Here is a 109244-nt window from a genome sequence, read left to right as displayed (position 1 = left end):
ACCTCAGGTCAAAGGGCAGGAGTGGTTGATGGGTCAGGCAAGTAGTCAGGCAGCAGGTGCCGAGCATTCCAACGCAAAGCCGATCGGAATGCTGGTGGCAGCGGTCGGGGTGGTTTACGGCGATATCGGTACCAGCCCGCTCTATACCCTCAAAGAGGTGTTCAACGGCGGTTATGGGGTGCAGGTCAACCATGACGGTGTGCTGGGGATCCTGGCGCTGATCTTCTGGTCGTTGATCTGGGTGGTGTCGATCAAGTACATGCTGTTCGTGCTGCGCGCCGATAACCAGGGCGAAGGCGGCATCATGGCCCTGACCGCGTTGGCGCGAAGGGCGGCGGGGGAGCGCAAGAAGTTGCGCAGTTTCCTCGTGGTGTGCGGCCTGTGCGGTGCTGCGCTGTTCTATGGCGACAGCATGATTACCCCGGCGATTTCGGTGCTGTCGGCCATTGAAGGCCTGGAGCTGGCGTTCGACGGCTTGGAAAAATGGGTGGTGCCGATCGCCCTGGTGGTGCTGGTGGCGCTGTTCCTGATCCAGAAGCACGGTACCGACCGCATCGGCAAGCTGTTCGGGCCGGTGATGGTGACCTGGTTCCTGGTGCTGGGTGGCCTCGGTGTGTATGGCATTACCCTGCACCCTGAAGTGCTCAATGCCCTGAACCCGATGTGGGGCGTGCGTTTCTTCGAGGCCCACCCTGGCATTGGCGTGGCGATCCTCGGTGCGGTAGTGCTGGCGTTGACCGGTGCCGAGGCGCTGTATGCCGACATGGGCCACTTCGGCCGCAAACCCATCGCCCGCGCCTGGTTCATCCTGGTCTTGCCGGCGTTGGTGCTCAATTATTTCGGCCAGGGCGCCATGCTGCTGGGCGACCCGGAAGCCGCACGCAACCCGTTCTACCTGCTGGCGCCAAGTTGGGCGCTGATCCCGCTGGTGGTGTTGTCCACCCTGGCCACGGTGATTGCGTCCCAGGCGGTGATTTCCGGTGCGTTTTCGTTGACGCGCCAGGCGATCCAGTTGGGTTATATCCCGCGTATGCATATCCAGCACACCTCAAGCGCCGAACAGGGCCAGATCTATATCGGTGCGGTGAACTGGTCGCTGATGGTCGGCGTGATCCTGCTGGTGCTGGGTTTCGAGTCCTCCAACGCACTGGCGTCGGCCTACGGCGTGGCGGTGACGGGGACCATGCTGATGACCACCATCCTGGTGTCGGCAGTCATGCTGTTGCTGTGGAAATGGCCACCGATTCTGGCCGTACCGGTCCTGGTCTGCTGCCTGTTGGTGGACGGGCTGTACTTCGCGGCCAACGTGCCGAAGATCATCCAGGGTGGCGCCTTCCCGGTATTGGCGGGGATTGTGCTGTTCGTGCTGATGACCACCTGGAAGCGCGGCAAGCAATTGCTGGTGGACCGCCTCGACGAAGGTGGCCTGCCGTTGCCGATCTTCATCAGCAGCATCCGCGTGCAGCCGCCGCATCGCGTGCAGGGCACGGCGGTGTTCCTTACCGCGCGCCCGGACGCCGTGCCCCATGCGCTGTTGCACAACCTGTTGCATAACCAGGTGCTGCATGAACAGGTGGTGTTGCTGACAGTGGTCTACGAAGACATCCCGCGTGTCCCGGCCTCACGGCGCTTCGAGGTGGATTCCTACGGCGAAGGGTTCTTTCGCGTGATCCTGCACTTCGGCTTTACCGATGAGCCGGATGTCCCCGAAGCCTTGAAGCTGTGCCATTTGGACGGCCTGGATTTCAGTCCGATGCGCACCACGTACTTCCTCAGCCGTGAAACCGTCATCGCCTCCCGCATCAAGGGCATGGCCCGTTGGCGCGAAGCGTTGTTTGCATTCATGCTCAAGAACGCCAACGGCAACCTGCGGTTCTTCAAGCTCCCGGTCAACCGAGTGATCGAATTGGGCACCCAGGTCGAAATGTAAGCCTGCGCGGTACGGGAGCCGGCAATCGGCTCCCGCTTTACGTCTGAACCCTGTGCAATCCACGGTTGTCGACTAGGCTCTAAGCACTGTTGTGTAGGAGCGGGGGGACGCCTAGTCCTTGCCCGCGAAAAACGTCACGGTAACGCGTTAATCCTGGATAAACGCGGCGCCTATGAGGCCTTCGCGAGCAAGCTCGCTCCTACAAAAGTGCCCAAAAGCCAAGAAGAGGTGCGCCATGAGCCAGCTGCTCGAACCCTATACCCTGCGCCAATTGACCCTGCTCAACCGCATCGCCGTGTCGCCGATGTGTCAGTACTCAAGTGTCGATGGCCTGGCCAACGACTGGCACCTCGTCCACCTCGGTAGCCGCGCGGTCGGCGGTGCCGGGCTGATATTCACCGAAGCTACCGCTGTAACCGCCGATGGCCGCATCACGGCCGAAGACCTGGGCCTGTGGAACGACGAACAGATCGAACCCCTGCGGCGCATCACACGGTTTATCGCCGCCCAGGGCGCGGTGGCGGGCATCCAGCTGGCCCATGCCGGGCGCAAGGCCAGCACCCACCGGCCATGGATCGGCAAGCACGGCAGCGTCAAGCCGCAAGACGGTGGCTGGGTGCCGGTGGGGCCGTCGCCGATTGCCTTTGACCCGCAGCACACCCAACCCAAGCCTTTGGATGAGGCGCAGATCCAGCAAGTGATCGCCGACTTTGTCGCCGCCGCCAGGCGCGCCCTGACCGCCGGTTTTGAAGTGGTGGAAATCCACGCCGCCCATGGTTACCTGCTGCATCAATTCCTCTCGCCCATCAGCAACCAGCGTCAGGACCAGTACGGCGGCTCCTTCGAGAACCGTATCCGCCTGGTGCTGCAAGTGACCCAGGCGGTGCGCGAAGCCTGGCCCCAGGAGCTGCCGCTGTTCGTGCGAGTGTCGGCCACCGACTGGGTGGAAGACGGCTGGAACCCTGATGAAACCGTGGAGCTCGCGCGCCGTCTCAAAGATCTGGGCGTGGACCTGATCGACGTGTCTTCCGGCGGCACTGCCGCCAACGCCGAAATCCCCACCGGCCCCGGTTACCAGACGCGCTTTGCCGAGCGTGTACGCAAGGAATCGGGCATCGCCACCGGCACCGTCGGCATGATCACCGAGCCGGCTCAGGCCGAACACATCCTGCGTACCTGCCAGGCCGACATCATCTTCCTGGCGCGTGAACTGCTGCGTGACCCTTACTGGCCGTTGCATGCCGATGATGATCTGGGTGGGCGCAAGGCCATTTGGCCGGCTCAGTACCAACGAGCGACCCATCGGGACCAACCGATTCATGAGTCTGACTTGAGGGATTGATCCTGCGTCGGCGCCCTCGAAACCCACCTTGAACCGGTGGGTTTTTTTTGCCTGCTGCTGTGGGATGGGGTTGTAGGTATTTGTTACCGAAGTGATTTTTTAAGTGAATGCTCTAAAAAAATCCCACACGTAACGAGATTGTTTCTACGCTTAGGGTACGACTGATTTCTGGCCCAGAGAGTCAGTCTGTTTGTACAGAGAGGCATTGCGCTCCCCGGGAAACGGTTTGTGGGCACAGGAGTTTTTGATCGATATCAGGAGAAACAGTCCATGGCCAAGTCCTATGGTGTAGCGGGTGCGGTGGTGTCTTTTTTTACCCGCAGGGTGTCCTTGCGTGGCCGCAGGTTGAGTTCGGACGAAGCCGAATTACTGGCGCAGTATCGCGCCCTGACCGAAAGCGATCAGGTGGCGATGCGGTATCTGATTGGAGCGATGAAGAGTGTGTCGCGGTTCTGATGCTGTGCGCGAGGATCGTTCCCACGCGAGCGTGGGAACGATCTGGATCAGGTGTACTTGCGCTGCTCCGGTGCCGGCGGGAAGTACTGATACAACCAGGTTTCACTCAGGGTGCGGTCCTGGGTGCGAATAAACAGCCGCAGTTCCACCGGCTCCACGCTGTCGCTGGTCGGGTACCAGTCGAACAGGATGCGGTAGCCCTTGATGTTGTCGAGCACCAGCACGCTGAAGTCTTTCACTTCGCCGTGGGAGCAGGTCACCACCGGCTCGATCCCGGTGCCGGCCGGCAAACGGTCCAGGCCGCCGCCCTTGAAGTCCACGGCGAACCGGCGCGCCCACACTGGCGGGTAGTGCTCGCCCGGTGCCCAACCTTCGATAAAACCGCCCATGCCGGAACGGGTCGCGTCGACTTGCGCCAGCGGCGTGCTGACCGGGGGCAGGGCGCTCCAGTACAGCTTGTAGCCATAGTTGAGTGAGTCGCCGGCCGCCACCGGCTTTTTCGGGGTCCAGAAGGCCACGATGTTGTCCAGGGTCTCACCGGTGGTGGGGATTTCCAACAGGTCGATCGAGCCTTCGCCCCAGGCGGTGGTCGGTTCGACCCACAGGCTTGGACGCTTGCTGTACCAGTCGACGGTGTCCTGGTAGCTGGCGAACTCATGGTCGGTCTGCACCAGGCCGAAACCTTTCGGGTCGGTGTCGGCGAACGCATTGAACTGCAGCTTGGCCGGGTTATTCAACGGGCGGCAAATCCACTCGCCATTACCCCGCCACATCGCCAGGCGGTCCGAATCGTGGATCTGTGGGTGGATGGTGTCGCACATGCGGCGTTCGTGGGTGCCGCAACTGAACATGCTGGTCATGGCGGCGATGCCCAACTGTTCGATGGCGGTGCGGGCATTGATGTTGGCGTCGATGGCCATCACCACTTGGTTGGCCTGGCAGTCGATATCGAAGCGATAGGCGCCGGTGGCGCTCGGCGAGTCGAGCAGGGCGTAGACCACAAAGCGGGTCGCGTTCTTGTCCGGGGTCTCGAACCAGAACTGCGTGAAGTCGGGGAACTCCTCGCGTTTCTTCGCGTAGGTATCAATCGCCAGTCCGCGTGCGGAAAGGCCGTACTGGCCGGTGGAATCCACCGCGCGGAAGTAGCTGGCGCCGAGAAACGACAGCACGTCATGGCGATCCAGTTCCGGCGCCTTGAACAACTTGAAGCCGGAGAAACCCAGGTCGCCGGTCAGCTGTTTAGTGTCGACGGTGGTTTTTTCATAATTGAACAGTGAGGGGCGGAAATGCACTTCCCGGGCTTCACGGGTCTTGGGGTCGACGCTGTGCATGCGCACCGGCGTCTTGAAGCCCATGCCTACGTGGAAGAACTGCACGTCGAGTTGGCCGTTCAATTCCTTCCACAGCGAATGGTTGCCGTCGTAGCCGATGGCGTTGAAATTCTGCGGGGTCATGGTCGCCAGGGTGGGCGGCAGCACCTGTTTGGTGTCTTTATACGCGGTTCCGGCGAGTTGTTTGGCTTGGGCCTTGAGCGTTTCAAAATCGAACGCCACGGCCTTGCCATCGGCGGCACGGTTCCCGGCCCAGGCCTGCGCGGCAAGCAGGCCGCTGGCCGATAAACCGGTGTAGGCCGCAATGGCCATGGAGGCTTTGAGCAAATTCCTGCGGTGCATAGAGACAACCTGTCGTGAGCAAATCCCGCGCCGTTCCTGGCACGTGCTGGATCAGAAATTACGGTTCGGACATGCCTTCGGCCAAACACAACGGACATTAAACAGACGCCGGATAGCTTAAGCGGTTCGATGACGTAGGAAAATTGATTGATGGCGGGGTGATTGCATTGCAAATGCGACAAGACATTTCCGACGCTGTGAGCGAACACATTACCCACGAATTATGAAGATCCAAATGTAGGAGCGAGCTTGCTCGCGAAGAACGTCAACGATAACGCGGACATTCTGACTAACCGCGGTGCGCTTGCGTTCTTCGCGAGCAAGCTCGCTCCTACAATAAAGCGTTACGGCACTTGGGCGATCAGTGCTTGAACATCACATGCCGAACCGTGGTGTAGTCCTCCAAGCCATACATGGACATATCCTTGCCATACCCCGACAGTTTCTGACCACCGTGAGGCATTTCGCTGACGAGCATGAAATGGGTGTTTACCCAGGTGCAGCCGTACTGCAAACGCGCGGCCAGGCGGTGGGCGCGTCCTACGTCGGCGGTCCATACCGATGACGCCAACCCGTAGTCCGAATCATTGGCCCAGCCCAGTACCTGCGCCTCATCGGTGAATTTGGTTACCGACACCACCGGCCCGAACACCTCGCGGCGCACGATTTCATCGTCCTGTTGCGCATCGGCGAGCACGGTCGGCTCAAAGAAGAAACCATTGCCTTCCACCGCCTTGCCACCGGTGACCAGGCGGATATGCGGCTGCGCCACGGCGCGTTCGACAAACCCGGCAACCCGGTCGCGGTGTTGCGCGGTGATCAACGGGCCCAGCTCAGTGGCCGGGTCATCCTGCAAGCCGTATTTGATGCTGGCGACCGCCGCGCCGAGCTTCTCCACAAAGGCGTCGTAGATGTCCGCCTGCGCATAAATCCGGCACGCTGCGGTGCAGTCCTGGCCGGCATTGTAGAAGCCAAAGGTACGAATGCCTTCCACCGCTGCATCGATATCCGCATCGTTGAAGATGATCACAGGCGCCTTGCCGCCCAGCTCCATATGCATGCGCTTCACGCTGTCGGCGGTGCTGGAGATGATATTCGCACCGGTGGCAATGGAACCGGTCAGCGACACCATGCGCACTTTCGGGTGGTTCACCAGCGGACTGCCCACGGTAGGCCCACGGCCGAACACCAGGTTGAGTACTCCGGCCGGGAAAATCTCCGACGCCAACTCGACCATCCGCAACGCGGTCAGCGGGGTTTGCTCCGACGGCTTGAGCACCACGGTATTGCCCGCGGCCAGGGCCGGTGCGATTTTCCAGGCGACCATCATCAGTGGGTAGTTCCACGGCGCGATGGACGCGATCACGCCCACCGGGTCGCGACGGATCATCGAGGTGTGGCCGGGCAAGTATTCACCGCCGGCCGAACCGCTCATGCAACGGCTGGCGCCAGCGAAGAAGCGGAACACGTCGGCAATCGCCGGGATCTCGTCGTTCAGCGCGGCGCTGTAGGGCTTGCCGCAGTTGTCCGATTCCAGCTTGGCCAGTTCTTCGCCGTGGGCTTCGATCACGTCGGCCAGTTTCAGCAGCAACAGCGAGCGATCCTTGGGCGCGGTTTGCGACCAGCCTTCGAAGGCCGCATCGGCGGCGCGCACGGCGGCGTCGACCTGGGCTTCGCTGGCTTCTTTGATTTCCACCAGCACGCGGCCCAATGCCGGGTTGAACACCGCTTGCGCCGGGCCTTCGCCTTCGACGAGGTGGCCGTTGATCAAGAGTTTGGTTTGCATGGTTCAGTCCTCCAAAAAGCGATCGTTATGTCACTGAATAAACCGGCTCTGAATGTGGGAGAGGGCTCGGTGTCTTCAATAAAAAATTATTTACCACCACTCCCGGCCACGCTTTCACCGCCGCGGGTCAGGTAATAGGCGCCGAGGATCGGGAACATCGTCACCAGCATCACCAGCATCGCGACCACATTGGTCACCGGCACATCCCGTGGCCGGCTCAATTGGTTGAGCAACCACAGCGGCAACGTACGCTCGTGGCCGGCGGTGAAAGTGGTGACGATGATTTCGTCGAACGACAGCGCAAACGCCAGCATGCCGCCGGCCAGCAGCGCCGAGCCGAGGTTGGGCATGATGATGTAGCGGAAGGTCTGCCAGCCGTCGGCGCCCAGGTCCATCGAGGCTTCGATCAGGCTGTGGGACGTACGGCGCAGGCGGGCAATGACGTTGTTGTAGACGATCACCACGCAGAACGTCGCGTGGCCGACGATGATGGTGAACATCCCCGGCTCGATGCCTAATGTCTTGAACGTCGCCAGCAGTGCAATACCGGTGATGATCCCCGGCAGCGCAATCGGCAGGATCAACATCAGCGACACACCTTGCTTGCCAAAGAACTCGCGGCGATACAGCGCCGCCGAGGCCAGGGTGCCCAGCACCATGGCAATCAGGGTGGCGATGGCGGCGATCTGCAACGACAGCTTGATCGCTTCCAGCACATCCGGCCGGGCGAAGGCCACGCTGAACCACTTCAGGGTAAAGCCCTGGGGCGGAAAGCTGAACGCGGCTTCCTCGGTGTTGAAGGCGTAGAGGAAGATGATCAGGATCGGGAAGTGCAGGAATACCAACCCGCCCCAGGCTGCGATCTTCAAGCCTAATGATGATTTCTCAGAGTGCATCGAAGGCCCCCAGGCGTTTGACGATGGACAGGTAAACCGCGATCAGCACGATCGGTACCAGGGTGAACGCCGCCGCCATGGGCATATTGCCGATGGCGCCTTGCTGGGCGTAGACCATTCCGCCGACGAAGTAACCCGGCGGACCCACCAGTTGCGGCACGATGAAATCGCCCAGGGTCAGCGAAAACGTGAAGATCGAACCGGCGGCAATCCCCGGCACCGACAGTGGCAGGATCACCTGCATGAAGGTCTGGCGCGGCTTGGCGCCGAGGTCGGCGGAGGCTTGCAGCAGCGACGGCGGCAAGCGCTCCAGGGACGCCTGGATCGGCAGGATCATAAAGGGCAGCCAGATATAGACGAACACCATGAAACGCCCCAGGTGCGAGGTGCTCAAGGTGCTGCCGCCCACGCCGGGAATGCCCAGCACGAACTGCAATACCGGTTCCAGGCCCAGGTGCTGCACGAACCACTGCGCCACTCCACCTTTGGCCAGCAGCAACGTCCAGGCATACGCCTTGACGATGTAGCTGGCCCACATCGGCATCATCACCGCGATATAGAAGAACGCCTTGGTCTTGCCCGTGGTGTAGCGCGCCATGTAGTAGGCGATCGGGAAGGCGACGATGGCGCTGGCGATCGACACCACGATCGCCATGCCCAGGGTGCGCAGGATGATGTCGAAGTTCGAAGGCTGGAACAGCGCGGCGAAGTTGGCCAGGGTCAGGTCCGGGGTGACCGCCATGGTGAAGTCGTCAAAGGTATAGAAGCCTTGCCATAGCAGGGTCAGCAACGAACCCAGGTAGATCGCGCCGAACCAGATCAGCGGCGGAACCAGCAGCATCGCCAGGTACAGGTTGGGCTTACGGTACAGCAGGTTGGAAAACCTGCGCATCGGCGGTTGGGAAAGGGCCAGGCTCATGTCACACCTCGCCTGCGCGGTCAGTCAGCGGCGTCATGGCTTCTCGCGCCCAGCGGGCGGTGATGGACTGGCCGACCTGATGGCCGCTGCTGATGTCCAGCCACTGGTTGTTGGCCTGGCTGATGTTCAGCGCCTGGCCGTTTTCCAGTTTCAGTTCATAGCGGGTGGCGCTGCCCTGGTACTGGATGTCGTGCAGCAGGCCGCTGATTTCCACTTCGCCGGCGCCCAGCGGGCCCTCGGCAAACCGTACGTGTTCCGGGCGAATCGAAAACGGCTGCGCACTGCCGCTGAGGCGCTGGGCCAACTCGCCGCGAATCACGTTGGAGGTGCCGACGAACTCGGCGACGAACGCGGTGGTCGGTTTCATATACAGGTTGCGCGGGGTGTCGACCTGTTCGATACGGCCCTTGTTGAACACCGCCACACGGTCGGACATCGACAGCGCTTCGGTCTGGTCGTGGGTGACGAAGATAAAGGTGATGCCGAGCTGGCGTTGCAGCTTCTTCAGCTCGCTTTGCATCTGTTCGCGCAGCTTGAGGTCGAGGGCGCCCAAGGGTTCATCGAGCAGCAACACGCGGGGGCGATTGACCAGGGCACGGGCCAAGGCCACTCGTTGGCGTTGGCCGCCGGAGAGCTGTACCGGCTTGCGCTCGCCGTAGCCACCGAGGGCGACCATCCCCAAGGCTTCTTCGGCGCGGTTGAGGCGTTCGGTCTTGCCCACGCCTTTGACCTTGAGGCCATAGGCGACGTTGTCGCGCACGTTCATATGGGGGAACAGTGCGTAATCCTGGAATACCGTGTTTACGTCACGCTGATACGGCGGCAAGCCAGCGGCTTCCTCGCCATGAATGCGGATCGAGCCTGCGCTCGGTTGCTCGAAACCGGCGATCAGGCGCAGGCAGGTGGTCTTGCCCGAGCCGGATGGGCCGAGCATGGAAAAGAACTCGCCGTCCTGGATATCGATGGAAACCCGGTCAACGGCCTTCACTTCGCCGAACTGACGGGAAACGTGGGTGAATTGGACTGCAAGCGTCATGGTGCGGTGCTCCAAAAAGGCGCGTTTTGGATAAAAATAAAATCGTAGGAGGTGCTCAGAAATCGCAGCCTCGTTTCACTCGACAGCTCCTACCAACGGTGTAGGAGCAGTAAAGATCCGTAGCAGCTGCCGAGGCACGAGGCTGCGTTGGGCCGCGAAGCGGCCCCTGAGGGTCAGATGGCTTAGCGCCCGCCCATGATCGCGATGTAGTCCTGGGTCCAGCGGCTGTACGGCACGAACTTGCCGCCCTCGGCCTGCGGGGTTTTCCAGAAGGCGATCTTGTCGAACTGGTCGAAGCCGTTGGTCTTGCAACCCTCGGCGCCGAGCAGTTCGCTTTCCTTGCAGGCTGCGGGCACCGCCGGCAGCGAGCCGAACCAGGCGGCGACATCGCCCTGGACTTTCGGCTGCAGCGACCAGTCCATCCACTTGTAGGCGCAATTCGGGTGCTTGGCCTCGCTGTGCAACATGGTGGTGTCGGCCCAGCCGGTGGCGCCTTCCTTGGGAATGGTCGAAGCAATCGGCTGCTTCTCGTTCTGCAGGCCGTTGACCTGATACGGCCAGGCGCTGGAGGCCACCACGCCTTCGTTCTTGAAGTCGCTCATTTGCACGGTGGTGTCATGCCAGTAGCGGTGGATCAACGGCTGCTGCGCGCGCAACAGGTCGAGCACGGCCTTGTACTGGGTTTCGGTCAGTTCATAGGGGCTCTGGATCCCCAGTTCCGGCTGGGTGCTCTTGAGGTACAGCGCCGCATCGGCGATGTAGATCGGACCGTCATAGGCCTGCACGCGACCTTTGTTCGGCTTGCCGTCCGGCAGGTTCTGCGCATCGAACAGCACATTCCAGCTGGTGGGCGCGGTCTTGAACACGGTGGTGTTGTACATCAGCACGTTCGGCCCCCACTGGTACGGGGTGCCGTAGGTCTGCTGGCCCACCACGTACCACGGCGCATCCTTGAGGCGCGGGTCGATGTTCTTCCAGTTGGGGATCAACGCCGTGTTGATTGGTTGCACACGCTTGCCAACGATCAACCGCAGCGACGCATCCCCGGACGCGGTGACCAGGTCATAACCGCCCTTGGCCATCAAACTGACCATTTCGTCAGAGGTGGCGGCGGTTTTCACGTTGACCTTGCAGCCGGTTTCCTTCTCGAAACCTGTGACCCAGTCGTAGGCCTTGTCGCTTTCGCCACGTTCGATATAGCCGGGCCAGGCGACGATATCCAACTGGCCTTCACCAGCGCCCACCGCCTTGAGCGGTTCGGCGGCCTGGATACTGACGCTGGCCAGCAGCGCGGTGGTCAAGGCACTGAGCAGTGCGGTCTTATGCGCAGACATGGGGGTTCCCTCTTCTTTAATTATGGTCGGGGCAGTGTGTGAAGCCGTGACGCATGAGCTTAGTTGTTGTTTTAAAGATGCTGGCCGTGGCGGGCCATGATGTGGCGCACCACGCTGTAGTCCTGTAGCGAATCGCTGGACAGATCTTTCCCATACCCCGAGCGCTTCAAGCCGCCGTGGGGCATTTCGCTGACCAGCATGAAATGGCTGTTGATCCAGGTGCAGCCGTATTGCAGGCGCGCGGCGACCTGCATGGCCTTGTCCAGGTTCTGGGTCCAGACGGAGGAGGCCAGGCCGTATTCGGAATCGTTGGCCCAGTCCACCGCCTGTTCCAGTTCGTCGAAGCGGGTCACGGTGACCACCGGGCCGAACACTTCGCGCTGGACGATTTCATCGTTCTGCTTGCAACCGGCGAGCAGCGTCGGCTGGTAATAGAAGCCGGCCCCGGAATGCACGGCCGCGCCGGTGACCCGCTCGATATGCGGCTGGCCCAGGGCGCGCTCGACAAAGCTGGCCACGCGGTCGCGCTGGCGTGTGCTGATCAGCGGGCCGAGTTCATTATCGGCATCGCGCTTGCCGGCGAAGCGCAGGCTGCTGACGGCTGCGCCCAGCTCGGCGACCAATTTGTCGTGGATGCCCGCCTGGGCATAGATGCGGCACGCCGCGGTGCAGTCCTGGCCGGCGTTGTAGTAACCGTAGGCACGTACGCCTTCGACCACGGCTTGCAGATCGGCGTCGTTGCACACGATCACCGGCGCCTTGCCGCCCAATTCCAGGTGTGTGCGTTTGAGGGTCTTGGAGGCAGCCTGCAGGATTTTCTGGCCGGTGACGATGTCGCCGGTCAGCGAGACCATGCGCACCTTGGGGTGGCTGACCAAATGGCTGCCGACGCCTTCACCGCCACCGCACAAAATGTTGATGACCCCGCGTGGTAACACGTCCTTCAGGACCGGGGCCAATGCGAGGATCGACAGCGGCGTGTGTTCCGACGGCTTGAACACCAAGGTATTACCGGCCGCCAGCGCCGGGGCGATCTTCCACGCGGCCATCATCAGCGGGTAGTTCCACGGCGCAATCGAGGCCACCACGCCAATCGGATCGCGGCGCACCATGCTGGTGTAGCCCGGCAGGTATTCGCCGCTGAGCTGGCCGGTCTGGCAGCGCACGGCGCCGGCGAAGAAGCGGAACACATCGATGGTGGCGCTCAAGTCGTCCTGGCGCGCCAGGTGCAACGGCTTGCCGCAGTTAAGCGATTCCAGGCGGGCCAGATAGTCGGCGTGTTTCTCGATGGCGTCCGCGATGCCCAGCAGGATGTTGGAGCGTTGTTGCGGCGTGGTCCGCGACCAGCCGGCAAAAGCGCGGTGTGCGGCGAGGATCGCACTTTCGACCTGCTCGGTGCTGGCTTCGGCGATCTGGGTGAGCACTTCGCCGGTGGCCGGGTTGAGGATCGGCTCGGCAACGCCCTGGCCTTGGACCAGTTCGCCGTCGATCAGCAACGCAGTGAGCAGCGGGGTTGGCGCGCCGGACATTTTTCGTGATCTCTTTTCTTGTGTGGTCATGGGCGTTCTCTTACAAGGCGCATGACCCTCTCCTATGAATAAACAGAGACTAGAGGCCAGGCGTGAGGTCAACAAATACTAAATACTGAATGCAGCATTCGATTAAATAGATGGCTTGCGCGGGTGTGGTTGTTCCCGCGCAACGGTGAGGAACGGATCCACCAAGGCCGGTCGCGCGGTGCCTCGACGCCAGGCCAGGCCGACGTCCAGGGTCTGGCTGAGGTCGGCAATCGGCCGCGCTTCAATAATGTCGCCCTCCAGGGACCAGGGGCGGTAGGTCATGTCCGGTTGGATCGACACGCCCAGGCCCGCGGCCACCAGGCTGCGCACGGCCTCGGTGGAGGCGGTGCGCAGGGTCACGCGCGGTTGCAGGCCGGCAGCTGCCCACAGGCGCTGGGCGTTATGCCCCATTTCGTCGACGTTCAGCTGAATCAACGGCTCGCTTGCCACGTCGGCGAGGTTGATGCTGTCGTGCTCCAGCAGCGGATGTTGCGCCGGTAGCCACAGGCGGTGGGGCGAGTGGGTGAGGACTTCGGTCTGCAGGGCGTGGCGGTCTTCCAGGTTGGAGAGGATCAGCACGCCCACATCGATCTCGCCGCTGACCAGCAAATGCTCGATATACGGGCGTTCGTCTTCCATCACGCGGATCTCCACGTTGGGGTAGGCGCGCTGGAAGCGGGTGAGCAAATCCGCCAGGTAGTAGCCGGCGACCAGGCTGGTCACGCCGATGATCAACTGCCCGGCGACCTGGTCGGTGCTCTGTTGCAGGCTGCGCTTGGCATTGTCGACGGTGGCGAGGATCAAGTGCGCCTGGCGCAGGAACTGATGGCCCTGGTGCGTGAGGGTCATGCCCTTGGCGTGGCGGTTGAACAGGGTGACGCCGATTTCCTGCTCCAGTTGCTGGATCGCCAGGGTCAGGGTGGACTGGGAAATGAACGCGGTCTGCGCGGCGGCGGAGATCGAACCGGTCTCGGCCACGGCGATAAAATGCCGGATTTGACGCAAGGTCATCATGCTGGAATTACCAGTGGGGTGTTTTTATAGATTTATCCGAGTGTATATCGATTTAAGCGAAGGGCAGCGGCGTTACATCTGGAAGCACTCTAGATCGCGGCTTTTTGGCACTTAGTTTTACGCTGAGGGCCTATTGGTCCTATGAACCCTAGTGTCTGGAGGCTACGAATGAATACCCGTGGATTGCTCGATCAGTTGCTCAAGTCCGGCCAGGACATGTTGCAGAACAAAACCGGCGGCCAGCGCAAGCAGGACGATAAAGGCGCCCTCGGCGGGCTGCTCGGCGGCGGCGGTCTGGGCAGCCTGCTCGGCGGTGCGGGCGGTGGCGCCCTGGCGGCGGGAGCCATGGGCCTGTTGCTGGGCAACAAGAAAGCGCGCAAGTTTGGCGGCAAGGCCCTGACCTATGGCGGGCTGGCCGCGTTGGGCGTGATTGCCTACAAAGCCTACGGCAACTGGCAGGCCAAGCAGGCCAACGCGCCTCAGGGCGAACCGCAAACCATCGACCGCCTGCCACCGGCCCAGGTCGAGCAGCACAGCCAGGGGATCCTCAAGGCATTGGTCGCCGCCGCCAAGGCCGACGGCCATGTGGATGAGCGTGAACGCGCATTGATCGAAGGTGAATTCACCAAGCTGGACAACGACCGCGAACTGCAAAGCTGGCTGCACGCCGAATTGAACAAGCCGCTGGACCCGGTCGACGTCGCCCGCGCCGCCGGCACCCCGGAAATGGCTGCCGAGATGTACATCGCCAGCGTGATGCTGGTGGACGAGGAGAACTTTATGGAAAAGGCGTATCTGGACGAATTGGCCCGCCAACTCAAGCTCGAGCCGGGCTTGAAGCTGGAACTGGAAAAGCAGGTACGGCTTAACCAATAACCGACGAGTGTACGCAAACCATAGATGTGGGAGGGGGCTACACCCCGATAGCGGTAGACCAGTTGGAGTATTTGCAGCTGTTCCACCGCAATCGGGGGCAAGCCCCCTCCCACAGGTGTTTTTGCATATATGTCGGCACAACACCAAAACCCATTGATAAATGAGGGCTTCTGCTCAGCTATACTCCCCTCCATTTGAATGGCCCTTCGAGGAAACACTGTGAAGAATTGGACCTTGCGCCAGCGGATTTTGGCGAGCTTTGCGGTCATTATCGCGATCATGCTGCTGATGGTTGTGGTGTCCTACTCACGGTTGCTGAAGATCGAAGCCAGCCAGGAATCGGTGCGTGACGACGCGGTGCCGGGGGTTTACCTCAGTTCGATGATCCGCAGCGCGTGGGTCGACAGCTATTTGCAGACCATCGATATCATTGGCCTGCGCGAGGATAAAACCTTCACCAATAGCGATAAGTCGGATTACAAGGCCTTCGAGGCGCGTATCGAACAGCAGATGGCCAATTACGAAAAAACCGTGCATAGCCAGGCCGATCGCATGGAGTTCGATAACTTCAAGGCCGCCCACATCAATTACAACAAGGTCCTGGCCGAGGTGCTTGAGCGCGTCGAAGCCAATGACCTGCCGGCCGCCCGCGAGCTGCTGGAAGAGCAATTGACGCCGATCTGGACCGAAGGGCGCATGAAGCTCAATGACATCATCACGGAAAACAAGGCCGTGTCCGACAGGGCAACGGCCGCCATTGACGACGCCGTTGCCTCGGCCAAGGTCAGCATGTTCCTGTCGCTGGCCGTGGCCATTCTCGCCGCCGGCCTGTGTGGCCTGCTGCTGATGCGCGCGATCATGGCGCCGATGCAACGCATCGTCGAGATCCTCCAGACCATGCGCACCGGTGACCTGAGCAAACGCTTGAACCTGGAGCGCAAGGACGAGTTCGGTGCGGTGGAAACCGGCTTCAACGACATGATGACCGAGCTCACGGCCCTGGTGTCCCAGGCCCAGCGCTCTTCGGTGCAGGTCACCACCTCGGTTACCGAGATTGCGGCCACCTCCAAGCAGCAGCAGGCCACTGCCACTGAAACCGCGGCCACCACCACTGAGATCGGTGCCACTTCACGGGAGATCGCTGCCACTTCCAAGGATCTGGTTCGCACCATGACCGAAGTGTCCACCGCCGCCGACCAGGCCTCGGTGGCCGCCGGTTCCGGCCAGCAAGGCCTGGCGCGCATGGAAGAAACCATGCACTCGGTGATGGGCGCCGCCGACTTGGTGAACGCCAAGCTGGCGATCCTCAATGAGAAGGCCGGCAATATCAACCAGGTGGTGGTGACCATCGTCAAGGTCGCCGACCAGACCAACCTGCTGTCCCTGAATGCCGCCATCGAAGCCGAAAAGGCCGGTGAATATGGGCGCGGTTTTGCCGTGGTGGCCACCGAAGTGCGGCGCCTGGCCGACCAGACCGCGGTGGCCACCTACGACATCGAGCAGATGGTGCGTGAAATCCAGTCAGCGGTTTCGGCGGGCGTGATGGGCATGGACAAGTTCTCCGAAGAAGTCCGTCGAGGCATGTTCGAAGTGCAGCAAGTAGGCGAGCAACTGTCGCAGATCATCCATCAGGTACAGGCCCTGGCGCCGCGGGTGTTGATGGTCAACGAAGGCATGCAGGCCCAGGCCACCGGCGCCGAGCAGATCAACCATGCCCTGGTGCAACTGGGCGATGCCAGCAGCCAGACGGTGGAGTCCCTGCGCCAGGCCAGCTTTGCCATCGATGAACTGAGCCAGGTTGCGGTGGGTCTGCGCAGCGGCGTGTCGCGTTTCAAAGTCTGATGAGCGACCTTGCGGCTAAACGCGGCGCCGTTCCGGCAGCGAAAAAAGCCTTGTTCCTGGTGTTTCACATCGGCAGCGAACGCTTTGCGCTCAAGGCCACGGAGGTGGCCGAGGTGTTGCCACGCCTGCCGCTCAAGCCTATCGCCCACGCGCCACTGTGGGTGGCGGGCATCTTTGCCCATCGCGGGGCGTTGGTGCCGGTCATCGACCTGAGTGCGCTGACCTTCGGCACAGCGGCCCAGGCGCGTACGAGTACGCGCCTGGTGCTGGTCAATTACCAGCCGCACACCTGGGTCGAATCGCGCTGGCTCGGGCTGATCCTCGAGCAGGCCACGGACACCCTGCGGTGCGACCCGGCCGAATTCCAGCCTTACGGCCTGGATAACCGCCAGGCGCGGTACCTGGGGCCGGTGCGTGAGGATGCCCTGGGCCTGATGCAGTGGATTGGCGTGAATGACGTGCTCACCGATGATGTGCGCGCCCTGTTGTTTTCTGCCGAGCTGAGCCTATGAGCAACGACCCGCGTTTCTTTGCCTTCTTGAAAGAACGTATCGGCCTGGACGTCGCGTCGGTCGGCGAGGCCATCATCGAGCGCGCCGTACGCCAGCGCAGCCAGGCCGTGCAGGCGCAAACGCCAGGGCAGTACTGGCAGCACCTGCAAAGCTCCGAGGACGAGCAACACGCGCTGATCGAAGCCGTGATCGTCCCCGAGACCTGGTTTTTCCGTTACCCCGAATCCTTTGCGACCCTGGCCCGACTGGCGCTTGCACGCCTGGCCGAGATCAAGCAGATGCGCGCCCTGCGCATTCTCAGCCTGCCGTGTTCCACCGGCGAAGAACCCTATTCCATTGCCATGGCCTTGCTGGATGCCGGGCTGGCGCCGCACCAGTTCAAGGTCCAGGGCCTGGATGTCAGCCCGCTGTCGGTGGAGCGCGCCCGGCGTGGGGTGTATGGCAAGAACTCGTTTCGCGGTGGCGATATTGCCTTTCGCGACCGCCACTTCACGGAATACGGCGACGGGTTCCACATCGCCGACCGCGTGCGCGAACAGGTGCGCCTGCAAGTCGGCAACCTGCTCGACCCGACGCTGCTGGCGAACGAGGCGAGCTACGATTTCGTGTTTTGCCGCAACCTGCTGATCTACTTTGACCAGCCGACCCAGAAACAAGTCTTCGATGTGCTCAAGGGCCTGACCCATGTGGACGGCGTGCTGTTTATCGGTCCCGCCGAGGGCAGCTTGCTGGGGCGCCACGGCATGCGCTCGATTGGGGTGCCGCAGTCATTTGCCTTCAGCCGGCATGCCGAACCGGTGAAGCCTGAGCCGGTATTCGTGCCCATGCCGACGCCACCGCGCAGCGCCGCGCCGGTCCCGGTCAAGCCGCGACCGTTCAGCACGGCCAGCACCCAGGCGGGGCCGATCAAGGCGCCGCCCTCCGATGCGGGCACCTTGCTCAGCCGCATCGCCAGCCTGGCCAACGAAGGCAAAAGTGCCGAGGCCCGCGCCGCCTGCGAGCAGTATCTGAACAGTCACCCGCCGGCCGCCCAGGTGTTCTACTGGCTGGGGTTGCTCAGCGACGTGGCCGGCAGCGCCCTGGAAGCCCAGGGGTTTTATCGTAAAGCCTTGTACCTGGAACCCCAGCACCCGCAGGCCTTGATGCACCTGGCCGCCTTGCTCGAGTCCCAGGGCGACAGTGCGGGGGCGCGCCGTTTACAGGCGCGGGCCGCACGCAGCGAGCGAGCAGACAGTGAGTCCAAACGATGAGTAGCACCGAGGCGCTCAACACCGCAGGCCTGGACCTGACCCTGGCCGACACCCAAGCCATCGACGACTGCTGGAACCGTATCGGTATCCATGGCGACAAGTCGTGCCCGTTGCTTGTGGAGCATATCCACTGCCGTAACTGTTCGGTGTACTCGGCTGCCGCCACGCGCTTGCTGGACCGCTATGCCTTGCAGCAGGACGACCGTCGTCCGGTGGCGGCTGCCGAGGTTGACGAAAAGATCGTCACCCGCTCGTTGTTGGTATTCCGCCTCGGCGAGGAATGGCTGGGCATCGCCACCCGCTGCCTGGTGGAGGTGGCCCCGTTGCAACCGATTCATTCGCTGCCGCACCAGCGCTCCCGTGCCTTGCTCGGTGTGGCCAATGTGCGTGGCGCGCTGGTGGCGTGCCTGTCGCTGGTGGAGTTGCTTGGCCTGGAAACAACCCATCAGGGCGCCAGCGGTGGGCGGATCATGCCGCGCATGCTGATCATCGCCGCGCAGGATGGCCCGGTGGTGGTGCCGGTGGACGAAGTGGATGGCATCCATGCCATCGATGAGCGCACCCTGAAGGCGGCGTCGGCCTCGGGTACCCAGGCCAGCGCGCGCTACACCCAGGGTGTGTTGCAGTGGAAAGGCCGTAGCCTGCGGTGGCTGGACGAGGCGCAATTGTTGTCCGCCGTGACCCGGAGCCTCACATGACCCCCGACCAGATGCGCGACGCCTCGCTGCTGGAGCTGTTCAGCCTGGAAGCCGATGCCCAGACCCAGGTGCTGAGCGCGGGCCTGCTGGCCCTGGAGCGCAACCCTACCCAGGCCGACCAGCTTGAAGCCTGCATGCGTGCCGCGCATTCGCTCAAGGGCGCGGCGCGCATCGTCGGGGTGGACGCCGGGGTCAGCGTGGCCCATGTCATGGAGGATTGCCTGGTCAGCGCCCAGGAACGCCGCCTGTACCTGCAACCCGAACATATCGACGCGTTGCTGCAAGGCACCGACTTGCTGATGCGTATCGCCACCCCTGGCAACGATGTCGGCACGGCGGACATCGATGCCTATGTGGCGTTGATGGAGCGCCTGCTGGATCCATCCCAGCCCAGTGCCTACGTCGCGCCGCTGCCCGCTGCGCCTGAGCCCGCCCCGGCGCCGCTCATCGAAGAGCTGCCGCCGGAGCCTGAGCCCGCACCGCACGTCGCCAGTGATCCGCCGCGTCAGGGCCGGCGCATGACTGAAGGTGGCGAACGCGTATTGCGCGTGACCGCCGAGCGCTTGAACAGCCTGTTGGACCTCTCGAGCAAGTCTCTGGTGGAAACCCAGCGGCTCAAGCCCTACCTGGCCAGCATGCAGCGTCTCAAACGGATTCAAAGCCAGAGCGTACGCGCCCTGGATACCCTGGATGGCCAGCTCAAGACCCTGGGTTTGAGCCTCGAAGCCGAGGAAGCCCTGGCCGATACCCGCCGCCTGCTGAGCGAAGCCCAGGCGCTGCTGGCGGAAAAGACCGCCGAGCTGGATGAGTTTGGCTGGCAGGCCGGCCAGCGTGCCCAGGTGCTCTACGACACTGCGCTGGCCTGTCGCATGCGCCCGTTTGCCGACGTGCTGGCCGGTCAGGTGCGCATGGTGCGCGACCTCGGCCGCAGCCTGGGCAAGCAAGTGCGCCTGGAGATCGAGGGAGAAAAGACCCAGGTCGATCGCGACGTGCTGGAAAAGCTCGAAGCGCCACTCACCCATTTATTGCGCAATGCCGTCGACCACGGCATCGAAATGCCCGAGCAACGCCTGCTGGCAGGCAAACCTGCCGAAGGCCTGATCCGCCTGCGCGCGTCCCATCAGGCCGGTCTGCTGGTGCTGGAGCTGAGTGACGACGGCAATGGCGTCGACCTGGAGCGTCTGCGCGGCACCATCGTCGATCGGCATCTTTCAACCTGGGAGACGGCCCTGAACCTGAGTGAAGAGGAGCTGCTGACGTTCCTGTTCCTGCCGGGGTTCAGCCTGCGCGACAAGGTCACCGAAGTGTCCGGGCGCGGTGTCGGGCTGGATGCGGTGCAGCATATGGTTCGCCAACTGCGCGGCGCGGTGGTGCTGGAGCAGGCGGCAGGGCAGGGCAGTCGCTTCCACCTGGAGGTGCCGCTGACCCTGTCGGTGGTGCGCAGCCTGGTGGTGGAAGTCGGCGAGGAAGCCTATGCGTTCCCGCTGGCGCATATCGAGCGCATGTGCGACCTGGCGCCTGACGACATTGTGCAGTTGGAAGGCCGCCAGCATTTCTGGCACGAAGGTCGGCATGTGGGCCTGGTCGCCGCCAGCCAGCTGTTGCAGCGCCCATTGGGGCAGAGCAATGACGAAACCTTGAAGGTGGTGGTGATCCGCGAGCGCGATGCGGTTTACGGGATCGCCGTGGAACGCTTTATCGGCGAACGCACCCTGGTGGTGTTGCCGCTGGATGATCGCCTGGGCAAGGTCCAGGATATTTCCGCCGGTGCCTTGCTGGACGACGGCTCGGTGGTATTGATCGTCGATGTGGAAGATATGCTGCGCTCGGTGGACAAGCTGCTCAACACCGGGCGCCTGGAACGCATCGCCCGGCGCAGCCAGCAGGCCACCGAGGCACCGCGCAAGCGGGTACTGGTGGTGGACGACTCGCTCACTGTGCGGGAGTTGCAACGCAAACTGCTGCTCAATCGCGGGTACGAAGTGGCCGTCGCGGTTGACGGCATGGACGGCTGGAACGCCTTGCGCTCCGAAGACTTCGACCTGCTTATCACTGATATCGATATGCCTCGTATGGACGGTATTGAATTGGTCACACTCCTGCGCCGTGACAGTCGCCTGCAATCGTTGCCGGTGATGGTGGTGTCGTACAAAGACCGTGAAGAAGACCGCCGTCGCGGGCTGGATGCTGGGGCCGATTATTATCTGGCCAAGGCCAGTTTCCACGATGACGCGCTGCTGGATGCCGTGGTGGAGCTGATCGGAGGCGCGCGGTCATGAGGATTGCGATCGTCAATGACATGCCCCTGGCCGTGGAGGCCCTGCGCCGTGCCTTGAGCTTCGAGCCCGCGCACCAGGTTGTGTGGGTGGCCAGCAATGGCCTGGAGGCGGTGCAGCGCTGCGCCGAATTGACCCCGGACCTGATCCTGATGGACCTGATCATGCCGGTGATGGACGGCGTGGAGGCCACGCGGCAGATCATGGCCGAGACCCCGTGCGCGATCCTGCTGGTGACCGTCGACCGCCAGGCCAATGTGAGCCGGGTGTTCGAAGCCATGGGCCACGGCGCCCTGGATGTGGTGGACACGCCGGCGCTCGGTGTGGGCAACCCCAAGGATGCGGCGGCGCCGTTGCTGCGCAAGATCCTCAACATCGGCTGGCTGATCGGCCAGCGCGGCAGCCGTGTGCGCGCCGAAACCACCCCGGAGCGCAGCACCGGCGAACGCCAGAGCCTGGTGGCGATCGGTTCTTCGGCGGGTGGCCCGGCTGCCCTGGAAACCCTGCTCAAGGGATTGCCCCGGGACTTTGCCGCCGCCATTGTGCTGGTGCAGCATGTGGACCAGGTCTTCGCCGCCGGCATGGCCGAGTGGCTGAGCAGCGCCTCCGGCCTGCCGGTACGCCTGGCCCGCGAAGGCGAACCGCCGCAAAGCGGAGTGGTGCTGCTGGCCGGCACCAATCACCACATTCGTTTATTGAAGAATGGCACGCTAGCCTATACCGCAGAGCCGGTGAACGAGATTTACCGGCCTTCGATCGACGTGTTTTTCGAAAGCGTGGCCAGCCACTGGAATGGCGATGCCGTCGGCGTACTGCTGACGGGTATGGGGCGTGACGGGGCCCAGGGGCTCAAGCTAATGCGTGAACAAGGTTATTTGACCATCGCCCAGGATCAGCAAAGCTCGGCGGTGTATGGCATGCCCAAAGCGGCGGCGGCGATTGATGCTGCTGTTGAAATTCGCCCACTGGATAGAATTGCGCCCCGATTGCTGGAGGTCTTTGCAAAATGATCATGACCTTCCGCGGTGTTGGCTTGCAGGCAGTAATTCAGGTGACTGCACATGAATGATTTACAGATCGACGACATCAAGACCGACGAAAACGCCGCCATGGTGTTGCTGGTCGACGACCAGGCCATGATCGGCGAAGCCGTCCGGCGCGGCCTGGCCCACGAAGAAAACATCGACTTCCACTTCTGTGCCGACCCGCACCAGGCGATTGCCCAGGCCATCCGCATCAAGCCCACGGTGATCCTGCAGGACCTGGTGATGCCGGGCCTCGACGGCTTGACCCTGGTGCGCGAATACCGCAACCACCCGGCCACGCAGAACATCCCGATCATCGTGCTTTCCACCAAGGAAGACCCGCTGATCAAGAGCGCGGCGTTCTCGGCGGGGGCCAACGATTACCTGGTCAAGCTGCCGGACAACATCGAACTGGTGGCGCGCATCCGCTATCACTCGCGTTCCTACATGACCCTGTTGCAGCGCGATGCCGCCTACCGTGCGCTGCGGGTCAGCCAGCAACAGCTGCTGGACACCAACCTGGTGCTGCAACGGCTGATGAACTCCGATGGCCTGACCGGGCTGTCCAACCGCCGCCACTTCGACGAATACCTGGAGCTGGAATGGCGCCGCGCCATGCGTGACCAGACCCAGCTGTCATTGCTGATGATCGACGTGGATTTCTTCAAGACCTACAACGACAGCTTTGGCCACGTCGAGGGTGATGAAGCCTTGCGCAAGGTCGCCAACACCATCCGCGAAGCCAGCAGCCGCCCCTCGGACCTGCCGGCACGCTACGGCGGCGAAGAGTTTGCCCTGGTGTTGCCGAACACCTCGCCGGGTGGGGCACGCCTGGTGGCGGAAAAGCTGCGCATGGCCGTCGCCGCACTGAAAATCCCGCATATCGCCCCGGCGGAAGGCTCGAGCCTGACCATCAGCATCGGGCTGTCGACCATGACGCCGGTGCAGGGTACCGATTGCCGCCAGTTGATCATGGCGGCGGACAAGGGCTTGTATACGGCCAAGCACAACGGGCGAAACCTGGTCGGCATTGAGTGACTCGAGGCCGCAACAGATCAAAATGTGGGAGGGGGCTTGCCCCCTCCCACATTTAACCCTGCGTAGTCTGCCTTTTCGCCAGGCGGGCTGCCGCTCCCCCCCGTTTGCCGTTATACTCGCCGGCTTTCAAAAGTTCGCCAACGAGTGCTGCCCGCCATGGAAATCAACCCGATCCTTAACACCATCAAGGACCTGTCCGAGCGCTCCGAAACTATTCGGGGGTATCTTTGACTACGATCAAAAGCATGAGCGCCTGACCGAAGTCAATCGCGAGCTTGAAGATCCGAGTGTCTGGAACAAACCTGAATACGCCCAGGAACTGGGGCGCGAGCGCGCTGCGCTGGCGCAGATCGTCGACACCCTCGACGAACTGAATACCGGCCTGGCCGATTGCCGCGACCTGCTGGACATGGCCGTCGAGGAAAACGACGAAGGCGCAGTGGGCGATGTCGTCGCCGAGCTGGCCCGTCTCGAGGAAAACCTCGCCAAGCTTGAATTCCGTCGCATGTTCAGCCACGAAATGGACCCGAACAACGCCTACCTGGACATCCAGGCCGGTTCCGGCGGCACCGAAGCCCAGGACTGGGCCAACATCCTGCTGCGCATGTACCTGCGCTGGGCCGACAAGCGCGGTTTCGACGCCACCATCATGGAACTGTCGGCTGGTGAAGTCGCCGGCATCAAGGGCGCGACCGTGCACATCAAGGGTGAATACGCCTTTGGCTGGCTGCGTACCGAGATCGGCGTACACCGCCTGGTGCGCAAGAGCCCGTTCGACTCCGGCAACCGTCGCCACACCTCGTTCTCTGCGGTGTTCGTCTCGCCCGAGATCGATGACAAGGTGGAAATCGAGATCAACCCGGCCGACCTGCGTATCGACACCTACCGCTCCTCCGGTGCCGGTGGCCAGCACGTAAACACCACCGACTCGGCCGTACGTATTACCCACGTACCGACCAACACCGTGGTGAGCTGCCAGAACGAACGTTCCCAGCACGCGAACAAGGACACCGCCATGAAAATGCTGCGGGCCAAGTTGTACGAGCAGGAAATGCAGAAGCGCAACGCCGCTTCCCAGGCCCTGGAAGACACCAAGTCGGATATCGGCTGGGGTCACCAGATCCGCTCTTATGTGCTCGATGCGTCGCGGATCAAGGATCTGCGCACTAACATCGAACGCAGCGACTGCGACAAGGTGCTCGACGGTGACATTGACGAATACCTGGAAGCCAGCCTGAAATCTGGCCTGTAACCCCTTGTAGGAACCGGGGGGGACGCCTAGTCCTTGCCGGCGATCCCCGGCCTACGCCTGGGACAACGAACCTGATGGAAAATTTAAAGACATGAGCGACCAACAACTCGACCCGCAAGCCCTGCAACAGGAAGAAAACTCCCTGATCGCCCTGCGCAAGGAAAAGCTGGCTGCCGAGCGCGCCAAGGGCAATGCCTTCCCCAACGACTTCCGTCGCGACAACTACTGCGATGCCTTGCAGAAGCAGTACGCGGACAAGACCAAGGAAGAGCTGGCAGAAGCGGCGATCCCGGTCAAGGTGGCAGGTCGCATCATGCTCAACCGTGGCTCGTTCATGGTGATCCAGGACATGACCGGGCGTATCCAGGTCTACGTCAACCGCAAGACCCTGTCCGAAGAAACCCTGGCCTCGGTGAAAACCTGGGATATGGGCGACATCATCGCCGCCGAAGGCACCCTGGCCCGTTCCGGCAAGGGCGACCTGTACGTGGAAATGACCAGCGTGCGCTTGCTGACCAAGTCCCTGCGCCCGTTGCCGGACAAGCACCACGGCCTGACCGACACCGAGCAGCGTTACCGCCAGCGCTACGTTGACCTGATCGTCAACGAAGACGTGCGCCAGACCTTCCGCGTGCGTTCGCAGGTCATCGCGCACATCCGCAGCTTCCTGATGCAGCGTGACTTCCTGGAAGTGGAAACCCCGATGCTGCAGACCATCCCGGGTGGTGCCGCAGCCAAGCCGTTCGAAACCCACCACAACGCACTGGACCTGGAAATGTTCCTGCGTATCGCGCCTGAGTTGTACCTCAAGCGTCTTGTGGTCGGTGGCTTCGAGAAGGTGTTCGAGATCAACCGCAACTTCCGTAACGAAGGCGTCTCGACCCGGCACAACCCGGAATTCACCATGTTGGAGTTCTACCAGGCCTACGCCGACTACGAAGACAACATGGACCTCACCGAGGAACTGTTCCGCGAGCTGGCGCAGCTTGTCCTCGGGACTACCGACGTGCCGTACGGCGACAAGGTGTTCCACTTCGGCGAGCCGTTCGTGCGCCTGTCGGTGTTCGACTCGATCCTCAAGTACAACCCTGAGTTGACCGCAGACGACCTCAACGACATCGACAAGGCCCGCGCCATCGCCAAGAAAGCCGGTGCCAAGGTGCTCGGTTTCGAAGGCCTGGGCAAACTGCAGGTGATGATTTTCGAAGAGCTGGTGGAGCACAAGCTGGAACAGCCGCACTTCATTACCCAGTACCCGTTCGAAGTGTCGCCGCTGGCCCGTCGCAACGACGACAACCCGAACGTCACCGACCGTTTCGAGCTGTTCATCGGCGGCCGCGAAATCGCCAACGCCTACTCCGAGCTTAACGATGCCGAAGACCAGGCCGAGCGCTTCATGGCCCAGGTGGCCGACAAGGACGCTGGCGACGACGAAGCCATGCACTACGACGCCGACTTCGTACGTGCCCTGGAATACGGCATGCCGCCAACGGCCGGTGAAGGTATCGGCATCGACCGCCTGGTGATGTTGTTGACCAACTCGCCGTCGATCCGCGATGTGATCTTGTTCCCGCACATGCGGCCACAAGCGTAAATGTAGCGAAATCCGAAGCCGCCTTTTATAAGGCGGCTTTTTTATGTGGCGTTTTTAAGCGTCAAGCAAACAGCGCCAGGTTTTGATCTATTCAAGGATGTGTGTCGTGAACCGCGTAACCGCTCAAGAAGGTGCCGCCGGCATTGCCGCTGCCGTGGCTGAAAGCGTCCAGTACCAGGGCCGTAAGGCCAGCCGTCGGGGCAGCGAGCAACGCAGGCAAGACATTCTCGATGCAGCCATGCGCATCGTGGTGCGCGATGGCGTGCGGGCCGTGCGCCATCGGGCCGTGGCGGCCGAGGCCGGTGTGCCGTTGTCAGCCACTACCTATTACTTCAAGGACATCGATGACCTGCTCACCGATACCTTCGCCCAGTACGTTGAACGCAGCGCCGCCTTCATGGGCAAGCTATGGGTGCGTAACGAAGGCCTGTTGCGTGAGATGGTCGCCTATGGCGATGGCAGCCCGGAATCGCGCTCGCAACTGGCCGATGACATCGCGCGGCTGACCGCCGACTATGTGCTGCGCCAGTTGACCAACCGCCGCGAGCATTTGATGGCCGAACAGGCCTTTCGCCAGGAAGCCTTGCTCAACCCGCGCCTGGCTGAGCTGGTGCGTTCCCACCAGCAGATCCTGTTGCAGGGCACGGGGCAGTTTTTCCAGGTATTGGGCTCCCGCGAGCCGCAACAGGACGCCAAGGTGTTGACGGCGATTATCAGTCGGATGGAATATCAGGGCCTGCTGGGCGGCGCAGAGCCTCTGACCGGTGAAGAGATGCTTGAGATCCTCAAGCGTTACATGCATTTGGTGTTGGCCTCGGTCTGACACCGGGGGAGTCCAATGAAAACCTGGCGTGTGGCGGTAATCGCCTTGTCGTTCCTGTTGCTCAGCGGTTGCCTGGTCACGTTCAAGGACCCGTTGCCCGCCCATGAGGCGGCACCGGATGAGTTGCTGGGCCATTGGACCAGCAGGAATGCCTGGGGCGAACCGCTCAATCTGCGCATCAGCCGTGCCGGTGAGCACCGCTACAAGGCGGTGAGCTACCCTAAAGCCACGCCGGCCCAGCGCGATGAGTACCTGTTTACCGTTTCGCGTCATGGCAACCGCTGGTACCTGTCGGCACCGTTGCCGGCCCGGTTCGGAGGGCATTACTTCCTGGCGGGGTTCGAGTTCGACGATAAGCACGAATTGGTGGTCTATAACCTCGACCTCGAACAGATTCACCAGGCCATCGGGCAACAGGTGCTGCAGGGCAGCAGCGTGGATACCGTCGAAGGCGCCGGCGTACGGGTCGACAGTTCCATGAGCCAGGTGTTTGCCTACCTGGATAACCCGGCCAATGCCGATGTGTTCGTTGAAGCCGTGCGCTACCAGCGTGCGGGCAAATAACGTTTAAAGAGGAAGCACCGGGTGGACGATTACCAGCAGACGATACGCAGCTTGTCCGATCGCATTGTGCTGGCGCAAACACCGATTCGCGTCCTCGACGCCGTGAAGTGGGACGACAACATTCGCCAGGGATTCCTCAAGGCCAAGGGCAAGGCCATGCCCGCCGTGGATCGCGACTATTACCTGAACCGGCCGCTGTCGTTCGACTCCAGTGCGGTAAAGCTGGAATTCCAGAACATCGAACGCGACATCACTCGCCGCCTCGGCCAGTTCAGCCCGGTGGGGCAGATCATGCGCCGCATGTGCCGCGAATACCGCATGGTGGTGCGCATGCTCGAAGCCCGCGGCACCGAGGACTTCGGCCTGATTTCCCAGGAGCTGTACGGCGCCGCCTCCGACGCCTTCCACGCCGGCGACCCGACCCTGGCTGACCTGGGCCTGATGCTCTCCGACTACCTGAACAATATCGACGGCCGTGGCGACCTCAAGGACGAAGCCAAGACCCTGACCGCCAAGGACGCCGTGGCCCTGCTGCAAACCCGCCTGAACAAGGTATTTGGCGAAGCCGAAGAGACCATCCGGGTGTTTGAGTCCGACGGCATCGTTGCCGATGCCGCAGCGGGAGCCGACTACATCAAGATCCGCGCCGACGCGATGTTCAACGACCGCGACGTGCGTGCGCTGGAAGTCCACGAAGGCCTGGTGCATGTCGGTACCACGCTCAACGGCCAGAACCAGCCGATCTGCACGTTCCTGTCCAAGGGCCCGCCGTCGTCCACCGTGACCCAGGAAGGCCTGGCGATCCTCATGGAGATCATTACGTTCGCCTCCTACCCGAGCCGCTTGCGCAAGCTGACCAACCGCACCCGTGCGATCCACATGGTGGAAGAGGGTGCCGACTTCCTGCAGGTGTTCGAGTTCTTCCGCGAGCAAGGCTTTGAAATGGCCGAAAGCTATGGCAACGCCAGCCGGGTATTCCGTGGCTCGGTGCCGAACGGCCTGCCGTTTACCAAGGATCTGTCCTACCTCAAGGGCTTTATCATGGTCTACAACTACATCCAGCTGGCCGTGCGCAAAGGCAAGCTGGAGCAAGTGCCGCTGCTGTTCTGCGGCAAGACCACCCTGGAAGACATGCGCACCTTGCGCCAACTGGTGGACGAAGGCCTGGTGGTGCCGCCCAAGTACCTGCCGGAGCAGTTCCGCGACATGAATGCACTGGCGGCGTGGATGTGTTTCTCCAACTTCCTCAACCACTTGAGCCTGGACCGGATCGAGGCGGATTACTCCAATATCCTTTAAACGTTGTTATTCACGAGGCTTCAACGGATGAGAATCCTCGGCATTCTGTGCCTGCTACTCACATTGAACGGTTGCAGCTCGCTGCTGTTCTACCCCGAACCCGGCCTGCCGTTCACGCCCGAAAAAGCGCACTTGCAATACCGCGATGTCACCCTCACCACCGCCGACGGTGTGAAGCTGCACGCGTGGTGGCTGCCGGCCAAGGCCGGAGTACCCGTCAAAGGGACGGTGCTGCACCTGCACGGCAACGGCGGTAACCTGGCCTGGCACCTGGGCGGCAGCTGGTGGTTGCCGGAGCAGGGCTACCAGGTACTGCTGCTGGACTATCGCGGTTACGGGCTGTCGGCAGGCAAGCCCTCGCTGCCAGCGATCTATCAGGACGTGGACGCGGCGTTCAACTGGCTCGACCAGGCGCCCGAAACCCAGGGCCAGCCGTTGATCGTCCTCGGTCAAAGCCTCGGTGGTGCGCTGGCGGTGCATTACCTGGCGGAACACCCGCAGCGTCAAGTCCAACTCAAGGCCCTGGTACTGGACGGCGTGCCGGCCAGTTATCGTGACGTAGGACAATTCGCCCTGAGCACTTCCTGGTTAACATGGCCCTTCCAGGTGCCCTTGTCTTGGCTGGTGCCCGACGCCGACAGCGCGATCAACGCCATGCCGCAACTGACCGGCGTGCCGAAATTGCTGTTCCACAGCCTGGATGACCCGATCGTGCCCGTGGCCAACGGTATCCGCCTGTATCAGGCCGCGCCGCCGCCACGGGTATTGCAGTTGACCCGCGGCGGCCATGTGCAGACCTTTGCCAACAAGACTTGGCAAACCGTGATGCTGCGCTATCTGGACGACCCGCAGCACTTCAACGGCCTGCGCCGCCTGGGCGAGATTCCGAATTACCCCATTCCTAAAGTTGATCCATCAGAGAGCCCGCAATGAGTGAAGAACGCAACATGATCCCGCTGATCCTCACCGGCATCGGCACCATCATCGGCACCGTCGGCTGCCTGTGGTACTACGGCTATTTGCACTTCGCCAAGCCTGAGGATGCGTTGCTGCTCAGCGACTTCACCATGCTCAAGACCGTGCCGGGCGAGGACTACAAGATCTCCCTGACCCCGGCCGCTCAAGTGGCACAGTGCGTCGATGGTGTGCTGGTCATGTTCGATACCGAACAAAAAGGCTTGAGTGGTGTGTTGGTCAATAATAAGAAGCAGGCGGTGCGTTGCATGGGCCAGGAAACCCCGCAACTGCAGCAGTAAGCCAGCGCGTCGAGTCCGTGGGAAAACGCCACTCAGCCTGGGGATTCGTCCCTTGGTGCAGGTCCGAGTCTTCCCAGGCCGGAACCATCTCTATTTGCCCGCCACAGACTATGGACTGATCGGTGTGACTGATCGGTCCTTTTCGTTAGTTATTGTGGAGTCGACATTTATGACAAGCATCAGCGGAACACAGTCTCCAGTGAATACGGGCAGCTATGGCGCCGGCGGGAGCTCCCAGGGAGACCTCAACCAACAGATTGATGACGTAAAAAGCAAAATTAACCAAATGGAGTCACAAGGCTCCCAGGGTGGGCAGGGAAGCGGTGGGGCCGGCGGCGGAGAGAGTCTCGAGGACCTGAAGGAGCTACTGAAGAAGCTGCTTGCACAACTGCAGCAACAAGGTGCACAGGGCGGCCAAGGCGGCGAAGGCGGCCAGGGCAATGGCCAGATTCCGCAACCCGACTATCAGGGGGGGGGCTCGATCAACACCTGATTGCCCACCCGTGGAAAAACCCGCCTGCCATAGGCGGGTTTTTGTGTATCCGGGGTCAGGTTAGCCACGGCCCGCTCAATGTCTACAGGGGGGCGGGATTTATTTGGAACCATATCGCGCAAGACGCCACAGAAAGCGGTGTAACTTACACACTTCAGGGCCGAGAAAGTGGCGATATCTATTTTTTCAAATCCTGCAAATCCTGCAGCTCCTGAAAGTCCGGCATTACGCAACATGCGGGATATGGTCAGGTGTCATGAGGATCTGGAACGGCAGCAAGCTCGGGAGCAGAAAAAGCAACTGATGGAGCATTTGCCGAAACAGGCCCATGCCCCGAAGATTGAGCTGCCAGCGGAGGACACAAACCGTCCTGTCCAATTCGGCGAGCCCAAAAAAAACCCACCATAAGGTGGGTTTTCTTATCCAGCATCAATCAATCAGTTGGCGACGGACGAGCGTGGCTTGACCGGCTGGTTATCGTTGGAGATGGTCACTTCAACGCGGCGGTTCATGGCACGGCCCGAGACGCTGCCGTTGTCGGCAACCGGGTATTCCTTGCCATAGCCGGTGGTCACGATGCGGCGTGGGTCAACGCCCATCTTGATCAGCGCAACCTGCACAGAAGCGGCACGTCGCTCCGACAGGCTCTGGTTGTAGGCATCGCTGCCTGTGCTGTCCGTGTAACCTTCAACGATCACCTGGCGATCCGGGTTTTCCTGAAGGAACTGCGCCAGCTTATTGATGTTGACCAGGCCGCTGGACTTCAGGTCGGCCTTGTTGGTGGCAAACAGCACGTCGCCAAAGGTCACCAGAGTACCGCGCTCGGTTTGCTTGGCGTTCAAGCTGTCCTGCAGCTGCTTGATCTGCGCATCACGGGCCTCGAGCAGGGCACGGGCGCGTTCGTCGCCGGCGTTTTTCAGCTTGGCTTCGGATTCGCGCAGCACGATGGTGTCTTTGGCCACTTCAACGCGCTGGTTGGTCAGGTAGGCCAGTTGATCGACCTTCTTCTGGTCTTCCTTGTCGCGGTAGGCCTTGTCAGCCTTGTCCAGCCAATCGCTGGCATCCTTGGTTTCCAGCGCGGCAAGCTTGGTGGCTTGCGGGTTGGTTTGCAGGGACGAGAAGTTGGTCCGTGCGTTTTCCAGGTTCGCGTTGGGCGGGGTAGAGCAGGCCGCCAGGGCAACGCTCATCGCCAGCAGGGCAGGGATCATCAATTGTTTACGCATAGTCGTGTCGTCCTTTCAATTCGATATCGGGTGCAGTGCAATCAGGCGCGGCGCTTTATTTCTGCTGGATAGCAGCCGGGCGCATACCTTCCTGACGCAGCTCCTGAACAGCTTTCTGGGAATCCTTCACAGCCTGTTCGGCCTTGGCCGCCTGGGACTTGCGCTCTGCAACGCGAGCATCCCATTCAGCCTGTTCGGCCAGGCGACGCGCCTCGTCATAATTCTTGTCGTGCATGGCGATTTCGGCTTGCTTGAGCTTGTCCTGGGCCGATTTCATTTCAACTGCTGCGTACTCGGTACCGCCGGCGCTCACTGCGCTGTTGACCGCGGACTGAGTCACCGCGTACTGCTCGGTTGGCGGGTTGCCGGCGCAGCCAGCCAAAACGAAGCTGGTGCCGATTGCCAGCGCGGCCAATTTAAGCCCGCGCAGGTGGTTAAACGTGGATTTGGCAGTGCTGGTCTTCATCGTCTTCAACTCCATTGGATAGCTCCTAAAAACATCAAAATCCATCGCAGTCGGTGAACGGCTTGGGGCGCGGCGGTAAAGCGCGACAGGCCCTTTCAAACGGCCGTTCCAAGTGATGGCTTACTGGCTGTGACCGGAGGCTTTTTTCAAAAGTTCAGAAGAGATGGCGATTTGCCTAAAAAAATATCTGACTGATTGGTCAGGGTAAAAAGTTGGAACTTTTGCCACGTGCAGGGGTACTCCGAGCCTCGGCAGAGGCCCGGAATACGGGGTTCAGATGGGTGTCAATCGAGTCCGTCAGTGCTTTTGGTCGTCGGCACTGGCAGACAAATCATGCAGATAGCGACGGGACAAGGTCAGGAACCGCGGCGTTGGCCCGACGTCCTCATAGAGCGGGTCGCCCTCTTCATCGGTGGCGATGACCTGTTGTCCCTTGATGTAGGGAAAGCTGGCTTCCAGCTCCTCAAGGGCGGCACCGATCAGCTCGCCGAGCAGTTCTTCGGTGTGGCGCTTAGGGTACATCTCGGCGATGGCTGCCAGCCGTGCAGCAGCCTCCACATCCAGATGGATGGCGTACTCGGTCTTGGTCAGGCGACCCTTGGCGTTCTCTTCCCAATGCTGGGCCAGTTCTCGAATTTTCATGGCAACCTCAATAAAGCCTGCGGTGGCAGGCGGTGATGAGTGACCAGCCGTGCGCGTGGATAAACGCGGCGGCTCACACTTGAGACTAGCTGCAAGTCACAAGGTTTAAAGTCTTGTCATAAAACGATGCCGGCGGCACTCTGACACACCTGCGCGTCCCGGATTTCTGGCTGGAGATTGGCTGATGAGTGATATCGATGCACGCTTGCGTGAGGATGTTCACCTGCTCGGTGAACTGTTGGGCAACACCATTCGAGAGCAGTACGGCGATGATTTTCTCGCCAAGATCGAACAGATCCGCAAAGGCGCCAAGGCCGACCGCCGCGGAGCCGCCCCGGACAAAGCCGCGGGTGATGAACTGAGCGCCAGCCTCAATCAGTTGCAGGAAAACGAACTGCTGCCGGTGGCGCGGGCCTTCAACCAGTTCCTCAACCTGGCCAATATCGCCGAGCAGTACCAGTTGATTCACCGGCGCGACGAGTCGCAACCGGCGCCGTTCGAGTCCCGCGTATTGCCGGAGTTACTGGCTCGCCTGCAGGGCGAGGGCCACAGCAATGAGTCCCTCGCCCGCCAGTTGGGGCGCCTGGACATCGAACTGGTCCTCACCGCCCACCCCACCGAAGTGGCACGCCGCACCCTGATCCAGAAATACGACGCCATCGCCGCGCAACTGGCGCTGCAGGATCATCGCGACCTCACCAGCGCTGAGCGCGAGCAGATCCGCCAGCGCCTGCAGCGCTTGATCGCCGAAGCCTGGCACACCGAAGAAATCCGCCGCACTCGGCCCACCCCGGTGGATGAAGCCAAGTGGGGCTTCGCGGTGATCGAGCATTCGTTGTGGCACGCCATCCCCAATTACTTGCGCAAGGCCGACCAGGCGTTACACGCTGCGACGGGCCTGCGTTTGCCGCTGGAAGCCGCGCCGATCCGCTTTGCGTCGTGGATGGGCGGCGACCGTGACGGCAACCCGAATGTCACCGCGCCGGTCACCCGCAAGGTGTTGCTGCTGGCGCGCTGGATGGCGGCCGACCTGTACCTGCGCGATATCGACCACCTGGCCTCCGAACTGTCGATGCAACAGGCCAGCCCGGCGTTGCAGGCCAAGGTCGGCGACAGCGTCGAACCTTATCGTGCCCTGCTCAAGCAACTGCGCGAACGCCTGCGCGCCACGCGCCAATGGGCCCATACCGCGTTGAGCAGCAGCACGCCGGCGCCTGCCGAGGTGTTGCAGAACAACCGCGATCTGCTCGAGCCACTGGAGCTGTGCTACCAGTCGTTGCACGCGTGCGGCATGGGCGTGATCGCCGACGGCCCGCTGCTCGATTGCCTGCGCCGGGCCGTAACCTTTGGTCTATTTCTGGTGCGCCTGGATGTGCGCCAGGATTCCAGTCGTCATTCGGCGGCGATGACTGAAATCACCGATTACCTGGGCCTGGGCCGTTACGAGGACTGGAACGAAGACATGCGCATCAGCTTCCTGATGAAGGAGCTGGCCAACCGTCGACCGCTGTTGCCGGGCTATTTCAAGCCATCGGCCGATACGGCCGAAGTGCTCAATACCTGCAAGGAAGTGGCCGCCGCGCCTGCCGCATCGTTAGGCTCGTATGTCATTTCCATGGCCGGTGCCGCGTCGGACGTATTGGCGGTGCAGCTGCTGCTTAAAGAGTCGGGCGTTCAACGGCCGATGCGCGTGGTGCCGCTGTTCGAAACCCTGGCCGACCTGGATAACGCCGGTCCCGTGATCGAACAACTGTTGCTGCTGCCAGGCTACCGGGCGCGCTTGCAGGGCCCGCAGGAAGTGATGATCGGCTACTCCGACTCGGCCAAGGACGCCGGCACCACCGCCGCCGCCTGGGCGCAGTACCGGGCCCAGGAGCGGCTGGTGGATATCTGCCGTGAGCAACAGGTGGAATTGCTGCTGTTCCACGGTCGCGGCGGCACCGTCGGGCGTGGCGGCGGCCCGGCCCACGCGGCGATCCTGTCGCAACCGCCGGGTTCGGTGGCGGGGCGTTTCCGTACCACCGAGCAAGGCGAGATGATTCGCTTCAAGTTCGGCTTGCCGGACATTGCTGAACAGAACCTCAATCTCTACCTGGCCGCCGTGTTGGAAGCGACATTGCTGCCACCGCCGCCACCGGAGCCGGCGTGGCGCCATTTGATGGATGAATTGGCGGCCGACGGCGTCAGCGCTTACCGTGCGGTGGTGCGGGAAAATCCGCAATTCGTCGAGTATTTTCGCCAATCCACCCCGGAGCAGGAGCTGGGCCGGCTACCTCTGGGCAGTCGCCCGGCCAAGCGTCGCGCCGGTGGTATAGAAAGCCTGCGCGCCATTCCGTGGATCTTCGGCTGGACCCAGACTCGCCTGATGCTGCCGGCCTGGCTGGGTTGGGAAGCCGCATTGAGCAAGGCCCTGGAGCGCGGCGAAGGGGAACTGCTGGGGCAGATGCGCGAACAGTGGCCGTTCTTCCGCACCCGCATCGATATGCTGGAAATGGTCCTGGCCAAGGCCGATGCCGATATTGCGCGCCTGTATGACGAGCGCCTGGTGCAGCCGGACCTGTTGCCATTGGGCGCGCACTTACGCGACCTATTGTCGCAGGCATGCGACGTGGTGCTTGGCCTGACCGGCCAGTCGCAACTGCTGGCCCATAGCCCTGACACCCTGGAGTTCATCCGCCTGCGCAACACCTACCTCGACCCCTTGCACCTGTTGCAGGCCGAGTTGCTCGCGCGCTCGCGTCGCCAGGAAGCCGCGCAGGACAGCCCTCTGGAACAGGCGTTGCTGGTGTCCGTGGCGGGTATTGCCGCCGGCCTGCGCAACACCGGCTGAGGTTTTTTGCGTGTTCTCAAAAGCTTGCGGATAAACCACGACGGCCGCCCTGAAAGGGGTGGTCGGCGTTTACAGCGCTGGTTGCACTCAGGCACACCCTACCTATGACGTACGCGTGGCGCGGGTTCCTGCGACTTTTGGCGGCTTGTGTGGTTAGGGCCCGCTGTGTATCTTGATCAGCCTTTGGCCGTTTGGGCGGCCTGGGCCCATAGTTTCATGAGCCCTATATTATTTTTACGAGATTGGCCCCACGCGGCGAATCCGAGCGTCATCTCTATAAAAAATTGAGGAGCACATCGATGCGCGTCATTCTGCTGGGAGCTCCCGGGGCCGGTAAAGGTACTCAGGCAAAGTTCATCACTGAAAAATTCGGCATTCCACAAATCTCCACCGGCGACATGCTGCGTGCTGCCGTCAAGGCCGGCACCGAGCTGGGCCTGATCGCCAAGAGCGTGATGGACAGCGGTGGCCTGGTCTCCGATGACTTGATCATCAACCTGGTCAAGGAACGCATCAGCCAGGAAGACTGCAAGAACGGCTTCCTGTTCGACGGTTTCCCACGCACCATTCCCCAGGCCGAAGCCCTGGTGAAAGCCGGCGTCGAGCTGGACGCGGTGGTGGAAATCGCGGTTGAAGATGAAGAGATCGTCCAGCGTATTGCCGGTCGTCGCGTCCACGAAGCCTCCGGCCGCGTGTACCACACCGTCTACAACCCGCCTAAAGTTGAAGGCAAGGACGATGTCACCGGTGAAGACCTGGTGCAGCGCAAGGACGACACCGAAGAAACCGTGCGTCATCGCCTGTCTGTCTACCATTCCCAGACCAAGCCGCTGGTGGATTTCTACCAGAAGCTGTCCGCAGCCCAGGGCAAGCCGAAGTACAGCCATATCCCTGGCGTCGGCTCGGTGGAAGCGATCACCGCCAAGGTCCTGCAAGCACTGAGCTGATCCTTTATCGGCTTGATAGACAACGGCCCGCTTGCGGGCCGTTGTTGTTTATACTGGCGCACTTTTTTTCGACTTGGACACCCATACCGATGAGCACCCTGCTGGCCCTGGACACCGCGACTGAAGCTTGCTCCGTTGCCTTGCTGCACGATGGCAAGGTCACAAGCCACTACGAGGTGATCCCGCGCCTGCACGCGCAGAAGCTGTTGCCGATGATCAAGCAGCTGCTTGAAGACGCGGGCATCACCCTGTCGGCCGTGGATGCCATCGCCTTCGGCCGTGGCCCGGGAGCGTTCACCGGGGTGCGCATCGCCATTGGCGTGGTCCAGGGCCTGGCCTTTGCGTTGGAGCGCCCGGTGCTGCCGGTTTCCAACCTTGCCGTACTGGCCCAACGTGCCTTGCGCGAACACGGCGCCCAGCAGGTGGCGGCGGCGATCGATGCGCGTATGGACGAAGTGTATTGGGGTTGCTACTGCGAAACGGCTGGCGAAATGCGCCTTGTCGGCGTGGAAGCGGTGCAGCCACCGGAATCGGCGGTATTGCCGGACGATGCCAGCGGTGACTGGTTCGGCGCTGGCACCGGTTGGGGTTATGGCGAGCGTATCGGCGTTCAACCCGCTGGCCAGGACGCCACCCTGTTGCCTCACGCCGAAGACCTGCTGACCCTGGCGCGCTTTGCGTTCGAACGTGGCGAGGCTATTCCTGCGGATCAGGCCGCACCGGTTTACCTGCGCGATAAAGTCGCGCAGACCAAGGCGGAAAGAGGGATTATTTGACGCCAAAAATGATGGCAATTTGAGGCAAAAGTCGCCAATCGTCAGAATTTGCCCGGGTTTTTAAACCTTTTTCAAATTATGTGTTCTAGTTATCACCAGAGCATTTGCGCGCGACGGACAGTGCTGCCAAAATGCCATTACTGATAGCGAGTTCGCGCCTATGCGTATAGATGGATTTTCCTCACAGTCGTACCCGATCAAGCGCAAGCCGCGTAAGGCAAACGCCACGGTGGACGACTCCGTCGAGGATTCGCCGGACTTCATTGAGGTCCAATCCGATGCGCAGGCCAGTTCACAAGCCCGCATCAGCGGCGTTCCCGCCCGTCAGCAAGACATGGTCTTCCCGCGCTCCATGAGCAAAAGCGTTGCCACCGCCCTGGCCAGCTACCTGACCACCGCCGGATTTGTCGAATGGGATATGGAAGTGCTGGGTCTCGACATCCACATCTGATGCGCCTGCCTTACTACCTCGGCTGCCCGTCCTGGAGTGAAAACGCCTGGCGCGAGTACCTGTACCCAGTCGACGCCCGCTCCAGCGATTACCTTGCCCTTTATTCCCAGGTCTTCAACGCCGTTGAGGGCAATACCACGTTCTACGCTCGCCCCTCGGCCGCTACCGTGCAGCGCTGGGTCGACATCATGCCCGACGATTTTCGCTTCACTGCAAAATTCCCCGGTGACATCAGTCACGGTGGCGACTTGCGCGAGCAATTGCCGGCGGCGGAAAGTTTTGTCGGTTTGATGAGCCCGCTCGGTGAACGTGTTTCGCCGCTGTGGCTGCAACTGTCGGCGAGTTTTTCGCCGCAACGCCTGGCTGAACTGGCCGGTTTTATCGATGGCCTGGAACGCCCGATGGCGGTGGAAGTACGCCACCCTGAGTTCTTCGCCAAGGGCGATGCCGAGCGCACGCTCAACCGTTTGTTACGGGATCGGGGTGTCGAGCGCATCTGCCTCGACCCGCGCGCGTTGTTCAGTTGCACGTCGACCTCGGCGGCGGTACTGCACGCACAATCGAAAAAGCCCAAGGTGCCACCCCGTCCGGCAGCGCTGACCCAGTTTCCCCAAGTGCGTTTTATCGGCCATCCGGAGCTTGAGGCCAATGACCCGTTCCTGGTGCCGTGGGTGGAAAAAATCGCGGGTTGGATCGAAGAAGGCCGCACACCCTACGTGTTCCTGCACACCTCGGACAACCGCCTGGCCGCACAACTGGCCCTGCGTTTCCACGCCAAGTTGATGGTGCGCCTGCCCGGCCTTCCGGCGCTGCCGACGTTGGATCGGCAACCCGAAGCGGAACAACTGGGGTTACTCTAGGGCTCCTTTTCCCGCCAGGAGTCAGTCATGGATGCCCAAGCCCTTCGCGCCGAAACCTTCAAGTCCCTGCATGAGCGCGACCGCGCCTTCGTGATGCCTAACCCTTGGGATGCCGGCTCCGCGGTGATGCTCACCAGCCTTGGCTTTGAAGCCCTTGCCACGACCAGTGCGGGTTATGCGTTCAGCCTGGGGCGCCCGGACGCGGAAGGCGCGTTGTCCCTTGAAGACACGTTGCTCAATGCCGCTATGATCGCCAAGGCCACCGCGCTGCCGGTGGCGGCCGACCTGGAAAACGGCTTCAGCGATACCCCTGAAGGCTGTGCCGAAACCATCTTGCGGGCGGCGGCCAGCGGTATCGTGGGGGGCTCTATCGAAGATGCCACCGGCGTTGCCGTCGACCCGATCTATCCCTTCGACCTTTCCGTAGAGCGCGTGGAAGCCGCCGTCGCCGCTGCCCGCAGCTTGCCATTCCCCTTCACACTGACGGCCCGCGCGGAAAACCTCCTGCATGGTCGCCTGGATCTGCCCGACACTATTCGCCGCCTGCAGGCCTACGCCGAAGCCGGCGCCGACGTGCTCTATGCGCCGGGCCTGCGCAGTGCTGAGGACGTGCTGGCGGTGGTCAAGGCCGTGGCGCCAAAGCCGGTGAACGTGTTGATGTCCGGCGGCCTGAAACTCAGTGTGGCGCAATTGAGCGCGATGGGGGTAAAGCGCATCAGCGTGGGCTCGGCCATGGCACTGGCGGCCTATGGTGAATTCTACCGAGCGGCCCAGGAAGTCTATGAGCTGGGCACCTTCAGCTTTACCGAGCGCTCGATGCCCTTCAGCCAGGCCAATCAGTTCTTCAAGGACTGAGCCGTGCGTTTTTTCAAACTGCTGGGTGCTCTGCTGGTGCTCAGTGGTGCATTTGCCGTGGGTGTATGGCGTGGCTGGCTGCCGTTGCCGGCCGAATGGAACCCCTGGTCGCCGCTGGACGTACGGTCCAGCCCGAACCTGTTGACCCGCTACAAGCTGGGACGCCTGCAGGATGACCCCGAGCTCTGCGACCAAGTGCTGAAAACCTCTGGTTTGCGTGTCAGCCATCAGGCTGACACGCCCGCTGACGCTGCCTGTCCTCTGCGCAATACCTTGCGCGTGCAGGGTGCAGACGTGGCATTAAGCAGCAGCTTTCTCGCCAGTTGCCCGTTGGCCGTGGCATTCGCGCTGTTCGAGCGTCACAGCCTGCAACCGGCAGCCCAGGCGGTGTTCGGCCAGGCGGTGACACGGGTCGATCACCTGGGCAGCTTTGCCTGTCGCAACATGTATAACCGTGCCGAAGGGCGGCTCAGCCAGCATGCGTCGGCCAATGCCTTGGATATCGCCGGGTTTCGCCTGGCGGATGGGCGCAGTATCAGCGTGCTCAAGGATTGGTCCGGGGAGGGCGACAGCGCGCGGTTCCTGCGCCAGGTGCGCGATGGCGCCTGTGATGATTTCAATGTGGTGTTGAGCCCGGACTACAACGCCGCGCACCGCAACCATTTCCATCTGGACATGGGGCGTTGGTGGGTGTGTCGCTAGGCCGCCAGGCGCAGGTTGTGGGTGATCAGTGGGCGTGCCCAGTGGTAGTCGAAGTCCAGCGCCTTCTGTTGCGCCAGCAGTTCTTCGGTTGGGTAAGGCGTGGCGGGTGGTGGCAACAGGTCCAGTTCGAACTCGGCAATCGGCAAGTGCAGAGGGCGTGGTTCCGGCGCCGGGCCGGGCTCAGGCAATGGCTGGCCGGCCGTGAGGACGATCGGGCGAACCCAAGCGCTTTCGAAATTCTGCTGGCGCTGCTGCGCGACGATTTCTTCCTGTGGGAATGGCGTGGCGGCCGGTGGCAGCAACTCGATTTCGAATTCGGCGATAGGCAGGAACAGTGGCACAGGTGGCGCAATCTCGGTGTCTTTGACGTCGCACTCACGCTGCGTGAGGATCTGCGACAACAGGTCGGCACCGGCGCTGGGCTCTACCGCCGGGTCCGCCGGTGCCGGCGCCTTGGCGGCGAGCGCGTCCGGCGTTTCACCGAGCTGCTCGGCCAGCGCCCGGGCGAAGAAGTCCTGCCACACATGGCTCACCCCGGCCAGCGCTTGAGTATTGCGCAGGCCGTAGTGGTTATGGGTCGGCAGTACACCGATGGTTAGGGGGAGAATGTCTGACATTTTTCTCGGTCGACGCTCAGCTCTGGCAAAATACCTGACTGTTGTTTTTATCGGCCGTTGTTTGCCGATCCTTAATATTTTTGAGCGTAGCGATTGATGAGCGAACAACCAGCGGCCAGCCGCATCCAGGTCGAGGCCTTGGGCGAAGGTTTCCAGGCCCGGGCCGAGCAGTGGGCTGAACAGCTCGGCTTGCCTTTACAGCTCGCGGATGCGGATTTTTCCCTGCAAGTGGGGGAACACGGCCTGCAACTGCAGCAGCTTGGACCTGACGCGCCGGGACCGGTGCGGGTGGACTTCGTCGAAGGCGGCGCGGCTCACCGTCGGCTGTATGGCGGCGGCAGCGGACAGATGATCGCCAAGGCCGTGGGCATTGCCCAAGGCGTGCGTCCCCGTGTGCTGGACGCCACGGCCGGTCTGGGCAAGGACGCGTTCGTGCTGGCCAGCCTGGGCTGCGAGATGAGCCTGATCGAGCGCCAACCGCTGATCGGTGCCTTGCTCGAGGATGGCCTGGCGCGCGCTACGCAGGATTTTGACGTAGCGCCCATCGTGGCGCGCATGAAGCTGCTCAAGGGCAACTCCATTGACGTGATGCTCAATTGGCAAGGGGAGCCACCCCAGGTGATCTACCTCGACCCGATGTTCCCCCACCGTGAGAAAACCGCCCTGGTGAAGAAAGAAATGCGCTTGTTCCGGCCACTGGTGGGCGATGATCCGGATGCACCGGCCCTGCTGGCCGCCGCCCTGGCCCTGGCCAGCCACCGCGTGGTGGTCAAGCGCCCGCGCAAGGCGCCCTGCATCGAAGGGCCCAAGCCGAGCCATGCGCTGGATGGCAAGTCCAGCCGGTATGACATTTATCCCAAGAAAGCGCTCAAGTCTTAAGCCACAAGCCACAAGCCACAAGCCACAAGCTGCAAGCAAAAGCGCTTTTCACTTGCTGCTTGCAGCTAACCACTTGCAGCCGCATCTCTCCTATAGGCCCGCATAAACAACCCCACCACCTCCTGCACATGGGCTTCGGCGGCTTCCTCACTCAGTTGCCCGCCGCAGCCATACAGCAGGCAGAAGTTCGCGGTGCCCTTGAGCAGGCAGAAGAAGTGCTCGGCTGCCGTAAGCGGTCTGTCGATGCTCAGCGCGCCGCTCTGGTCGATCTTGCCGAGCAGGCGCTCCATGCCCTGGAGCATCCGCATGGGCCCGGCTTCGAAGAAGATCTGTGAGAGTTTCACGTCCTGATTGCCGGTGGTCATCATCAGGCGATGCAGGTTAACCGACTCTTCGCTGTTGATCAGTCGATGGAACCCCCGGGCGATATTCAACAATACCGTTTCCACCGGCATGCCTTGGGGCAGTTCGAAGTACATCACCGGCAACTGTTCCTCGCACTTGGCCACCACGGCGGCGGTGAACAAGGTTTCTTTGTCGGTGAAGTGGCTGTAGACGGTCAGTTTCGATACGCCGGCCTCAAGGGCCACGGCATCCATGCTGGTGTTGGCGTAGCCGTTGCTCAAGAACAGGATTTTCGCTGCCGAGAGGATAGCCTGGCGTTTTGCCATGTCCTTGGGACGCCCGGGGCTATTGGTGCTTACACGATTGTCGGACATTTCTACCTTTAATACTGGACTGGCGAGTTTGGTATTAATAACATACCGGCCAGTATAATTATTCCTAGCTCCATTTGCGAAAGGTCCTTCAGCATGCGCAGCACTTTCCTGCCCTTTGCGTTGCCTGTCTGCCTGGTCTTCCTGTTGGCCGCCTGCGGCCAGGAAGAAGCGGTCCAGACCACCGTCCGCCCGGCCATGGTGGTGCAGCCGCAACCCTCGGCGCAGTCGACGGACAGCTACCCCGGTGAAGTACGCGCGCGCTATGAGCCGGACCTGGCCTTTCGCATCGGTGGCAAAGTCAGCAAGCGTCTGGTGGAGGAGGGCGAGCGGGTCAAGACCAACCAGGCACTGGCGGAACTTGACCCTCAGGATGTGCGCCTGCAACTGGAGGCCGCCCGTGCCCAGGTCGCCGCTGCCGAGGCCAACCTGCGCCTGGTACGCGCTGAGCGTGATCGCTACAAGACCCTGATGGACCGTCAGATGGTCAGCCGTTCCCAGTACGACAATTCCGAAAACCTTTACCGTTCCGGTGAAGCGCGCCTCAAGCAGATCAAGGCCGAGTTCGACGTGGCCAGTAACCAGGCCGGTTACGCCGTATTGCGCGCCCCTCAGGATGGCGTCGTCGCCAAGCGCGCGGTGGAAGTCGGCCAAGTGGTCTCCGCTGGCCAGACCGTGTTCACCCTGGCCACCGATGGCGAGCGCGAAGTGCTTATCAGCCTGCCCGAACAAGGGTTTGGTCGCTTCAAGATCGGTCAACCGGTCGCGGTGGAATTGTGGAGCCAGCCGGGCCAGCGTTTCACCGGGCGCATCCGTGAACTGTCGCCTGCGGCTGATCCAAAATCGCGCACCTTCGCCGCTCGCGTTGCCTTCACCGGCGGCACAGTCGCGGCGGAACTGGGGCAAAGCGCTCGCGTATTCATACAGGCCGACGGCGTTATTCCGCTGTCGGTACCGCTGTCTGCCCTGAGTGCGGAGAACGGTGCGTCCTACGTCTGGCGTGTAGAGCCGGACAACACCCTCAAGCGCACGCCGGTACGCATCGGCGCCTTTGGCGAAAAAACCGTGCCGGTGCTGGAAGGCTTGACCCCCAACGACTGGGTGGTCGCAGCAGGCGTGCATGTGCTCCACGAGGGCCAGCAAGTGCGCGCGGTGGATGGCTCCAACCGTATAGTGAACCTGGCGGCCAAGGAGTAGTCCCCGATGGCTTTCAATCTTTCCGAATGGGCGTTGCGTAACCGCCAGATTGTACTGTTCCTGATGATCCTGCTGGCTGTGGTCGGTACTTTGTCCTATACCAAACTGGGGCAAAGCGAAGATCCACCGTTTACCTTCAAGGCCATGGTGATCAAGACCAACTGGCCCGGCGCTACGGCCCAGGAAGTCTCGCGCCAGGTCACCGAGCGTATCGAGAAAAAACTGATGGAGACCGGCGAATACGAGCGCATTGTCTCTTTCTCTCGCCCGGGCGAGTCCACCGTCACCTTCATTGCGCGCGACTCCATGCACTCTGTGCAGATTCCTGAGTTGTGGTACCAGGTGCGCAAGAAGATCAGGGACATCCGGCAGACCTTGCCGCCGGATATCCAGGGGCCGTTTTTCAACGACGAGTTCGGTACCACCTTCGGCAATATCTACGCCCTGACCGGCGACGGCTTCGACTATGCCGTACTCAAGGACTACGCCGACCGCATCCAGATTCAGCTGCAACGGGTGGCGGATGTGGGCAAGGTCGAGTTACTTGGCCTACAGGATGAGAAGATCTGGATCGAGCTGTCCAACCTCAAGCTCGCCACCCTTGGCCTGCCGTTGGCCGCTGTGCAGCAGGCGTTGCAGGAGCAGAACGCGGTCTCCACTGCCGGCTTCTTTGAAACCCCGAGCGAGCGTGTGCAACTGCGCGTGTCGGGTAATTTCAAGACGGTGGAAGAAATCCGCGACTTTCCTATTCGTGTCGCTGATCGAACCTTCCGCATCGGTGATGTTGCCGATATTCACCGCGGCTTCAACGATCCACCGGCGCCGCGCATGCGTTACATGGGGGCGGATGCTATCGGACTGGCCGTGGCCATGCGCGACGGTGGCGACATCCTGGTGCTGGGCAAGGCTCTCGAAGGCGAATTCGCACGCTTGCAAAAGAACCTTCCGGCGGGCATGGAGCTGCGCAAGGTGTCAGACCAACCGGCAGCGGTGAAAACCGGTGTCGGCGAATTCGTGCAGGTGTTGGCCGAGGCATTGGCGATTGTCTTGCTGGTGAGTTTCTTCTCCCTCGGCATACGCACTGGCATGGTCGTAGCACTGGCGATTCCGCTGGTGCTGGCGATGACCTTTGCCACCATGTATTACCTCGGCATCGGCCTGCACAAGATTTCCCTCGGTGCGTTGGTGCTGGCCCTTGGCTTGCTGGTGGATGATGCGATCATTGCCGTGGAAATGATGGCAATCAAAATGGAGCAGGGCTACGACCGGCTCAAGGCGGCCAGTTTTGCCTGGACCAGCACCGCCTTCCCGATGCTCACCGGCACGCTGATCACGGCGGCCGGCTTCCTGCCGATTGCCACCGCGCAGTCGAGCACAGGTGAATACACACGCTCGATCTTCCAGGTGGTGACCATCGCGTTGCTCGCCTCATGGATCGCCGCCGTGGTGTTTGTGCCGTACCTGGGGGAAAAACTCCTGCCGGACCTGGCGAAGATTCACGCGGCCAAACATGGCATCGATGGCCCGGATCCCTACGGTACGCCGTTTTACCAACGTGTAAGACGTTTGGTGGAGTGGTGCGTGCGTCGGCGCAAAACCGTGATTGTCCTGACGTTGCTGCTGTTTATCGGCTCGGTGGGGTTGTTTCGCTTTGTGCCGCAACAGTTCTTCCCGGCCTCAGGCCGCCTGGAATTGATGGTCGACCTGAAACTGGCCGAAGGCGCTTCCCTGAGCAACACCGCCGACCAGGTCAAGCGCCTGGAAGCCTTGCTCAAGGAACACGCCGGCATTGATAACTATGTGGCCTACGTCGGCACCGGTTCGCCGCGTTTCTACCTGCCACTGGACCAGCAACTGCCAGCGGCCAGTTTTGCGCAGTTCGTGGTGTTGGCTAAGACCATCGAGGGCCGCGAAAGCCTGCGCACCTGGCTGATCGAAACCCTCAACGAACAATTCCCCGACCTGCGCTCACGCGTTACCCGCCTGGAAAATGGCCCTCCCGTGGGCTATCCGGTGCAGTTTCGCGTAACCGGCGAACACATCGAGGAAGTCCGCGCCCTTGCGCGGAAAGTCGCTGCCAAGGTTCGCGAAAATACCCATGTGGTCAATGTGCACCTGGACTGGGAAGAGCCGAGCAAGATCGTCTACCTCAATATCGACCAGGACCGCGCCCGCGCCCTCGGTGTCAGTACCGCCAACCTGTCGAAATTCCTGCAAAGCTCACTGACCGGTTCCAGCGTCAGTCAATACCGGGAGGACAACGAGTTGATCGAAATTCTCCTGCGCGGCACCGTCCACGAGCGCACCGAGTTGTCGCTGCTGCCCAGCCTGGCGGTACCGACTGACAACGGTAAAAGCGTGGCCCTGTCGCAGATCGCCACCCTCGAATACGGCTTTGAAGAGGGCATTATCTGGCACCGCAACCGCTTGCCGACGGTGACCGTGCGCGCCGATATCTACGGCAAGGAACAACCGGCAACGTTGGTCCAGCAAATCCTGCCAACCCTTGAGGGTGTGCGCGCCGAATTGCCGGATGGCTACCTGCTGGAAGTCGGTGGCACCGTCGAAGACTCCGCCCGCGGGCAGAACTCGGTGAAGGCCGGCGTGCCGCTGTTTATCGTGGTGGTGCTGACCTTGCTGATGCTGCAATTGCGCAGCTTCTCACGCACGGCGATGGTGTTTCTGACCGCGCCGTTGGGCCTGATTGGCGTGACGCTGTTCCTGCTGGTGTTCCGCCAGCCCTTCGGCTTCGTGGCCATGCTCGGGACCATCGCGTTGTCTGGGATGATCATGCGCAACTCGGTGATCCTGGTGGACCAGATCGAACAGGACATCAAGGCCGGGCTGGCGCCGTGGCAGGCAATTATCGAAGCCACCGTACGGCGTTTCCGCCCGATTGTGCTGACCGCCCTGGCGGCGGTGCTGGCGATGATCCCGCTGTCACGCAGCGTGTTCTTCGGGCCGATGGCAGTGGCGATCATGGGTGGCTTGATCGTGGCGACGGCGTTGACTCTGTTGTTCTTGCCGGCGCTCTACGCGGCGTGGTTCAAGGTTCGGAAGGCGGCATAGAGGGGTAAGGGCCAATATTTGAGTGTCGAAACGGGTGGCAGGAGCCGGGAACGCTTCCTGCATTCCTGCCACTTAGAGACTACCTGGTCACAGGTATGGATTTGTCGATGTCAGTTGTTGACGACAACGGTAAATGGACTCATCTCTTTGGACTTAAGGAATACTTTATGTTTTTTTGCCCCTTCAAGTGCTTTTTTTCTGCGCTGTCGATGCCTCAAAGACCCCCGGTAAGCGGTCCTTGCCCGCAAGAGCCGCCCCCCCGACCTTGCCCGCCGCCGTCCCGGCCTTGCTACGCAAAACCGCCTAGCCCTTGCTGGCCTGAGCCCAGTCCCGCGAGGCCACTCCCTTGTTCAATGCGTTCGGCCGAGCCGCCCATGAGTATTGGTTATGGCGTGGCAACAACGACGACTTTTGTCGTGGGCGCTTTCCTGTAGTTGTCTGGTTTAACCGCTGGAACGAATCTGCATGCCCTCCCGGTGAGGGCATCTTGCGGGTACTTGCAGTAGACTTCGCGAGTTTGATGATGGCCACTGTCGCCGGGCCATCCATGTTGACGCGTCAGTTTCGATGGGGGGAACGACTTTGGGTCGTCACTCTTGAGGAAAACCTGCATGTTCGCCTGCATTCCAGCCCTGATGTTGCTACTGCTTGCCCCCGGTCCCACCAATACCTTGCTGTTTCGTGCCGGCGTATTGTTTGGCTATCGTGCGTCCTGGTGGTTGGCATTTGTCGAGTGCCTGGCTTACGTGCTTCAGGTTTCGATATGGGGTGTTGCACTGCTCTACCTGGCGGCCTATTCGCCTTGGGCGTCGAAGTTCACGCAATTGGCGGCGGCCGGATACCTGCTGTATGTCTCGTACAAGCTCTGGCAACGCAAAAACAGCACCGTCGACCCTGGCCGTGACCGCCTCAGTGGGTGGAGTTTTTTCTGGTTGACACTGATGAACCCCAAGGGGCTGTTGATCGTGTCGTTTATTGCGCCGGCCGGCACCTTTGCCGCATGGCATGGCTATGCCGGGTTCATGGCCACACTGGCATTGGTGGTGATACCGGTAGGGTCTGCGTGGATCGTATTCGGCAGTCGCTTCGAAGGGCTGCAAAAAGCCTGGCTGACACCCTTGAAGATCAACCGTGCGACGGCGCTGGCCTTGGGGGGCTTTGCAACGTTGACGGTGGGGCGATTGGCTGAGTCGGTACTGCATTGAAGAAAGGCATGTCTCAATTTTCGTGGTTATTGAGATAGGTGGGGTTTTCTGCTGTACTCAAGTCTCAGAAATCAAAAATTGAGATTTTGATGATTAAACTGCCACCCAAGGTGCCGGAACGGGTTTTTGTTCTCATTGGCCAGGAGCCCCATCTTCAACATCTATCTGACTATATGAAGCTGTCTCAGCCAACAGACATTCGGGGCCGCTATTTGCACTTTGATCAGCTACGCCACCGTTTTCCTCAGCACTTGGATCAAGCGATATGCTGGGGGATCGTAAAGTACGAGCGCTCCCGTCTGTATCAGAAAATAGTGCCCTTAGGTACGCCTGAGGTCTGGTGCAACTTTGTATTAACGCCAACCGCACAACGCGTGGTCTCCACGGTCGACAGATATGCCTCGACTGCCGCACTTGAGTACATGAGCAGCAAGGTCGGGAAGGCTGCTCATATAAAGTATTTGCTCAACGACCTGATTGAAGATGAGGCCATCAGTAGCAGCCAGTTGGAGGGCGCGGCAACCACGACGCTCGTTGCAAAAGATATGTTGAAGCGAGAGCGACTGCCCAGAACGCCAGATGAAAAAATGATCATCGGCAATTACCGAATGATGCGTTTCGCTTGGGATAAGAGAAACGAGCCGCTAAGTGTGGAGTTGATCGCGGACATGCACGAAGTAGGTGTTCAGGGCATTGACGATGATAAATATTCTCCTGGCAGCTTTCGTTTAAACGATGAGGTGGTTGTCCAGGATGGTGATGGCAATGTTGTGCATTCGCCACCTCCCGCAGAAGGGATCATCACTCGGCTGGAGCGGTTGGCTGATTGGATCAATACTTGTCACGACGATGCTACGGCCACCCGCTACCTGCATCCACTGATCAAAGGCATTTCTCTGCACTTTGCCTTGGGTTACGAGCATCCCTTTCGGGATGGCAATGGTCGTGTTGCGCGTGCGTTGTTTTATTGGTTCATGTTTAAAAGCGATTACGCGGCATTCAGGTATATCTCCATCAGTGTCTTGCTGAAGAATGCGGCTGTTCAATACGGTATGTCTTATCTGTATACGGAGACGGATGAACTCGATCTGACTTACTTCATCGACTATCAGTGCTCCATCGTGCAACGCGCAGTTGATGGATTTAAGCAGTCTTACGAGATAAGTGTCCGAGAGGCCGAGGCGTTTGAGCGTTGGTTATGGGAGTCAGGACTTTATAAGGAACTGAATGAGAAACAAAAGACGGTATTTCAGGTCGCCAAGAGCGGTACCGCCAAACAGTTCACAGCCGTCAATGTGAAGGAAAATCTAGGCTGTTCTTACAATACGGCATCGGCCGTGCTGAACGGTCTAGTCGACTTGAATATATTTGTCAAAAAGAAGGTTGGCCGCGAATGGTTCTTTTCAATGCGAGATCAAGCAGAAATACAAAAGAACTGGTTAAAGGCTTCTCATTGAGCGGCTTCCCAATGCCCACGTCTCGCTGAAACGTGGGCATCACAGCTATTACAAGGCGCCAAACACCTTCTTCGCCAGGCTGGTCGCCGCAGCCGCCGGGTTCTTGCGAATCGTCTCTTCCTGCTGCGCAATCATCTTGAACAAACCATCCAGCGCCTGTTCGGTCACGTAGCTTTCGACGTTGGCGCTCTTGGCATCCACGGCGCCAAATGCGGCGGCCTTGCCTGCCAGGGCGTTGTACTGCTGGGCCACGCCCACCTTGTCGGTAGCGGCCTTGACGATCGGCAGGAACTTGGCGCGGATGGCTTCGCGGCTGCTTTTGTTCAGGTACTGGGTGGCGGAGTCCTGGCCGCCGCTGAGGATGCCCTTGGCGTCGGTCACGCTCATGTTCTTCACCGCGTTGACCAGGATCGGCTGGGCCTGGGTCACGGCGGTTTCAGCGGCTTTGTTCATGCTGTCTTCCAACTGCGTGACCTGGTCACCCATGCCGAACATTTTCAGCTTGTCGGCGACTTTGCCCAGCTTGCCCGGCAGGCCGATCTTCACTTCAGGGTTGTTGCTGAAACCGCCGGGTACACCCAGTTGTTTCACGGCGATCTGTGCGCCTTGGGTCAGGGCGTCCTTGAGGCCGCCGCTGGCGTCGCCCTGGGACAGGCTACTGAGGTCCAGGGCCATGGCATTGGCGCCGAACAGCAGGCCGGCACACAGGGCAGTGAGGCGAAGGGAGTTGCGGAGCATGGGAGCGTCCTTATGTTCGAGTTCAGGGTGCTACGGCGTTCACGCGCACGCGCAGCGGCTGTGGATCCTGGCCGTTGAGCTGCACCGTGTGCCGTTCGGTGGTGATAAACAGTAGCTTGCCATCCAGCTCGATGCGAGCGCTCACCGAATAACTGTGGCCTGGCTTGACCTGTGCGGGGTCGTAGGTCAGGTGAAACGGCAGCGGCACCTGGCCTTTGACCGGGCCTTTCTGCTCGGCCAACGTCACCGCAGGCGCATCCGCCAGGGACACGTCCTGCAGGCTCACGCTCAAGGTGGCGGCGGGCGGCAGGGCAATGCGTTGCAGGTAGAACACCTCGCCGTCGAGGCTGGCCTTGGGCGCTGGATGCATGGATTGGCAGGCTCCGAGCAGGGCGGTGAGGCCCAGGAGAATGATCTTTTTCATGGTGCAGCTCCTTTTCAACGGCGCCAGCATCCAACTGGCGCCTTGTTCAATCTAGCGTGTTTCTTCCGCTTCCACCGGCGCTTCGGCTGCGCCATCCACACGGTGCAGGGCCACCTGGCGGATCGACAGGCGAATCTCCGCGGGCAACACGCGCTTGGCCGCGCCTTCGGCCAGTTCGCCGAGCAGGTCGTGGTAGCTCAACTTGCCGGCCTCGTCGCGACGCAGCACATCTTGTTCCAGCAAGGTCTGGATGAAATGTCGGAAAAGGCTCTTGTCGAAGAATTCCGGGGCGTTGAGGCCATGCAGGATCGACAGGCGCTGGGCCATGATCGTGCACAGGTCTTCCAGTTCTTCGGCGCTGATGCTGTTCTGGCCGCTGTTGAGCAGCAGCGAGATCGCCATGTAGAAGCGTTGCAGGGTCTGGGCGATGGTCTTGGACAGCAGGGTCAGCAGTACGAAGTGTCGCGAGCTTGGTGCCGGGCGCAGGAACACATTGTTTTCGAAGCGCAGCAGGCCTTGTTCGACGAACGCGTCCAGCCATTGATCGACCACCGTATCCAACTCTTCCAGCGACCAGCGGATAAACAGCTCCGATTGCAGGTACGGGTACAGCGCGTGGGTATAGCGCAGGATCTGCTCGCGGCTCATCCGCGAGCTGCTCTGGAAGAAGCTGGCCAGCAGCGCCGGCAGGGCGAAGATGTGCAGTACGTTGTTGCGGTAGTAGGTCATCAGGACGGCGTTCTGCTCGTCCAGGTACAGAATCTTGCCCAAGGCATCGCTCTGTTCCGACAGCAGGTCCATGTCCTTGACGTGCTTGATCAGCGCCAGGCCGTCGCCTTCGGGCAAGGTGGTGTGGGGCGAATAAGGCACGCGGCGCAGCAGCGCCAGGTACAGGTCCAACTGGCGGGCCATGGCCTGTTCATCCAGGGCCAGGCGCGTGGTCGACAGCAGCGCCAGGGCCACCAGGTTCACCGGGTTCACGGCGGCGGCTTCGTTCAAGTGGCGGGCCACCTGTTCGCCGAGGCGATTGGTGGTTTCGTTGAGCCAGGCCGGTTTGTAGTTCGGGCCCAGTTCCTGGCTGCGCCAGTCCGGTTGCTCGGCGTCGAGGAACTCGGCCAGCTTGATCGGCTCGCCGAAGTTGACCGCGACCTGGCCAAAGCGCTGCTTGAGCGCGCCGACCACTTTGAAAATATCGAAGATCGACTCTTTCTTCTTGCTCGCACCCCGCAGCTCACCGAGGTAGGTGCGGCCTTCGAGCACGCGCTCATAGCCGATATACACCGGCACGAACACGATCGGCATGCGCGAGGAGCGCAGGAAACTGCGCAGCGTAATCGCCAGCATCCCGGTCTTCGGCTGCAGCATGCGCCCGGTGCGCGAGCGCCCGCCTTCGACGAAGTACTCCACCGGGAAGCCCTTGGTGAACAAGGTGTGCAGGTATTCGTTGAACACCGAGGTGTACAGCGGGTTGCCCTTGAAGGTGCGGCGCATGAAAAACGCACCGCCACGGCGCAACAGGCTGCCGATTACCGGCATGTTCAGGTTGATGCCGGCGGCGATATGCGGCGGGGTCAGGCCGTTCTTGAACAGCAGGTAGGACAGCAGCAGGTAGTCGATATGGCTGCGGTGGCAAGGCACATAAATTACCTCGTAGCCCTGGGCAACCTGTTGCACGCCCTCGATGTTATTGACCTTGATGCCGTCGTAGATCTTGTTCCAGAACCAGCTCAACACCACTTCCAGGAAGCGGATCGCGGTGTAGGTGTAGTCCGAGGCGATCTCGTTGCCGTAGCGCAGGGCCAGGGCCTTGGCTTTTTCCGGGCTGATTTTTTCCCGTTCGGCTTCGTCAAGGATGGCCTGGCGCACCAATGGCATGTTGACCAGGCCTTTCACCAGATTGCGCCGGTGGGACAAATCGGGGCCGATCACCGCCGTCTTCAGGTTACGAAAGTGCACGCGCAGGATACGTTGGGCCATGCGCACGGTGCGTTCGTGGCCTTTATTGTGCTCGATCAATTCACGCAGGTTGATGGGCGCGGAGAATTGCACGCGGGTCTTGCGCCCCAGGATCAGGATGCTCAACAACCGGCGTAGACGCCCAGTGACCGCCCAGCTGTCGGCAAACAGCAGTTTCCACGGGCTGGACTCGCTCGCAGGGGTTTGTCCCCAGAACACGCTGACCGGAATGATTTGTGCATTCTCTTCGGCGTGTTCGCTGAGGGTGTTGACCAGGCGGGTCAGGGTCGGCGGCGCGCCGCGCTTGTCCTGACGCCCCAGCCAGTCCGGCTCGGGCGTGAGGTAGAAGAACGCCGCGGGTTCCATCAGCGGGCCTACCGATACCGGCAGTACCGGGCGCGGCAGGCCGGCCTTGGTGCACTCGGCATCGACCACGGCCAATTCGGTGAGGGAGGGCGATTGCAGGACGTAAAACACCGGCCGGCTGCGGTCCAGGTTGAGGGTAAGGGACGACTGGTTGATCGTCTCCGAGCGAACCCAGAGGTACAACAGTCGGCGCAAGGTGCCAAACACCAGACGGCGGAACGGGGAGCGGGTCATAGGCGAGCTGCTTCAAGTGGGAAAAACCGAGCAGGCGCTCGGGCGGGTAGTGTGCCGTATTCGCCGAAAATCGGCAAAAAAGCAGCGATGTAAACTTGAGTTGATCGTTTTTGAGCCTGTCTTATACTCGGCAGTTCAACGCGATCGGCTCAACAATAACAATCAAGTGGGAGTGAACAGATGGCAACGCGCGAGACAGGCAATGTGAAGTGGTTCAACGACGCCAAGGGCTATGGCTTTATCCAGCGTGAAGATGGCAAGGATGTGTTTGTGCACTACCGCGCCATTCGCGGCGACGGCCACCGTTCGTTGGCCGAGGGCCAGCAAGTGGAATACGCCGTGGTAAGCGGCGAGAAGGGGTTGCAGGCGGAGGATGTGGTCGGCCTGTAGGCCGAGCGGCAAGCTACAAGCTGCAAGCGCTATGACTTGCAGCTTGCAGCTTGAAGCTGCTTTTTAAGCTGTTTTCCAGGTGATCTGCTCTTCACCGTCCGCGCTGATGCGGATCCAGGTGTCGGCGCTTTCCTCACCTTCTTCCTCGATCCAGCTACCCGGTGCGCAACGTACTTCAACATTCAGCGCAGCAAACGCAGCGCGGGCACAGGCAATGTCGTCTTCCCACGGTGTCTGGTCACTTTCCAGGTACAGGCTGTTCCACTTGCCTACGGCTTTCGGCAGCCAGGTGACGGGCACATTGCCGGCCTTGCACTTGTAGGTCTGGCCACGTTGGACCCAGTCGCTGCAAGGGCCCAGGGCAGCGCCCAGCCAGGCGGCGATGGCTTTGTAGTCGACGTCGGCGTCCTTCAGGTAAATCTCGATATCGGGTTGGCGCATGGATATTCCTCGTTGCGGGATTCGAAAATCCATTCGCGGATGGTTAAAAGTCGGTTATTGAAGCACGAAATAATCGTAGCGCATCGACACCGTGACCAGCAGCGGCTCGGCCGCCTCGATCACCTCGGCACGGCGCTCGGCACTGGCGCGCCAGCCGTGAGGGGTCATGGCCAGCAGGTTGGCGCGGTCCCGGGGCTCGGCCAGGCTCAAGGTGAATTCCAGGGTTTCGCTGTGGGCCAGGCTCATGCCGTCCGGCACCAGGGCCAGGTGCTTGTCGTCGGTGTACTCGCGCACTTCGTCGTACAGGCGCTCGCGCAGTTCCATAAGGTGGCCGCTGGTCGGGCCGACCTTCATCAGGCCGCCGCCGGGACTGAGCAGGCGCCTGGCCTCTTGCCAATCCAACGGGCTGAACACACTGGCGAGGAACTGGCAGCTGGCGTCGGCCAACGGCACGCGGGCCATGCTGGCGATCAACCAGGTCAGCGCCGGGTCGCGTTTGCACGCGCGCTTGACCGCTTCCTTGGAAATGTCCAGCGCGTAGCCATCGGCATGGGGCAGGGCCGCGGCGATTTGCGCGGTGTAGTAACCCTCGCCGCAACCGATGTCCACCCAGCGCTGAGGTGCGCGTTCGGCGGCCAGCTCGGCCAGGCGCTTGGCCACCGGGGCGTAGTGCCCGGCGTTGAGAAAGTCACGGCGCGCCTCGACCATGGCCAGGTTGTCGCCCGGGTCGCGGCTGTTCTTGTGCTGCACCGGCAGCAGGTTCAGGTAACCCTGGCGCGCGCGGTCGAAACGGTGCCCGGCCGGGCACGCCACGCCATTGTCCACCGCGTTGAGCGGGGCGCTGCAAATCGGGCAGGCCAGCATCAGGCGAGCAACTTGATCAGGGTCTGGTAATAGATTTCGGTCAGCACGTCGAGGTCGCTGGCCAGGATCCGCTCGTTGACCTGGTGGATCGTCGCGTTCACCGGGCCCAACTCGACCACCTGGGTGCCAAGGGTCGCGATGAAGCGCCCATCGGAGGTACCGCCACTGGTGGAGGCCTGGGTCTCACGCCCGGTGATCGCCTTGATGCTGGCCGACACCGCATCGAGCAACGCGCCCGGCTCGGTGAGGAACGGCAGGCCCGACAGCGCCCACTCCACATGCCAGTCCAGGCCATGCTTGTCGAGAATCGCCGCAACGCGCTGTTGCAGGCCTTCGACAGTGGATTCGGTGGAAAAACGGAAGTTGAACACCGCCGTCAGGTCACCCGGAATCACGTTGGTGGCGCCGGTGCCAGAGTTGAGGTTGGAGATCTGGAAGCTGGTCGGCGGGAAGAAGGCGTTGCCGTTGTCCCAGTGCTCGGCGGCCAGTTCGGCCAGGGCCGGTGCGGCCAGGTGGATCGGGTTCTTCGCCAGGTGCGGGTAGGCCACATGGCCCTGTACGCCGCGCACGGTCAGGGTGGCGCCGAGGGAGCCGCGACGGCCGTTCTTGACCACGTCACCCACCAGGGTGGTGCTCGACGGTTCGCCGACGATGCACCAGTCCAGGCGCTCCTTGCGCGCGGCCAGGCGTTCGATCACGGCCTTGGTGCCATGGTGCGCCGGGCCTTCCTCATCGCTGGTGATCAGGAACGCGACCGAGCCCTTGTGGTCCGGGTAGTCGCTGACGAAGCGCTCGGCCGCCACCAGCATGGCGGCCAGACTGCCCTTCATGTCGGCCGCGCCACGCCCGCAGAGCATGCCGTTTTCGTCGATCAATGCGTCGAACGGGTCGTTCTGCCAGGCTTGCACCGGACCGGTGGGAACCACGTCGGTGTGGCCGGCGAAGCACAGCACCGGGCCGTCGTGCTTGCCATGGGTGGCCCAGAAGTTATCCACGTCCTCGATGCGCATCGGCTCCAGCGCAAAACCGGCGTCGCCCAGGCGCTGCATCATCAGCTTCTGGCAATCGGCGTCGATCGGCGTGACCGAGGGGCGACGGATCAGGTCGATGGCAAGTTGAAGGGTCGGCGAAAGGTCGGCATGGGCCGTCATGGGAAAACTCCGGGAAGCATGTCTGGAAGAGCAGGGCGGGCGGACAAAACGGCCGTTATCTTATAGCAAAACGGCGGCCAGAGGCCGCCGTTTAGTGCATTGCGCAAGTTTTTAAGCCACGGGTGCAGGCTCAGGTGCCACGGCTGGTTTCGGCAGCGACGACAGGAACGCCATGATCAACGCCGCCACATACGGCAGCGATTGCACCAGCAGCATCACCACCCAGAAACGTATGTCATTGCTCGGCAGGCCCTGCACAAGGTAGATCCCCAGCGCCGCGCCCCACAACAGCAGCATGATGAACATTTCTTCGCGGGCTTCGGAAATCGCTACCCAGAAGCCGTGGTTATCCGCGTTTTTCGGGGTACGAAAGAACGGAATGCTGGTGGTGAAGAAGCCATACAGCACCGCCTTGGCGATGGTGTGGGACAACGCCAGGCCAGCCAGGGCGGCGCAGAACGCATCCTTGAGGTTCACACCTACCGCGCGGCGGTAGAGGAAGATGATCTTGCCCACCTTGAACACGAACAACGCCAGCGGCGGGATCGCGAAAATCAGCAGCGGCGGGTCGACCCGCGTCGGCACGATGATCATCGCCGCCGACCACAACAGCGCGCCGACGGTGAAGAAGATGTTCATGCCGTCCGCCACCCACGGCAACCAGCCCGCGAGGAAGTGGTAGCGCTGGCCACGGGTCAGCTCGGTGTCTTTGCCGCGCAGCAGGCTGGCGGTGTGACGCTTGATGATCTGGATCGCGCCATAGGCCCAGCGGAAACGCTGTTTCTTGAAGTCGATAAAGGTATCCGGCATCAGGCCCTTGCCGTAGCTGTCGTGGTAGTACGCCGCCGACAGGCCTTTCTCGAATACCCGCAGGCCGAGTTCGGCGTCTTCGCAGATGCACCAGTCGGCCCAGCCCAGTTCCTCGAGCACCGAGCGACGGGTCATGGTCATGGTGCCGTGCTGGATGATCGCGTCGCGGTCGTTACGGGTGACCATACCGATATGGAAGAAGCCTTTGTATTCGGCGTAGCAGAGCTTCTTGAAGGTGCTTTCGTTCTGATCGCGGTAGTCCTGCGGCGACTGCACCACGGCGATTTTCGGGTCGGCGAAGTGCGGCACCATGTGCTTGAGCCAGTTCGGCGACACGCAGTAGTCCGAGTCGATCACCGCGATCACTTCGGCATCCTTGGCGGTGTGCGGGATCAGGTAGTTCAGTGCACCGCCCTTGAAACCGGCCAGGGGTGCGACGTGGAAGAACTTGAAGCGCGGGCCCAGGGTTTCGCAGTAGTCGCGCACCGGTTCCCATACCGCCGGGTCCTTGGTGTTGTTGTCGATGATCAGGACTTCATAGTCCGGGTAATCGAGGGCCGCCAGGGCGTCGAGGGTCTGTTTGACCATCTCTGGCGGCTCGTTGTAGCACGGCACATGGATCGACACTTTCGGGCGGTAGTCCGATTCCCCTTCCACCGGCAGGAATTCACGCCGGCGCTTGTGGGTCCATACCGCTTCCGCCAGTTCGTGGGCTTCGGTCAGCAACACAATGAACACGCCCAGGGCGCCCAGGGCCAACAAGATGCCGACGGTCACGCTGAACCAGGTGCTGTATTGCTGGCTGTAGTCGTAGCCGATCCACACCAGTACGGAACCGCAGAGGAACGCGATAAAGGTCAGGAAGGTGCGGCCACGCTGGCGCAGGGATGAGCCGTCGATCATCAGCAGGGTCAGGGACAGCAAGGCGAGCACCACCGAGCCGATCGCCAGGACGCGCCACTGCGGGATTGCCACCACCGGCCCTTCGAAGTTGAATTTCTGCTGGCGCGCGGCGTTGTAGACGCCCCAATACGCGCCGGCCGAGCCTTCGTCGCTGACCTTCCACGGCTGGTCGAAGGCCTCGATCACGAAGTAGTTGTAGCCCTGGCGGTTCAGCTTGTTCACCAGCGTACGCAGGTAAATGGCCTGGTCTGCGGGGGACGTTTCATTCCCGCCGCGCATACGGCCGTTACTTGGCCAGCCCACTTCCGACAGCAGCAGCGGCTTTTTCGGGAACAGTTTCTTCAGGTCCCTGGCGCGGTCGAGTACGTACTGGCCGGCCTTGTCCATCGGGATGTATTCCCAGAACGGCAGGATGTGCGCGGCGATCAGGTCGACGTGCTTGGCCAGTTGCGGGTTCTTTTCCCAGATATGCCATTGCTCGGAGGTCGTCACCGGTACTTTCACGGCGCTGCGTACCCGGTCCAGCAACACGATCAGGGCTTCAGGCGTGATTTCTTCACGGAACAGCGCCTCGTTACCGACCACAACCCGCACGACACTGCGCGAGCTGTTGGCGATCTCGATGGCCCGCTGGACTTCGCGCTCGTTACGCTCCAGGTCCGGGCTGATCCAGATCCCCAGGGTTACGCGCAGGCCGAACTCTTCGGCCAGCTTGGGAATGTCCCCCAGCGTGCCGTCGACCGAGTAGGTGCGGATGTTATCCGTCAGCTTGCTCATGATCTCCAGATCGCGACGCATCTGCTCGTCGGTGGGGTACTGGTCTTTCTGCGGGTACTGGCCTTGCTGGAACGGCGAGTAGGAAAAACCGGAGATCTGCTCGGGCCAGTTGGGAGCAGTGACCGGGCGGTTGATCAGCGCCCAGAAGCCGGTGAACAGCGCGGCAATTGCCAGCACTATCACCAGGTTGAGTCCAAATTTACGCGATGCCATGGTTATGTCGGGTTCCAAAGGGTGTGGAACGAAAAGAGGTGTCGGCCTGCACCGAACGGCGCGCATCCTACACCGGCCTTTCCCTGACCGTACAGCAAGCCGAGAAAAACCGGACATTGGGCAGCGAAAGTACATCTAAGTTCTTAACTTGTAGCTTGTAGCTTAAAACTTGTCGCTGCGTAGTCCTATAATGCGCGCCGGTTTTTGGGGTAATGGTCATGAGTACAGAAGATCCGCGGTTTGCAGGCGTCGCCCGCTTGTATGGCATTGAAGGCCTGGAGCGCTTGAAAGCGGCCCATGTGGCGATCGTCGGCGTCGGTGGCGTCGGCTCGTGGGCGGCGGAAGCCATGGCCCGTTGCGGGGTGGGCGAGATTTCGCTGTTCGACCTGGACGACGTCTGCGTCAGCAACAGCAACCGCCAGCTGCACGCCTTGGACAGTACCGTGGGCAAGCCCAAGGTCGAGGTGATGGCCGAGCGCCTGCGCGCGATCAACCCGGATTGCACGGTGCATGCGGTAGCGGATTTCGTCACCCGCGACACCATGGCCGAGTACATCACGCCCAACATCGATTGCGTGATCGACTGCATCGACGCGGTTAACGCCAAGGCCGCACTGATTGCCTGGTGCAAGCGCCGCAAGATCCAGATCATCACCACCGGTGGCGCCGGTGGGCAGATCGACCCGACGCTGATCCAGGTCTGCGACCTGAACCGCACCTTTAATGATCCCTTGGCGTCGAAAGTGCGTTCCACCTTGCGCCGTGACTACGGCTTTTCCCGCACCGTGACCCGCCACTACAGCGTGCCGTGCGTGTTTTCCACCGAGCAACTGCGCTACCCCAAGCCGGATGGCAGCATCTGTTTGCAGAAGAGTTTTGTCGGTGATGGGGTGAAGCTGGACTGCGCCGGCGGGTTTGGCGCGGTGATGATGGTGACGGCGACCTTCGGCATGGTCGCGGCGACCAAGGCGGTGGACAAGATTGTGGCCGGGGTGCGCAGGCCCTCGGAACGGGTCAAACCGACCTGAGTCTCAGAACTTTAGACGGTTCAAATGTGGGAGGGGCGGTGCGACGATTCGACTTGCTCCCTCCCACATTTAGTCCTGTGTATGGCTTAGCGTCCGCATGCGCTGCAGGACTGCATTCAGCCCATTGCTGCGCGACGGCGACAGTTGACGGGAAAGCCCCAGCTGATTGAACCAGTCAGGCAAGTCGACCGCCTGCAACTCGTCCGCCGACAGCCCATTGACCCGTGCCAGCAGCAATGCCACCAAGCCACGAATCATCCGCGCATCGCTGCTCGCGGCGAACTGCCAGTGGCCATCGTGCAAGCGCCCCACCAACCACACCAGGCTCTCACAGCCCTGCACCAGGTTGGCATCGACCTTCTCCTCATCCGCCAATACGGGCAGGCGTTCACCCCACTGCATCAGCATTCGAGCGCGTTGCTCCCAGCTGCCTACTGACTGGAAGGCTTCTAGCGCAGCAATTGCAACCACCGGCAGGCTCATCGCAGCATATCCAGCGCCCGGTCCAGCGCTTCAAAGAAGCGTTCCAGGTCATCGGAATCGTTATACAGCGCCAGGGAGACGCGGATCGCCCCCGACAAGTGCATCGCCTTGAGCAGCGGCATCGCGCAATGATGGCCGGCACGTACGGCAATGCCTTGTTCGGTCAGCAGGTGCGCGAGGTCGGCGTTGTGCACGCCTTCGACCACAAAACTGACCAGCGCCGCGTGCGGCGACCCCAACACACGGACGCCATTGCGCGCGTTCAGCCCGCGCAACAGGTAGTCATGCAGGGCCGCTTCATGGGTGAGAATCGCCTGTGGGTCCAGCGAACTCAGATAGTCCAGGGTCGCGCCCAGGCCGATCACGCCGGCAATCGGCGGGGTGCCGGCTTCGAACCCCAGCGGTGCCGGGCGGAAGCTGGCGCTGTGGTAGTCGGCCTGTTGCACCATCTCGCCACCGAATTGCCAATGGCGCAGGTGATGCAGGGCTGCGTGGCTGCCGTACAGCACGCCGACGCCGTCCGGGCCGTACAGCTTATGGCTGGAAAATACATAGAAGTCGCAGCCCAGGGCCTGCACGTCGTGGCGGCCGTGGACGATGCCTTGGGCGCCATCGACCACGGTCAGGGCGCCGTGGGCCTGGGCCAGCGCCAGCAAGGCCGGCAGCGGCTGCCAGGTGCCAAGCACGTTGGACAGTTGGCTCACCGCCAGCAGGCGCGTACGCGGGCCGATCAACTCGGCGGCGGCTTGCAGGTCGGTCACGCCGTCATCGTCGAGAGGCAATACCACCAGGGTGAGCGCGCGACGCTTGGCCAGTTGCTGCCACGGCAACAGGTTGGCGTGGTGTTCCAGGGCGCTGATGACAATCTCATCGCCCGCATTGAATAAGTGCTCAAGGCTATAAGCCAGGAGGTTCAGCGCTGACGTCGCGCCGTGGGTGAACACGATTTGCCCGCTGTCACCTGCATTCAACCACTGCGCAACCTTGCTGCGACTGTCCTCGAAGGCCTGGGTCGCATGGGCGCCCGGCAAATGCTGGGCACGGTGCACATTGGCGGCGCCATTGGCGTAGTAATGGCTGATGGCATCCAGCAGGGCCTGGGGTTTTTGCGTCGTCGCGGCGTTGTCCAGGTAGGTCTGGTCTTGCCGTTGCAGGGTGGCGATGGCCGGAAAGTCGGCGCGCCAGAGGGAGGGCACAAGCATGGTGTTCAAGACTCGTATAAGCGAGCCCCAGGGTCGGGGCCCGCTAGTGGCATCGAGTGGCTGCTTAGTTGTGAGCGTGCAGCGCTTCGTTCAGTTCGATGGCCGATTTGTGGGTTTTGCACTCCACGGCACCGGTCTCGGAGTTACGGCGGAACAGCAGGTCCGGTTGGCCGGCCAGCTCACGCGCCTTGACCACCTTGACCAGTTGGTTCGACTCGTCCAGCAGCGCAACCTTGGTGCCGGCGGTGACGTACAGGCCCGATTCCACGGTGTTGCGGTCGCCCAATGGGATACCGATACCGGCGTTGGCGCCGATCAGGCAGCCTTCGCCGACCTTGATCACGATGTTGCCGCCGCCCGACAGGGTGCCCATGGTCGAGCAACCGCCGCCCAAGTCCGAACCCTTGCCGACGAACACGCCAGCCGATACACGGCCTTCGATCATGCCCGGGCCTTCGGTGCCGGCGTTGAAGTTGACGAAACCTTCGTGCATCACGGTGGTGCCTTCGCCCACATAGGCGCCGAGGCGGATACGCGCGGCATCAGCGATACGCACGCCGCTCGGTACCACGTAGTCGGTCATTTTCGGGAACTTGTCCACCGAGAACACTTCCAGCAACTCGCCACGCAGGCGGGCTTCCAGTTGGCGTTCGGCCAGCTCATTGATGTCGATTGCGCCCTGGCTGGTCCAGGCCACGTTCGGCAGTTGCGGGAACACACCGGCGAGGCTCAGGCCGTGTGGCTTGACCAGGCGATGGGACAGCAGGTGCAGCTTGAGGTAGGCCTCTGGGGTGGACGTCAGTGCGGCGTCTTCGGCCAGCAAGGTGGCGACCAGCGGTGTGTGGCTTTCAGCCAGGCGGCTCAGCAGGGCGGCTTGGGTGGCGTCGACGCCTTTGAGCGCGTCGGCCAGTTGCAGGGCCTGGGCGACGGTGAAGGTGATCGCCTGGTTGCCTTCGCTGTAGCCGAGGATCGGCGCGATGGCGGCAACGATTTCAGCCGATGGATTGAGCAAGGGTTGTGCGTAAAACACTTCCAGCCAAGCACCTTGGCGGTTCTGAGTGCCGACGCCGAAGCCCAGGCTGAACAGGGAATTGGACATGCTGTTACCTCTACAAAAATGGAAGGGCTGGCCTACTTGAGGGCCGCCGAATAACTATCTGGCTTGAAGCCAATCAGGGTTCTGTCACCGAGATCAAGCACCGGGCGCTTGATCATCGAAGGTTGCGCGAGCATCAATTCAATGGCTTTCGACTGATCGAGATCGGCTTTGCGTTCGTCTTCGAGTTTGCGAAAGGTGGTGCCCGCACGGTTCAAAACCACCTGCCAACCGTGCTCGTTGCACCATTGGGTCAAGTGTTCGCGGTCGATACCGGCCGTTTTGTAGTCGTGGAACGCATAGCTCACCGCGTGCTCATCGAGCCAGGTGCGCGCCTTTTTCATGGTGTCGCAGGCTTTGATGCCGTAAAGCTGTAAGTGCTTGATTTCATTGGGCATAAAATCCTCCCCAAAACTTCCCCAATATCGCCCAAAAATTCAGCCGTCGATTATGCCACGTCGATCCACTCAGCGCCTCGGCTGTCTCGGTACAGGTCGGTCATTGTGGCCGAACGGTGACCGAGTAGTTTCTGCGCGTCACGGCCTTCGAGTTCGTGAAGGCGTGCGGCGAGGGAGCGCTGCTCATGAAAGGACGGTGGCTGGCGTCCAAAAGTTATCCCAAGCTTGAGTCCTGCTTTGTCGCGTGCTTCGGCAAAGGCAGAGCTCAGCGTGTCCAGCACCAGCGGCTGACCAGCCTTTGCCCGGCCCGAAGCTTGTGCATGGTGCACCAGGTGTTGTGACAGAACGCGGTCGCGGCATTGCTTAATTACGGTGGACAGATCCAGCCCTACCGACTCGAGGCGAAGCGCGGTGCTGATTCGCAGCCTGGCACCGGTCTTGGACTGAACAACATGCAGGAAGCCGTCGTGCACGTCCTTGAAAAGCATCGATGCAATATCGTCACGCCGCTGGCCGGTTAGCACCGCCAGTTCCATTGCCCTGCGAAGCCAGGGTTTCGTGGCTTCCTCGTAGATCGCCTTCCACAGTTCCAGCGTCAGCCGTTCGCGCTTGATGTTCACCCGCGCCGCCTTGGTCACCTCGACCGGGTTGGCGTCTGCCCACCCCCGCGCCTGAGCCTCGGCGAACACGTCTCGCAACAGCGAACGCATTGCCCTGGCCATCTGCGCCTTTCCCTCTTTGGCCATACCAGTCAGGTAATCGGCCACATCCATCGTCGTGATGTCCTTGATTCCCTTCGGACCGAATACTGCTGTCAGGCGGTTTAACCGCATACCCACGTTTTTATTGCTGCTGGCTGACAACTTGCGCTCGGCGAACAGCTCGCGGTATTCGTCCAGCCATTCCGAGAACAATTTGCCAGGGGCTGGCGCCGGGGTGCTGATGCGCTCTGCGAGCGTTGGCTTGATGGCGTCTGCGTGGTTGGCGGCGACGGCCTCGCGAATGGCCGCCTCCTTGTCCTTGCCCAGGCCGAACACGCGACCGCTGACTGGGTCTCGGTAGGTGTAATAAGTGACGCCGTTGCGGGCGTCGGTCTTGCGGTAGAGATTGGGCGGAAGATCCTTTGACCCGGTGTTACGCGGCCTGGGCGCCATTGCGTGCTCTCTCTATTCTGCTGATCAGGCTACCGCCGACAATCCGTACGGGCTGCTGATCAGGTTCTTGGTAATGGGCGTCGGACTCTACATAGTAGTTGCGCCCGTGCTTGACCGGTACTGGCGCGATTCTGCCCTCTCGGGCCCATTTGCGCAGGGTGTTGGGGCTCGGCGGCGTCTTGAACTCGGCCGCCGCCCATTCATCCAGGGTGACTTTTGCCATGATGATACTCCGCGCCGCACTTGGCGGCAGAAGGTGGGATCAGTGCTTTATGATTTGAAGTCCGGTGCCATCCGATACGATATTCACGCGGCTCGACTCAAACGAAGGGGATCGCAAAACAGTGGCTATCAGATCTGGAAGGGCCCGGAGCAGCTCTGGCCTCATCTGGTTGTAGTCGACGCAATGCAGGGTTCGAAGGATGTTGTAGGCCTCCCTGTCAGGCTTCACGTCCATCATGCTGACGATGGTATCGAGCGTGCAGATGCTGAAGTGTTTGTCCTGCACCATTTTCTTGAGAGCAGCCTCTGCTGCCATTGCTTTCAGTTCTGACACAGGAATACCTCGCCCGCCGCTCACCGGCAGGCATGTAGGGGGATTGGGGTTATGGGTAGTTCTTGCTGATGCGTGCTGCGATGGCGTCGAGCTTTTCGGCCATGTACCACATATCGTTATTGTCGCGGCGGGATACCACTGCTGCGCGCTGGACGTTGCGGCCGATCAGGATCTTGGCTGCCAGTAAGATTAGCCAGGCCTCGGCCTTGCGGCGAAAGAACTTCCTCATGGCCGGCGCACTCGATAGATGAACACGTAGGCAAACCAGAGGGTGGCGATCATGGCGTCACTTCCTTTATGTGGCTGTCGACCCAGTTGCGCATCCTGGTCCATCGCTCTTCTGGGGTTTCGCGCCGCCAGCCTGCGCTGCCATCAGGCTTGATTCCATATACGCCGGGGTGCTCGTCGTTCTCCCAAACGATTTCCCTCACCATCGCCTCGGCCAAGCCAAACTTTTCGGCAACAATATCGGAGTCGCCTGGGTCGATTACCGACATATCCAGGTTGCGTGCATTGCCCACTACGCCGAGCGTGCAGAACTCGCCTTCAGCTTGAAGCTCTTCAGTCACCAAACGCTTCACAGGCATAGCGTCCATGGCCTGGGCTAGTTCTTTCAGGAAGGATTGCCCGCGCTTGCCCCGCAGCGCCGAGCTCACGGCCCCTCGCCAGCAGATCATTCCCCAGTTGTTTTCACCGTCGTCGCAATATCCGCTCCGGCTCATGGTGTCACCCGCTGGCCGAGCATCACGTCGGCGACAATTTCCCAGAGCTGAGTCGGTGACCACTGGTAGCGATCGAAGTCCGTGTCTGGCTGAACGCCGAAAGTGCAGGTGGAGTGGGCGCCGGCCGGGTACTCGCCTCGCTTTGCCATGATGGTCGCTACCCGACCATCCCCGCCTGGTGTCGTGGCGTGGTAGTCGTAGGCGATCGTGTTGTAGTCATTGCCCGCCGCAACCTTTAACTCGCCGTCGATAACCAGATTGGCCCGGCCATCGGGTGTCCATGGCCGCCCGCCGCCGGCAGTGCGCGAACCTTCATGCAGATAAAGCATGTAGGCCCCGTCGTCGCATCGCTCCATCTTGAAGCAGTGATTCAACTGAGTGCCGACGATTACGCGGGAGGTGAAGTTGAAGCGGTGGTCGTGGATCGCAGAGTGGGCAAAGCAGGCACGCCGTGGCAGCTCAGGGTGCCAGACATGCAGGCGCTGATTGCCTTCCAGCTGGACCTGAACGAAGCCCAGGCCGTGCAGGGTGATCTTGTCGGTCATTACGTCGTCGATAATGCTCACGGGCGCACTCGTCCTTGCCGCTATAGCGGCTGACTTTGAAGGGGGAGGGGTTACAGGTTTTGCGGGAGGAGTACGGATGTACTCCTATCGGGATTTGGTCGACCCAGCTTTCTTGGCCTGGCGCGCCTTGAAGCGATCGTAAGGCCCGTCTGGAAGGGAGGCGATGGCGTTAGCTGCTTTGATAAGCAGGTTGCCCTGCTGCTCCAGTGCCTTCGGTATGAAGTGTTTGAAGCGGCTGCCAGCCGGGTAGTAGGTGTCATAGGCCAAGCGACTGCAGAGCGTGGACGCCTCATCAAGTCCGCAGCTGCGGCCATAGGCAATCAGGCTGTCCCGATCTTCCTGGATGGGCGCCGTCGCTCCTGGCGCGGGATGCTCGGCGTTCATTGGGTTAGGTGAATAGCGCAAGGCCGACTTGTATGCGGCGTCGAGCGCGTCATCCAGATCGCCGCCAGCCTTCTTTGCCTCATTGAAGGCAATGATCATTTTCGCCCGGACGTCGTAGCAGCGCTCCACCGGCATGCATGCCATCTGCTCAGTCTCACCACTGCTAGTCTTTTGTTTGGCTGTCATCGCCGAACCTCCACGTCTGTTGTGATGGCCTTCACGACCACCGGGCCAAGGATTCGGACACCTCGCTGGTCATCTTTGAACGCACGATTGATTCGGGCGACTGCCTCTTCCCGGGCCTGCCGATATACCTGATCAATCTTGCAATCTGGCCCCCAGCTTCCGATGTTCGAGATTTCGATAGTGAGGGTGACCGTTGCGCAGGTCGTGGTCCGCACTGTTGGTCGATTGGTCATGGCAGCTCATCCCCTACGATCATCTTGCAGGGGCCCAGGCGTACAGCCTTGAGTTCAGCCCGCAAATCATCTATCTCCTGATCGGCATCGGTCAGGCGCTGTTGCAGGGCGTCACGCTCTTTGATCGCGAGCGCGTGCTTGCGCCGCCAATGAAGCACTGCGTCCAGCTCTTCAACCGTTTGAATTGGCTTGCTCATGCTCATAACCTCAATTGTCGGTGCCGGTGTAGGTGCGCCATGGCACCTTCACGCCGTTGACCAGAAAGCCCCAGTCACCACGTCACTTGCTGGTGATGAAGAGGGTGTAGACGCCGCCTGGCGATATCTGATCGATGCGGTGGTACTCGCCGTGGTTGAGGCGGGCGGTGTCGCCGGCGCGCCGGTCGATGTACTCGGTGGCCTGGGCGCCTGAAGGGACGTTGAGGCCCGACAACACCGGATCTTCGCTATCGAGCAGTCGCTGTTCCACATACCAGCCGCGCAGGATGACCGTGCGGGCGTTCCACGGGTGGTCGTGCAGATCCCGGTCTTCGTCATGCCGCATGATGTGGTGGATGCGGAAAGACCACGGGCACCACCACAGCGCTGGCTTGTGCGTTTCGCGGGAGTAGGGGTTGAACAGCCACCAGCGGCCCATGTACATCTCGGTGCCGTCGGCGGACATGATGTGCAGGTACGGTGTGCGCTTGGCGCGGGTGATGAGCCAGGCGGCAACCGCCGGGCGCGCAAGCAGCTTGGCGACCAGGCGCCAGAACAAATTGATCACGGGGAGTCCTTGCCGGGCCATGCCCGGGCGGTGGAGTGAGGTGGTTATGCGGCGTGTGCTTGGCGTTGCTCGGCGCGCCATGGGTCGTTGGCGCGTGCCAACGCAGCCATTGGCGGCGGGCTGACGCTGTTGCCGCACATGTGCACCTGCTGAGTCTTGGTGAACGGCTTGCCGTCGGCGCCGTGGCTGATGATGTAGTCGGCCGGGAAGCCCTGGGCCTTGTACAGTTCGGACGGCTTCAGCATCCGTAGGCAGATGTCGACGATCACGTAGGGGGTGCCCTTCACCATCACGGTGACCATTGCGAGCCGGTCCTTGGTGGTGATGGTCGGCGCGGGCGCATCGCAAGCGCTGATGTTCTCGGTGCCGTAGTAGCTGATCAGGAAGGCGGCAACCCGCAGGGCCCCCGCTTCATGCTCTGGCGAGAGGGTGAGCGACACCAGCGAGCTCTTGCCGCCCCCACCGGCGGTGATGGTCGGCGCCGGCTCTTCCAGGCCTTGGCCCACACTGCCGCCGAATGCCCGCTCCATGAAAGCGCTGACCAACCCGTGGTGCTGGCCGCCAGCGCTGATGGTGTGCAGAGGGTCGTTGACGTCCCGCGCATCGCAGTTGCCGCGCAGGTGCACCAGGTTCGCCGCTACCAGCTGCTGCTGGCTGCCAGTGTTGGTGACCGTGGTCATCGGGTCTTCGATGCTCTTGGCGTCGGTGGTGTTGAAGCCTCCATTCATTTGGGCCATGAACACCGTGGAGACGCCCATGGCATGTGCGGCCCCGGCCGGGCGCTGATAGTTGCCGCCGCTAGTGATGGTCGGCAGTGGCTCGTCGAGCGCCTTGCCAGCGTCGTTGAATCGAAACTTCACCAGGTGCGCTGATGCGATCGAGTGACCTCCGCTTGCTGTGACGGTGCCCAGCGGGTCAGCAGAGGATTTGCAACCGTCTCCCCAGCGCTGAACGCCACCCGGCTTTCCTTCACCATGCGCGGCGGTGACCATCACGGGGCTGATCAGCGTCAGCTCGCCGCGATTCGCGCACGTCACCGTGGGCAGGGGGTCGAGCGGGTCATTGATGCGATCGCTGCCCTGGTGCGTTGCCGGGGCAATAATCGGGCTGACCACCGAGAAGGCGCCGCCCTTGGGGTATGAGGTGACGGTGCGCAGCGGCTCGTCGGCAGACTGCACCGTTTCTCCTGACCAGTTGGCGATCGGCACAATGAATGGTGCCGCGCTGTCGATAACGAACTTCTTCATTCCCTTGGCAACGCGCCGCAGTGTGGCGGGGGCCAGGTCCTTCTTGCGGCCGAAAATGCTTTTGCCCAGGTCGCTGAAGTCGATGCAGTCAGCGGCTGTTTTCCACTTCTGCTGGCCCTTGGTGGGGTTCTTGGCGTGGGTTGGCTCTGGCCATACGATCTGCTGGCCGTCGCACCGGGCGATCATGAACAGGCGCTCCCTGCTGGTCGGCGCGCCGAAGTCGCACGCCTTGATCACCTTCCACTCAACGACATAGCCCATGCCTTCCAGCAAGGCAACGAAGCGGCGCCAGGTGCGGCCGCGTTGCTTCGGGTCGGGCACCAGGAACTGATTGGACACCGGCACCTGCTCGCCCTGTGCAGCTACCCGATTGGTGGTCGCTCCCTTCTTGGTTGGATGCGGCACCTGGTCGAGCGTCACCACACGTCCGGTGCCCTTGTCGCGCTTGGCGATCAATCGGCCCCACTGCAGGATCTGCTTCACGTTCTCCAGGCTGATCACCCGGGGCCGCTTCATGCCTGCCCACTTGAGCCCGATCCATGACAGGTTGCGGATCTCACGCTTGCGCGGCTGTCCGCCGGCCGCCTGGCTGTGGTGCGTGCAGTCCGGCGACATGTGGAACCAGCCCACGGCCTTGCCCCCGCACTCGGTGTCCGGGTCGCCTTCAAACACGTCGGTGGTGAAGTGCTTCGCGCCAGGGTGGTTCACGGTGTGCATGCTGATCGCTTGCGGGCTGTGGTTCTTCGCCACGTTCACGGTGCGGCCCAGGCCCATTTCCAGCCCGGTACCGGCGCCGCCACCACCACAGAAGAAGTCGACAACGATCTCATCGTCCTGAGGGTTGAAGCCGAGTCCGTATTGGGTTTTGAAATCGAAGGGGTGTTTCTTCTGTTGTGCGGACATAGGGGGATCCTCGCCGGCTGGCGTGATTCGTTAATTGGGACGATGATTTGCACTCAGCAAAAACCTGACGGTGACTGCGATGAGCACGAAAACCGATGTGGAAGCGATACGCCTGATAGGCGATGAGGTTGTCCGGCTGCTGAGCCTTCCCGAAGAAAGGCTTGAGGCCGAGGTGCGCCTTGGGCTCAAGCTGATCGCTGATCTGGCCCGGTGGCGTGACCTGGCAGGACTATCAGCCTCCGAGCCTGCTGGCACAGTTCGTTGATTTGGAGTATTACGGGTGACCGGCATGGAGCCGGATCAGGGAGTGCAAAATTGAACTGTATGAAGCAGTGTTTGCAGTTGTTATCAGCGACAGCGGCGATAGTGTCCTCAGGCCTTTGGGTCTATTCCGCGGTAGTAAAAGTCAAATCAGGCAAACGCGTTGAAAGCGACGGCATGAGTTCGCTCGCGCTGAACGACACTGGGGCGGGATCCAACGTCCATGAAACATTGAAGAAGCAGTCATTTTGGAATGCGTGGGCTGCCGGAGTTGCATCCATCGCGGCCTTTACGCAGGGAATATCAATGTTTCTTCCTGATTAGGCTCATGCTGCGTTCCGCTGGCCCAGCACTTGCTGACGTGCAGCTTCAAATTCACTGCCGAGGATCTCTGCTGCACCCTCGATCTTCTCGCTGCCGTCCTCAAGCCTGAGGCCGAGGTTCAGGTACACAACCCCGTCCAGCTCGAAGAACACGCCGCCGCACATCCACAGCGCGCCTGGGTTCAGGCCGATCGCATTCCAGGCATCGTCCATATCAATGCTGTCCGGGCAATGCTCCTTCCACAGTGCTGACAGTCGTTCATGCTCGGCGACCTGAGCCGCGCGCGCTTCCTTCGGCGTCCCTTTCGCAGGCTTGGCGCTGGAGCGTAGCGCTCGGTAACCGTACTGGTCCGGACGGCACCAGTGCACATCCAGATCACGGCTTGCGCTGAGCTTCACGCCGCCGACGTAGCTGCGGCTGCCGGAGCGCATTGGCGAAGTCTCACCGCCGAACACCTTGCCCAGCTTGGTGCGCTGCTTATTCCAGCCCGCTCGCTTTGCATCCCAGGCGATGACGGCGGCAACCACGGAAGGGGCGGTGGTCTTGTACATGTAGTTGCTCATGGATTATCTCCAGTCAGGCGCCGCCCTCCGGTTACCGGATGCAGCGAGTTGGGTGGGTTATGCTGGTTCGATGCCGGTCTTGCTGAACTCTTCAAGCTGTCGCGACTGCTTTTCAGTAACTTCGAAAACAGGTCGCGACATGCTGATGAAGCGCGCGGATTCTTCGGCTGGCGCTGCTGCCAGGTTTATCAGGAGAGTCGAAAGCGTTTCCTGCCACTCCTCAAAGTCGTGCCGCTCGCCCAGCACCTGAAGTGCATCATCGAGCGCTTTCGAGACAATCAGCGTTCGCTTCTCGGCGCCGATCCTGTCGAGCAGCGCCTTCTCTTTCGCGCGCTTGTCCCGCTGGATCTGCGCGTTGTCCTTGGCCATGGCCTACCTCTTCGATTTCATGTGCTGGCAAATCAAGCCATGCCTGCCGCCGGCGCTGTCGCACCTGGTTGCTGATGCGCTTCATGGGGTGTCGGCGAACTTGAAGCCGTTCTCCTGGGCGATCAGCGTCACGCGCTTGATGTGCATGCCCAGGTTCTTTGCCGCAACGCTGGCTACGACGCCCTTGGCGGCTTCAGCGCGCACTGCCGGTGCCAGCTTGTCGCGTTCTTTACGAAGGCGTTCGTGGTGCGCGGTGGTCCCGTTGTAGGGGCCGTCTACACCAACGCCGTTCGGGATGGCCTGGGCGGTCTTCCCTGAACTGAAGAAAGCGTCCACCTGCTGGTTCAGGGTCTCGATGATCGAGTCGCGCGGGTTGGGCATAGGCACGCCGATCACTGGGCACCGCCAGGAAGGCGATTGGCCTTCTCTTCGAACTGAAGCGCGATGTCGTATGCGGCCTTGAAGGTTTCGCGGAAAGCGCGCGTCTTGCCGGTGCTCAAATCAATCACCCGATACATGCCGCCGCTCTCGCCGGACACCTGAAAGCGAACCTTCTTGGTGGGCATGACGCGCTCAACACGCTCGAAGAAATCAATTCTGGCTGCGTGGGTTTTGCGTAGAAGCGCACCGAGTTCATCGATGCGCTCTTGAAATGATGGATGCATGGTTGATCCTCGGTGTGGGTTGCGTCTATTCGTCAGCTGCCTGACCGCCTGGTGGGTGCTGGTGGGCCCAGGGGAGGGTGCTGACGAATAAAGGCGAGCCGTAAAAAAGCCCGGTAGGGACCGGGCTTTTCGTTGCGTTACATAGACCTCCCTATGTAAGGCAGGGGTGGCGGTCGAGCGCCTGGGTTTATTTGTGCATGGCTGAAAATCCTCCGCTGTTCGCTCACTGGGTTGGCAGTGGCCACCGTTCTCTAGGGTTGTTTGATGCCGTAAATCTGTGGAGCCCAGGCCCGCTACTGGCGACGGCCTGGTTTTTTTGCTTCGGCGGTGACTCCCTCTACGCTAGGGCGGCGCCACCTATCCCGCTGCTTATTGCAGGTCGGCGGTTCGTCGTGGGTGCGGGCTTCGAGCTTCCTACTCACAGCGTCAAACAGCATCTGTTCGCCGTGGATCACAGGTCCTTACAACATGCACGCTACAGCTCTGAGCGCCCTGATTGAGTGGGGCAGGGTGCATGAGGTCCAGCGCTCCCAGCCGAGGCTATCGGGACCGCTAATTCGATACGGTGTCTCTCCCTTCTGCCGCTGGGATTCGCGGGGCGCATTGCATGCCGGGTCATTCACTCGGTTCTGGCGTTTCACCATCGAGCAGCCGTCCAGGTTGTTCCTGTCGTTGGCAGGCTTTCGGGCCTGTCTGCTCGCCGGTCGCCGGTAGAGGCAATGCGGTCTGTTGTTTGTTGCGCCGGCTGTTAAAGAGCGGTGGCCGTCCTGTGCTTGCGGAGAAGCACAAGTCGGCTTGCATTTATAAAAGCATGCTTGTGAATTGAATGCAAGCACGCTTGTGTTTAATTTGCTTACTGTATGCATGTACAGCATTCTTGGGAGGTGGTTATGGCTAAGCAGAAGGGAAGCCCGGCAGGCTCGGCACGGGCAGAAATGACGGGTATGGAACGGCTGGGATTGAGGGTGTCATCGATGATCAACCACCCCGTGGCGCAGGCGCAGCGCTGGGTGACAATTCATCGCCTGGACACAGATGGCGATCGTGAGTGGGAAGAGGTTTTAGGGGTGATCGCCGAAACTGACGAGCTTGAGTTGACGATCAATGACGACGGCAGCGTGACGGTTAGGTGGGAGCAGCAAGAGGTTGAGGTAGCGGGGAAGGGCGAGGTTGAGTTTGAGCTGGAAGAAGAGGCGGCGCCTTTCTAGCTGGCAACAAAAAGCCCGGCGCTGGCCGGGCTTTGATGAAGGGTATGGCCTTATACCGGCTGGCCGTTCCACACGTACAGCACACGGGCCAAGATGTGGGTGTCATCCACGCGAATCTCTTCAATGTCGTGATGTTTGTTGTCCGAGATCATCTTGAAGCGGTCCTTGCCTTTCTTCTGCAAGCGCTTCACGTAAAGCATCTCGTCGTGGGAAAAGAGGTAAATGCCATCGCCGGTGAATTCCCGGATCGTGATGTCGACAAGCAGGGGGTCGCGATCCTTGATCGTCGGTGCCATCGACTGTCCCCAGCCGGTGATCATCTTGAGGTGGAAGTGCTCTTTGAACGTGACACCCATCTCGCGAAGATGCTTGGGGCTGACCCTTATGTCCTGAAGCATCTCTGGGTATTCGTGCGGGATCTGCCCGCCGCCCATCGCGGCGCGCACGTCGTAGTGGGCAATCCATACCTCGTCACCGACTTGGCCTGCCCTGGTGAAGTCGACTTTCACTACATTGGTCGAATTCGACTCAAGCGCCACTTCCTCTACCACTTCGGCGATTCGCGCTCTTGCCTCTTCCGATAAGCCACGGCCGTGCTTCGCGAGCATCTGCTTGACCAGGTCCGCCGAAGAATAATTGCCAGCTTTTGGAGCATCCGCGGCCTTCCGTCTTGGCGGCTCACCCTTGCCCGACAGCAGCCAGTCGACCGTAGTGTCATAGCCTTCGGCGATCGCTACCAGGTTTTCGTTCTTTATGTTGCCGGTATCACCGGCAAACCACTGACGAACAGCTTCGTAGCTGACCCCGCAGGTGGTCGCTATATCCCTTTTGAATCCTCGCGGCCCGATCTCTGGCTTTCGCGCCAGGACAAGTTTCGAAATCCGATCAGTAATTTTCATGCAAGCAATCTACAAGTTAGCTTGGCAAGCATGCTTGCTTAGTAAACACAAGCATGCTTGAATTGCCGTATACCCAAAGGAGTCAGCCATGAACCGTGCCGACGCAATTAAACATTTCAAAGGGATCGCCCCCCTCGCCAAAGCGCTCGGCATCACATACGAGGCAGTCCGGCAATGGGGCGATGAGATCCCTGAGCTACGTCAGTACCAGCTTGAACTTGTAACCGACGGCCAGTTGAAGGCCGACAAAAAGAAAACCGCTGCATAAGGCGTCCTTGTCATTGATCTGTTGAGCGAATGATCGCCGGACCTGGCGGCCGCTACCACGGAAACAAATTTGAGGTTTTACGAATGGAAGATTTCTTGAGGGCTTGCCACACCACCATCAAGGAAAGTGGGGCAGAAGAACTGGCTGGGAAGATGTGCCTGGCACACGTGAGCCTGCTGCAGCGCTCGAACCCGGACAACGCGGCTCATCACCTGACAATTGAGCACCTGTTCGGAATCCTGCTGCACACCGGCGATATGCGCCCGCTAAAAGCCCTTGCTGACCAGTTCGGTTTTGAGCTGGTTGCAAAAGTGGCGCCAGCGCCGAAAGCCCTGACCGCCTCGCTCATTCACGTGGGCAAAGAAGTTGCGGACTTGACGATCGCCATTCATGAAGCCTTGGACGACAACCATGTCTCCGCCACCGAGAAGTTCGAGATTTTCACTGAGATATCCCATGTGCGGGAAAGCCTTGCTCAGCTTGAAAGCTCTGTGAAGGCCGCTTGAATCGCGGGCACAAAAAAGCCGGGCTGCAACCCGGCTCTTTCAACAACTTGTAAAACACTGTGGGGCCATTATGAACATGACAGCTACCCCTGGCAATACCCCTAGTGTCGCGACACTTTTAATCGATTATGAAAAAGTGTCACGACCAATATTCAAGTCGACAGAGACTCCCCATTTCAGCGGGAGCGCTCTCTGATGGCTCGCGCACGCAACATCAAGCCCGGGCTATTCAGCAATGAGCTTCTGGTCGAACTACCAGCATTTGACCGCCTGGCCTTCATTGGTCTGTGGTGCCTAGCAGATCGAGAGGGACGGCTAGAGGATCGCGTTAAACGGATCAAGATCGAATTGTTCCCGTGCGACGACTACGACGTCGAAGCTGGGTTGGCGCGCCTGGCTGCTGCTGGCTTCATTTCTCGCTACCAGGTCGCGGGATTCTCTGTAATAGAAATCACCAACTTCCAGAAGCACCAAAGCCCTCATGGGACCGAAAAGGACAGCACTCTCCCTGACGTTGACGGTTATCTCACTGTTTACGAACGGAAAGGTAACGTTGTCATTGCCGGCTCACAACGGAAGGTTCCCGTTGCCTCTCAGTCTTTTAACGTTAAAGAACCGTTAGAGTCTGTTAAGCCACCGTTAGATAACGCCCTGATTCCTGATTGTGGATCCCTGATTCCTGATTCTCCGAATCAAGATCAACACCACTCTCTCAACGCGGGCGAAGAAACTCCGGCTGCCGGCAGCGACATGGGCAGTGCCGGAGAAGACTTGCCGCCGGAAGAGCCTGGACCTGCCGTTGACCCAAAGTCCCCGGTCGAGATGACGTTGGATTGGATGCCAGACGCTGATTTGCTCAAAGCCTACTGCGTTCACTTCGGAGTCACCACGGACCTGTTCACCAAGGAAGCGGTCGCCCCGTTCACTGCCCACCACGAAATCACCGGCCTGCTGCAACCCCAGGCCAAATGGGTATCGCTACTGGTGCGGTGGGTTAAGGACGACAAGAACCGTGACAGCAACGTACGTCCGTTCGTGAAGAGGGATACACCATCCCGGCATACAGGTTTCGCTGAGCGTGACTACACCGACGGCCTGGTACAGCGAGAGGACGGCTCCTATGCGCTCTGAAAAAGTCGTATCGATCTCTGACGGCGTAATGCCGATCCGTACCCAGCCCGCCGACTGCGAGAAACACGGGAAATTCGACCAGAAGGTCACCGTGATCCTGGGACGTGAGCTCAAGGGCGGATGCCCTGAATGCCTGCGCGTCATCGCAGCAGAACGAGAGGCGAGCGCAAAAGCTGAGGAGTCTTACCAACTGCGCCTGTCACTTGCCCGCAAGCTGGGAGACGCCCTGATACCGAAACGCTTCCTGAGTCGCACCTTGGATAACTACAAGGAAGAGCATGAGGGGCAGCGCCGCGCACTGAAGTTCTGCCGTCACTATGTCGCGACGTTCGACCAGATTCGCGACGCCGGGCGTTGCATGGTGCTAATCGGCAAGCCGGGCACAGGTAAGACGCATCTTGGTGTGGCTATGGCGAACGAGCTTCTGCACAAATCCTCTCGGACAGCCGTTTACAGGACGTTTGGGGCGGTTCTTCAAGCGATCCGCTCCACCTATGACAAGAGCAGCGATAGGACTGAAGGTAGCATCCTGGCGAGCCTGATCAGCCCCGACTTGTTGGTGCTGGATGAAATCGGCGTGAGCAAGGAGCAGCCGAGCGATTTCGAACTTACCACCCTGTTCGCAATCATCAATGGCCGTTACGAGCGAGAGGCCCCCACGGTGATCATCTCGAACCTGAAAGCCGATGAGCTTGGTCGCGCAATGGGTGACCGCTGTGTTGATCGGTTGCGGGAAGGCGGGCTGATCGTCGTACCTTTTGATTGGGAATCGCAACGCGGCAAGGACGGTTTCTGATGAGCAGGCTCACCAATGCCGCGCGTGACCGCGACTGTCAGGTCCGATTCCCCGGCTGTTCTTGCGAGTCGTCCACCACCGTCCTGGCGCATTACCGCCTGGGCGGCACCTGCGGCATGGGCATGAAACCCAACGACTTCCAGGCCGCCTGGGCCTGCGGCTATTGCCATGACATCGCCGACGGCCGCTTGCGCCCGCCTGGTCAACTGAGCAAGTACGAGATCCGGCTTTTTCTGGCTGAGGGCGTCATGCGCACTCAGGACATCCTGATCCGTGAAGGCAAGGTGAAACTTTGAAACTCAAAGACAACATGGAAATACAGGCTGAGGCACTCAAGCGCATAGGGTTCCCTCCCCGAATGGATGCGGCTTCGCTGACAACGCCAAACTTTTACCGACTGCTTGAGCAAATGACCGTGCTCAAAGAGCGCGCCGGCCCATGCGAGAACGTGGTGATCTGCAAGGACTGTTCAGCCGTGCACGACTGCCCATTTGGTGCGAGTCACGAAAACGCGTTCGATCATCTCCGTGTGTGTGGTTCATGCGGAAGCCGAACAGGCTTTCGTGATGTGGTCGGCCGCTGGGTTCCATTCGCGGAAACATGGAAGCCTTGGACCTGGGGGAAGGGCTGCTGGGCGTTCGATTTTTGCACCTCTCCGGGGCATCACCCGGATGGAAAAAAGGTGACTGCGCAATGAGGCCTTTCACTGTGAAACCATTCAGCCCGAAGACGGCGCGGGCCAAGGCCGTGGACCGGGAAGGCCTGGAGCAGGCAGCCCTGATCAAGGAAATCAGCCTGCGCTATCCGACGGCCGCGAAGCTGATCTACCACGTCCCGAACGGTGGGCACCGGCACAAGCTGGTGGCGATCAAGCTGAAAGAGCAGGGCGTGAAGGCCGGCGTTCCCGACCTGGTGCTGCCCATGGCCCGCGGCGGGTACTTCGGCCTGTACATCGAGTTCAAAGCGACCGCGCCGCACGACGCCGCTGTATCCCCAGCCCAGGACGCATACCTGCAGGCGCTGACCGATCAGGGTTACCTGGCAATCGTCTGCCGCGGGCACTTCGACGCCATTGAGGCCATCCGGGCCTACCTACTTCAACCTCAAACGAGGGCTGCCGCATGAGCCATAACTTCAAGCCGGGCGACCTGGCGCTGATCGCAAAGGCTGACCATGATGAAAATATCGGGCGAGTCGTAGAGCTTTTGTTTTCGGTTGAAGACGGAGAGCGATATCAAACCCCTGATGGGGTTATGGCAAGAAACGTTGCAGGAACGGCGATATGGGTGGTTTCTGCATGCAGTCTTTTCCATCACCAACCTTTAAAGGGTTGGTATGTCGCCGGGTGGACACAGAAGGCCCCTTGCAACCTTTTGCCCCTGCGCGGTGACTTTGTTCCTGTTCAGCAGAAGGACCGGGAGCTGAGTGCATGACGACTGCTGCCGTGAAGATCACCGACGCAGAAATCAAGCGGCAGGCCGTTGGCACCGCACGGGACCTTCGTGACATCGAGGCCCGAGGCCTGCACCTGCGTTTCGCGAAGGATCGCGCCCGGGCCTCCTGGTACCTGGTCGTCAGGGGAGAATGGAAGCTGATCGGTCGGTATCCAGATCTCAGCGCCAAGCAGGTCGCCGCAGCGCTGCCGGGAATTCGCCTGCGCCTGGATGCCGGTGAAGGTACCACCCTGTCTAAGTGGTTGCTGGTAGGCGAGTTGCTGGACTGGTACGCCGACCGCATGGCACGTGACCGGAGCCTTTCGAGCAAACGCAAGAAGACCGGTGCTTCACTGATCAAGTGCCACCTGAAGCCGTTGCTCGGCGCTGTGCCGCTGGCCTCGGTTGATAAATCCACCCTTGATGACCGGTTCATGTGGCCGGCCCAAGAATCCATCGGCATCGACTATGTGCGCTCGGCGTTCCAGTTGCTGGCCCTGGCCTTCCGCCAGGCGTTCAAGCTTCGACTGATCACCATCAACCCTATGAAGGACGTGAAGTTCAGCGACTTCTCCAAGGCGAAGGTAGGGGTCAAGCCGTCGCGTCTGCGTGTCACCCAGCTTCAGGACCTGCTGATCCTGCTGCGCGACTCAATGGCCGGCGCCCCGGCTGACGCCATGCTGGCCCTGATGATGCTGTGCCACGGCACACGGATCGGCGAGACCCGTCAGGCGCAGTGGTCGCACATCAGCCTGGCAGAGCGTGAGTGGTTCATTCCGGCCGAGAACACCAAAACCGGCGTTGAGAACCATCTGCCAATCACTGACCAGGTTCGCCAGCTGCTGATCACCTATCGCGACATCCAGTGGGCCGGCGGCTATGACGGCCAGTTCCTCTTTCCGTCCCGTAAAGGCAAGTCGCTCAGCGAGGGGCAAGCCTGCGCCGTGTTCACCCGCCTGGGTCAGGGTGAATGGACCAGCCACGACCTGCGCAAGGTGGCCAGGACCGGGTGGGCAGACATCGGCATCGACCACCTGATTGGGGAGCTACTGATCAACCACGCGATGGGCCACAACGTGAAGGTGTACATCCAGTCGGACGTGATGAGCCGCAAGCGGGAGGCGCTGGATCGTTGGTGTGCATATCTAGACGCGAAGGGTTTTAAGCGCATTCACGATGTGACCGGCTTTAGATCGGGAGATTCTGGTAATCCTCTGGAAGCCACGGAAGACAAGGGCTGCAAGGCCATTCAAGAATCAACCATAGGCGAGGTTTAAAAATGGCCATAAAGATGACACCCCTCAGAAAGGCGTTCTGGAAAGTGAAGTGCTATTACCAGATGCATAGCCTGGTGCCTCCGGCTTTCTGGGTTGGCTTCTGGTTTGCTAACGGCGCTTATTGGGCTTTTGTGCTGATCGGCTTTGCGTCGAACTTGTCACGGTATGTCCGCGGCCTCTTTGGCTACGATTTTTGAGGTGTCCGCGATGAAAAAGAGCCACGGCCCAGCATTCCGCGCCGCCCAACTCGACCTGGCGAAGTGCCCGGCATGTCGTGGTCGCGCAGTGATCAGCGGCGTATTCCATGAACTGGCCTGCGTGCAGTGCAACGCCTCGGGCTGGGTCACCGCCGAAACCGGCGAGGCGCTGCCGCTGGAGGTGCTGGTGACGCAGCTGAGCATTCGCCTCCAGGCTGCCGAGCAGCAGATCGCGCAATTCAACTGCTTCAAGCCTGCCGGTGCTGAGGCGCAGTACAACGAGAACAACCGTCGTGGCCCAGGTGCCACCAACTTCACAGGGGATTGAGCCATGGCTATGTACAGAGACGTGATGGGTACCCTGGTGCGGGTGCTGGCAGCTGACAACATCGACAACAGCACCAAGCAGTCCTGGCAGAAGCTGATCGACGCCGACCTTCGTCAGGGTGGCACTGGCAGCACGCTGTCAGTGCGTGACAAGTTCGATTACGACTGCTGCCTCTATGCGCTGCTGCACCGGCAGCTTGAGCCGGCTCAGTGGGATGTGCTGGTGGCCAAGTATTCGACGCACAAGGCCAATAAGGTCGCTGCCATCGGTAGGCTGGTTGCCCGCATGGTTTCGCCGGCGCCGCAGCTGTTCATCTATAAGGCACTGACGGCCTGGGCCATACCGAAGCTGAAAGGCGTTCAGGACGGTAAGCGCTCCACCGACATGATCGTGCTTCCTGCGGAGTTCTACGACATGAACACTTGGGACTTGGAGGGATCCCCGGAGCGCACGCGCCGTAACTGGAGAGGCGGAATCCACAAGCGTTTGGAGAAACTCGAAGAGCAGGCCGTGATCCACGCGACCGAGATATTCGACAGCGAGCAAATCTTTGTAGATGCCGCTTGACCAGTTGGCCGACTGGCCGTAAATTAACCCCATCATGTCGATCTTGCGCGTTATGAGAGACGACGAATTAAGCTCAGCCACTCGCTGGGCTTTTTGCTTTATGAGCTTCATTGAGCCTCGGCATTCGCCGGGGCTTTTTCGTTTTCGGCTCCACCACACCCGTTGCTATGGCCGGGAGTGCTGATGGGGCCGGATTTATCAATCTCCCCGAGAGGGAGTAATCCGGATGCCTACCATGCCTGACAAGCCAGACACTTGGGCCCAAATCTGGCTGGCCCTCTCGAACCCGCTATGGCAGGGCGCAATCATGGCCGTCACGATTACTCTTCTTCGCGTCCTGTACGAAGCCAAAGAGCCAAACAAGTGGCGGATCATCTTGGAGGCGCTCATTTGTGGCGCGCTCAGCCTGTCTGCCAGCAGCATTATTGAGTGGATGACCTGGCCGCCGAGCTTGTCCGTAGCTGCGGGTGGTGCCATTGGCTTCATTGGCGTAACGGCGATCAGGGACATGATCATCCGCTTCCTGGGCAAGAAGGTGGACTCGGCATGAAGGCTTTCGCTGCGGCAATCATCATCGCGCTGGTGGGCCTTCTATTGGTCGGCATTCAGCAGCTGAGGGTCGAGGATCTTCGCGAAGAGAAACGCGTTGAGACCCAGGCAAAGGACGATGCCGTCGAGGCCAATAAAGATAGCCAGGCCACTATCACCACGCTGCGCGCTGAAGCAAAGCGCAATGCCGAATACCAGGCCGATCTGGCAAAACGCCTCAAGGCCAGCCAGGACAAGGCGAAAAAGGCGGAGAAGAACTTTGAAGACCTCAAGCGCAACAGTAAGCCTGTTCGTGATTGGGCTGCTCAGCCTTTGCCTGACGGCCTGCGCGGCAAAGCCGGCGGTAGTGACAAAGACCCAGGCCGTAAGGCTGGAGGCCCCTGAGCTGATCCCGTGCGAACGGGTTGATGAGGATGCCGCCGACCTTCGCCTGAATGGCGATGTGTGGGAGTTGAAGGACAGGGCAATCAACCTGCTCGACACGTGTGCTGACCAGGTAGACGCCCAGATCAAACGCAGCCAGAGCAAGTGACCACTGATGCCACTAAGACCACAAAAGCCTTGCAGTGCTCAAGGGTGCAGGGCGCTCACCCGCAACCCTCGCTACTGCGATGAGCACGCCGATCTCGCGAAGGCAGCAGCTGCCAAGGTGGCTGACAAGAAGCGAGAGAGTAGTAGTCAGCGAGGCTATGGCTACAAGTGGCAGCAGGCGAGCAAGGGATTCCTAGCCCGCCATCCGTTGTGTGCTGAGCATGATCGGCGAGGCGAGGTGGTCGCGGCCACTGATGTCGACCACGTCACCCCGCACAAGGGCGACATGGTGCTTTTCTGGGATCGAAACAACTGGCAGTCGCTGTGCCACAGCTGCCACAGCACGAAAACAGCCTCAGAAGACGGTGGTTGGGGCAACCCAAGCAGAAAATCGTGCAAAATGCAGTGAAAATAGCTCAAATGAGACGGATTCTCATTTGAGGGGTGGGGGAGGGTCAAAAGTCCACACCTTTTGCCTTCTAGACCGTCCGCCCAATCGTTTTCTTACACCCGCGAAATTAAAAATTCAGGAGTTGCGCGATGGGAGGCACCGCCACGGTCGCCGGCCGTGGTCGCAAACCCAAGCCAACGGCCAAAAAAGCACTCGCCGGAAACCCTGGCAAGCGCGCGCTGAATACAGCCGAGCCGCAGTTTTCCAAGATCACCCAGATCGATCCGCCGGAGTGGTTCACCCCTCGGGCAGCCACCATGTGGAACATGATTGTCCCGGAGCTGCTGCGCGAGAACGTGGTGGCGATCACTGATCTGCACAATGTCGAGGCCTTCTGTAGCGCCTACGACAACTGGCGGCTTGCCCAGGAATCGATCCGGCTGCATGGCATCGTCGTGACCGGCGCCACCGGCGGCCCGATGAAGAACCCCGCACTTACCGCCGCGAACGAAACGATGCGCCAGATGGTGACATTCGGTTCGATGCTGGGCCTGGACCCGGCCAGCCGGACACGACTGATCGGCGGCAACAAGGAGAAAGAAACTAACGAATTTGCCAACCTGCTGAGAACCTGATGACCAAATCTGCCCACCCCAATGTCGACAAGGCAACGGCGTGGGGTCGGTCATTGCTCCGCGGCAAGGTTCCAGCGTGCCGCTACATACATCAGGCGGTGCAGCGCCACTTCGACGACCTGGCGGCCAGCCGCAAGCGCGGTTTCCGTTTCAAGTTCGACGCGGCAAAGGCTGAGAAAAAACTCAAGCTGATGCAGCTGCTCCCGCACACCAAGGGCGAGTGGGCATTCAAACGTCAACTGATCACGCTGGAGCCCTGGCAGTTGTTCGGTCTGGCTGTGACATTTGGCTGGGTCAAGAAGAAGGGCGGTCACCGCCGATTCCGTGAAAGCTACTGGGAAGTGCCCAGGAAGAACGGCAAGTCTGTTGTCGCCGGCGGCGTGGGTATCAGCATGTTCGTTGCTGATGGAGAATTCGGTGCCGAGGTCTATGCCGGTGCCACCACGGAGAAGCAAGCGTGGGAAGTTTTCCGTCCTGCCAAGCTGATGGTCAGCAAGTCGCCGATGCTGATTCAGGCCGCAGGAATCGAGGTCAATGCCTCGAACATGAATATCCCGTCCGACTTCAGCCGGTTCGAGCCATTGATCGGTAACCCGGGCGACGGCGCTTCCCCAAGCTGCGCGATCGTCGACGAATACCACGAACACCCAACGTCGGCCCAGTACGACACCATGCTCACAGGTATGGGCGCCAGGCGGCAGCCACTGATGTTCATCATCACCACTGCCGGTGCCGACATTGAGGGCCCTTGCTACGACAAGCGCCGCCAGGTCGTTGAGATGCTGGCCGGAACGGTTCCAGACGAAGAGTTGTTCGGCTGGATCTGGACGCTCGACGAGGGCGACGACTGGACCGATCCGAAGATGCTGGCCAAGGCCAACCCGAACCACGGCGTCTCGGTGTTTCAGGAGTACCTAGAAAGTCAGCAGGCCAGGGCCATTCGATCTGCGCGCTTTGCAAACACGTTCAAAACGAAGCACCTCAACCTATGGGTGAGTGCAAAATCCGGGTTCTTCAACATGGAGGACTGGAAATCCTGCGAAGACACCACGCTCACCCTGGAACAGTTCGAGGGGCAAGAGTGGATCGCAGGGTTCGACCTGGCACGTAAGCTGGACATGAACTCGCGGGCGCGCCTGTTCTGGCGGGTTATTGATGGAAAGACCCACTACTACAGTGTGGCCCCCAAATTCTGGGTGCCCTATGACACCGCGTTCGACAGCGACAACAAGCGCATGTCGGAAAGGTTTCAGGCTTGGATAAATTCCAAGCATTTGGAAATAACCGACGGCGCCGAGATCGATTATCGCGAGATCCTCGAAGATACCAAGGAAGCCAATCATCAAGCGCCAGTTCGCGAGTGTCCGATCGACCCTCACGGTGCGACCGGCTTGAGCCACGACCTTGACGATGAAGGCTTCAACCCGATCACGATCACACAGAACTACACCAACATGTCAGACCCCATGAAGGAGCTCGAGGCGGCCATTACTGCTGGCCGCTTCCACCATGACGGAAATCCGATCATGACCTGGTGCGTGGCCAACGTGATCGGCAAAAACATGCCGGGCAACGATGACATCGTTCGCCCCATCAAGCAGGGCGATGACAACAAGATCGACGGCGCCGTTGCGCTGATCATGGCCATAGGTAGGGTGCTGGCAAACGCTGGCGAGCCTGATACCAGCGGCTTCTACGAAAACCCAATCATGGTAGGCATTTAATGGCGCGCGAAAAGAAGCCTGGGCGGGTCAGGTCGGCCCTGCAGAGCTGGCTCGGCGTGCCCGTAGGCCTGAATGATAAGGCGTTCTGGCAAGAATGGTTCGGGACTTCCGCGAGTGGCCAGGTTGTCACGGTCGACAAGGCGCTGCAGCTATCGGCTGTGTGGTCGTGCGTGCGGTTGCTGTCGGAGACAGTTTCCACTCTGCCGCTGCGGTTGTATGAGCGTGGCGCGGACGGCGGTCGTATCGCCGCCACGAGCCACCCGCTCTACGACATCCTCACGAAACGTCCGAACGCAGAAATGACGCCGGGTCGCTTCATGCTTATGGTGGTGGCCAGCATCTGCCTGCGCGGTAACGCCTTCGTCGAGAAGAAGCGCATCGGTACACGGATCGTTGCGCTGAACCCGTTGCTTCCGCAGCTTATGACCGTCAAGCGCTTGGATAGCGGGCGCCTGGAGTACAAATACACGCAGGACGGTAAGCCCAGGGTTATTGCCGAAGATGACCTGATGCACATTCGCGGGTTCGGGCTGGATGGTGTCTGCGGCATGCTGCCGGTATCCACGGGCAAAGAGATCATGGGGGCTGCAATTTCAGCCGAAGAGGCGGCGGCCAAGGTTTTCGCCCAGGGCATGCAGGCATCGGGGATATTGAGCAGCGACACCGCTCTCAAGCCCGAGCAGCGCGAGCAGCTTCGAGCCAGCCTGCAGGCTTTCATGGGCTCGAAGAACGCCGGCAAGATCATGGTGGCCGAGGCAGGGTTGAAGTACCAGGGCATCACCATGAACCCCGAGGCGGCTCAGATGCTTGAGTCCCGAGCCTATGGCATTGAGGAGGTTTGCCGGTGGTTTCGGGTGCCCCCGTTCATGGTCGGGCATATGGACAAGCAGAGCAGCTGGGCATCCAGCGTTGAGGGCCAGAACCTCCAGTTCCTCACCAACTGCCTCCGGCCCCTGCTGGAAAACATTGAGCAGGAAATCGGCCGGTGCCTGCTGGACCGTGATGATCGCTATTTCGCCGAGTTCGCCGTCGAAGGCCTGCTCCGCGCCGACAGCCAGGGCAGGGCCAGCTACTACAACATCTGCTTGCAGAATGGATGGATGAGCCGCAATGAGGTCCGTCGTCTGGAGAACCTACCGCCGATTCCCGGTGGCGACGTGTACACCGTGCAATCGAACCTGTTGCCCATCGAGCAGCTTGGCCAGGGGGCGGACAGCGGCGAAAGGGTCAGGTCTGCACTGTCCGACTGGCTAAACCCAACTGAAAAAGGCCGTTCCACCGGCAGCTCTGGAGAATAACCCATGACAATTCGTAGCCTACCGGCAGCTCCGGTGGGTCGCCCGTGCGCGGGTGTTTCCTTCGAACTGATGCCGCAGGCAATGGAGCGTTGGAACTCGACCATCCAGGCTGCTGATGGCGATGCCAAGAACACCATTTCCATGCTCGATGCGATCGGCTTCGATCCTTGGTCCGGTGAAGGCGTTACCGCCAAGCGGATCTCGGCCGCGCTGCGCAGCATGGACGGCGCTGACGTGACGGTGAACATGAACTCCCCAGGCGGGGACATGTTCGAGGGCCTGGCGATCTACAACATTCTCCGGGAGTACAAGGGCCATGTGACGGTGAAGGTGCTCGGCCTAGCCGCCTCTGCTGCCTCAATCATCGCCATGGCCGCCGACGACCTACAGGTCGCGCGCTCTGGTTTCCTAATGATCCACAACGGCTGGACCATCGCCGCCGGAAACCGTCACCAGTTCCGCGAAGTGGCCGACATGATGGAGCCGTTCGACGCGGCCATGGGCGATATCTACGCAGCCCGCACCGGCGGCGACCTCAAGGCTATGCAGGCCCTGATGGATGTCGAGACCTGGATCGGTGGATCCGCGGCGGTGGACCAGGGTTTTGCTGATTCACTGCTTGATTCCGATTCGATCAAGGAGGGCGGGAAGACTCAGGCAAGCCTGGTAGCCGCCCGAAAACTTGATCTGCTGCTTGCCAAGCAGGGCATGCCCCGCAGTGAGCGCAGATCCCTGATTCAAGAAATCAAGTCTGGCACGCCTTGCGCTGCCGGGCCCGGTACGCAAGACGCTGCCGACACGCTGGCCAATCTGGCCGAACCGATAGCCGATCTGGAACGAGCTCTCGCTCGTTTCTCGGCAGCCGCTACCAAATAAAGGAAATTCAATATGTCCGAACAAGCCCAACTGCTTGCGAAAATGAGTGCCGAGCTGGAAAAGGCTTCCAGCGAATTCAGCGCCAAGGCCGAATCAGCCTTGGGCGAGGCCAAGAAGGCCGGCACCTTGTCCGCAGAAACCAAGGCTGTCGTCGATGAGATGGCCCTGAAGTTCAACACCCTTACCGAAGCTGAGAAACAGCTCAAGGCCCAGCTCGGCGAACTGGAGCAGGAGTTCGCCCGAATTCCTACCCAGGCCGCTGCCGCTCAACGCGAAACCCTCGGCGGCACCGTCATCAAAAGCGAAGCTCTGGCCGAGTTCGCAAAGAGCATTCAAGGCAACCGCCGCGTAAGCGTGCCGGTACACGCCGCTTTGCTCAGCACTGGTGTTGCTGAAGGCGTAGTAGAGCCACAGCGCCTGCCAGGTATCGACGTGATGCCGAAGCAGCGACTGTTCATCCGTGATCTGATCGCACCGGGGCGTACCACTTCCCCGGCGATCTTCTGGGTGCAACAGACCGGCTTTACCAACGCCGCACGCGTTGTCGCTGAAAACACCCAGAAACCGTACAGCGACATCCAGTTCAACACCAAGATCACGCCGGTTACCACTATCGCGCACATGTTCAAGGCGTCGAAGCAAATCCTGGATGACTTCGCCCAGCTGCAATCGACCATCGATGCAGAAATGCGCTACGGCCTGAAATACGCCGAAGAGTCGGAGATCTTGTTCGGCGATGGCACTGGTGTGCACCTGCACGGGATCGTTCCGCAGGCCGAAGCTTATTCGGCAGCATTCGAGCCTGACGCGATGACTCAGATCGACCAGCTGCGCCTGGCCATGCTCCAGTCGCAACTGGCACGCTTGCCAGCCAGCGGTCACGTACTCCACTTCACCGACTGGGCGAAGATCGAGCTGACCAAGGACACCCTGGGTCGCTACATCATCGGCAACCCGCTGAGCCTCGCTGGTCCCACTCTGTGGGGCTTGCCAGTTGTCGCGACCGAACTGGCAGCGTTCCTGGGCAAGTTCCTGACCGGCGCCTTCCAAACTGGCGCACAGATCTTCGACCGCGAGGACGCCAACGTGGTGATCTCCACCGAAAACGCCGACGACTTCGAGAAGAACATGATCTCGATCCGTTGCGAGGAGCGTCTGGCGCTGGCTGTTAAGCGTCCGGAAGCGTTCATCTACGGCACCTTCGCCACTCCAACTCCTTGATATAGCGGGGCCGCCCAAGCGGCGGCCCTTCGGAGGTCGAAATGAAATTGAAGACCCTCAAGCCGCTGTATCTCGGTGGCAGAACTTTGGTTGAAGGCACCTCGTTTTTAACCAGTGAGCAGCACGGCCGGCAGCTGCTGCAGAAAGGCTATGCCGAGCCGGCAGAAAGCAAAGATGAGGCTTTGGTCGACCTTACCGAAACCGAGTCCGAGGCCAAACCGCTGACTACCACCGGCGCGCCAGCGGCAAGCAAGACTGCACCCAAGGCAAAGGCCGCCGATAAGAAAAAGGCTGACTGAGCATGAGCGTGATCGATATTGATTTGGCGATGAAACACCTGCGAGCGGAGTCCGAGGACTTGTTTGACGTTCAGTCGAAACTCGATTCGGCGGAAGATGCAGCCGCACAATTTCTGAACCGCCGAATCTATGTTGACGATGCTTCGCTTGCAGCCGCGATGGCCACTGTCGTTGGGCTCCGGTCACAATATCGCTTGAATCTCGGCGCGGCGTTACAGGCAGCTGCTCTGATCGAGAATTACGAAGACCGGTGCATGGCAGAGTTGGATGCACGTTCCCAGCATGAAGAGTCATTGCGCGCCGCCGCGATGATTTCGCGCGGGATCGTGCTAAATAAATCAATCACTGCCGCTTGCCTTCTGACTCTGGGGCACTTGTGGGCGAATAGAGAAGATGCGGTGACGGGTATTAACACTTCCTCGGTCATCGAATTACCCCACGGATCCCGCTCTTTGTTGGTTCCGTATCGGGTGGCACTGGGGGTCTAGATGGCGTACAGAGAGATTGGTGCGGGCGAGCTCAACAAGCACGTTACGCTCCGGCGTCGCGACGACGTTCCGGCCGATGACATGGGGCTGGATCCCCTGTTCTCTGAAGCCAACCCGCGTTGGGCGAAGATCGAACCAGTCGGTTCTGCGGTTTACACCGACAGCGCTCAGACGGAAAACAAAATCACGCACCGCATATTCCTGCGCTTTCGAACAGGAATCACGACTGCTTATGAGGTGGTTCACAAAGACACCCTGTATCGCGTGAAACGTGGTTTCGACATGAACGGCCGCGGGCGGTTCGTCGTGCTCGAGGTGGAGGAACTCGGGCTGTTGAAGCCTGGCGGGGGTATCTATGTCTAACTCGGCCTCGGTTGAGGGTTACCTGCACGTCGAGGGCTTCGATAACTTCGAGCGTGATGCCTTCGATAAGCGAAAGATCCGCGCGGGGATGCGCAAGGTCGGGCTGCTGATCGCTCAGCGCGCCCAGATGAACCTGGTGCTGGGCAAGGGCCAGGACGGGTACCCGGTGAACCGCACAGGTGCGACCGTCGAGTCAGTGAAATTCAAGGTTTCCCGCGCTGGATTTCTGGTCCGTATATCCCCAACCAAAACTTCGGCGATGGAAGATTTCTACCCGGCCTATCTGCACTACGGTGTGAAGAGGGGCCGCAAGCTCGGGAAGCTTGCACCCGGCGCCGGTAAAGGGAAGTCGAACCGCCGAGCCGCAGGCGTGCGTGCCGCTGCCGTTGCCGAACGTGCCGCGGGTGAATGGCGTATCAAGCCGCGTGACAACTATATGGCCGACGCCCTGCAGGACTCGGCATCGCAAGTCCAATCAATCCTTTCCGCTGCATTCGCCGTTGCCCTGGGCTGATCGCAACAACACCGGACAAAAACATGAAGCTGAACCCGCTCGTCGCACATTTGCGGCTGGCTTGCCCGTCCTTTGCTGGTCGGGTGGCCGGTGGCATCGATTGGGATGCGGTCGTCGAGAGCGCGCAGTTGGCTTTACCGGCCGCGTACGTGATTGCAACCGCGGATGCTGCTACCCCGACCAAAGCCCAAAACATGATCATCCAGGACATCACTGATCAGTTCAACGTGGTGATCGTGCTGGATACGACGGATGAGCGCGGCCAGGCTGCCAATGATCTGCTGCACGATATTCGTGCCGAGTTGTGGCGCGCCTTGCTCGGCTACATCCCGTCGCCGGAATACACGCCCATCGAGTATGGCAAGGGCGCGCTGCTGCACATCAGCCGCGCCCGGGTCGTTTACCAGTTCACCTTCTTCTCCGAATTCCAGGTTGGGCGCAATCGTCCTGACCAGCCGGCCGAGACCTGGCAAGAGCTTGAGCTCGACGGGCTCACCGGGTTTACCGGTGTCGACTTCAAAATGGACTGCATCGACCCTGCGGATCCAAACCTGCAATCACCCGGCCCGGATGGGCGTATCGAAGCGCATTTCTCAGGAGACGTAACACCATGACCAAGCGCATCACTGTGGTGCCGGCCAAAGGCCGCTCTGTGCCCGATCCGGAGGCTGGCGACCTGTTGCCTGTTGAAGGCCGGGACGTACCCGACAACGTCTGGTGGCGCCGACGCCAAGCTGACGGCGACGTCAAGTTGAAAGACGTTGAACCCACTACCACCAAAGCTGCAGTCGCGGCGAAAACCGAGGTGGCCAAATAATGCCTATCGGATTCAGCAACATCCCGGCCGATATCCGTGTCCCGCTGTTCTATGCGGAGATGGATAACTCGGCAGCAAACAGCGCCTCGTCGGCCATGCGCCGGCTGATCGTCGGCCAAGTAAACGACAGCGCCGTCGGCGAAAGCATCGGCAAGCTGGTGTTGGTCACCAGTCTCGCCCTGGCCAAGGAAATTGGCGGTCAGGGCTCCATGCTCGCCGCAATGTACGAAGCCTGGCGCAAGACTGATCCGATCGGCGAGATCTGGTGCCTGCCGCTGCAAAACGAAACCGGTGAGGTTGCTTCTGCAACTATCACCATCACCGGCACGTCCACTGAGGCTGGCTTGCTGAACCTGTATGTCGGCGGTGTGCGAGTGCAATCCGTGGTGCCGTCCTCTGCAACACCTACGGCTGCGGCAGCCGCCCTGGCGGTCAAGATTAACGCCTCACCAGATCTGCCGGTGACAGCGGCCGCAGTGGCGGGCGTGGTTACCCTGACCTGCAAGTGGACCGGCGAAAGCGGCAACGACATCAGCATCGCGCTTAATCGCCTGGGCAAATCCAATGGCGAAATGACCCCGGCTGGCATGACGGTTGCGGTCACTCAGATGACCGCAGGCGTCGGCACGCCCGACCAGGTGGACGCAATCGCTGCGCTGGGTGATGAACCCTTCGAGTTCCTGTGCCAGCCCTGGACCGACACGATGTCGCTGAATGCCTGGAAGGATGCGATGGACGACAACGTTGGTCGCTGGAGCTGGGCCAAGCAGCTGTTCGGGCACGTTTACAGCGCGAAGCGCGGAACGATCGGCACGTTGGTCGCCGCCGGGCAGGCTCGTAACGATCCGCACATGACCATCCAAGCTATGGAAGTCGGCGTGCCTAAACCGGTGTGGGTGCAGGCGGCCGCTTTGGCGGCGCGTACTGCCGTTTTCATCTCCGCCGATGCCAGCCGCCCTACCCAAAGCGGCAGCATGCCTGGCATTGATCCTGCTCCGGCAAGTGATCGGTTTACGCTAACCGAGCGGCAGTCGCTGCTGAGCTACGGTTATGCCACTGCGTATTACGAAGGCGGCTACGTGCGCATTCAGCGTTCTGTTACTACCTACCAGAAGAATGCGTTTGGTCAGGACGACGATTCTTACCTCGATAGCGAGACTATGCACCAATCGGCATACATCATCCGGCGGATGCGCGGCGTGGTTACAAGCAAGTACGGGCGCCACAAGATCGCAAACGATGGCACGCGATTTGGAGCCGGACAGCCAATCGCGACGCCGAATACTTTTCGGGCCGAGTTCAATTCCGAGTATGGGAAGCTCGAGTTTGAGGGGCACGTTGAGAATTCCGAGCTTTTTGCCGAGCACCTGGTGGTCGAGCGCGATCCCCAGGATCCGAGTCGAATCAACGTGCTGTTCCCGCCGGACTACATAAACGGTCTGCGCATCTTCGCGATGCTCAACCAATTCCGTCTTCAGTACGACGCCGCGGCGTAACGCTGACCCTGATCACCCGGCCCGCCTTGAGCGGGCTTTTTCATTCCAGAGGAAAAGACCATGGGTCAAAAAGTAGCGGGTACCGCCTACGTAAAAGTGGACGGCACGCAGCTCACTATCACCGGCGGCGCGGAAGCCCCGTTGATGGAAGTGAAGCGGGAGACGGTTTATCCGGGCTTCTACAAGGAAGAAGAACTGGCGCCGTACTTGAAGATGACAGCCATCGTTGAGGAGGGCTTTCCGATCAAGACGCTGGCGAATGGCCGCGACATGACGGTCACCTGCGAATTCAACAACGGCCGCGTCTACGTTCTTTCCGGCGCCTACCTTGTCGATGAGCCATCGTTCAAGGCTGACGACGGCACGGTAGAGCTGCAATTCGACGGCATCAAAGGGAGCTGGCAATGAGTGAATCCGTAAAGCTGCAGGCGCCTATTGAAGCGCATGGCGAGCCCCTGACTGAACTGAACCTGCGCCGCCCGACCGTGCAGGAAGTTCGGGCCATCAAGGCCTTGCCGTACAAGATCGACAAAAACGAAGAGGTCAGCCTCGACATGGACGTCGCCGCGAAATACATCGCGGTGTGCGCCGGCATTCCACCGTCGTCGGTCAACCAGCTCGATCTGGCGGACCTCAATACGCTGAGCTGGCAGGTGGCCGGTTTTTTCATGAGCGCGGCATCAGCACAACCGAGCAGCTGATCGAGGTCGCGTATGACCTCGCGTGGTTCTGGAAAGTTGATCCGGAGCTATTGATGGCCCGGCCACTGGACGTGCTCCTTGAATCGCTGGAGCACGCCCAGCGCATTAACCAATCCCAGCAGGTGCAGTGATGGCGGACAAGTTCCAGCTCAAGGCGTTGATCACCGGCGTCGACAAGCTGTCGCCGACGCTGGCGGGGATCCGCAAGAACGTTGCGGGCTTCACCAAGCAGATGAATAACTCGGGCCTGGGCAAAATCGGGTTCAAGGAAGCTCTGCAGGGCGGAGCTCTGGCGGCCCCGTTCATTGCCGGCGCCCGGGCGGCCATCGAGTTTGAAACCGCCATGGCGGACGTGAAGAAGGTGGTGGACTTCGACACCCCGCAGCAGTTCAAGCAGATGGGGCAGGATGTACTCGACCTGTCGGAAAACATGCCGATGGCGGCAAGCGGCATTGCTGCGATTGTCGCGGCCGGCGGGCAGGCCGGCTTTGCTCGCGGTGAGCTGAAACAATTTGCCGAAGACGCCGTGAAGATGGGCGTTGCCTTTGATCAGACCGCCGAGCAGTCGGGCGACATGATGGCCAAGTGGCGCACGTCGTTCAAACTGACCCAGCCCGAAGTGGTTAAGCTGGCCGACCAGATCAACTACCTGAGCAACGTCGGTCCGTCTTCGGCCGCGCAGATCTCCGACATCGTGACGCGCATCGGCCCGCTTGGCGCAATCGCTGGCCTGGCTTCAGGGCAGATCGCCGCCATGGGGGCCACCCTGGCGGGCGTAGGTGTGCCGAGCGAAGTTGCCGCAACCGGCATGAAGAACTTCATGCTGGCCCTGACGAAGGGGAGTGCTGCCACGAAACAACAGGCCCAGGCCTTTAAGTCTCTGCGCCTCGACGTGACGAAGGTCGCCAAGAGCATGCAGAAGGATGCGCAGGGCACTATCGAGGATGTGCTCGCTCGCATCGCGATGGTCGCCCCGGAGAAGCAGGCCGGCCTCTTGACTCAGCTGTTTGGTTCGGAGTCCGTCACCGCGATCGCCCCATTGCTGACAAACCTCGATCTCCTGAAGAAGAGCTTCCGGGATGTCGCCGAGGGTTCAGGCTATGCCGGATCCATGCAGAAGGAATATGCCGCGCGTTCGGCCACCACTGCCAACGCGATGCAGCTGCTGCAGAACAAAGTGACACGGCTGGGTGTTGAGGTGGGTAGTGCACTGCTGCCACCGTTTAACGACTTCCTGACCATCATCGGCCCCCTGGTTTCCAAGCTTTCCACGCTGGCCGCTCAGCATCCAGGCTTGATCAAAGGCATCGTCGCCGCGGCATTGGCCTACGGCGTGCTCCGCGTGGCGGTGGTGGCCACCACCATGGCGATGACACTGTTCAACGCCGTGACCAAGAAGTCGATTGTCGGCCTGGTTATCCGAGGTATCGCGCTGGCGGCCGGCCTGCTCATTGCAAACTGGGCAACGGTTGCGCCGTTCTTCGAGAAGGTCTGGGCCAAGATCGAAGGCCCGGTGATGCAAGCCTGGGAGTTGTTCAAGAAGTTTGCCGAGTACACGCCGATCGCTCTGATCACGGCGAACTGGGAGCCGCTGACGAAGTTCTTCGGGGCCTTGTGGGATCTGCTGGTGGCTCTGTCGGTTCCTGCCATGGACTTCTTCAAGTTGATATTCGACTGGAGCCCCCTGGGCTTGATCGTCAAGCATTGGGGCCCCATCACCGCCTGGTTCCAATCTTTGTGGGCAAAGCTCAAGCCAATCATTGAGCCGATCATGAAATGGTTCGGCGGTGGGGACGGGGGCGACGGGATCATCCAGACCGCGACCAACAAGGTGAACGCTTTCACGGAGGCCCAGCAGAAACGCAATGCCGGCGCCGGCGGCGGTACTGGTGAGTTTCTCCAGTCCGATGCGGCGTTGGCCGCTCAGTCGCGGCGGGCGGCCAACAACGAAGCGTTTGGCATCGATAACAACCGACTGCTGAGCCGGCCAGGGCAATTGCCGCCTTCTGGCAGCCTGCTGCAGCAAACCGCTGCTACCCAGGCGCAGAAGGTCAACGGCGAGATAAACGTAAACATAAAAGGCGCGCCGCCTGGCACGACCGTCGATCAGCCGCAGGCCAGCCAGACCGGTCTGAAAATAAAGCCCAACGTCGGTACGCGAACCGTTGGCGTCATGAGGGCGCAGTAAATGGCAGAAAGAACGTGGCGTGACGAACTACTGCCGGCCTCGTTCCGGGGGATCAGTTTCTTGATTCCCCAGGCCTCGGTGCCGGTGGGCATGAAAGGCCAGTTGCACGAGTTCCCTCAGCGGGATGAGCCTTACTTCGAACAACTGGGCAAGCAGTCCCAGGTGCACCGGCTTACGGTGTGGATCATCGGCGACGATTGCTTCGAGCGGCGTGACAAGTTCCTCGAGGCAATTCAAACGCCGGGGGCGGGCGAGCTGGTTCACCCTTGGCTGGGTCGAATGCAGGTCAAGGCCGGCGAAGCAGAGTTGACCCACGACTACCAGCAAGGCGGCATGGTCAGCATGCTGGTCACGTTCTATCCGGACACGCCGCTCAAGTTCCCCGTGGCCAGGGTCAATACCCAGCAGCAGGTGGTGAAGGCTTCGGAGAGCATGTGGGATTCGGCGCTAGCGCGTTATAAGGCAGCGATGGCCAAGGTTGATCAGGCAAGGCTGGGCTTGGCTCGGCTGCGCAACAACTTGTCGGCGGTCTACACCGTGATCCAGCGCCAGTTCGCACCGTTCGTGTCCGTCTTCACAAACCTGACCGGGCTGGCACAGTCGATCATGAACGCCCCTGGCTCGCTTTCGGCGCTGTTCTCCAGCTATTTCAGCGACTTCTCAGTTCAGGATTACCTGGGTAATGACTCGAGCTATCGCAACACCGTAGCCACCGCGAGCCAGCAGGCCGAAGCGGTGAGCAGTATTAATGCCGTCAGTACGATCGGCGGTGTCGACTCGGCAGCGGCATCCAAGGCGACGGCCGATCTGGTCCAGGACGCACTGCTCGTTCAGATCGCTCTGATCGTCAGCGAAATGCCGATTGCCTCGCAGCCGGTGTCGACTGATACAACACCATCGGCAGATCAACAGGCCGTCCAGCCGTTCGACAGGCCTGAGGTTCCGGTGGCGGATGATGTGCTCGAGCTGCGCGATGAATTGAACGAGGCGATGCTTGAGGCATCGCTTAAAGCTGACTCCTCTCATTACCTGGTGCTCAATGCCTTGCGGCAGACAATCTTCAAGCACCTGACAGCGGTTGCTGCTTCCGGCGTTCGCATCGTGGAAATTACCCCGCCAGAAACCCTTTCTGCCCTGGTCCTGGCGTACCGGCGCTTCGGCGACGCTACGCGTGAGTCCGAGGTCGTGGAGCGAAACCGCATTCACCACCCAGGGTTTGTGCCCGCACGGCCGATCAAAATAGCCCAGAGGTAACCCGTGGACGAAGATGAAAACACCGTGACGCTCAGCGTCAACGGTTCGGATTACTCTGGCTGGAAATCGGTTGAGATCGCCCCCGGCCTTGAGGATCAGGCCCGGTCGTTCAATTTGAGCGTCACATGGAAGTGGCCAGGGCAGACCATAGGGAGGCCGATCAAAGAGGGGGACAAGTGCCAAATTCGAATCGGGGATGACCTGGTGCTTACTGGATGGGTGTTCGCCTCGCCGATCGATTACGACGACAAACAAATCACCATGTCCATCAGCGGGCGGTCGCTGACCGCCGACCTGGTCGATTGCGCGGCAATCAACGAGCCAGGGCAGTGGAACAATCAAAGCGTCTTGTCGATCGTTTCTGCGCTGGCGGCCCATTACGGGCTGAAGGTGCGCAGCGAGATCCCCGAGGGCGCCAAGCTCTCGGACCACACCATCGAGCCCGGCGAAACGGTTTTCGAGTCCATCGACCGACTGCTCACTCTGTTCAGGGTTTTCTCGACTGACGACGCCACCGGGATGGTGGTGCTGTCCAGGCCGGGAAGCGAAGGGCGAGCGTTCGACGCGCTTGAGGTGGGCAAGAACATCAAGACCGGCAGTGCCGGACTCGACTTCTCCGCGGTGTTCTCAGAGTACCGAGTGCTCGGGCAGAAGAGCGGCACCGATGACGAGTTCGGCGCCGCGGCTGCTGAAGTTTCAGCAACCGTTACTGACCCCCGTGTGGCTCGCCGGCGCGTAATGGTCATCCAGCAGTCCGGCCAGCTCACGACTGAACTGGCCCAGGCACGGGCTCACTGGGAAAGCGTCACGCGCATGGGCAAGGCGCTGACCACCACGTATGAGGTTCAGGGGTGGAGGCAAACAAACGGCCAGCTCTGGAAGCACAACATGCTGGTCCGGGTCATCGACCCGATCATCGGATACGACCGTTGGATGCTCATAGCCCGGGTGACATACATCCTGGGTGAGGGCGGCATGATCACAAAAATGGAAGTCGGCCCACCCGACAGTTACGAGCCGGAACCGAACGACTCGCTGAAAAACCGCAAGCTGAAAAAGGGCGGCAAGGGCGACAACTTCGAATACCTCATTCCAGCAGACTACGAGCCAAAACAATGAGCCTGAAAAGCATGCTGGCCCGCGGCACCGTCGTGCTCGCAAACGCCGGGAAGAAGATGCAGTCGCTTCAAATTCGCCTGACGGCGGGTGAGTTGAAAGACGGTGTCGAGCATTTCGAACCCTACGGCTTCACCAGCAATCCGCTGCCGGGCGCCGAGGTGCTGACGGCGTTCCTGGGTGGTGATCGCTCCCACGCGGTTGTTGTGGTCGCTTCTGACCGCCGCTACCGAATCAGCGAAGTTGCCCCGGGCGAGGTGGTCATCTTCACGGACGAAGGGGACAAGATCCACTTCAAGCGTGGCCAGGTCATCGACATCGAAACCCAAACGCTGAACATCAAGGCCGGTACATCAGTGAATTTTGATACCCCTTTGATCACCCAGTCCGGACGGATCGTTTCTGAGGGCGACCAGGTGGCAGGCGGTGTCAGCCAAATCAACCACCCCCATAGCGAGGTGATGCCCGGCAACGGACAAAGTGGTCCAGCTGTGCCGGAGGCTGAATGATTATTTCAAACACAGTGGAGGCCGGTCTCACGCGCGCGGTGATGATCAGCCTTTTCACATGGCGGCGCGCGGCGACGGATGACCCGATCGATGACGAGGAGCGCTATGGCTGGTGGGGTGATAGCTACCCAGCAACCGCTGACGACAAGATCGGTTCTCGCCTTTGGCTGTTGCGCCGGGTAAAGCTCACTGAGGCTACTCAGCGCGATGCCGAGTTTTACGCCGATGAGGCGCTGCGCTGGTTGATCACCGATGAGCACGTGGTGGGTATCGATATCAGCAGTGAAAAAGTAGGAATTAACCGCCTGAACCTGGTTGTGATCCTGACGATTCTTGGTGGCGCTCGGCTCGAAATCAAACCCTCTTCTTCATGGCAGGTGATCTATGCCGTTTGACACGCCGTCTCTGCCGGTACTCATCAGCCGCACTCAAAGCGATCTTGCCAGCGATGCGCTACGCCGATCTGACGCTCAGGTACTGGCCAGGACCCTCAGCGGCACCGCGTACGGGTTGTACGGATACCTTGACTGGATCGTTGACCAGATCCTGCCCGACCGCGCTGATGAGGAAACCCTTGAGCGCATAGCGATTCTTCGTTTGAGCCAGCCTCGCAATCCGGCGCAGCCCGCTGAAGGCTCGGTCGGATTCACGGCGGCCGCCCTGGCCGTGCTCGATCTTGACGTTGTGCTCCAGGCCGATGACGGCCGAACCTACAAGGTCACTGCCGGCTTAACGACTGCTGCAGGGGTAAACACCACCACGATTGCTGCTGTTGATGCGGGTGTTCTCGGAAATGCCGACGCCGGCCTGACGTTGAGGTTGATCCAGCCAGTGGAGGGCGTGGTGAATACTTTCACCGTGCTCGCTCCAGGGCTCACCGGGGGAATTGCTCAAGAGAGCGTTGAATCCCTGCGCGCTCGCGTTGTTCGGTCTTACCGAGTGATCCCGCATGGCGGATCGAAAGATGACTACGAAACCTGGGCGCTTGAGGTGCCCGGCGTCACGCGAGCATGGTCCCGTGGCAATTACCTTGGGCCAGGCACTGTTGGCTTGTTCGTGATGCGTGACGGTGACACAGATCCAGTGCCAAACCCCACGCAACTGGCTGAGGTGAAGGCCTATATCGAAGCACTGCGGCCAGTTACTGCTGAGCTTTATGTGCTGGCCCCGGTTGAAGTCCCGGTGGTCTATCAGATCCACGCGGTACCCGACACGTCAGCAGTACGCGCCGCTATCCAAGCACAGCTTGTTGACCTTCACGAGCGGGAAGCGGGGCTCGGCGAAACGCTTTTGCTCACCCACATAGCCGAGGCTATCAGTGGGTCTGCCGGCGAAACTGATCATCAGCTTATCGCCCCGTCGGCCAACGTTGTCTCGGCTGCCAACCAGCTTCTGACTTTTGGGGGTATCACATGGCTGTGATCCGAACCGCAGAAGAATACCGTCGCCAGCTGCAAGGGCTGCTGCCGCCAGGCCCCGCGTGGGATGCCGAACTTGTTCCAGAGATCGACTTGGTTTTGTCGGGTGTGGCCCTGGAGTTCTCCCGCCTCGATGCGCGTGCGGTCGCGCTGCTGAATGAAATAGACCCGGCGGGCGTGAGTGAGCTGGTCCCCGACTGGGAAGCAATCATGGGCTTGCCGGACAGCTGCCTTGGCCCGAATCCAGCGTTTGAAGATCGTCGCCTGGCTGTTCGCCGGAGATTGGTCGAGGTCGGCGGGCAGAGCCGCGGCTACTTCATCGAGATCGCGGTAAGCCAGGGACACCCCAACGCATCGATCACCGAGCACAGAGCGCCCCGTATGGGGCGTTCTCGTTTTGGCTCTGCGCATTTCGGCACTTGGAGCGCCCAATTCATGTGGACGCTTAACACCGGAGGCCGGCAGCGGCAGGGTCGGCGCTTCGGTGTCAGCTATTGGGGCGAGCGATTCGGCACCAACCCGGGCAACGCACTGGAATGCCTAATCCGGCGGCCAGCGCCGGCACACACCGTTGTGCATATCAATTACGACTGAGGGGTAAAACCGTGGATTTTCCGAAAAGTGTGCCCAGCGTTGGGTTGGTAGATGGCAAATTTATTGATGAGGACGCAGTCGCCGGCACGCCTGGCTCGCTGATTCCTTCCGCGTGGGGCAATGCGGTTACGCTTGAAGTGCTGAAAGTTATCGAAGACGCTGGGTTGGTCCCCGACGAAGATGACAACACTCAACTGTCTGCGGCAATCCAGGCCTTGGTCGATGCCCAGGCGGTCTCGTTTGCAACGCAGCTGGAGGCTGAGGAGGGCATCAACACAACGAAAGCGATGAGTCCGCTTCGAGTATTCCAGGCGATCGCCAAGGCCGTCGCGCAGGCAACGGAGGCCGAGTTCGGATGGCTCAAGATTGCCACTCAGACGCAGGTCAATGCAGGCACAGATGACGCTGCTGCTATTACAGCAAAAAAGATGGCTGCCGCAGCCCAAGCCCAGGCTCACACAGCTTTTACGACAGCCGGTACAGCTGCCGCTCTGACGCTCACCCCTGCGCCCGCCATTGCATCGTATGCGCCAAATCAGCGGTTTCGCGTGAAGTTCAGCCAGAACAGTACTGGAACTGGAACAATTAACGTATCAGGCAGAGGGGGAAAAGGCCTTAAACAATATGACTCTTCTGGCGCGAAGGTTGCCGCGATTTATGCCGTTGATCAACTTGCCGATATTGAGTACGACGGGACCGATTTTGTTCTTCTTGATCAACTTCCTACGGGGACATTGGTAGGGATCCAAGGATCTGCCAAAAGCCTGACAGGCTCTACGACAGGGCTGAGTGCTGTAGCAACATTCGCCGCTGACGAAATCATGGTTGAAAGTGCGTCCAACTCCTATCAGGTTTTGAGGGCCGTAAGTATTACACCAAGCCTGGCTAATGCCATTGGTGCTAACGGACTTGATGCCGGCAGCGTTGGTGGTGTTGCCTCGACTTGGTACAGCGTCTGGGTTATCTGGAATGGCACCACGACTGCCGGGTTGTTTTCGACCAATGCTACATCGCCAACAATGCCAAGTGGTTACACACACAAGGCGCTCATGGGTTGGGTGCGCACTGACGCTACCGGCAACAAGTATCTGCTTGGTATGACCTGGGCTGGGTCGCGCTGGTCATGGAAAGTAGCAGCCGGCTCAAGCGTGCTCGCAATGCCATTAATGGCTTCCGGATCAGTCGGGAGTATCTCCACGCCAACTTTCATTGCTGTTGCATGGGCTAACTATGCTCCACCAACAGCAAAAAGACTCACGGTTGTTTCAAGTAATGGCTCTGGAACAACTATCGTTGCTCCTAACAACGCTTACGGCGCCTCGACTTCAACTACAAACCCTTCACCAGTACAAAATAGCGCAGGTACCGCACAGCTTTCTTGGCTTGCGGATCTTATCCTTGAATCGAGCAACATTTATTGGGCTTCGAACGCAGGCGGTGCCGGATTGTTCGCGAGCGGGGGTGAAATATGAAAGGTTTTGCAGTAAACAAAGAGACCGGCGGGTGGGTTCCTGTAGAAAACAAAAAGGATGTTCCTGAAGGATTTGTCTTCTCGGAGGTTCAGCCAGGGCAGTGCTCGGAAAGAAATGAAGACATCGACCGCAAGCGCAGGCTCGCGTATGCAGATCCGGTCACGGGCTCAGACCGCTACCTGGCTGAAGCCATGAGCGAGCGCGCAGCAGGCAACGAAGATGCAGCCCTTGCTGCAGAAGCCGCCCTGACTGCTCGCAAAGAAGAGATTCGCAAGGAACTCCCATGGCTGAACTAAAGATCGTTGCCGAGATAGCTGGTGACGCTGGCGACCTGACCGTCACTATTGGCACTGAGACCAAGACACTGGCCGAGTGGGTCGCCTCGATTGGAATCGTGACGCCAGCCACCCCGACCGTTCCATTTGTCGAGCACGTGGATAGCTACGGTGCAAAGCCGCCGGCTCTTGTGGACTTTAGCGACACCATGCAGAACGGGGCGGCGGCCTCCGGCAAGATCCAGTTGCGTGGGTCGGCTGCCGCCATCGTCTCCGGCGGCCTGCTTAGCGTCGTCGCCCCGTACACCGAGGCAGGCAATACAGCGTGCATCCCGCGCTACTTTGCCGAGGGGCGCCTTACGTTCCGCGTAAAACGTGGCGCCTTTATGCTGGGCTACCACGTCAACATGGATGGCAATGGCTGGCAGCTTTGGAGTGCGACCGGGGGGGCTCTTGAGCTGGGATACATCAGCACCGGGGGTTCAACTATTTACAGTGCGATGACCCCGACCGTGGCGTTGCCTGGGGCGGTTGGCGACCTGATCAACGTAGAGGTCGAGACCGGGCCGGTAGCGCCAGGCGCGCCTTACGCCGTGCGTGTGTGGGCCGATGGCGCGCCCCGACCTACTAGCCCCAGCGGATCGGGAACCTACCCGGCCGATAGCGCGGGCGGCAGCTATCCGCTCGCCGAGGGCTACGCCCGCATCGCCAGCTTCGGCGCCACGCCCGTAGTGGTGAAGTCGGTACTGTACGAAGACGCCGCTCCAGTCGTAGCGCAGTCGGCGTTTATTGGCCGCTGGAAGCCGACCTACGAAGGCGGCGTAATCGGCCACGGTAGCACGCGCCAGGGATCTTCATTGCGATTCAAGGTTAGCGGTGCGACTGCTGTATCGATCCGGATGGCGCGATCGGGCGCGAGTACACAGGATCCGGTAATGGCGGTTCGCCTGAATGGCGGCCCCTGGTCGTACGTGCCGATCAGCGTGGCGGGGGTTTCGACTTACCCACTGGCTTCCGGTCTTTCCCCTGCCAGCGCCCACACATTGGAGGTGGCCGTGGCCGGTACACATGAGTCCGACCCAAAATGGCGCCGCGACTGCGGCCTCAACGTGATCAAGATCTTGGCTGGCGCTGGCCAAGTTGCGCCATGGGCGGACAACCGGCCCGCGCTTCTATTCATCGGCGACAGCATCGTTGAGGGTATTTGCGCCAAGGGCACGCCATCGCTGCCGGCCAACAGCTGCGGTGAGCGAGTATTTGGGCGCCTGATCGCTGAGTCTTTGGGCTGGCAACCCGTCATCAATGGCTTTGGCGGGACTGGCTTGGCTGTAGCTGGTAGTGGTGGGTTCCCAGACGCGCCTACATCGGTGTTCAATTACCAGCATGATCGCCCTGTCCGGCAGGAGCACGTCCAGGCTGCCTACATCCAGATCGGCACGAACGATACGGCTACAGCGTCTACATGGCAGGCGCTGTTGGTCACCTTGGTGTGCCGCATCAAGCAGCGCTACCCTGGCGTAGTCGTCTTCTTGGCACGGCCTTTCAACGGGAAGTACGAGGCCCAGGTAATTGCAGCGGCTACCGCTACGGGTTCGACTTACCTCGATACCACAGGGATGACGGTTGCCGCTGACTTCACGGACGGCACTCACCTGACTGAGGCAGGCCATGCGAAGGTGGCCATACCGCTTGCTGCACTCATGGCTCCGGCTATTCAGGCTTAGGCCTGGTGCGCATCAATCCAAATGATTAAACGCCAGAAACCTGTAAAATCGGTGCGACATTGGTCACGGATGAGATTTAGGTCATGCCGGTTTGTAGGTTGTTTTCACCAAGTATCCAGAGGCTTATCGCGCTCTCAATACTCCTTTCAGCTGTTCAAGTTTCACGCGCCGAGTCTGGAGTCCTTGAACGAGACGATATTTGCTCAACGGCGGAAGTCGTTGCCAAAAAAGTTTCCGCTTGCGCCGGAGCTTATTACTCTGGCCGTTGGTTTCCAGTAGATCGGCAAGGTTCTATGCAGCTGACTACTACGCATGGTGGAAGCGCATTTAGGCTGTCGGTGTCGAAGTCATCTGATGTGTATGTTGATATAGCAATAAGCGACGTTACTGAAGTATCGCCAAGAATTGCAGTTTATATATCTGAAAATGGTGGAGAGCTTAAGCGGTCCGAGTTTATAGATTTGGAGTTGATTGACTCGATAGCCTCTTACAAGATCGCTAAAAGTCTCTCACCTTCATCCACTTACAACATTGAAGTCCGAGTTGTTGGCGTATCAGAGTTTGAGGATCGCTGGGATAATGGCGGGGCGATCAGTGTTGCGAGTGTAAGGCCGTCCCCTGGCGGGCTGGTTGCACCTTGGGTTGACGACAGGGCGAAGGTTCTGTTTATCGGTGACAGCATCGTAGAAGGCGTTGCGGCCAAAAAGGAACAAGGCTCCATCACCCGCAATAGCGCTGGCGACGAGGCGTTTGGAACCATTGCTGCGCAGCTGCTAGATATGTCCGTGATCAACAACGGATATGGCGGCGTAGGGTTACTTGTCCCGGGTAGTGGTGGATGGCCTGCCGTTCCAGAAAGCACCGGGTTCTATATGCGCGGACTACATGTTACTGGTGAGTCACCAAAAGTCATTGTTGCCATGCTCGGGACTAATGATAAGGTGACAGATGAAGAATTCGAGTCTTCCTATGTTCTCTATATGAACCAGCTTAAGCGTGAATATCCTGACTCGAAAGTCATGGCAATGGTGCCATTCTCTCAGAGATATTCATCCGCTATATCGTCCGCATCAAAGAAGTCTGGAGTTCCGCTTATAGAGACATCTGGCTGGGGAGTGTCCACTACTGATGGTGTTCACCCAGACACAAGTTCAAGCGGTCATAGACTTGCCGGGGAAAAAACAGCAGAGGCAATAAATAAAATACTAGGCGTTTAGTGTATTCACCGCCGCCAAAAACCAAAGGCCCGCCATGAGCGGGCTTTTTTACGTCTGGAGGAAATCATGAACGAAACCGATAAAGACAGGGACATCCTCGCGCGCACACTTTGGGGCGAGGCGCGTGGCGAAGGCCTGGCAGGTCAGGTTGCCGTGGCCTGGACGATCCGCAACCGCGTGCTGGACGGTAAAGCGAAGTCATGGTGGGGCGAAGGCTACGCCGGCGTGTGCCTGAAGCCATGGCAGTTCAGCTGCTGGAATGAGAATGACCCGAACTACGCCTACCTCAGCGGCGCCAAACCGATTCCGGCCGCGCAGTTCGCCCAAGCGCAGAAAGCTGCTGACCAAGTGATGTCCGGCGCAGTGCCCGATCCAACCAGCGGCGCCACCCACTACTACGCCACCACCATGCCCAAGCCTCCAGTCTGGGCCGCAAAGGCAAAACAGACCCTTCGACTTGGTCATCATGTGTTCTTCAGGGATGTGCCGTAATCGAGCTGCGGGCGTGCCAAGCTTATGTTAGGGCTGTGGCCCCCTGAGTACGGTCATTTCCAGCAGCAGTCGCTGGTTCTCCCTGGACAGGTAGTCGCGCTGGCTGGCGACTATTTCAAGGCTGTTGATCTTCCTGCCCAGTTCCGAGTTTTCAAGGTTGATCCTGGCGATATTGTCGAGCGCCTTCTTTAGCTCATCTTCTATATCGGCTTTGACGGTGACCAGGTCATCGTTCATCTGGATCAACCCATGGATGTTCTCGCGGGCCGCGCGCAGATCTTTGCGCAGGTCGGCAATCTCGTCTTCAAGCATTGCGCACTGGTGCTGGTACATTTCCAGTGGCGTAGGGCATCCGAGCCACTGACAGGTGTCTTCATCGATGTTCATGTTGGTGCGCTCAAGTGCTGTATGTGCGTACAGTAGTTGAGGTGATACAGATTTGGGAGTGGTGTTCGTCGGCAGGACGCCGGTGGTGGGATTTCGTCGTTGAACTTCTTCCCCAAAACGCAACCGTTTGGACCAATGTTTATTGGGTTTAGAAGAGTCGCAAAAGAGGGTGTTTTTGGAGCGTGTTTTCAGGCTCAAGGCCTTGATATTAAAGGCCTTGAGCGTTTCTTATTCGGCATCCCAGGCTTTGATACCGAAAAGGTGCAACGTTTTGCTTGAAGCGGTCAAGGAATTGCCCCCCCTGCTTTACTGATGCAAGTGCCAATGAAAATGTAAGGTCACGGATTATGCCACGCCCAGAGATTTTGGGTGCCGCTCGTCAGCAGCGTGCGACTTTTGTGCAAAAGCCAGCGCGCAGCATAGGCCGGTAAGATAGCCGGGTAATATGGCACTTCAACGGCCAGTTGTTGCCTGATGTGTGTCGTTGCAAGCCGATCGTCCGGGAAACCCGCGTTATGCAAACCGCCTACACCGTTCTTATCCTGCTGATGCTGGTCAGCGTTTCGCGTCTGGTCGGGCGTGTCATCCCTCTGCCGTTACCCCTGGTGCAGATTGCCGCCGGCGCCTTGCTGGCCTGGCCCACGCTGGGGCTGCACGTGGCGCTGGACCCGGAGTTGTTCCTGTTTCTGTTCCTGCCACCGCTGCTGTTCTCCGATGGCTGGCGCATGCCCAAGCGCGAATTGTGGCGCCTGCGTGGGCCGATCCTGACGCTGGCCGTCGGGTTGGTGCTGTTCACCGTGGTCGGTGCTGGCTACTTCATTCATTGGCTATTGCCGACGATCCCGCTGCCGGTGGCCTTCGCCCTCGCGGCCGTGTTGTCGCCGACAGATGCCGTGGCCGTGTCGGCAATTGCCCAGAACCGCTTGCCGACGCCGCTGATGCATATGCTTCAGGGCGAAGCGTTGATGAATGACGCCTCGGGCCTGGTGACCTTCAAGTTCGCCTTGGCGGCCGCGTTGACCGGTGTGTTCTCGTTGGCCGATGCCAGCCTGACCTTTGTCTTGGTGGCCTTGGGCGGCCTGGCGGTGGGGGTGGCGCTGAGTTGGCTGGTCGGCCGCCTGCGTGCCTGGATGATTGCCCGGGGCTGGGACGACCCGGCAACGCATGTGGTGTTCATGTTGCTGTTGCCGTTTGCGGCCTACGTGTTGGCCGAACGGCTCGGCGCCTCGGGCATCTTGTCGGCGGTCGCGGCGGGCATGATGCAAAGCTGGCTCGACCTGCTGCCTCGCCAGACCAGTACGCGCCTGCTCAATCGCAGTGTCTGGTCATTGCTGGAATTTGCCTTCAATGGCCTGATCTTCCTGCTGCTGGGCCTGCAATTGCCGGACATCATCAAGGCCGTGGCCAGTCATGAGCCGACGCTGTGGCCCACCTTGTTGTATCGCGGCCTGGATGTGATTGCTATTTTCCTGGTGTTGGTGGTGCTGCGTTTTATCTGGGTGCAGAGCATCTGGCGCCTATCGGGTTTGCTTCGGCGACTGCGTGGGAAAAGTGAGTTGACCCTGGTGCCCACTGCGCGTTCCTGCTGGCTGTTGACCGTGGGCGGTGTGCGCGGTGCGGTGACCCTGGCCGGTGTAATGTCGGTGCCATTGCTGCTGGTGCCAGGCCAGGATTTCCCCGAGCGCGACCTGCTGATCTTTATCGCGGCCGGTGTGATCCTGCTGTCACTGATCGCTGCCTGCATCGCCCTGCCGCTGCTCTTGCGGGGCGTTGAAAAGAGTCCGGATGAAAAGCGCCATAACGAAGTGCGCGAGGCCTGGAAAAAAACCGCCGTGGCAGCGATTCACGCACTGGAGGCGGAAGAGCCCTTAGACTCGGAAACGTCCGACGCCGCCCAGGCGGCGCTGGCTACGGAGCTAAAGGCACGGTTGATGTCGGAATACCGCCATCAGTTGGAAGTGTTCAACGACTCGGCCGAAGCCCAGGCGCTCGCGATGCAGATGGACCTGCTTGAGCGAAAACTGCGGCTCAAGGCCCTGCGTGCGCAACGCTTGGAGTTGTACAGCTTGAGCCGTCATCACCAAATTGGTGATGACGTTTTGAGGGAAGTGTTGGCGGAGCTGGATATGAGTGAGGCGAATCTGGGCCAGATGAAATGACCCGGTTGCCTATCGACGACGCTGAATGAAGTCCCGAATACGCTCAGCCGCTTCCACACATTCGGCCAGCGGCGCAACCAACGCCAGGCGTACGCGCCCGGCGCCGGGGTTCACGCCATCCACTTCCCGGGAGAGGTACGAACCCGGCACCACGGTCACGTGTTCCTCCACGAACAAATCGCGGCAGAACGCGGCATCATCGCCTTGCACATTCGGCCACAGGTAGAAGCCGCCGTCCGGGGCCTGTACGTCCAGCACCGGCTTGAGGATTGCCAGCACGGCATCAAACTTCTCGCGGTACAGGTCGCGGTTGGCCTGCACATGGGCCTCGTCCTGCCAGGCCGCGATGCTTGCCAGCTGGGTTTGCACTGGCATCGCACAGCCATGGTAAGTGCGGTACAGCAGGAAACCCTTGAGGATCTCGGCGTCGCCAGCAACAAAACCGGAGCGCAGGCCTGGCAGGTTGGAGCGCTTGGACAGGCTGTGGAACACCACGCAACGCTTGAAGTCCTGGCGGCCCAGCTCGACGCACGCGCTGAGCAGGCCCGGTGGCGGGGTTTGTTCGTCGAAGTACAGTTCGCTGTAGCACTCGTCGGCGGCGATAACGAAGTCATATTCGTCGGCCAGGGCGATGAGTTTTTTCAGGGTGTCGACCGGGATCAGTGCACCGGTCGGGTTGCCGGGGGAGCACAGGAACAGGATCTGGCAGCGTTTCCAGATGTCTGGCGATACCGCGTCGAAATCCGGGTTGAAGCCGTTTTCATCCAGGCATGGCAGGTAGTGCGGCTTGGCCCCGGCCAGGAACGCGGCGCCTTCGTAGATCTGGTAGAAGGGGTTCGGGCTGACCACCAGTGCGTCATCGCCCCGGTTGACCACGGTCTGGGTGAAGGCGAACAACGCTTCACGGGTGCCGTTGACCGGCAGGATAGTGCGCGCCGGATCCAGCCAGCCCTTGGGGACGTCGAAGCGGCGTTCGCACCAGCCACCGATGGCCTCGCGCAAGGCCGGGATGCCCAGGGTGGTGGGGTAGACCGCCATCTGGTCGAGGTTGTTAGCCAGGGCATCGGCAACGAACTGCGGCGATTTGTGCTTGGGTTCGCCGATGGACAAAGCGATCGGGCGCTTGTCCGGGTTCGGCGTGACGCTGCCCAGCAGGGCGCGCAGCTTTTCGAACGGGTAGGGCTGGAGCTGGTTCAGGGCGTTGTTCATCGGTGGATCTCGTGCAAGGCGTTAAAAACTGGGAGGGAGCGGTGGGCCGCTCCTGGTATCAAATCGTCAGGCGCGTCAGCTCGACACCGGGTTCCTGGGGCACGCTCAACTGCTGCACGATCGCCGCCTGCAAGCGCAGGCACAGCTCCGGGTCGGACAGCGGCTGGTTATCGGCATCGGTAATAAAGAACACGTCCTCCACCCGCTCGCCGAGGGTCGCAATCTTGGCGTTCTGCAGTGACAAATCGAATTCCAGGAAAATGCCGCCGATCCGCGCCAGCAGGCCTGGCCGGTCCGGCGCGCTGAGTTCCAGTACGGTCACCGGGCGCTGTGCATCGTTGGAAATGGTCACCTGGGGCGCAAAGGCAAAGTGCTTGAGCTGACGCGGTACCCGGCGCTGGATGATCGTCGGGTAGTCGTCGGGGTTACGCAGGGCTTCGGTCAGGCCTTCGCGGATCTTTTTCACCCGCGCCGGGTTATCGCCGATGGACTCGCCTTCGGTGTCGAGCACGATATAGGTGTCGAGGGTGAACTGGCTGCTGGAGGTGATGACCCGGGCGTCATGGATATTCAGGTTGAGCTGGTCCATGGCCGCCACGGTCACGGCGAAGAAGTCGTGCTGGTCGGGTGCATAGATGAAGATCTGCGTGCCGCCTTCGAATTCGCGCTGGGTGGTTTCCTTGATCAACACCAGCGGGCCGCCATCGGCC

The 109244-nt window shown here is 60.6% G+C and carries 118 protein-coding genes and 1 pseudogene (1 of these 119 only partly in view); 77 read left to right on the top strand and 42 right to left on the bottom strand.

Annotation, left to right across the window (positions count from 1 at the left end; genetic code table 11):
* The first annotated feature begins 28 nt into the window (after window positions 1-28).
* From Q8X51_RS03275 to Q8X51_RS03265, 3 genes are all read left to right on the top strand, one after another.
* Entirely contained in the window at window positions 29-1930 is a 1902-nt protein-coding gene (locus Q8X51_RS03275; RefSeq protein ID WP_027604535.1) for a potassium transporter Kup, read from the top strand.
* A 235-nt stretch (window positions 1931-2165) separates the two neighbouring features.
* Window positions 2166-3272 (top strand): NADH:flavin oxidoreductase/NADH oxidase, encoded by a 1107-nt coding sequence (locus Q8X51_RS03270; RefSeq protein WP_074844206.1) that lies wholly within the window; start codon window positions 2166-2168, stop codon window positions 3270-3272.
* 270 nt (window positions 3273-3542) lie between these two features.
* The gene (locus Q8X51_RS03265) at window positions 3543-3728 is read left to right on the top strand and encodes a hypothetical protein (RefSeq protein ID WP_065926501.1); all 186 of its coding nucleotides are present in this window, start codon (window positions 3543-3545) and stop codon (window positions 3726-3728) included.
* Window positions 3729-3775: 47 nt separating this feature from the next.
* On the opposite strand, the gene Q8X51_RS03260 is transcribed toward Q8X51_RS03265, so the two are convergent.
* The 8 genes from Q8X51_RS03260 to Q8X51_RS03225 all read right to left on the bottom strand — a co-directional run bounded on the left by Q8X51_RS03260 (window position 3776) and on the right by Q8X51_RS03225 (window position 13945).
* Window positions 3776-5401, bottom strand: coding sequence for a glucan biosynthesis protein D (locus tag Q8X51_RS03260; protein ID WP_137211490.1), 1626 nt, complete (start codon window positions 5399-5401; stop codon window positions 3776-3778).
* Window positions 5402-5762: 361 nt separating this feature from the next.
* Complete coding sequence (locus Q8X51_RS03255) at window positions 5763-7187, bottom strand: gamma-aminobutyraldehyde dehydrogenase (protein WP_065948861.1); 1425 nt, start codon at window positions 7185-7187, stop codon at window positions 5763-5765.
* Window positions 7188-7273: 86 nt separating this feature from the next.
* Window positions 7274-8083, bottom strand: coding sequence for an ABC transporter permease (locus Q8X51_RS03250; RefSeq protein ID WP_025856826.1), 810 nt, complete (start codon window positions 8081-8083; stop codon window positions 7274-7276).
* Complete coding sequence (locus tag Q8X51_RS03245) at window positions 8073-9002, bottom strand: ABC transporter permease (protein ID WP_027604529.1); 930 nt, start codon at window positions 9000-9002, stop codon at window positions 8073-8075. The genes Q8X51_RS03250 and Q8X51_RS03245 overlap by 11 nt, the downstream gene beginning before the upstream one ends.
* Window position 9003: 1 nt before the next feature.
* Window positions 9004-10038, bottom strand: coding sequence for an ABC transporter ATP-binding protein (locus Q8X51_RS03240; protein ID WP_137211488.1), 1035 nt, complete (start codon window positions 10036-10038; stop codon window positions 9004-9006).
* A gap of 182 nt (window positions 10039-10220) precedes the next feature.
* On the bottom strand, window positions 10221-11372 hold the full coding sequence (gene ydcS / locus Q8X51_RS03235) for a putative ABC transporter substrate-binding protein YdcS (protein ID WP_065926496.1): 1152 nt from the start codon (window positions 11370-11372) through the stop codon (window positions 10221-10223).
* Window positions 11373-11443: 71 nt separating this feature from the next.
* Complete coding sequence (locus Q8X51_RS03230; protein WP_065926495.1) at window positions 11444-12901, bottom strand: gamma-aminobutyraldehyde dehydrogenase; 1458 nt, start codon at window positions 12899-12901, stop codon at window positions 11444-11446.
* 132 nt (window positions 12902-13033) lie between these two features.
* Entirely contained in the window at window positions 13034-13945 is a 912-nt protein-coding gene (locus tag Q8X51_RS03225; protein ID WP_065926494.1) for a LysR family transcriptional regulator, read from the bottom strand.
* A 168-nt stretch (window positions 13946-14113) separates the two neighbouring features.
* Here Q8X51_RS03225 and Q8X51_RS03220 point away from each other — a divergent pair, with 168 nt between their 5' ends.
* From Q8X51_RS03220 to Q8X51_RS03145, 16 genes are all read left to right on the top strand, one after another.
* Entirely contained in the window at window positions 14114-14821 is a 708-nt protein-coding gene (locus tag Q8X51_RS03220; protein WP_407693203.1) for a tellurite resistance TerB family protein, read from the top strand.
* Between the two features lie 198 nt (window positions 14822-15019).
* The gene (locus Q8X51_RS03215; RefSeq protein ID WP_370671268.1) at window positions 15020-16663 is read left to right on the top strand and encodes a methyl-accepting chemotaxis protein; all 1644 of its coding nucleotides are present in this window, start codon (window positions 15020-15022) and stop codon (window positions 16661-16663) included.
* Window positions 16663-17175: a chemotaxis protein CheW gene (locus Q8X51_RS03210; protein ID WP_027604522.1), complete on the top strand. Its 513-nt coding sequence runs from the start codon at window positions 16663-16665 to the stop codon at window positions 17173-17175. The genes Q8X51_RS03215 and Q8X51_RS03210 overlap by 1 nt, the downstream gene beginning before the upstream one ends.
* A complete protein-coding gene (locus tag Q8X51_RS03205; protein ID WP_407693204.1) occupies window positions 17172-18425 on the top strand; it encodes a CheR family methyltransferase in 1254 nt (417 codons plus the stop codon). The genes Q8X51_RS03210 and Q8X51_RS03205 overlap by 4 nt, the downstream gene beginning before the upstream one ends.
* Window positions 18422-19123 (top strand): chemotaxis protein CheW, encoded by a 702-nt coding sequence (locus Q8X51_RS03200; RefSeq protein ID WP_027604520.1) that lies wholly within the window; start codon window positions 18422-18424, stop codon window positions 19121-19123. Before Q8X51_RS03205 ends, Q8X51_RS03200 begins: the two co-directional genes overlap by 4 nt.
* Entirely contained in the window at window positions 19120-21402 is a 2283-nt protein-coding gene (locus Q8X51_RS03195; RefSeq protein ID WP_065926490.1) for a hybrid sensor histidine kinase/response regulator, read from the top strand. The genes Q8X51_RS03200 and Q8X51_RS03195 overlap by 4 nt, the downstream gene beginning before the upstream one ends.
* Window positions 21399-22409 (top strand): chemotaxis response regulator protein-glutamate methylesterase, encoded by a 1011-nt coding sequence (locus tag Q8X51_RS03190; protein ID WP_065926489.1) that lies wholly within the window; start codon window positions 21399-21401, stop codon window positions 22407-22409. The genes Q8X51_RS03195 and Q8X51_RS03190 overlap by 4 nt, the downstream gene beginning before the upstream one ends.
* 51 nt (window positions 22410-22460) lie before the next feature.
* The gene (locus tag Q8X51_RS03185) at window positions 22461-23462 is read left to right on the top strand and encodes a response regulator (RefSeq protein WP_065926488.1); all 1002 of its coding nucleotides are present in this window, start codon (window positions 22461-22463) and stop codon (window positions 23460-23462) included.
* A 156-nt stretch (window positions 23463-23618) separates the two neighbouring features.
* Window positions 23619-24714, top strand: a protein-coding gene (gene prfB / locus Q8X51_RS03180; RefSeq protein WP_098465888.1) for a peptide chain release factor 2 whose coding sequence is annotated in 2 segments (ribosomal slippage) — window positions 23619-23690 and window positions 23692-24714 — 1095 coding nt in all. Because the reading frame shifts where the segments join, the coding sequence is not laid out codon by codon here.
* A 91-nt stretch (window positions 24715-24805) separates the two neighbouring features.
* Complete coding sequence (gene lysS / locus Q8X51_RS03175) at window positions 24806-26308, top strand: lysine--tRNA ligase (protein ID WP_065926487.1); 1503 nt, start codon at window positions 24806-24808, stop codon at window positions 26306-26308.
* A 106-nt stretch (window positions 26309-26414) separates the two neighbouring features.
* On the top strand, window positions 26415-27131 hold the full coding sequence (locus tag Q8X51_RS03170; RefSeq protein ID WP_027604515.1) for a TetR/AcrR family transcriptional regulator: 717 nt from the start codon (window positions 26415-26417) through the stop codon (window positions 27129-27131).
* A gap of 15 nt (window positions 27132-27146) precedes the next feature.
* Window positions 27147-27695, top strand: coding sequence for a hypothetical protein (locus Q8X51_RS03165; protein WP_407693205.1), 549 nt, complete (start codon window positions 27147-27149; stop codon window positions 27693-27695).
* Window positions 27696-27716: 21 nt separating this feature from the next.
* Window positions 27717-28994 (top strand): flavohemoglobin expression-modulating QEGLA motif protein, encoded by a 1278-nt coding sequence (locus tag Q8X51_RS03160; RefSeq protein WP_027604513.1) that lies wholly within the window; start codon window positions 27717-27719, stop codon window positions 28992-28994.
* A 27-nt stretch (window positions 28995-29021) separates the two neighbouring features.
* The gene (locus Q8X51_RS03155; RefSeq protein WP_407693206.1) at window positions 29022-29927 is read left to right on the top strand and encodes an alpha/beta hydrolase; all 906 of its coding nucleotides are present in this window, start codon (window positions 29022-29024) and stop codon (window positions 29925-29927) included.
* Window positions 29924-30250, top strand: a complete 327-nt coding sequence (locus Q8X51_RS03150) for a hypothetical protein (protein ID WP_003172217.1) — start codon at window positions 29924-29926, stop codon at window positions 30248-30250. The genes Q8X51_RS03155 and Q8X51_RS03150 overlap by 4 nt, the downstream gene beginning before the upstream one ends.
* A gap of 169 nt (window positions 30251-30419) precedes the next feature.
* Entirely contained in the window at window positions 30420-30743 is a 324-nt protein-coding gene (locus Q8X51_RS03145; protein ID WP_065926485.1) for a hypothetical protein, read from the top strand.
* Between the two features lie 437 nt (window positions 30744-31180).
* Here Q8X51_RS03145 and Q8X51_RS03140 read toward each other — a convergent pair whose 3' ends face one another.
* The 3 genes from Q8X51_RS03140 to Q8X51_RS03130 form a co-directional block, all read right to left on the bottom strand.
* A complete protein-coding gene (locus Q8X51_RS03140) occupies window positions 31181-31966 on the bottom strand; it encodes an OmpA family protein (RefSeq protein WP_027604511.1) in 786 nt (261 codons plus the stop codon).
* Window positions 31967-32021: 55 nt separating this feature from the next.
* On the bottom strand, window positions 32022-32432 hold the full coding sequence (locus Q8X51_RS03135; RefSeq protein WP_169899499.1) for a DUF4398 domain-containing protein: 411 nt from the start codon (window positions 32430-32432) through the stop codon (window positions 32022-32024).
* Between the two features lie 297 nt (window positions 32433-32729).
* Window positions 32730-33074, bottom strand: coding sequence for a hypothetical protein (locus Q8X51_RS03130; protein ID WP_027604509.1), 345 nt, complete (start codon window positions 33072-33074; stop codon window positions 32730-32732).
* Between the two features lie 184 nt (window positions 33075-33258).
* Here Q8X51_RS03130 and ppc point away from each other — a divergent pair, with 184 nt between their 5' ends.
* The 7 genes from ppc (at window position 33259) to Q8X51_RS03095 (ending at window position 40495) form a co-directional block, all read left to right on the top strand.
* On the top strand, window positions 33259-35904 hold the full coding sequence (ppc, locus tag Q8X51_RS03125; RefSeq protein WP_407693207.1) for a phosphoenolpyruvate carboxylase: 2646 nt from the start codon (window positions 33259-33261) through the stop codon (window positions 35902-35904).
* A 299-nt stretch (window positions 35905-36203) separates the two neighbouring features.
* On the top strand, window positions 36204-36851 hold the full coding sequence (gene adk, locus Q8X51_RS03120) for an adenylate kinase (RefSeq protein WP_010212617.1): 648 nt from the start codon (window positions 36204-36206) through the stop codon (window positions 36849-36851).
* An 89-nt stretch (window positions 36852-36940) separates the two neighbouring features.
* Entirely contained in the window at window positions 36941-37627 is a 687-nt protein-coding gene (tsaB, locus tag Q8X51_RS03115) for a tRNA (adenosine(37)-N6)-threonylcarbamoyltransferase complex dimerization subunit type 1 TsaB (RefSeq protein WP_407693208.1), read from the top strand.
* 160 nt (window positions 37628-37787) lie between these two features.
* Window positions 37788-38078 carry a hypothetical protein gene (locus Q8X51_RS03110; RefSeq protein WP_065926482.1) on the top strand — a complete coding sequence of 97 codons (291 nt, stop codon included), beginning with the start codon at window positions 37788-37790 and terminating at the stop codon, window positions 38076-38078.
* A complete protein-coding gene (locus tag Q8X51_RS03105) occupies window positions 38078-38938 on the top strand; it encodes a DUF72 domain-containing protein (protein WP_065926481.1) in 861 nt (286 codons plus the stop codon). Before Q8X51_RS03110 ends, Q8X51_RS03105 begins: the two co-directional genes overlap by 1 nt.
* A 27-nt stretch (window positions 38939-38965) precedes the next feature.
* Window positions 38966-39793: an isocitrate lyase/PEP mutase family protein gene (locus tag Q8X51_RS03100; protein WP_065948855.1), complete on the top strand. Its 828-nt coding sequence runs from the start codon at window positions 38966-38968 to the stop codon at window positions 39791-39793.
* A 3-nt stretch (window positions 39794-39796) separates the two neighbouring features.
* Window positions 39797-40495 carry an extensin-like domain-containing protein gene (locus tag Q8X51_RS03095; RefSeq protein WP_065926479.1) on the top strand — a complete coding sequence of 233 codons (699 nt, stop codon included), beginning with the start codon at window positions 39797-39799 and terminating at the stop codon, window positions 40493-40495.
* Here the strand turns inward: Q8X51_RS03095 and Q8X51_RS03090 are convergent.
* Window positions 40492-41112 (bottom strand): energy transducer TonB, encoded by a 621-nt coding sequence (locus tag Q8X51_RS03090; RefSeq protein WP_407693209.1) that lies wholly within the window; start codon window positions 41110-41112, stop codon window positions 40492-40494. The genes Q8X51_RS03095 and Q8X51_RS03090 overlap by 4 nt on opposite strands.
* Before the next feature lie 96 nt (window positions 41113-41208).
* Here Q8X51_RS03090 and Q8X51_RS03085 point away from each other — a divergent pair, with 96 nt between their 5' ends.
* Window positions 41209-41991 (top strand): class I SAM-dependent methyltransferase, encoded by a 783-nt coding sequence (locus tag Q8X51_RS03085; protein ID WP_065948854.1) that lies wholly within the window; start codon window positions 41209-41211, stop codon window positions 41989-41991.
* A gap of 65 nt (window positions 41992-42056) precedes the next feature.
* Here Q8X51_RS03085 and Q8X51_RS03080 read toward each other — a convergent pair whose 3' ends face one another.
* Entirely contained in the window at window positions 42057-42710 is a 654-nt protein-coding gene (locus Q8X51_RS03080; protein ID WP_407693210.1) for a TetR/AcrR family transcriptional regulator, read from the bottom strand.
* 93 nt (window positions 42711-42803) lie between these two features.
* Between Q8X51_RS03080 and Q8X51_RS03075 the strand changes: the two genes are divergently transcribed.
* The 4 genes from Q8X51_RS03075 (at window position 42804) to Q8X51_RS03060 (ending at window position 49635) form a co-directional block, all read left to right on the top strand.
* On the top strand, window positions 42804-43904 hold the full coding sequence (locus Q8X51_RS03075; protein WP_407693211.1) for an efflux RND transporter periplasmic adaptor subunit: 1101 nt from the start codon (window positions 42804-42806) through the stop codon (window positions 43902-43904).
* Between the two features lie 6 nt (window positions 43905-43910).
* A complete protein-coding gene (locus tag Q8X51_RS03070; protein WP_407693212.1) occupies window positions 43911-46973 on the top strand; it encodes an efflux RND transporter permease subunit in 3063 nt (1020 codons plus the stop codon).
* Window positions 46974-47584: 611 nt separating this feature from the next.
* Entirely contained in the window at window positions 47585-48178 is a 594-nt protein-coding gene (locus Q8X51_RS03065) for a LysE family translocator (protein WP_407693213.1), read from the top strand.
* A 92-nt stretch (window positions 48179-48270) separates the two neighbouring features.
* Window positions 48271-49635 (top strand): Fic family protein, encoded by a 1365-nt coding sequence (locus Q8X51_RS03060; protein WP_407693367.1) that lies wholly within the window; start codon window positions 48271-48273, stop codon window positions 49633-49635.
* A gap of 48 nt (window positions 49636-49683) precedes the next feature.
* Here Q8X51_RS03060 and Q8X51_RS03055 read toward each other — a convergent pair whose 3' ends face one another.
* From Q8X51_RS03055 to plsB, 3 genes are read right to left on the bottom strand one after another with little or no spacing between them, the layout of a single operon-like run.
* A complete protein-coding gene (locus Q8X51_RS03055) occupies window positions 49684-50373 on the bottom strand; it encodes a DUF4197 domain-containing protein (protein WP_065926472.1) in 690 nt (229 codons plus the stop codon).
* A gap of 22 nt (window positions 50374-50395) precedes the next feature.
* Window positions 50396-50797, bottom strand: a complete 402-nt coding sequence (locus Q8X51_RS03050) for a YbaY family lipoprotein (protein ID WP_027604494.1) — start codon at window positions 50795-50797, stop codon at window positions 50396-50398.
* Between the two features lie 51 nt (window positions 50798-50848).
* Window positions 50849-53353 (bottom strand): glycerol-3-phosphate 1-O-acyltransferase PlsB, encoded by a 2505-nt coding sequence (gene plsB / locus Q8X51_RS03045; protein ID WP_065926470.1) that lies wholly within the window; start codon window positions 53351-53353, stop codon window positions 50849-50851.
* Window positions 53354-53533: 180 nt separating this feature from the next.
* Between plsB and Q8X51_RS03040 the strand changes: the two genes are divergently transcribed.
* The gene (locus tag Q8X51_RS03040) at window positions 53534-53743 is read left to right on the top strand and encodes a cold shock domain-containing protein (RefSeq protein ID WP_017529713.1); all 210 of its coding nucleotides are present in this window, start codon (window positions 53534-53536) and stop codon (window positions 53741-53743) included.
* A gap of 63 nt (window positions 53744-53806) precedes the next feature.
* Here Q8X51_RS03040 and Q8X51_RS03035 read toward each other — a convergent pair whose 3' ends face one another.
* From Q8X51_RS03035 to Q8X51_RS03020, 4 genes are all read right to left on the bottom strand, one after another.
* The gene (locus Q8X51_RS03035) at window positions 53807-54184 is read right to left on the bottom strand and encodes a hypothetical protein (RefSeq protein ID WP_065926469.1); all 378 of its coding nucleotides are present in this window, start codon (window positions 54182-54184) and stop codon (window positions 53807-53809) included.
* Window positions 54185-54238: 54 nt separating this feature from the next.
* Window positions 54239-55048: a putative RNA methyltransferase gene (locus Q8X51_RS03030; RefSeq protein WP_065926468.1), complete on the bottom strand. Its 810-nt coding sequence runs from the start codon at window positions 55046-55048 to the stop codon at window positions 54239-54241.
* A complete protein-coding gene (dapE, locus tag Q8X51_RS03025; RefSeq protein ID WP_027604490.1) occupies window positions 55048-56199 on the bottom strand; it encodes a succinyl-diaminopimelate desuccinylase in 1152 nt (383 codons plus the stop codon). The genes Q8X51_RS03030 and dapE overlap by 1 nt, the downstream gene beginning before the upstream one ends.
* A gap of 111 nt (window positions 56200-56310) precedes the next feature.
* On the bottom strand, window positions 56311-58902 hold the full coding sequence (locus tag Q8X51_RS03020; protein ID WP_065938763.1) for a glycosyltransferase: 2592 nt from the start codon (window positions 58900-58902) through the stop codon (window positions 56311-56313).
* Window positions 58903-59120: 218 nt separating this feature from the next.
* Between Q8X51_RS03020 and tcdA the strand changes: the two genes are divergently transcribed.
* Entirely contained in the window at window positions 59121-59930 is an 810-nt protein-coding gene (gene tcdA, locus Q8X51_RS03015; RefSeq protein ID WP_046036662.1) for a tRNA cyclic N6-threonylcarbamoyladenosine(37) synthase TcdA, read from the top strand.
* A 69-nt stretch (window positions 59931-59999) separates the two neighbouring features.
* Here the strand turns inward: tcdA and Q8X51_RS03010 are convergent, their stop codons facing one another.
* From Q8X51_RS03010 to Q8X51_RS02945, 14 genes and pseudogenes are all read right to left on the bottom strand, one after another.
* Window positions 60000-60413 (bottom strand): SufE family protein, encoded by a 414-nt coding sequence (locus tag Q8X51_RS03010; protein WP_065948849.1) that lies wholly within the window; start codon window positions 60411-60413, stop codon window positions 60000-60002.
* On the bottom strand, window positions 60410-61615 hold the full coding sequence (locus tag Q8X51_RS03005; protein ID WP_407693214.1) for an aminotransferase class V-fold PLP-dependent enzyme: 1206 nt from the start codon (window positions 61613-61615) through the stop codon (window positions 60410-60412). Before Q8X51_RS03005 ends, Q8X51_RS03010 begins: the two co-directional genes overlap by 4 nt.
* Window positions 61616-61679: 64 nt before the next feature.
* Window positions 61680-62714, bottom strand: coding sequence for a 2,3,4,5-tetrahydropyridine-2,6-dicarboxylate N-succinyltransferase (dapD, locus tag Q8X51_RS03000; protein WP_027604485.1), 1035 nt, complete (start codon window positions 62712-62714; stop codon window positions 61680-61682).
* Window positions 62715-62746: 32 nt separating this feature from the next.
* Window positions 62747-63109, bottom strand: a complete 363-nt coding sequence (locus tag Q8X51_RS02995; protein ID WP_407693215.1) for an ArsC family reductase — start codon at window positions 63107-63109, stop codon at window positions 62747-62749.
* A gap of 50 nt (window positions 63110-63159) precedes the next feature.
* Window positions 63160-64263: a phage integrase Arm DNA-binding domain-containing protein gene (locus Q8X51_RS02990; RefSeq protein WP_407693216.1), complete on the bottom strand. Its 1104-nt coding sequence runs from the start codon at window positions 64261-64263 to the stop codon at window positions 63160-63162.
* Entirely contained in the window at window positions 64244-64486 is a 243-nt protein-coding gene (locus tag Q8X51_RS02985; protein WP_028619149.1) for an excisionase, read from the bottom strand. The genes Q8X51_RS02990 and Q8X51_RS02985 overlap by 20 nt, the downstream gene beginning before the upstream one ends.
* 39 nt (window positions 64487-64525) lie before the next feature.
* Window positions 64526-64819, bottom strand: a complete 294-nt coding sequence (locus Q8X51_RS02980; protein ID WP_407693217.1) for a hypothetical protein — start codon at window positions 64817-64819, stop codon at window positions 64526-64528.
* Between the two features lie 49 nt (window positions 64820-64868).
* Entirely contained in the window at window positions 64869-65048 is a 180-nt protein-coding gene (locus tag Q8X51_RS02975; protein ID WP_407693218.1) for a hypothetical protein, read from the bottom strand.
* Between the two features lie 49 nt (window positions 65049-65097).
* Window positions 65098-65541: a hypothetical protein gene (locus Q8X51_RS02970; protein ID WP_407693219.1), complete on the bottom strand. Its 444-nt coding sequence runs from the start codon at window positions 65539-65541 to the stop codon at window positions 65098-65100.
* Window positions 65538-66086 (bottom strand): hypothetical protein, encoded by a 549-nt coding sequence (locus Q8X51_RS02965; protein WP_407693368.1) that lies wholly within the window; start codon window positions 66084-66086, stop codon window positions 65538-65540. The genes Q8X51_RS02970 and Q8X51_RS02965 overlap by 4 nt, the downstream gene beginning before the upstream one ends.
* Before the next feature lie 105 nt (window positions 66087-66191).
* Entirely contained in the window at window positions 66192-66677 is a 486-nt protein-coding gene (locus Q8X51_RS02960; protein WP_407693220.1) for a hypothetical protein, read from the bottom strand.
* 229 nt (window positions 66678-66906) lie between these two features.
* The gene (locus tag Q8X51_RS02955; protein ID WP_122749566.1) at window positions 66907-67107 is read right to left on the bottom strand and encodes a hypothetical protein; all 201 of its coding nucleotides are present in this window, start codon (window positions 67105-67107) and stop codon (window positions 66907-66909) included.
* Window positions 67108-67117: 10 nt separating this feature from the next.
* Window positions 67118-67675: pseudogene (locus Q8X51_RS02950) on the bottom strand (hypothetical protein).
* Window positions 67676-67719: 44 nt separating this feature from the next.
* Window positions 67720-69825 (bottom strand): DNA cytosine methyltransferase, encoded by a 2106-nt coding sequence (locus Q8X51_RS02945; RefSeq protein WP_407693221.1) that lies wholly within the window; start codon window positions 69823-69825, stop codon window positions 67720-67722.
* A gap of 79 nt (window positions 69826-69904) precedes the next feature.
* On the opposite strand from Q8X51_RS02945, the gene Q8X51_RS02940 reads away from it, so the two are divergent.
* The gene (locus Q8X51_RS02940; protein ID WP_407693222.1) at window positions 69905-70090 is read left to right on the top strand and encodes a hypothetical protein; all 186 of its coding nucleotides are present in this window, start codon (window positions 69905-69907) and stop codon (window positions 70088-70090) included.
* 322 nt (window positions 70091-70412) lie between these two features.
* Here the strand turns inward: Q8X51_RS02940 and Q8X51_RS02935 are convergent, their stop codons facing one another.
* From Q8X51_RS02935 to Q8X51_RS02920, 4 genes are all read right to left on the bottom strand, one after another.
* The gene (locus tag Q8X51_RS02935) at window positions 70413-70973 is read right to left on the bottom strand and encodes a hypothetical protein (RefSeq protein ID WP_407693223.1); all 561 of its coding nucleotides are present in this window, start codon (window positions 70971-70973) and stop codon (window positions 70413-70415) included.
* A 57-nt stretch (window positions 70974-71030) separates the two neighbouring features.
* Complete coding sequence (locus tag Q8X51_RS02930) at window positions 71031-71342, bottom strand: hypothetical protein (protein ID WP_407693224.1); 312 nt, start codon at window positions 71340-71342, stop codon at window positions 71031-71033.
* Window positions 71343-71423: 81 nt separating this feature from the next.
* Window positions 71424-71738, bottom strand: a complete 315-nt coding sequence (locus Q8X51_RS02925; protein ID WP_407694968.1) for a hypothetical protein — start codon at window positions 71736-71738, stop codon at window positions 71424-71426.
* Window positions 71735-72007, bottom strand: a complete 273-nt coding sequence (locus tag Q8X51_RS02920; RefSeq protein WP_407693226.1) for a hypothetical protein — start codon at window positions 72005-72007, stop codon at window positions 71735-71737. The genes Q8X51_RS02925 and Q8X51_RS02920 overlap by 4 nt, the downstream gene beginning before the upstream one ends.
* 890 nt (window positions 72008-72897) lie before the next feature.
* Here Q8X51_RS02920 and Q8X51_RS02915 point away from each other — a divergent pair.
* On the top strand, window positions 72898-73215 hold the full coding sequence (locus Q8X51_RS02915; protein ID WP_407693227.1) for a DUF1654 domain-containing protein: 318 nt from the start codon (window positions 72898-72900) through the stop codon (window positions 73213-73215).
* A 50-nt stretch (window positions 73216-73265) separates the two neighbouring features.
* On the opposite strand, the gene Q8X51_RS02910 is transcribed toward Q8X51_RS02915, so the two are convergent.
* Window positions 73266-74114, bottom strand: a complete 849-nt coding sequence (locus tag Q8X51_RS02910; protein WP_407693228.1) for an XRE family transcriptional regulator — start codon at window positions 74112-74114, stop codon at window positions 73266-73268.
* An 88-nt stretch (window positions 74115-74202) separates the two neighbouring features.
* Here Q8X51_RS02910 and Q8X51_RS02905 point away from each other — a divergent pair, with 88 nt between their 5' ends.
* The 40 genes from Q8X51_RS02905 to Q8X51_RS02710 all read left to right on the top strand — a co-directional run bounded on the left by Q8X51_RS02905 (window position 74203) and on the right by Q8X51_RS02710 (window position 104779).
* On the top strand, window positions 74203-74382 hold the full coding sequence (locus tag Q8X51_RS02905) for a Cro/CI family transcriptional regulator (RefSeq protein ID WP_060766206.1): 180 nt from the start codon (window positions 74203-74205) through the stop codon (window positions 74380-74382).
* Window positions 74383-74465: 83 nt separating this feature from the next.
* Window positions 74466-74888, top strand: a complete 423-nt coding sequence (locus tag Q8X51_RS02900) for a phage regulatory CII family protein (protein ID WP_065948829.1) — start codon at window positions 74466-74468, stop codon at window positions 74886-74888.
* 195 nt (window positions 74889-75083) lie between these two features.
* Window positions 75084-76019 carry a DnaT-like ssDNA-binding domain-containing protein gene (locus Q8X51_RS02895; RefSeq protein WP_407693229.1) on the top strand — a complete coding sequence of 312 codons (936 nt, stop codon included), beginning with the start codon at window positions 75084-75086 and terminating at the stop codon, window positions 76017-76019.
* Window positions 76009-76815, top strand: a complete 807-nt coding sequence (locus Q8X51_RS02890; protein ID WP_407693230.1) for an ATP-binding protein — start codon at window positions 76009-76011, stop codon at window positions 76813-76815. The genes Q8X51_RS02895 and Q8X51_RS02890 overlap by 11 nt, the downstream gene beginning before the upstream one ends.
* Window positions 76815-77111: a DUF1364 domain-containing protein gene (locus Q8X51_RS02885; protein ID WP_407693231.1), complete on the top strand. Its 297-nt coding sequence runs from the start codon at window positions 76815-76817 to the stop codon at window positions 77109-77111. Before Q8X51_RS02890 ends, Q8X51_RS02885 begins: the two co-directional genes overlap by 1 nt.
* Entirely contained in the window at window positions 77108-77512 is a 405-nt protein-coding gene (locus Q8X51_RS02880; protein WP_198757862.1) for a hypothetical protein, read from the top strand. Before Q8X51_RS02885 ends, Q8X51_RS02880 begins: the two co-directional genes overlap by 4 nt.
* Window positions 77509-77940 (top strand): VRR-NUC domain-containing protein, encoded by a 432-nt coding sequence (locus Q8X51_RS02875; RefSeq protein ID WP_407693232.1) that lies wholly within the window; start codon window positions 77509-77511, stop codon window positions 77938-77940. The genes Q8X51_RS02880 and Q8X51_RS02875 overlap by 4 nt, the downstream gene beginning before the upstream one ends.
* On the top strand, window positions 77937-78248 hold the full coding sequence (locus tag Q8X51_RS02870; protein ID WP_407693233.1) for a hypothetical protein: 312 nt from the start codon (window positions 77937-77939) through the stop codon (window positions 78246-78248). The genes Q8X51_RS02875 and Q8X51_RS02870 overlap by 4 nt, the downstream gene beginning before the upstream one ends.
* Window positions 78245-79525 (top strand): tyrosine-type recombinase/integrase, encoded by a 1281-nt coding sequence (locus Q8X51_RS02865; protein WP_407693234.1) that lies wholly within the window; start codon window positions 78245-78247, stop codon window positions 79523-79525. The genes Q8X51_RS02870 and Q8X51_RS02865 overlap by 4 nt, the downstream gene beginning before the upstream one ends.
* A gap of 207 nt (window positions 79526-79732) precedes the next feature.
* Window positions 79733-80050, top strand: a complete 318-nt coding sequence (locus tag Q8X51_RS02860; protein ID WP_407693235.1) for a hypothetical protein — start codon at window positions 79733-79735, stop codon at window positions 80048-80050.
* Window positions 80051-80053: 3 nt separating this feature from the next.
* Complete coding sequence (locus Q8X51_RS02855; RefSeq protein ID WP_407693236.1) at window positions 80054-80617, top strand: hypothetical protein; 564 nt, start codon at window positions 80054-80056, stop codon at window positions 80615-80617.
* A 226-nt stretch (window positions 80618-80843) separates the two neighbouring features.
* Complete coding sequence (locus tag Q8X51_RS02850; protein WP_407693237.1) at window positions 80844-81167, top strand: phage holin, lambda family; 324 nt, start codon at window positions 80844-80846, stop codon at window positions 81165-81167.
* On the top strand, window positions 81164-81550 hold the full coding sequence (locus Q8X51_RS02845; protein ID WP_407693238.1) for a hypothetical protein: 387 nt from the start codon (window positions 81164-81166) through the stop codon (window positions 81548-81550). Before Q8X51_RS02850 ends, Q8X51_RS02845 begins: the two co-directional genes overlap by 4 nt.
* A 154-nt stretch (window positions 81551-81704) precedes the next feature.
* On the top strand, window positions 81705-82106 hold the full coding sequence (locus Q8X51_RS02840; protein ID WP_407693239.1) for an HNH endonuclease: 402 nt from the start codon (window positions 81705-81707) through the stop codon (window positions 82104-82106).
* A 131-nt stretch (window positions 82107-82237) separates the two neighbouring features.
* Window positions 82238-82723, top strand: a complete 486-nt coding sequence (locus Q8X51_RS02835) for a phage terminase small subunit P27 family (protein ID WP_187681749.1) — start codon at window positions 82238-82240, stop codon at window positions 82721-82723.
* A complete protein-coding gene (locus tag Q8X51_RS02830) occupies window positions 82723-84447 on the top strand; it encodes a terminase large subunit (RefSeq protein ID WP_407693240.1) in 1725 nt (574 codons plus the stop codon). The genes Q8X51_RS02835 and Q8X51_RS02830 overlap by 1 nt, the downstream gene beginning before the upstream one ends.
* The gene (locus tag Q8X51_RS02825; RefSeq protein WP_305387648.1) at window positions 84447-85745 is read left to right on the top strand and encodes a phage portal protein; all 1299 of its coding nucleotides are present in this window, start codon (window positions 84447-84449) and stop codon (window positions 85743-85745) included. Before Q8X51_RS02830 ends, Q8X51_RS02825 begins: the two co-directional genes overlap by 1 nt.
* Before the next feature lie 3 nt (window positions 85746-85748).
* Window positions 85749-86621 carry a head maturation protease, ClpP-related gene (locus Q8X51_RS02820; protein WP_407693241.1) on the top strand — a complete coding sequence of 291 codons (873 nt, stop codon included), beginning with the start codon at window positions 85749-85751 and terminating at the stop codon, window positions 86619-86621.
* A 12-nt stretch (window positions 86622-86633) separates the two neighbouring features.
* Entirely contained in the window at window positions 86634-87842 is a 1209-nt protein-coding gene (locus tag Q8X51_RS02815; RefSeq protein ID WP_186753090.1) for a phage major capsid protein, read from the top strand.
* A 41-nt stretch (window positions 87843-87883) separates the two neighbouring features.
* Window positions 87884-88141: a DUF7210 family protein gene (locus tag Q8X51_RS02810; protein ID WP_122554901.1), complete on the top strand. Its 258-nt coding sequence runs from the start codon at window positions 87884-87886 to the stop codon at window positions 88139-88141.
* Between the two features lie 2 nt (window positions 88142-88143).
* On the top strand, window positions 88144-88629 hold the full coding sequence (locus Q8X51_RS02805; protein WP_407693242.1) for a head-tail connector protein: 486 nt from the start codon (window positions 88144-88146) through the stop codon (window positions 88627-88629).
* On the top strand, window positions 88630-88992 hold the full coding sequence (locus Q8X51_RS02800) for a phage head closure protein (RefSeq protein ID WP_407693243.1): 363 nt from the start codon (window positions 88630-88632) through the stop codon (window positions 88990-88992).
* Entirely contained in the window at window positions 88985-89506 is a 522-nt protein-coding gene (locus Q8X51_RS02795; protein ID WP_407693244.1) for a hypothetical protein, read from the top strand. The genes Q8X51_RS02800 and Q8X51_RS02795 overlap by 8 nt, the downstream gene beginning before the upstream one ends.
* A gap of 23 nt (window positions 89507-89529) precedes the next feature.
* Window positions 89530-90120, top strand: a complete 591-nt coding sequence (locus Q8X51_RS02790; protein ID WP_407693245.1) for a phage tail terminator protein — start codon at window positions 89530-89532, stop codon at window positions 90118-90120.
* Window positions 90117-90323, top strand: coding sequence for a DUF2635 domain-containing protein (locus Q8X51_RS02785; RefSeq protein ID WP_065948813.1), 207 nt, complete (start codon window positions 90117-90119; stop codon window positions 90321-90323). The genes Q8X51_RS02790 and Q8X51_RS02785 overlap by 4 nt, the downstream gene beginning before the upstream one ends.
* Window positions 90323-91819, top strand: coding sequence for a phage tail sheath subtilisin-like domain-containing protein (locus tag Q8X51_RS02780; protein WP_407693246.1), 1497 nt, complete (start codon window positions 90323-90325; stop codon window positions 91817-91819). Before Q8X51_RS02785 ends, Q8X51_RS02780 begins: the two co-directional genes overlap by 1 nt.
* 60 nt (window positions 91820-91879) lie before the next feature.
* Window positions 91880-92227, top strand: a complete 348-nt coding sequence (locus Q8X51_RS02775; protein WP_146476558.1) for a phage tail tube protein — start codon at window positions 91880-91882, stop codon at window positions 92225-92227.
* Window positions 92224-92520, top strand: a complete 297-nt coding sequence (locus tag Q8X51_RS02770; protein ID WP_407693247.1) for a phage tail assembly protein — start codon at window positions 92224-92226, stop codon at window positions 92518-92520. The genes Q8X51_RS02775 and Q8X51_RS02770 overlap by 4 nt, the downstream gene beginning before the upstream one ends.
* Window positions 92521-92650: 130 nt before the next feature.
* Window positions 92651-94708, top strand: a complete 2058-nt coding sequence (locus Q8X51_RS02765) for a phage tail tape measure protein (RefSeq protein WP_407693248.1) — start codon at window positions 92651-92653, stop codon at window positions 94706-94708.
* Complete coding sequence (locus Q8X51_RS02760) at window positions 94709-95962, top strand: DNA circularization protein (protein ID WP_407693249.1); 1254 nt, start codon at window positions 94709-94711, stop codon at window positions 95960-95962.
* Window positions 95963-95965: 3 nt separating this feature from the next.
* On the top strand, window positions 95966-97081 hold the full coding sequence (locus tag Q8X51_RS02755; RefSeq protein ID WP_407693250.1) for a phage baseplate assembly protein: 1116 nt from the start codon (window positions 95966-95968) through the stop codon (window positions 97079-97081).
* Window positions 97078-97587, top strand: a complete 510-nt coding sequence (locus Q8X51_RS02750) for a phage baseplate assembly protein V (protein WP_407693251.1) — start codon at window positions 97078-97080, stop codon at window positions 97585-97587. Before Q8X51_RS02755 ends, Q8X51_RS02750 begins: the two co-directional genes overlap by 4 nt.
* Window positions 97584-97982, top strand: coding sequence for a phage GP46 family protein (locus tag Q8X51_RS02745; protein WP_407693252.1), 399 nt, complete (start codon window positions 97584-97586; stop codon window positions 97980-97982). Before Q8X51_RS02750 ends, Q8X51_RS02745 begins: the two co-directional genes overlap by 4 nt.
* Window positions 97972-99009, top strand: coding sequence for a baseplate J/gp47 family protein (locus Q8X51_RS02740; RefSeq protein ID WP_407693253.1), 1038 nt, complete (start codon window positions 97972-97974; stop codon window positions 99007-99009). The genes Q8X51_RS02745 and Q8X51_RS02740 overlap by 11 nt, the downstream gene beginning before the upstream one ends.
* A complete protein-coding gene (locus Q8X51_RS02735) occupies window positions 99000-99599 on the top strand; it encodes a YmfQ family protein (RefSeq protein WP_407693254.1) in 600 nt (199 codons plus the stop codon). The genes Q8X51_RS02740 and Q8X51_RS02735 overlap by 10 nt, the downstream gene beginning before the upstream one ends.
* 11 nt (window positions 99600-99610) lie before the next feature.
* Window positions 99611-101071, top strand: coding sequence for a hypothetical protein (locus tag Q8X51_RS02730; protein WP_407693255.1), 1461 nt, complete (start codon window positions 99611-99613; stop codon window positions 101069-101071).
* Window positions 101068-101367 carry a hypothetical protein gene (locus Q8X51_RS02725; RefSeq protein WP_407693256.1) on the top strand — a complete coding sequence of 100 codons (300 nt, stop codon included), beginning with the start codon at window positions 101068-101070 and terminating at the stop codon, window positions 101365-101367. Before Q8X51_RS02730 ends, Q8X51_RS02725 begins: the two co-directional genes overlap by 4 nt.
* Window positions 101355-103070: an SGNH/GDSL hydrolase family protein gene (locus Q8X51_RS02720; RefSeq protein WP_407693257.1), complete on the top strand. Its 1716-nt coding sequence runs from the start codon at window positions 101355-101357 to the stop codon at window positions 103068-103070. Before Q8X51_RS02725 ends, Q8X51_RS02720 begins: the two co-directional genes overlap by 13 nt.
* 338 nt (window positions 103071-103408) lie before the next feature.
* The gene (locus Q8X51_RS02715) at window positions 103409-104287 is read left to right on the top strand and encodes a GDSL-type esterase/lipase family protein (RefSeq protein WP_407693258.1); all 879 of its coding nucleotides are present in this window, start codon (window positions 103409-103411) and stop codon (window positions 104285-104287) included.
* A gap of 66 nt (window positions 104288-104353) precedes the next feature.
* Window positions 104354-104779, top strand: a complete 426-nt coding sequence (locus tag Q8X51_RS02710; protein ID WP_407693259.1) for a cell wall hydrolase — start codon at window positions 104354-104356, stop codon at window positions 104777-104779.
* A 27-nt stretch (window positions 104780-104806) separates the two neighbouring features.
* Here the strand turns inward: Q8X51_RS02710 and Q8X51_RS02705 are convergent, their stop codons facing one another.
* The gene (locus Q8X51_RS02705; RefSeq protein WP_407693260.1) at window positions 104807-105166 is read right to left on the bottom strand and encodes a hypothetical protein; all 360 of its coding nucleotides are present in this window, start codon (window positions 105164-105166) and stop codon (window positions 104807-104809) included.
* Between the two features lie 99 nt (window positions 105167-105265).
* Here Q8X51_RS02705 and Q8X51_RS02700 point away from each other — a divergent pair, with 99 nt between their 5' ends.
* Complete coding sequence (locus Q8X51_RS02700; RefSeq protein ID WP_407693261.1) at window positions 105266-105445, top strand: hypothetical protein; 180 nt, start codon at window positions 105266-105268, stop codon at window positions 105443-105445.
* 236 nt (window positions 105446-105681) lie between these two features.
* On the top strand, window positions 105682-107325 hold the full coding sequence (locus Q8X51_RS02695) for a Na+/H+ antiporter (RefSeq protein ID WP_407693262.1): 1644 nt from the start codon (window positions 105682-105684) through the stop codon (window positions 107323-107325).
* Window positions 107326-107334: 9 nt separating this feature from the next.
* Here the strand turns inward: Q8X51_RS02695 and dapC are convergent, their stop codons facing one another.
* Both dapC and Q8X51_RS02685 read right to left on the bottom strand, forming a co-directional pair.
* Window positions 107335-108534, bottom strand: coding sequence for a succinyldiaminopimelate transaminase (dapC, locus tag Q8X51_RS02690; RefSeq protein ID WP_065926461.1), 1200 nt, complete (start codon window positions 108532-108534; stop codon window positions 107335-107337).
* Between the two features lie 58 nt (window positions 108535-108592).
* Window positions 108593-109244 carry the 3' end of a [protein-PII] uridylyltransferase gene (locus tag Q8X51_RS02685; RefSeq protein ID WP_027604481.1) on the bottom strand. 2051 nt of this gene lie beyond the right edge of the window, so 652 of the gene's 2703 nt are visible here — the last part of the coding sequence; the start codon falls outside the window, past its right edge; its stop codon occupies window positions 108593-108595.

Origin of the sequence: Pseudomonas sp. Yb2C2 (assembly GCF_052112325.1) — a bacterium.
In the GTDB taxonomy this organism is placed as follows: Bacteria; Pseudomonadota; Gammaproteobacteria; order Pseudomonadales; family Pseudomonadaceae; genus Aquipseudomonas; species Aquipseudomonas marginalis.
Note: the sequence above shows the minus strand (reverse complement) of the source record. Positions and strands in the feature narration are given on the sequence as shown.

Excerpts from the sequence above, each read along its gene's own strand:
- Q8X51_RS03215 (WP_370671268.1), top strand. The coding sequence starts at position 15,020 with ATGGCCCTTCGAGGAAACACTGTGAAGAATTGGACCTTGCGCCAGCGG.
- Q8X51_RS02935 (WP_407693223.1), bottom strand. The coding sequence starts at position 70,973 with ATGAGCAACTACATGTACAAGACCACCGCCCCTTCCGTGGTTGCCGCC.
- Q8X51_RS02695 (WP_407693262.1), top strand. The coding sequence starts at position 105,682 with ATGCAAACCGCCTACACCGTTCTTATCCTGCTGATGCTGGTCAGCGTT.
- Q8X51_RS03080 (WP_407693210.1), bottom strand. The coding sequence starts at position 42,710 with ATGTCCGACAATCGTGTAAGCACCAATAGCCCCGGGCGTCCCAAGGAC.
- Q8X51_RS03270 (WP_074844206.1), top strand. The coding sequence starts at position 2,166 with ATGAGCCAGCTGCTCGAACCCTATACCCTGCGCCAATTGACCCTGCTC.
- Q8X51_RS02970 (WP_407693219.1), bottom strand. The coding sequence starts at position 65,541 with ATGAGCCGGAGCGGATATTGCGACGACGGTGAAAACAACTGGGGAATG.
- Q8X51_RS02735 (WP_407693254.1), top strand. The coding sequence starts at position 99,000 with ATGGCTGTGATCCGAACCGCAGAAGAATACCGTCGCCAGCTGCAAGGG.
- Q8X51_RS03145 (WP_065926485.1), top strand. The coding sequence starts at position 30,420 with ATGACAAGCATCAGCGGAACACAGTCTCCAGTGAATACGGGCAGCTAT.
- Q8X51_RS03040 (WP_017529713.1), top strand. The coding sequence starts at position 53,534 with ATGGCAACGCGCGAGACAGGCAATGTGAAGTGGTTCAACGACGCCAAG.
- Q8X51_RS02900 (WP_065948829.1), top strand. The coding sequence starts at position 74,466 with ATGGAAGATTTCTTGAGGGCTTGCCACACCACCATCAAGGAAAGTGGG.
- tsaB (WP_407693208.1), top strand. The coding sequence starts at position 36,941 with ATGAGCACCCTGCTGGCCCTGGACACCGCGACTGAAGCTTGCTCCGTT.
- Q8X51_RS02795 (WP_407693244.1), top strand. The coding sequence starts at position 88,985 with ATGTCTAACTCGGCCTCGGTTGAGGGTTACCTGCACGTCGAGGGCTTC.
- Q8X51_RS02800 (WP_407693243.1), top strand. The coding sequence starts at position 88,630 with ATGGCGTACAGAGAGATTGGTGCGGGCGAGCTCAACAAGCACGTTACG.
- Q8X51_RS03200 (WP_027604520.1), top strand. The coding sequence starts at position 18,422 with ATGAGTAGCACCGAGGCGCTCAACACCGCAGGCCTGGACCTGACCCTG.
- Q8X51_RS02805 (WP_407693242.1), top strand. The coding sequence starts at position 88,144 with ATGAGCGTGATCGATATTGATTTGGCGATGAAACACCTGCGAGCGGAG.
- Q8X51_RS02940 (WP_407693222.1), top strand. The coding sequence starts at position 69,905 with ATGAGCACGAAAACCGATGTGGAAGCGATACGCCTGATAGGCGATGAG.
- dapC (WP_065926461.1), bottom strand. The coding sequence starts at position 108,534 with ATGAACAACGCCCTGAACCAGCTCCAGCCCTACCCGTTCGAAAAGCTG.
- Q8X51_RS02790 (WP_407693245.1), top strand. The coding sequence starts at position 89,530 with ATGAAGCTGAACCCGCTCGTCGCACATTTGCGGCTGGCTTGCCCGTCC.
- Q8X51_RS03140 (WP_027604511.1), bottom strand. The coding sequence starts at position 31,966 with ATGCGTAAACAATTGATGATCCCTGCCCTGCTGGCGATGAGCGTTGCC.
- Q8X51_RS03110 (WP_065926482.1), top strand. The coding sequence starts at position 37,788 with ATGCGTATAGATGGATTTTCCTCACAGTCGTACCCGATCAAGCGCAAG.
- Q8X51_RS02885 (WP_407693231.1), top strand. The coding sequence starts at position 76,815 with ATGAGCAGGCTCACCAATGCCGCGCGTGACCGCGACTGTCAGGTCCGA.
- Q8X51_RS02905 (WP_060766206.1), top strand. The coding sequence starts at position 74,203 with ATGAACCGTGCCGACGCAATTAAACATTTCAAAGGGATCGCCCCCCTC.
- Q8X51_RS02855 (WP_407693236.1), top strand. The coding sequence starts at position 80,054 with ATGGCTATGTACAGAGACGTGATGGGTACCCTGGTGCGGGTGCTGGCA.
- Q8X51_RS03005 (WP_407693214.1), bottom strand. The coding sequence starts at position 61,615 with ATGCTTGTGCCCTCCCTCTGGCGCGCCGACTTTCCGGCCATCGCCACC.
- Q8X51_RS02780 (WP_407693246.1), top strand. The coding sequence starts at position 90,323 with ATGCCTATCGGATTCAGCAACATCCCGGCCGATATCCGTGTCCCGCTG.
- tcdA (WP_046036662.1), top strand. The coding sequence starts at position 59,121 with ATGAGTACAGAAGATCCGCGGTTTGCAGGCGTCGCCCGCTTGTATGGC.
- Q8X51_RS03220 (WP_407693203.1), top strand. The coding sequence starts at position 14,114 with ATGAATACCCGTGGATTGCTCGATCAGTTGCTCAAGTCCGGCCAGGAC.
- Q8X51_RS03150 (WP_003172217.1), top strand. The coding sequence starts at position 29,924 with ATGAGTGAAGAACGCAACATGATCCCGCTGATCCTCACCGGCATCGGC.
- Q8X51_RS02930 (WP_407693224.1), bottom strand. The coding sequence starts at position 71,342 with ATGGCCAAGGACAACGCGCAGATCCAGCGGGACAAGCGCGCGAAAGAG.
- Q8X51_RS02820 (WP_407693241.1), top strand. The coding sequence starts at position 85,749 with ATGACAATTCGTAGCCTACCGGCAGCTCCGGTGGGTCGCCCGTGCGCG.
- Q8X51_RS03130 (WP_027604509.1), bottom strand. The coding sequence starts at position 33,074 with ATGAAAATTCGAGAACTGGCCCAGCATTGGGAAGAGAACGCCAAGGGT.
- Q8X51_RS02750 (WP_407693251.1), top strand. The coding sequence starts at position 97,078 with ATGAGCCTGAAAAGCATGCTGGCCCGCGGCACCGTCGTGCTCGCAAAC.
- Q8X51_RS02710 (WP_407693259.1), top strand. The coding sequence starts at position 104,354 with ATGAACGAAACCGATAAAGACAGGGACATCCTCGCGCGCACACTTTGG.
- Q8X51_RS02725 (WP_407693256.1), top strand. The coding sequence starts at position 101,068 with ATGAAAGGTTTTGCAGTAAACAAAGAGACCGGCGGGTGGGTTCCTGTA.
- Q8X51_RS02910 (WP_407693228.1), bottom strand. The coding sequence starts at position 74,114 with ATGAAAATTACTGATCGGATTTCGAAACTTGTCCTGGCGCGAAAGCCA.
- Q8X51_RS02860 (WP_407693235.1), top strand. The coding sequence starts at position 79,733 with ATGAAAAAGAGCCACGGCCCAGCATTCCGCGCCGCCCAACTCGACCTG.
- Q8X51_RS03195 (WP_065926490.1), top strand. The coding sequence starts at position 19,120 with ATGACCCCCGACCAGATGCGCGACGCCTCGCTGCTGGAGCTGTTCAGC.
- Q8X51_RS02915 (WP_407693227.1), top strand. The coding sequence starts at position 72,898 with ATGGCTAAGCAGAAGGGAAGCCCGGCAGGCTCGGCACGGGCAGAAATG.
- Q8X51_RS03255 (WP_065948861.1), bottom strand. The coding sequence starts at position 7,187 with ATGCAAACCAAACTCTTGATCAACGGCCACCTCGTCGAAGGCGAAGGC.
- Q8X51_RS02870 (WP_407693233.1), top strand. The coding sequence starts at position 77,937 with ATGAGCCATAACTTCAAGCCGGGCGACCTGGCGCTGATCGCAAAGGCT.
- Q8X51_RS02830 (WP_407693240.1), top strand. The coding sequence starts at position 82,723 with ATGACCAAATCTGCCCACCCCAATGTCGACAAGGCAACGGCGTGGGGT.
- Q8X51_RS02875 (WP_407693232.1), top strand. The coding sequence starts at position 77,509 with ATGAGGCCTTTCACTGTGAAACCATTCAGCCCGAAGACGGCGCGGGCC.
- lysS (WP_065926487.1), top strand. The coding sequence starts at position 24,806 with ATGAGCGACCAACAACTCGACCCGCAAGCCCTGCAACAGGAAGAAAAC.
- plsB (WP_065926470.1), bottom strand. The coding sequence starts at position 53,353 with ATGACCCGCTCCCCGTTCCGCCGTCTGGTGTTTGGCACCTTGCGCCGA.
- dapE (WP_027604490.1), bottom strand. The coding sequence starts at position 56,199 with ATGACGGCCCATGCCGACCTTTCGCCGACCCTTCAACTTGCCATCGAC.
- ppc (WP_407693207.1), top strand. The coding sequence starts at position 33,259 with ATGAGTGATATCGATGCACGCTTGCGTGAGGATGTTCACCTGCTCGGT.
- Q8X51_RS02835 (WP_187681749.1), top strand. The coding sequence starts at position 82,238 with ATGGGAGGCACCGCCACGGTCGCCGGCCGTGGTCGCAAACCCAAGCCA.
- Q8X51_RS03245 (WP_027604529.1), bottom strand. The coding sequence starts at position 9,002 with ATGAGCCTGGCCCTTTCCCAACCGCCGATGCGCAGGTTTTCCAACCTG.
- Q8X51_RS03190 (WP_065926489.1), top strand. The coding sequence starts at position 21,399 with ATGAGGATTGCGATCGTCAATGACATGCCCCTGGCCGTGGAGGCCCTG.
- Q8X51_RS02720 (WP_407693257.1), top strand. The coding sequence starts at position 101,355 with ATGGCTGAACTAAAGATCGTTGCCGAGATAGCTGGTGACGCTGGCGAC.
- Q8X51_RS03265 (WP_065926501.1), top strand. The coding sequence starts at position 3,543 with ATGGCCAAGTCCTATGGTGTAGCGGGTGCGGTGGTGTCTTTTTTTACC.
- Q8X51_RS02890 (WP_407693230.1), top strand. The coding sequence starts at position 76,009 with ATGCGCTCTGAAAAAGTCGTATCGATCTCTGACGGCGTAATGCCGATC.
- Q8X51_RS02990 (WP_407693216.1), bottom strand. The coding sequence starts at position 64,263 with ATGGCGCCCAGGCCGCGTAACACCGGGTCAAAGGATCTTCCGCCCAAT.
- Q8X51_RS03260 (WP_137211490.1), bottom strand. The coding sequence starts at position 5,401 with ATGCACCGCAGGAATTTGCTCAAAGCCTCCATGGCCATTGCGGCCTAC.
- Q8X51_RS02965 (WP_407693368.1), bottom strand. The coding sequence starts at position 66,086 with ATGACCGACAAGATCACCCTGCACGGCCTGGGCTTCGTTCAGGTCCAG.
- Q8X51_RS02995 (WP_407693215.1), bottom strand. The coding sequence starts at position 63,109 with ATGCCCAATGAAATCAAGCACTTACAGCTTTACGGCATCAAAGCCTGC.
- Q8X51_RS03010 (WP_065948849.1), bottom strand. The coding sequence starts at position 60,413 with ATGAGCCTGCCGGTGGTTGCAATTGCTGCGCTAGAAGCCTTCCAGTCA.
- Q8X51_RS03240 (WP_137211488.1), bottom strand. The coding sequence starts at position 10,038 with ATGACGCTTGCAGTCCAATTCACCCACGTTTCCCGTCAGTTCGGCGAA.
- Q8X51_RS02865 (WP_407693234.1), top strand. The coding sequence starts at position 78,245 with ATGACGACTGCTGCCGTGAAGATCACCGACGCAGAAATCAAGCGGCAG.
- Q8X51_RS03035 (WP_065926469.1), bottom strand. The coding sequence starts at position 54,184 with ATGCGCCAACCCGATATCGAGATTTACCTGAAGGACGCCGACGTCGAC.
- Q8X51_RS02975 (WP_407693218.1), bottom strand. The coding sequence starts at position 65,048 with ATGAGGAAGTTCTTTCGCCGCAAGGCCGAGGCCTGGCTAATCTTACTG.
- Q8X51_RS03070 (WP_407693212.1), top strand. The coding sequence starts at position 43,911 with ATGGCTTTCAATCTTTCCGAATGGGCGTTGCGTAACCGCCAGATTGTA.
- Q8X51_RS03225 (WP_065926494.1), bottom strand. The coding sequence starts at position 13,945 with ATGATGACCTTGCGTCAAATCCGGCATTTTATCGCCGTGGCCGAGACC.
- ydcS (WP_065926496.1), bottom strand. The coding sequence starts at position 11,372 with ATGTCTGCGCATAAGACCGCACTGCTCAGTGCCTTGACCACCGCGCTG.
- Q8X51_RS03030 (WP_065926468.1), bottom strand. The coding sequence starts at position 55,048 with ATGCTGGCCTGCCCGATTTGCAGCGCCCCGCTCAACGCGGTGGACAAT.
- Q8X51_RS02825 (WP_305387648.1), top strand. The coding sequence starts at position 84,447 with ATGGCGCGCGAAAAGAAGCCTGGGCGGGTCAGGTCGGCCCTGCAGAGC.
- Q8X51_RS03105 (WP_065926481.1), top strand. The coding sequence starts at position 38,078 with ATGCGCCTGCCTTACTACCTCGGCTGCCCGTCCTGGAGTGAAAACGCC.
- Q8X51_RS02895 (WP_407693229.1), top strand. The coding sequence starts at position 75,084 with ATGGCTCGCGCACGCAACATCAAGCCCGGGCTATTCAGCAATGAGCTT.
- Q8X51_RS03185 (WP_065926488.1), top strand. The coding sequence starts at position 22,461 with ATGAATGATTTACAGATCGACGACATCAAGACCGACGAAAACGCCGCC.
- Q8X51_RS02955 (WP_122749566.1), bottom strand. The coding sequence starts at position 67,107 with ATGAGCAAGCCAATTCAAACGGTTGAAGAGCTGGACGCAGTGCTTCAT.
- Q8X51_RS02985 (WP_028619149.1), bottom strand. The coding sequence starts at position 64,486 with ATGGCAAAAGTCACCCTGGATGAATGGGCGGCGGCCGAGTTCAAGACG.
- adk (WP_010212617.1), top strand. The coding sequence starts at position 36,204 with ATGCGCGTCATTCTGCTGGGAGCTCCCGGGGCCGGTAAAGGTACTCAG.
- Q8X51_RS02785 (WP_065948813.1), top strand. The coding sequence starts at position 90,117 with ATGACCAAGCGCATCACTGTGGTGCCGGCCAAAGGCCGCTCTGTGCCC.
- Q8X51_RS03085 (WP_065948854.1), top strand. The coding sequence starts at position 41,209 with ATGAGCGAACAACCAGCGGCCAGCCGCATCCAGGTCGAGGCCTTGGGC.
- Q8X51_RS03230 (WP_065926495.1), bottom strand. The coding sequence starts at position 12,901 with ATGTCCGGCGCGCCAACCCCGCTGCTCACTGCGTTGCTGATCGACGGC.
- Q8X51_RS02840 (WP_407693239.1), top strand. The coding sequence starts at position 81,705 with ATGCCACTAAGACCACAAAAGCCTTGCAGTGCTCAAGGGTGCAGGGCG.
- Q8X51_RS02745 (WP_407693252.1), top strand. The coding sequence starts at position 97,584 with ATGATTATTTCAAACACAGTGGAGGCCGGTCTCACGCGCGCGGTGATG.
- Q8X51_RS03090 (WP_407693209.1), bottom strand. The coding sequence starts at position 41,112 with ATGTCAGACATTCTCCCCCTAACCATCGGTGTACTGCCGACCCATAAC.
- Q8X51_RS02810 (WP_122554901.1), top strand. The coding sequence starts at position 87,884 with ATGAAATTGAAGACCCTCAAGCCGCTGTATCTCGGTGGCAGAACTTTG.
- Q8X51_RS03065 (WP_407693213.1), top strand. The coding sequence starts at position 47,585 with ATGTTCGCCTGCATTCCAGCCCTGATGTTGCTACTGCTTGCCCCCGGT.
- Q8X51_RS02775 (WP_146476558.1), top strand. The coding sequence starts at position 91,880 with ATGGGTCAAAAAGTAGCGGGTACCGCCTACGTAAAAGTGGACGGCACG.
- Q8X51_RS02770 (WP_407693247.1), top strand. The coding sequence starts at position 92,224 with ATGAGTGAATCCGTAAAGCTGCAGGCGCCTATTGAAGCGCATGGCGAG.
- Q8X51_RS03135 (WP_169899499.1), bottom strand. The coding sequence starts at position 32,432 with ATGAAGACCAGCACTGCCAAATCCACGTTTAACCACCTGCGCGGGCTT.
- Q8X51_RS02920 (WP_407693226.1), bottom strand. The coding sequence starts at position 72,007 with ATGCATCCATCATTTCAAGAGCGCATCGATGAACTCGGTGCGCTTCTA.
- Q8X51_RS02960 (WP_407693220.1), bottom strand. The coding sequence starts at position 66,677 with ATGACAGCCAAACAAAAGACTAGCAGTGGTGAGACTGAGCAGATGGCA.
- Q8X51_RS03020 (WP_065938763.1), bottom strand. The coding sequence starts at position 58,902 with ATGGCATCGCGTAAATTTGGACTCAACCTGGTGATAGTGCTGGCAATT.
- Q8X51_RS02945 (WP_407693221.1), bottom strand. The coding sequence starts at position 69,825 with ATGTCCGCACAACAGAAGAAACACCCCTTCGATTTCAAAACCCAATAC.
- Q8X51_RS02845 (WP_407693238.1), top strand. The coding sequence starts at position 81,164 with ATGAAGGCTTTCGCTGCGGCAATCATCATCGCGCTGGTGGGCCTTCTA.
- Q8X51_RS03275 (WP_027604535.1), top strand. The coding sequence starts at position 29 with ATGGGTCAGGCAAGTAGTCAGGCAGCAGGTGCCGAGCATTCCAACGCA.
- Q8X51_RS03100 (WP_065948855.1), top strand. The coding sequence starts at position 38,966 with ATGGATGCCCAAGCCCTTCGCGCCGAAACCTTCAAGTCCCTGCATGAG.
- Q8X51_RS02815 (WP_186753090.1), top strand. The coding sequence starts at position 86,634 with ATGTCCGAACAAGCCCAACTGCTTGCGAAAATGAGTGCCGAGCTGGAA.
- Q8X51_RS03075 (WP_407693211.1), top strand. The coding sequence starts at position 42,804 with ATGCGCAGCACTTTCCTGCCCTTTGCGTTGCCTGTCTGCCTGGTCTTC.
- Q8X51_RS03210 (WP_027604522.1), top strand. The coding sequence starts at position 16,663 with ATGAGCGACCTTGCGGCTAAACGCGGCGCCGTTCCGGCAGCGAAAAAA.
- Q8X51_RS02705 (WP_407693260.1), bottom strand. The coding sequence starts at position 105,166 with ATGAACATCGATGAAGACACCTGTCAGTGGCTCGGATGCCCTACGCCA.
- Q8X51_RS03205 (WP_407693204.1), top strand. The coding sequence starts at position 17,172 with ATGAGCAACGACCCGCGTTTCTTTGCCTTCTTGAAAGAACGTATCGGC.
- Q8X51_RS02760 (WP_407693249.1), top strand. The coding sequence starts at position 94,709 with ATGGCAGAAAGAACGTGGCGTGACGAACTACTGCCGGCCTCGTTCCGG.
- dapD (WP_027604485.1), bottom strand. The coding sequence starts at position 62,714 with ATGTCCAATTCCCTGTTCAGCCTGGGCTTCGGCGTCGGCACTCAGAAC.
- Q8X51_RS03050 (WP_027604494.1), bottom strand. The coding sequence starts at position 50,797 with ATGAAAAAGATCATTCTCCTGGGCCTCACCGCCCTGCTCGGAGCCTGC.
- Q8X51_RS02850 (WP_407693237.1), top strand. The coding sequence starts at position 80,844 with ATGCCTACCATGCCTGACAAGCCAGACACTTGGGCCCAAATCTGGCTG.
- Q8X51_RS03165 (WP_407693205.1), top strand. The coding sequence starts at position 27,147 with ATGAAAACCTGGCGTGTGGCGGTAATCGCCTTGTCGTTCCTGTTGCTC.
- Q8X51_RS03055 (WP_065926472.1), bottom strand. The coding sequence starts at position 50,373 with ATGCTCCGCAACTCCCTTCGCCTCACTGCCCTGTGTGCCGGCCTGCTG.
- Q8X51_RS03155 (WP_407693206.1), top strand. The coding sequence starts at position 29,022 with ATGAGAATCCTCGGCATTCTGTGCCTGCTACTCACATTGAACGGTTGC.
- Q8X51_RS02765 (WP_407693248.1), top strand. The coding sequence starts at position 92,651 with ATGGCGGACAAGTTCCAGCTCAAGGCGTTGATCACCGGCGTCGACAAG.
- Q8X51_RS03250 (WP_025856826.1), bottom strand. The coding sequence starts at position 8,083 with ATGCACTCTGAGAAATCATCATTAGGCTTGAAGATCGCAGCCTGGGGC.
- Q8X51_RS02740 (WP_407693253.1), top strand. The coding sequence starts at position 97,972 with ATGCCGTTTGACACGCCGTCTCTGCCGGTACTCATCAGCCGCACTCAA.